Annotated in this window: 96 protein-coding genes, 3 tRNA genes and 2 pseudogenes (2 of these 101 cut by a window edge); 50 read left to right on the top strand and 51 right to left on the bottom strand. The window is 68.8% G+C overall.

The features are described from left to right. Both FB390_RS27810 and FB390_RS27805 read right to left on the bottom strand, forming a co-directional pair. On the bottom strand, positions 1-1,068 hold the 5' portion of the coding sequence (locus FB390_RS27810; protein WP_141812222.1) for an NADH:flavin oxidoreductase. 147 nt of this gene lie to the left of the window's left edge; only the first 1,068 of its 1,215 coding nucleotides appear in the window; its start codon is at positions 1,066-1,068; its stop codon lies beyond the left edge, outside the window. Continuing rightward, positions 1,065-1,634, bottom strand: coding sequence for a TetR family transcriptional regulator (locus FB390_RS27805; protein ID WP_141812221.1), 570 nt, complete (start codon positions 1,632-1,634; stop codon positions 1,065-1,067). Before FB390_RS27805 ends, FB390_RS27810 begins: the two co-directional genes overlap by 4 nt. 185 nt (positions 1,635-1,819) lie before the next feature. Between FB390_RS27805 and FB390_RS27800 the strand changes: the two genes are divergently transcribed. Next, entirely contained in the window at positions 1,820-2,275 is a 456-nt protein-coding gene (locus tag FB390_RS27800; protein ID WP_185757300.1) for an aggregation-promoting factor C-terminal-like domain-containing protein, read from the top strand. 9 nt (positions 2,276-2,284) lie between these two features. Here FB390_RS27800 and FB390_RS27795 read toward each other — a convergent pair whose 3' ends face one another. The 5 genes from FB390_RS27795 to FB390_RS27775 form a co-directional block, all read right to left on the bottom strand. Continuing rightward, positions 2,285-3,472 (bottom strand): ABC transporter permease, encoded by a 1,188-nt coding sequence (locus FB390_RS27795; protein WP_141812220.1) that lies wholly within the window; start codon positions 3,470-3,472, stop codon positions 2,285-2,287. Then, positions 3,469-4,347 (bottom strand): ABC transporter ATP-binding protein, encoded by an 879-nt coding sequence (locus tag FB390_RS27790; RefSeq protein ID WP_141812219.1) that lies wholly within the window; start codon positions 4,345-4,347, stop codon positions 3,469-3,471. The genes FB390_RS27795 and FB390_RS27790 overlap by 4 nt, the downstream gene beginning before the upstream one ends. Positions 4,348-4,409: 62 nt before the next feature. Beyond that, positions 4,410-4,697, bottom strand: a complete 288-nt coding sequence (locus FB390_RS27785) for a hypothetical protein (RefSeq protein WP_141812218.1) — start codon at positions 4,695-4,697, stop codon at positions 4,410-4,412. Between the two features lie 24 nt (positions 4,698-4,721). Further along, on the bottom strand, positions 4,722-6,164 hold the full coding sequence (locus FB390_RS27780) for a lytic transglycosylase domain-containing protein (RefSeq protein WP_141812217.1): 1,443 nt from the start codon (positions 6,162-6,164) through the stop codon (positions 4,722-4,724). A 431-nt stretch (positions 6,165-6,595) separates the two neighbouring features. Next, a complete protein-coding gene (locus tag FB390_RS27775; protein ID WP_097245657.1) occupies positions 6,596-6,994 on the bottom strand; it encodes an NUDIX hydrolase in 399 nt (132 codons plus the stop codon). A 710-nt stretch (positions 6,995-7,704) separates the two neighbouring features. Here FB390_RS27775 and hutI point away from each other — a divergent pair. Beyond that, complete coding sequence (gene hutI / locus FB390_RS27770; RefSeq protein ID WP_221639459.1) at positions 7,705-8,901, top strand: imidazolonepropionase; 1,197 nt, start codon at positions 7,705-7,707, stop codon at positions 8,899-8,901. Next, the gene (gene hutG, locus FB390_RS27765) at positions 8,898-9,851 is read left to right on the top strand and encodes a formimidoylglutamase (RefSeq protein WP_141812215.1); all 954 of its coding nucleotides are present in this window, start codon (positions 8,898-8,900) and stop codon (positions 9,849-9,851) included. The genes hutI and hutG overlap by 4 nt, the downstream gene beginning before the upstream one ends. Before the next feature lie 730 nt (positions 9,852-10,581). Here the strand turns inward: hutG and FB390_RS27760 are convergent. Beyond that, positions 10,582-11,148, bottom strand: coding sequence for an RDD family protein (locus FB390_RS27760; protein WP_185757299.1), 567 nt, complete (start codon positions 11,146-11,148; stop codon positions 10,582-10,584). A gap of 193 nt (positions 11,149-11,341) precedes the next feature. Next, positions 11,342-12,598: a diaminobutyrate--2-oxoglutarate transaminase gene (ectB, locus tag FB390_RS27755; RefSeq protein ID WP_141812213.1), complete on the bottom strand. Its 1,257-nt coding sequence runs from the start codon at positions 12,596-12,598 to the stop codon at positions 11,342-11,344. 147 nt (positions 12,599-12,745) lie between these two features. Here ectB and FB390_RS27750 point away from each other — a divergent pair, with 147 nt between their 5' ends. The 3 genes from FB390_RS27750 to FB390_RS27740 all read left to right on the top strand — a co-directional run bounded on the left by FB390_RS27750 (position 12,746) and on the right by FB390_RS27740 (position 15,418). Continuing rightward, positions 12,746-13,600, top strand: coding sequence for an ABC transporter permease (locus tag FB390_RS27750; RefSeq protein WP_246124415.1), 855 nt, complete (start codon positions 12,746-12,748; stop codon positions 13,598-13,600). Beyond that, positions 13,593-14,423, top strand: a complete 831-nt coding sequence (locus tag FB390_RS27745; protein WP_141812212.1) for an ABC transporter permease — start codon at positions 13,593-13,595, stop codon at positions 14,421-14,423. Before FB390_RS27750 ends, FB390_RS27745 begins: the two co-directional genes overlap by 8 nt. 128 nt (positions 14,424-14,551) lie before the next feature. Further along, positions 14,552-15,418: an ABC transporter ATP-binding protein gene (locus FB390_RS27740; protein WP_425465939.1), complete on the top strand. Its 867-nt coding sequence runs from the start codon at positions 14,552-14,554 to the stop codon at positions 15,416-15,418. A gap of 42 nt (positions 15,419-15,460) precedes the next feature. Here FB390_RS27740 and FB390_RS27735 read toward each other — a convergent pair whose 3' ends face one another. Continuing rightward, positions 15,461-16,150 carry a DUF4389 domain-containing protein gene (locus FB390_RS27735; protein ID WP_425465923.1) on the bottom strand — a complete coding sequence of 230 codons (690 nt, stop codon included), beginning with the start codon at positions 16,148-16,150 and terminating at the stop codon, positions 15,461-15,463. A gap of 233 nt (positions 16,151-16,383) precedes the next feature. Here FB390_RS27735 and FB390_RS27730 point away from each other — a divergent pair, with 233 nt between their 5' ends. From FB390_RS27730 to FB390_RS27715, 4 genes are all read left to right on the top strand, one after another. Further along, positions 16,384-16,680 carry an excalibur calcium-binding domain-containing protein gene (locus tag FB390_RS27730; protein WP_141812210.1) on the top strand — a complete coding sequence of 99 codons (297 nt, stop codon included), beginning with the start codon at positions 16,384-16,386 and terminating at the stop codon, positions 16,678-16,680. 493 nt (positions 16,681-17,173) lie between these two features. Continuing rightward, on the top strand, positions 17,174-17,593 hold the full coding sequence (gene lpqS / locus FB390_RS27725; protein ID WP_141812209.1) for a putative copper homeostasis (lipo)protein LpqS: 420 nt from the start codon (positions 17,174-17,176) through the stop codon (positions 17,591-17,593). 104 nt (positions 17,594-17,697) lie between these two features. Then, the gene (locus FB390_RS27720; RefSeq protein WP_141812208.1) at positions 17,698-18,858 is read left to right on the top strand and encodes a PLP-dependent cysteine synthase family protein; all 1,161 of its coding nucleotides are present in this window, start codon (positions 17,698-17,700) and stop codon (positions 18,856-18,858) included. Further along, complete coding sequence (locus FB390_RS27715) at positions 18,855-20,108, top strand: MFS transporter (protein WP_141812207.1); 1,254 nt, start codon at positions 18,855-18,857, stop codon at positions 20,106-20,108. Before FB390_RS27720 ends, FB390_RS27715 begins: the two co-directional genes overlap by 4 nt. A gap of 213 nt (positions 20,109-20,321) precedes the next feature. Here the strand turns inward: FB390_RS27715 and FB390_RS27710 are convergent, their stop codons facing one another. Then, positions 20,322-20,648 (bottom strand): hypothetical protein, encoded by a 327-nt coding sequence (locus FB390_RS27710; protein WP_141812206.1) that lies wholly within the window; start codon positions 20,646-20,648, stop codon positions 20,322-20,324. Positions 20,649-21,034: 386 nt separating this feature from the next. On the opposite strand from FB390_RS27710, the gene FB390_RS27705 reads away from it, so the two are divergent. After that, positions 21,035-21,565: a DUF4254 domain-containing protein gene (locus tag FB390_RS27705; RefSeq protein ID WP_141812205.1), complete on the top strand. Its 531-nt coding sequence runs from the start codon at positions 21,035-21,037 to the stop codon at positions 21,563-21,565. Here FB390_RS27705 and FB390_RS27700 read toward each other — a convergent pair whose 3' ends face one another. The 3 genes from FB390_RS27700 to FB390_RS27690 are packed head-to-tail and all read right to left on the bottom strand — an operon-like array spanning position 21,566 to position 24,100. Further along, positions 21,566-21,829 carry a hypothetical protein gene (locus tag FB390_RS27700; RefSeq protein ID WP_425465922.1) on the bottom strand — a complete coding sequence of 88 codons (264 nt, stop codon included), beginning with the start codon at positions 21,827-21,829 and terminating at the stop codon, positions 21,566-21,568. Positions 21,830-21,871: 42 nt separating this feature from the next. Then, positions 21,872-23,020 carry a fatty acid desaturase family protein gene (locus tag FB390_RS27695; RefSeq protein WP_141812203.1) on the bottom strand — a complete coding sequence of 383 codons (1,149 nt, stop codon included), beginning with the start codon at positions 23,018-23,020 and terminating at the stop codon, positions 21,872-21,874. Between the two features lie 21 nt (positions 23,021-23,041). Then, positions 23,042-24,100 (bottom strand): ferredoxin reductase, encoded by a 1,059-nt coding sequence (locus FB390_RS27690; RefSeq protein ID WP_141812202.1) that lies wholly within the window; start codon positions 24,098-24,100, stop codon positions 23,042-23,044. Between the two features lie 196 nt (positions 24,101-24,296). Between FB390_RS27690 and FB390_RS27685 the strand changes: the two genes are divergently transcribed. After that, positions 24,297-24,917, top strand: coding sequence for a TetR family transcriptional regulator (locus FB390_RS27685; RefSeq protein ID WP_246124413.1), 621 nt, complete (start codon positions 24,297-24,299; stop codon positions 24,915-24,917). 66 nt (positions 24,918-24,983) lie between these two features. Next, positions 24,984-25,922: a hypothetical protein gene (locus FB390_RS27680; RefSeq protein ID WP_141812200.1), complete on the top strand. Its 939-nt coding sequence runs from the start codon at positions 24,984-24,986 to the stop codon at positions 25,920-25,922. On the opposite strand, the gene FB390_RS27675 is transcribed toward FB390_RS27680, so the two are convergent. After that, positions 25,919-27,241: an MFS transporter gene (locus FB390_RS27675; RefSeq protein WP_141812199.1), complete on the bottom strand. Its 1,323-nt coding sequence runs from the start codon at positions 27,239-27,241 to the stop codon at positions 25,919-25,921. The two genes, FB390_RS27680 and FB390_RS27675, sit on opposite strands and share 4 nt — an antisense overlap. A 172-nt stretch (positions 27,242-27,413) precedes the next feature. Between FB390_RS27675 and FB390_RS27670 the strand changes: the two genes are divergently transcribed. Genes FB390_RS27670 through cmrA form a run of 3 tightly spaced genes read left to right on the top strand, consistent with a single transcriptional unit; the run spans position 27,414 to position 30,845 of the window. After that, positions 27,414-27,992, top strand: coding sequence for a PadR family transcriptional regulator (locus FB390_RS27670; RefSeq protein ID WP_141812198.1), 579 nt, complete (start codon positions 27,414-27,416; stop codon positions 27,990-27,992). Beyond that, positions 27,989-30,019 (top strand): NADPH-dependent 2,4-dienoyl-CoA reductase, encoded by a 2,031-nt coding sequence (locus tag FB390_RS27665; protein ID WP_141812197.1) that lies wholly within the window; start codon positions 27,989-27,991, stop codon positions 30,017-30,019. Before FB390_RS27670 ends, FB390_RS27665 begins: the two co-directional genes overlap by 4 nt. A 22-nt stretch (positions 30,020-30,041) precedes the next feature. Next, a complete protein-coding gene (gene cmrA / locus FB390_RS27660) occupies positions 30,042-30,845 on the top strand; it encodes a mycolate reductase (RefSeq protein WP_067788668.1) in 804 nt (267 codons plus the stop codon). Here the strand turns inward: cmrA and FB390_RS27655 are convergent, their stop codons facing one another. After that, entirely contained in the window at positions 30,846-31,076 is a 231-nt protein-coding gene (locus tag FB390_RS27655; protein WP_141812196.1) for an acyl carrier protein, read from the bottom strand. 265 nt (positions 31,077-31,341) lie between these two features. On the opposite strand from FB390_RS27655, the gene lysA reads away from it, so the two are divergent. Next, entirely contained in the window at positions 31,342-32,685 is a 1,344-nt protein-coding gene (gene lysA / locus FB390_RS27650; RefSeq protein ID WP_141812195.1) for a diaminopimelate decarboxylase, read from the top strand. A gap of 45 nt (positions 32,686-32,730) precedes the next feature. Here lysA and FB390_RS27645 read toward each other — a convergent pair whose 3' ends face one another. Beyond that, positions 32,731-34,413 (bottom strand): helicase HerA-like domain-containing protein, encoded by a 1,683-nt coding sequence (locus tag FB390_RS27645; protein ID WP_141812194.1) that lies wholly within the window; start codon positions 34,411-34,413, stop codon positions 32,731-32,733. 389 nt (positions 34,414-34,802) lie between these two features. On the opposite strand from FB390_RS27645, the gene orn reads away from it, so the two are divergent. The 3 genes from orn to FB390_RS27630 all read left to right on the top strand — a co-directional run bounded on the left by orn (position 34,803) and on the right by FB390_RS27630 (position 36,154). Beyond that, positions 34,803-35,453, top strand: a complete 651-nt coding sequence (gene orn, locus FB390_RS27640) for an oligoribonuclease (RefSeq protein WP_141812193.1) — start codon at positions 34,803-34,805, stop codon at positions 35,451-35,453. A 54-nt stretch (positions 35,454-35,507) separates the two neighbouring features. Beyond that, positions 35,508-35,583 (top strand) — tRNA-His (locus FB390_RS27635). A gap of 256 nt (positions 35,584-35,839) precedes the next feature. Beyond that, positions 35,840-36,154 carry a hypothetical protein gene (locus FB390_RS27630; protein ID WP_141812192.1) on the top strand — a complete coding sequence of 105 codons (315 nt, stop codon included), beginning with the start codon at positions 35,840-35,842 and terminating at the stop codon, positions 36,152-36,154. Between the two features lie 70 nt (positions 36,155-36,224). On the opposite strand, the gene FB390_RS27625 is transcribed toward FB390_RS27630, so the two are convergent. Then, the gene (locus FB390_RS27625; protein ID WP_141812191.1) at positions 36,225-37,439 is read right to left on the bottom strand and encodes a L,D-transpeptidase; all 1,215 of its coding nucleotides are present in this window, start codon (positions 37,437-37,439) and stop codon (positions 36,225-36,227) included. Positions 37,440-37,749: 310 nt separating this feature from the next. Between FB390_RS27625 and FB390_RS27620 the strand changes: the two genes are divergently transcribed. From FB390_RS27620 to FB390_RS27610, 3 genes are all read left to right on the top strand, one after another. Continuing rightward, a tRNA-Lys gene (locus tag FB390_RS27620) sits at positions 37,750-37,822 on the top strand. Between the two features lie 695 nt (positions 37,823-38,517). Further along, a complete protein-coding gene (locus tag FB390_RS27615; RefSeq protein ID WP_141812190.1) occupies positions 38,518-39,177 on the top strand; it encodes a transglycosylase SLT domain-containing protein in 660 nt (219 codons plus the stop codon). A 75-nt stretch (positions 39,178-39,252) separates the two neighbouring features. Beyond that, positions 39,253-39,567: a hypothetical protein gene (locus FB390_RS27610; protein WP_141812189.1), complete on the top strand. Its 315-nt coding sequence runs from the start codon at positions 39,253-39,255 to the stop codon at positions 39,565-39,567. Between the two features lie 3 nt (positions 39,568-39,570). Here the strand turns inward: FB390_RS27610 and FB390_RS27605 are convergent, their stop codons facing one another. Further along, on the bottom strand, positions 39,571-40,035 hold the full coding sequence (locus tag FB390_RS27605) for a MarR family winged helix-turn-helix transcriptional regulator (protein ID WP_246124411.1): 465 nt from the start codon (positions 40,033-40,035) through the stop codon (positions 39,571-39,573). Positions 40,036-40,114: 79 nt separating this feature from the next. Between FB390_RS27605 and FB390_RS27600 the strand changes: the two genes are divergently transcribed. Together FB390_RS27600 and FB390_RS27595 are read left to right on the top strand one after the other, a co-directional pair. Next, entirely contained in the window at positions 40,115-41,092 is a 978-nt protein-coding gene (locus FB390_RS27600; RefSeq protein ID WP_141812188.1) for a pirin family protein, read from the top strand. Between the two features lie 134 nt (positions 41,093-41,226). After that, entirely contained in the window at positions 41,227-41,523 is a 297-nt protein-coding gene (locus tag FB390_RS27595) for an excalibur calcium-binding domain-containing protein (RefSeq protein ID WP_067788688.1), read from the top strand. Between the two features lie 67 nt (positions 41,524-41,590). Here FB390_RS27595 and FB390_RS27590 read toward each other — a convergent pair whose 3' ends face one another. Then, positions 41,591-41,812: a DUF3618 domain-containing protein gene (locus FB390_RS27590; RefSeq protein WP_097246090.1), complete on the bottom strand. Its 222-nt coding sequence runs from the start codon at positions 41,810-41,812 to the stop codon at positions 41,591-41,593. Positions 41,813-41,950: 138 nt separating this feature from the next. Between FB390_RS27590 and bcp the strand changes: the two genes are divergently transcribed. After that, positions 41,951-42,421, top strand: coding sequence for a thioredoxin-dependent thiol peroxidase (bcp, locus tag FB390_RS27585; protein WP_141812187.1), 471 nt, complete (start codon positions 41,951-41,953; stop codon positions 42,419-42,421). A gap of 3 nt (positions 42,422-42,424) precedes the next feature. On the opposite strand, the gene FB390_RS27580 is transcribed toward bcp, so the two are convergent. Beyond that, positions 42,425-43,156 carry a TetR/AcrR family transcriptional regulator gene (locus FB390_RS27580; protein WP_141812186.1) on the bottom strand — a complete coding sequence of 244 codons (732 nt, stop codon included), beginning with the start codon at positions 43,154-43,156 and terminating at the stop codon, positions 42,425-42,427. 127 nt (positions 43,157-43,283) lie between these two features. Here FB390_RS27580 and FB390_RS27575 point away from each other — a divergent pair, with 127 nt between their 5' ends. Together FB390_RS27575 and FB390_RS27570 are read left to right on the top strand one after the other, a co-directional pair. Next, on the top strand, positions 43,284-44,258 hold the full coding sequence (locus tag FB390_RS27575) for an ATP-binding cassette domain-containing protein (RefSeq protein ID WP_141812185.1): 975 nt from the start codon (positions 43,284-43,286) through the stop codon (positions 44,256-44,258). 17 nt (positions 44,259-44,275) lie between these two features. Next, the gene (locus FB390_RS27570; RefSeq protein WP_141812184.1) at positions 44,276-45,064 is read left to right on the top strand and encodes an ABC transporter permease; all 789 of its coding nucleotides are present in this window, start codon (positions 44,276-44,278) and stop codon (positions 45,062-45,064) included. A gap of 100 nt (positions 45,065-45,164) precedes the next feature. On the opposite strand, the gene FB390_RS27565 is transcribed toward FB390_RS27570, so the two are convergent. Further along, positions 45,165-46,433: a hypothetical protein gene (locus tag FB390_RS27565; protein ID WP_141812183.1), complete on the bottom strand. Its 1,269-nt coding sequence runs from the start codon at positions 46,431-46,433 to the stop codon at positions 45,165-45,167. Between the two features lie 296 nt (positions 46,434-46,729). On the opposite strand from FB390_RS27565, the gene FB390_RS27560 reads away from it, so the two are divergent. Beyond that, entirely contained in the window at positions 46,730-47,410 is a 681-nt protein-coding gene (locus tag FB390_RS27560; protein WP_084483232.1) for a TetR/AcrR family transcriptional regulator, read from the top strand. A gap of 6 nt (positions 47,411-47,416) precedes the next feature. Here FB390_RS27560 and acpS read toward each other — a convergent pair whose 3' ends face one another. Continuing rightward, complete coding sequence (acpS, locus tag FB390_RS27555) at positions 47,417-47,854, bottom strand: holo-ACP synthase AcpS (RefSeq protein ID WP_067788698.1); 438 nt, start codon at positions 47,852-47,854, stop codon at positions 47,417-47,419. 132 nt (positions 47,855-47,986) lie between these two features. Then, positions 47,987-57,295 carry a fatty acid synthase subunit beta domain-containing protein gene (locus tag FB390_RS27550; protein ID WP_425465938.1) on the bottom strand — a complete coding sequence of 3,103 codons (9,309 nt, stop codon included), beginning with the start codon at positions 57,293-57,295 and terminating at the stop codon, positions 47,987-47,989. 437 nt (positions 57,296-57,732) lie between these two features. Here FB390_RS27550 and FB390_RS27545 point away from each other — a divergent pair. Then, positions 57,733-57,814 (top strand) — tRNA-Leu (locus FB390_RS27545). A gap of 94 nt (positions 57,815-57,908) precedes the next feature. Here the strand turns inward: FB390_RS27545 and FB390_RS27540 are convergent. Then, the gene (locus tag FB390_RS27540; RefSeq protein WP_141812181.1) at positions 57,909-58,436 is read right to left on the bottom strand and encodes a GntR family transcriptional regulator; all 528 of its coding nucleotides are present in this window, start codon (positions 58,434-58,436) and stop codon (positions 57,909-57,911) included. On the opposite strand from FB390_RS27540, the pseudogene FB390_RS34460 reads away from it, so the two are divergent. Next, a pseudogene (locus tag FB390_RS34460) lies at positions 58,386-58,709 on the top strand (YbhB/YbcL family Raf kinase inhibitor-like protein); the annotation flags it as partial. The gene FB390_RS27540 and the pseudogene FB390_RS34460 overlap by 51 nt on opposite strands. Positions 58,710-58,790: 81 nt before the next feature. Here the strand turns inward: FB390_RS34460 and FB390_RS27530 are convergent. Further along, positions 58,791-59,639, bottom strand: a complete 849-nt coding sequence (locus tag FB390_RS27530; protein ID WP_141812180.1) for a 3-hydroxybutyryl-CoA dehydrogenase — start codon at positions 59,637-59,639, stop codon at positions 58,791-58,793. A 222-nt stretch (positions 59,640-59,861) separates the two neighbouring features. Between FB390_RS27530 and FB390_RS27525 the strand changes: the two genes are divergently transcribed. After that, a complete protein-coding gene (locus FB390_RS27525; RefSeq protein ID WP_141812179.1) occupies positions 59,862-60,398 on the top strand; it encodes an SMI1/KNR4 family protein in 537 nt (178 codons plus the stop codon). A 49-nt stretch (positions 60,399-60,447) separates the two neighbouring features. Here the strand turns inward: FB390_RS27525 and fdxA are convergent, their stop codons facing one another. The 3 genes from fdxA to FB390_RS34955 all read right to left on the bottom strand — a co-directional run bounded on the left by fdxA (position 60,448) and on the right by FB390_RS34955 (position 62,279). Further along, on the bottom strand, positions 60,448-60,783 hold the full coding sequence (gene fdxA, locus FB390_RS27520; protein WP_141812178.1) for a ferredoxin: 336 nt from the start codon (positions 60,781-60,783) through the stop codon (positions 60,448-60,450). A gap of 122 nt (positions 60,784-60,905) precedes the next feature. After that, on the bottom strand, positions 60,906-61,874 hold the full coding sequence (locus tag FB390_RS27515) for an NADPH:quinone reductase (RefSeq protein WP_141812177.1): 969 nt from the start codon (positions 61,872-61,874) through the stop codon (positions 60,906-60,908). Positions 61,875-62,015: 141 nt separating this feature from the next. Then, entirely contained in the window at positions 62,016-62,279 is a 264-nt protein-coding gene (locus tag FB390_RS34955) for a DUF3263 domain-containing protein (protein WP_425465937.1), read from the bottom strand. Positions 62,280-62,542: 263 nt separating this feature from the next. Here FB390_RS34955 and FB390_RS27505 point away from each other — a divergent pair, with 263 nt between their 5' ends. Then, positions 62,543-63,697, top strand: coding sequence for a lipase family protein (locus FB390_RS27505; RefSeq protein WP_246124408.1), 1,155 nt, complete (start codon positions 62,543-62,545; stop codon positions 63,695-63,697). Between the two features lie 33 nt (positions 63,698-63,730). Here the strand turns inward: FB390_RS27505 and FB390_RS27500 are convergent, their stop codons facing one another. From FB390_RS27500 to FB390_RS27475, 6 genes are all read right to left on the bottom strand, one after another. Further along, the gene (locus FB390_RS27500) at positions 63,731-64,363 is read right to left on the bottom strand and encodes an HAD family hydrolase (RefSeq protein ID WP_141812175.1); all 633 of its coding nucleotides are present in this window, start codon (positions 64,361-64,363) and stop codon (positions 63,731-63,733) included. Then, the gene (locus FB390_RS27495) at positions 64,360-65,343 is read right to left on the bottom strand and encodes an NADPH:quinone oxidoreductase family protein (protein WP_141812174.1); all 984 of its coding nucleotides are present in this window, start codon (positions 65,341-65,343) and stop codon (positions 64,360-64,362) included. The genes FB390_RS27500 and FB390_RS27495 overlap by 4 nt, the downstream gene beginning before the upstream one ends. A gap of 40 nt (positions 65,344-65,383) precedes the next feature. Further along, positions 65,384-66,421 (bottom strand): phosphotransferase family protein, encoded by a 1,038-nt coding sequence (locus tag FB390_RS27490; protein WP_141812173.1) that lies wholly within the window; start codon positions 66,419-66,421, stop codon positions 65,384-65,386. Next, positions 66,414-67,193, bottom strand: coding sequence for an SDR family oxidoreductase (locus FB390_RS27485; RefSeq protein ID WP_141812172.1), 780 nt, complete (start codon positions 67,191-67,193; stop codon positions 66,414-66,416). The genes FB390_RS27490 and FB390_RS27485 overlap by 8 nt, the downstream gene beginning before the upstream one ends. Further along, entirely contained in the window at positions 67,193-68,434 is a 1,242-nt protein-coding gene (locus tag FB390_RS27480) for an acyl-CoA dehydrogenase family protein (protein WP_141812171.1), read from the bottom strand. The genes FB390_RS27485 and FB390_RS27480 overlap by 1 nt, the downstream gene beginning before the upstream one ends. A 198-nt stretch (positions 68,435-68,632) precedes the next feature. Beyond that, positions 68,633-69,313, bottom strand: coding sequence for a TetR/AcrR family transcriptional regulator (locus FB390_RS27475; RefSeq protein ID WP_246124407.1), 681 nt, complete (start codon positions 69,311-69,313; stop codon positions 68,633-68,635). Positions 69,314-69,555: 242 nt separating this feature from the next. Here FB390_RS27475 and FB390_RS27470 point away from each other — a divergent pair, with 242 nt between their 5' ends. Together FB390_RS27470 and FB390_RS27465 are read left to right on the top strand one after the other, a co-directional pair. Further along, entirely contained in the window at positions 69,556-70,557 is a 1,002-nt protein-coding gene (locus FB390_RS27470; RefSeq protein ID WP_141812170.1) for an NADP-dependent oxidoreductase, read from the top strand. Between the two features lie 70 nt (positions 70,558-70,627). Then, positions 70,628-70,918, top strand: coding sequence for a YybH family protein (locus FB390_RS27465; RefSeq protein ID WP_141812169.1), 291 nt, complete (start codon positions 70,628-70,630; stop codon positions 70,916-70,918). A 110-nt stretch (positions 70,919-71,028) separates the two neighbouring features. On the opposite strand, the gene FB390_RS27460 is transcribed toward FB390_RS27465, so the two are convergent. Further along, positions 71,029-71,352: a DUF1330 domain-containing protein gene (locus FB390_RS27460; RefSeq protein WP_141812168.1), complete on the bottom strand. Its 324-nt coding sequence runs from the start codon at positions 71,350-71,352 to the stop codon at positions 71,029-71,031. Between the two features lie 133 nt (positions 71,353-71,485). On the opposite strand from FB390_RS27460, the gene FB390_RS27455 reads away from it, so the two are divergent. Continuing rightward, the gene (locus FB390_RS27455) at positions 71,486-72,133 is read left to right on the top strand and encodes a TetR/AcrR family transcriptional regulator (protein ID WP_141812167.1); all 648 of its coding nucleotides are present in this window, start codon (positions 71,486-71,488) and stop codon (positions 72,131-72,133) included. Positions 72,134-72,152: 19 nt separating this feature from the next. Here FB390_RS27455 and FB390_RS27450 read toward each other — a convergent pair whose 3' ends face one another. From FB390_RS27450 to FB390_RS33980, 4 genes and pseudogenes are all read right to left on the bottom strand, one after another. Continuing rightward, on the bottom strand, positions 72,153-72,872 hold the full coding sequence (locus tag FB390_RS27450; protein ID WP_141812166.1) for an energy-coupling factor ABC transporter ATP-binding protein: 720 nt from the start codon (positions 72,870-72,872) through the stop codon (positions 72,153-72,155). Next, on the bottom strand, positions 72,869-73,657 hold the full coding sequence (cbiQ, locus tag FB390_RS27445) for a cobalt ECF transporter T component CbiQ (protein WP_141812165.1): 789 nt from the start codon (positions 73,655-73,657) through the stop codon (positions 72,869-72,871). Before cbiQ ends, FB390_RS27450 begins: the two co-directional genes overlap by 4 nt. Continuing rightward, complete coding sequence (locus FB390_RS33985; RefSeq protein WP_342780465.1) at positions 73,626-73,991, bottom strand: PDGLE domain-containing protein; 366 nt, start codon at positions 73,989-73,991, stop codon at positions 73,626-73,628. The genes cbiQ and FB390_RS33985 overlap by 32 nt, the downstream gene beginning before the upstream one ends. Before the next feature lie 63 nt (positions 73,992-74,054). Then, positions 74,055-74,696, bottom strand: a pseudogene (locus tag FB390_RS33980) (energy-coupling factor ABC transporter permease); the annotation flags it as partial. 120 nt (positions 74,697-74,816) lie between these two features. Here FB390_RS33980 and FB390_RS27435 point away from each other — a divergent pair. After that, entirely contained in the window at positions 74,817-75,179 is a 363-nt protein-coding gene (locus FB390_RS27435; protein WP_141812164.1) for an ArsR/SmtB family transcription factor, read from the top strand. Between the two features lie 34 nt (positions 75,180-75,213). Here FB390_RS27435 and FB390_RS27430 read toward each other — a convergent pair whose 3' ends face one another. Continuing rightward, complete coding sequence (locus FB390_RS27430) at positions 75,214-76,038, bottom strand: class II glutamine amidotransferase (protein ID WP_141812163.1); 825 nt, start codon at positions 76,036-76,038, stop codon at positions 75,214-75,216. Between the two features lie 724 nt (positions 76,039-76,762). Here FB390_RS27430 and FB390_RS27425 point away from each other — a divergent pair. Both FB390_RS27425 and FB390_RS27420 read left to right on the top strand, forming a co-directional pair. Continuing rightward, positions 76,763-77,137 carry a hypothetical protein gene (locus tag FB390_RS27425; RefSeq protein ID WP_141812162.1) on the top strand — a complete coding sequence of 125 codons (375 nt, stop codon included), beginning with the start codon at positions 76,763-76,765 and terminating at the stop codon, positions 77,135-77,137. A 110-nt stretch (positions 77,138-77,247) separates the two neighbouring features. After that, entirely contained in the window at positions 77,248-77,496 is a 249-nt protein-coding gene (locus tag FB390_RS27420; protein WP_141812161.1) for a hypothetical protein, read from the top strand. Positions 77,497-77,548: 52 nt separating this feature from the next. On the opposite strand, the gene FB390_RS27415 is transcribed toward FB390_RS27420, so the two are convergent. Both FB390_RS27415 and FB390_RS27410 read right to left on the bottom strand, forming a co-directional pair. Then, complete coding sequence (locus FB390_RS27415; RefSeq protein WP_141812160.1) at positions 77,549-94,093, bottom strand: amino acid adenylation domain-containing protein; 16,545 nt, start codon at positions 94,091-94,093, stop codon at positions 77,549-77,551. Between the two features lie 602 nt (positions 94,094-94,695). Beyond that, positions 94,696-95,433 (bottom strand): glutamine amidotransferase, encoded by a 738-nt coding sequence (locus FB390_RS27410; RefSeq protein WP_141812159.1) that lies wholly within the window; start codon positions 95,431-95,433, stop codon positions 94,696-94,698. A gap of 153 nt (positions 95,434-95,586) precedes the next feature. Here FB390_RS27410 and FB390_RS27405 point away from each other — a divergent pair, with 153 nt between their 5' ends. Together FB390_RS27405 and FB390_RS27400 are read left to right on the top strand one after the other, a co-directional pair. Continuing rightward, complete coding sequence (locus tag FB390_RS27405) at positions 95,587-95,793, top strand: hypothetical protein (RefSeq protein ID WP_141812158.1); 207 nt, start codon at positions 95,587-95,589, stop codon at positions 95,791-95,793. A gap of 196 nt (positions 95,794-95,989) precedes the next feature. Further along, complete coding sequence (locus tag FB390_RS27400) at positions 95,990-96,874, top strand: bile acid:sodium symporter family protein (RefSeq protein WP_141812157.1); 885 nt, start codon at positions 95,990-95,992, stop codon at positions 96,872-96,874. A gap of 6 nt (positions 96,875-96,880) precedes the next feature. Here FB390_RS27400 and FB390_RS33770 read toward each other — a convergent pair whose 3' ends face one another. Together FB390_RS33770 and FB390_RS27395 are read right to left on the bottom strand one after the other, a co-directional pair. Continuing rightward, the gene (locus FB390_RS33770) at positions 96,881-97,042 is read right to left on the bottom strand and encodes a hypothetical protein (protein ID WP_185757297.1); all 162 of its coding nucleotides are present in this window, start codon (positions 97,040-97,042) and stop codon (positions 96,881-96,883) included. Positions 97,043-97,100: 58 nt separating this feature from the next. Beyond that, positions 97,101-99,131: a TerD family protein gene (locus tag FB390_RS27395; protein WP_141813119.1), complete on the bottom strand. Its 2,031-nt coding sequence runs from the start codon at positions 99,129-99,131 to the stop codon at positions 97,101-97,103. 260 nt (positions 99,132-99,391) lie between these two features. On the opposite strand from FB390_RS27395, the gene FB390_RS27390 reads away from it, so the two are divergent. Both FB390_RS27390 and FB390_RS27385 read left to right on the top strand, forming a co-directional pair. After that, positions 99,392-101,437, top strand: coding sequence for a M3 family metallopeptidase (locus FB390_RS27390; RefSeq protein WP_141812156.1), 2,046 nt, complete (start codon positions 99,392-99,394; stop codon positions 101,435-101,437). Positions 101,438-101,618: 181 nt separating this feature from the next. Then, positions 101,619-102,341: a GNAT family N-acetyltransferase gene (locus tag FB390_RS27385; protein WP_141812155.1), complete on the top strand. Its 723-nt coding sequence runs from the start codon at positions 101,619-101,621 to the stop codon at positions 102,339-102,341. A 7-nt stretch (positions 102,342-102,348) separates the two neighbouring features. Here the strand turns inward: FB390_RS27385 and FB390_RS27380 are convergent, their stop codons facing one another. Then, positions 102,349-102,555, bottom strand: a complete 207-nt coding sequence (locus FB390_RS27380) for a hypothetical protein (RefSeq protein WP_141812154.1) — start codon at positions 102,553-102,555, stop codon at positions 102,349-102,351. Positions 102,556-103,152: 597 nt separating this feature from the next. Here FB390_RS27380 and FB390_RS27375 point away from each other — a divergent pair. The 3 genes from FB390_RS27375 (at position 103,153) to FB390_RS27365 (ending at position 106,896) form a co-directional block, all read left to right on the top strand. After that, a complete protein-coding gene (locus FB390_RS27375; protein WP_141812153.1) occupies positions 103,153-103,584 on the top strand; it encodes a GAF domain-containing protein in 432 nt (143 codons plus the stop codon). 364 nt (positions 103,585-103,948) lie between these two features. Next, positions 103,949-106,582 carry a helix-turn-helix transcriptional regulator gene (locus tag FB390_RS27370; RefSeq protein WP_185757296.1) on the top strand — a complete coding sequence of 878 codons (2,634 nt, stop codon included), beginning with the start codon at positions 103,949-103,951 and terminating at the stop codon, positions 106,580-106,582. Positions 106,583-106,683: 101 nt separating this feature from the next. Beyond that, a complete protein-coding gene (locus FB390_RS27365; protein WP_141812151.1) occupies positions 106,684-106,896 on the top strand; it encodes a hypothetical protein in 213 nt (70 codons plus the stop codon). Between the two features lie 4 nt (positions 106,897-106,900). On the opposite strand, the gene FB390_RS27360 is transcribed toward FB390_RS27365, so the two are convergent. Next, on the bottom strand, positions 106,901-107,941 hold the full coding sequence (locus tag FB390_RS27360; protein ID WP_141812150.1) for a crotonase/enoyl-CoA hydratase family protein: 1,041 nt from the start codon (positions 107,939-107,941) through the stop codon (positions 106,901-106,903). A 28-nt stretch (positions 107,942-107,969) separates the two neighbouring features. Further along, complete coding sequence (locus FB390_RS27355) at positions 107,970-109,598, bottom strand: acyl-CoA dehydrogenase family protein (RefSeq protein ID WP_141812149.1); 1,629 nt, start codon at positions 109,596-109,598, stop codon at positions 107,970-107,972. Between the two features lie 120 nt (positions 109,599-109,718). Here FB390_RS27355 and FB390_RS27350 point away from each other — a divergent pair, with 120 nt between their 5' ends. Together FB390_RS27350 and FB390_RS27345 are read left to right on the top strand one after the other, a co-directional pair. After that, on the top strand, positions 109,719-110,474 hold the full coding sequence (locus FB390_RS27350) for a PaaX family transcriptional regulator C-terminal domain-containing protein (protein ID WP_141812148.1): 756 nt from the start codon (positions 109,719-109,721) through the stop codon (positions 110,472-110,474). 109 nt (positions 110,475-110,583) lie between these two features. Continuing rightward, a complete protein-coding gene (locus FB390_RS27345) occupies positions 110,584-111,306 on the top strand; it encodes a Mut7-C RNAse domain-containing protein (RefSeq protein WP_141812147.1) in 723 nt (240 codons plus the stop codon). Between the two features lie 12 nt (positions 111,307-111,318). Here FB390_RS27345 and FB390_RS27340 read toward each other — a convergent pair whose 3' ends face one another. Beyond that, complete coding sequence (locus FB390_RS27340; RefSeq protein WP_141812146.1) at positions 111,319-112,032, bottom strand: TetR/AcrR family transcriptional regulator; 714 nt, start codon at positions 112,030-112,032, stop codon at positions 111,319-111,321. Positions 112,033-112,188: 156 nt separating this feature from the next. On the opposite strand from FB390_RS27340, the gene FB390_RS27335 reads away from it, so the two are divergent. Beyond that, positions 112,189-113,334, top strand: a complete 1,146-nt coding sequence (locus tag FB390_RS27335; RefSeq protein WP_141812145.1) for an acyl-CoA dehydrogenase family protein — start codon at positions 112,189-112,191, stop codon at positions 113,332-113,334. On the opposite strand, the gene FB390_RS27330 is transcribed toward FB390_RS27335, so the two are convergent. Continuing rightward, positions 113,315-113,935: a methyltransferase domain-containing protein gene (locus FB390_RS27330; RefSeq protein ID WP_425465936.1), complete on the bottom strand. Its 621-nt coding sequence runs from the start codon at positions 113,933-113,935 to the stop codon at positions 113,315-113,317. The two genes, FB390_RS27335 and FB390_RS27330, sit on opposite strands and share 20 nt — an antisense overlap. Before the next feature lie 116 nt (positions 113,936-114,051). Continuing rightward, a complete protein-coding gene (locus FB390_RS27325) occupies positions 114,052-114,321 on the bottom strand; it encodes a DUF2277 domain-containing protein (RefSeq protein WP_141812143.1) in 270 nt (89 codons plus the stop codon). Between the two features lie 89 nt (positions 114,322-114,410). Between FB390_RS27325 and FB390_RS27320 the strand changes: the two genes are divergently transcribed. Next, positions 114,411-115,343, top strand: the 5' portion of a protein-coding gene (locus FB390_RS27320; protein ID WP_246124404.1) for a metallophosphoesterase. It continues 432 nt past the right edge of the window; the window shows 933 of its 1,365 coding nt (coding positions 1-933); the start codon lies at positions 114,411-114,413; the stop codon falls past the right edge of the window.

Below are 115,343 nucleotides of genomic sequence, written 5' to 3'. Positions count from 1 at the left end.
GATGCGGCGCAACAGGTTCGGCTCGCGCAGCAGCGCCCGGCCCATGGCGACGAACTCGAAACCCTCGCGCATCGCCAGACGCATGGTGTCGAGGTTGGTGATGCCGCCCAGCAGGATCAGCGGCATGGTGAGTTCGCGGCGGAACTGGCGGGCCCGTTCGAGGAGGTACGCCTCGCGGTAGGGGTATTCGCGCAGGAAGCCGCGGCCGACCATGCGGAAGCCCAAGCGGGACGGTCCGGGAAGGACTTTCGCGAATTCCTGGCGGGGTGCGTCGCCGTGGAACAACAGCATCGGGTTGAGCAGGGAACTTCCGGCCGTCAGCTCCAAGGCGTCCAGCGCGCCGTCCGCCTCCAACCACGCGGCGACCTGAAGTGATTCCGGCACGGTGAGGCCGCCGCGGACGCCGTCTTCCATGTTCAGCTTCGCCGTCACCGCGAGGCGGCCGCCCACGGCTTCCGCTACCGCACAAGCGATTTCGCGGACGAACCGGGCACGATTGGCCGCCGACCCGCCGTAGCGGTCCTTCCGCCGGTTCAGCAGCGGGCTCAGGAACGAGCTCGCCAGGTAGTTGTGTCCGAAATGGATTTCCACCGCGTCGAATCCAGCTCGCTCGGCCAGTTTCGCGGCGTCGGCGTGAGCGGTGACGAGCTCGCGGATCTGGGACTCGTCCGGCACCTTCATCGGCCGCATCCCGAGCGGGCTGAACATGCGGCTCGGCGCGAGCGCGGGCAGCCGGTTGGAGGCGGCGTTGGCCACCGGTCCAGCGTGCCCGATCTGCGCGCTCGCCGCCGCCCCCTCGGCGTGCACCGCGTCGGTCAGCTTCCGCAGTCCCGGCAGCGCCTCGTCGCGCATCCAGATCTGGTGCCGATCGGTGCGGCCGCCGGGCGCGACCGCGCAGTAGGCCACGGTGGTCATGCCGACGCCACCCGCCGCGGTCTCGCGGTGGAAGGCGATGAGTTCGTCGGTCACCAAGGCGTCGGGCGTGCGGCCTTCGAAGGTCGCGGCCTTGATGACCCTGTTGCGCAAAGTGATCGGGCCCAGCGTGGCCGGTGCGAATACGTCGGTCATCGCGCGTTTCCTTCCGGTGCGGTGAGTCCGGCGACCACGAAGTCCCGCAAGGTGGCGACAGCGGGTGCCGACAGGTCTCGATCTCCGGCGCCGAACGACATGATGACGAGGTCGAAAGCAAACGACCAGCGTCGCCTGCTCTCCGGCTCCGCGAGTTCGGGAAGCAGGCCGACCCACGAGTCCATCCGGAACCACGGCTGCTGCCACAGCAGCGGATGACGGCCGAGCACCAACTGCGCGAGCAGCCGCAGGTGCAGGCGGCCCGCTGGGTCGGCGGCGAGCTCGACGAACGGCTCGATCACCGCGTCGACGATGTCGGACACCGAACCGCGCTCGGCGCTCACCGCGGCGAGCCGATCGGCCCACAGCGGTCCCAGTCGCTCCTCGAGCAGCGCCGCGACCAGGGCTTCCTTCGATCCGAAGTGGTAGTGCACGGCGGCCGGATTGGCGCCCGCCTCCGCGCAGATCGCCCGCACCGACACGTCCTCGTAGCGGTCCGTCAGCAACAAACGCTCGGCCGCCGCGAGCAGCCGCTCGCGGGTGACCGCCGAAACTTTCTGAGCCATGGGTGAAGTAAAACACGTTTCAATCGCCGATTCAATCATTGATTGAAATACCTCGACAGCGGCCGCGAGTCATGGGATGAAACTCGCGCCGCGTCGGTGTGTCGACCCGATCCATACGGTTACCGATGGTTTGCTGACTTCGCACGAGCTGGTTCCAGTCCATTCGATGCGAAGGGAGCGAGTCGATGCTTCGGTATTTCCACCCCGCCGCCGCGGTCTGCGGTGCGGCGCTGATCGCCCTGGCCCCCGCCGCGACCGCGGCGCCGCCGGACGACCACGCCCGTGACACGCGCGGCACCCAGTCGGTGACCCCGGCGGGTTCGGCCGGGGCCGATCTGATCATGGCTTCGGCGCGCCTCGGAATGAAGGCCCTGGCGCTGACCATCGTTCCGATCCACCAGTTCCCGTCGTTCGACGCCATCATCACGCGGGAGAGCGGCTGGAATGTGTTCGCGGTCAACCCGACCAGCGGCGCCTACGGCCTCGGCCAGGCGCTACCGCCGGAGAAGATGTCCACCCACGGCCTGGATTGGCGATTCAATCCCGCCACCCAGCTCCGCTGGACCTACGACTACATGGTCGCCCGCTACGGCAGTCCCGATGCCGCCTGGGCGTTCTGGCAGCGGAACCACTGGTACTGACGCAGGGCGTCAATCCTCGACCGCGAGCGCCTGCCGCATCGTCAACCGTCCCTGCGTCTGCATGAGCGAACGCCGGTAGATCTTCTCCGCGATCAGGACGATGCCGTAGATCCCCACGGCCATCAGGAGCAGCGACACGAACGGCTCCCACCAGGCCGCCGTGCCCTCGGCCAGTCGGCTCGGCATGGCGACGATCGAGACCACGGGCACGTAGGACGCGATGATCCGCCACGTACCCGTCAGGAAGATTCCCGCGAACAGCACGATCATGATGAGCACCGACATCGGCATAGCGGTCGATTGCAGATCCTCGCTGCGTGTCGCGAGCGCGCCCGCGACCGCCCAAAAGCTGGCCAGCGCCAGAAAACCCACCACGAAGAAGACGATGAACCAGCCCGCAGCGCCCGCGATCCTGGCGACCTGATCGCCCCTGCCGATCACCTGCAACCCGATCAGACCCGCCCCGACGAACAGCGCGAGCTGGGCGAACGCCATCACGGTATTGCCCATCACCTTGCCGATCAGCAACTGCCGCAACGGAATGGCGCTCGCCAGGATCTCGACGACTCGGTTCTGCTTCTCCTCGACCACGCTCTGCGCGATGGCCATGCCGAACAGGAACGACGCCATATAAAAGAGGAACGCGAAAACGAAACTCACGATGTTCGCGAGACCCGGATCGACCGCCGATTCCTCGAGCAGGTCGTAGGCCACGATGCCACCGCGGCCCAACTGTTCCATGCTCAGACCCGCGGCCGCGGCATTGCGTTGCACCGCCAACTGCTGCGCGGCGGCGGTGAGATAGGTTGCGGCGTCGTCGTTCTCCGCCGTATCACCGACGAGGCGCCACCCACCCTGATCGGCGGCGACCAAGCCGACCTCGACGTCCTCGTCGCGCACCTGCTGCTCGACGGCCGCCAGATCGGTCTGTTGGCGCGCGGTGAAGGTGATGTTCTTGTCCGCGCTCGCCGCCAAACCGTTTGCGGTTTGGACGATTTGATCGGCGCCCGTGCCGACGACGGCGACGTCGATCTCGTCGGTGCGGTTGCTCATGAACCCGCTGATGGCCAGGGAGGCGACGATCACGACGATGGTGATCACCGTGGAAACCAAGAAGTTTCGATCGCGCAGCTTGACCGCGATCTCGCGGGCCGCCACGATCCGCCATACGCCGCGCGGGGCGAAATCCGTGCTCATGCCGTCACCTCCCGGTAGATCTCCGACACCGAAGGCCGCACTTCGGCCAGTTCGCGCACCGGACCGCGGGCCAGTGCTTCGCCGAGCAGCGCTTCGGTTGTCGCGCCGTCGAGTTCGAGCAGGACGCTGGAGCCATTCGTGCGCAGCACCCGCACGCCCGCGAACGCCTGGACCCAACCTGGGTCGCCGCCGAGCGAGAGCCGATAGCGCGTCGAACCGGTGGAGCGCAGTTCGTCCACCGAGCCCTGCCCGACGACCCGCCCGGACGCCAGAATCACCAACTGGTCGCACAATCGCTCCACGAGATCCAGCTGGTGCGAGGAGAAGAGGACCGGCACGTCCATGGCCGCGTACTCGCGCAACAGGTCGGCCATCGAGTCGACGGCGGCCGGGTCGAGACCCGAGAACGGCTCGTCCAGGATCAGCAGTGACGGCTCCGCGATCACCGCCGCCGCGATCTGCACCCGCTGCTGGTTGCCCAGCGAGAGGGATTCCAGTTTGTCCTTGGCGCGGCCGCCGAGATCGAAGCGTTCCAGTAGTTCCTTCGCGCGCCGCCTGGCATCGGCCGCCGACTGCCCGCGCAGCCTCGCCAGATAGACGAGCTGATCGAACACCGGCTGCTTCGGATACAGCCCGCGCTCCTCGGGCATGTAGCCGAACGACCGGCGATCCGCGGCGGTCACCGGCCTGTCCTGCCAGCGCAGTTCACCCCCGTGCAGCGCCAGCACGCCCATGATCATGCGCATGGTGGTCGTCTTGCCCGCGCCGTTACCGCCGACGAATCCGGTCAGGGCGCCGGGCGCCACGGTGAACGACACGTCGTCCACCGCGAGGGTGCCCCCGAATCGGCGCACCAGGTGCGCGACTTCCAACATCGAACTCCCCTTGTCCTCAGCCGTTCCACCCACCCTAGCGGCGGGGTCGGGCGAGGAGTGTCCTATCCGACGCCGGGGTCGTCACCGGCGACGCGGGCTCGAGGCGTGGTCATCGTCGTGCGTGGCACCGGGCCCGACCAACCACACGGCAGGCCGCAGCACGCCACGATCTCCGTGGTCACCGGGCCGTCGGCGCGGCGGCGCTCGATGGTGGACGCCTCGGCGAAGTACCCGCAGTTCGGGCATTTGCCGAAGTAGTCCAGGATCGCGCGGATCCGCACGCGCTCGGGCAGGTCGATTCGAGGGTGGACTGCCGAGTGGTCGTTCGAAGGATCCTTGGCTGCGGACATCGGTTCCCCGTGGTGCGTGTCCAGTCAGCCCTGCGGCGCGGGCAGCGGAATGACGATGCCGAACGGGAGGGTGATCGCGGGCGGTGGGCTGGGTGGTTGCGGCGGTACAGGGTTTGGCAGGTCCGACTCCGGAGCGATGAAGGGAGCCGACTCGGGCGCTCCAGAAGGGTCTGGTCCGAGGTTGGGCTCAGCAAGGGCCGACTCCGGTGAGGCATAGAGGGCAGGCCCGGGATCGGGAGTCTGCGGCGGCTCTTGGGGTTTCGGCTCGTAGAACGGTTGGCCGCCGGTTTGCGGATGCGGGTTCTCCGATGTGCACGACGGATCTGGCCGCGCCGGTGGCGATTCGAGTTCGATGGGCTCGACCGCGGTGCCGCCGTAAGACCGGCCGGGCGCGAGGGGGCGGCTGCCGGGCTCGCCAAGTCGCGGCATCGGAGCTGGAACCGCTACCTCCGCACAAGGATTCGGCTGCGGCTGCGGGCAGAAGATCCCGCAGAGAATCGGCGGTAGGCCGGGGATGGTGATCATCACCTGGGTCGGCGCGGGAGCCACGGGGACTTCGGTGGTAGGCGCCGGTTCCAGCGGGATGGTCGGAGGCGCGGTGGTGTCGACGGCGACCATTTCCGGACCCGACCGGATCACGGGCGCCGACCCCGGCGGAATCAACCCCGGATCGATCGCGACACGCGCCGGAGCGCCGCCGGTGCGGTAGGCCGCCGACCAACTCAGCACGTCGCTCGCGTACGACAGCGAGTTGTTGTATCGCAGCACAGCACGCAATTCCTGCGCCGGATCGCGCAAGTCCGACCCACCCGAACACAGGTACTTGCCCGCGGCCAACGACGCGTCGAACACGTTGTGCGGGTCCGCGACTCCGTCGCCGTTGCCGTCCGTGGCGTAGAAGCTCCAGGTGCTCGGCAGGAATTGCATCGGCCCCATCGCGCGCACGTATCCGCCGTCGGCAGCCTTGATGATCTCGTTGCCCGGCAGGCTCCCGTCCAACGCCGGGCCGAAGATCGGCGACACCGTCGTCCCCGCGGCGTCGGTGCGACCGTTTCCGGCGTGGGCGGACTCGATCCGCCCGATCCCGGCGAGCAGATGCCACGTCAACCCGCATCCGGGCATCGAGGACTCCAGCGCCAACTCGGCATTGCGGTAGGCCGCCAACACGATTTCCGGTATGCCCAGCGATCCGCCGGTGTTCGGCAGCGAAATGTCTTGGAGTGAGATAGAACTGGCGATCGCCGGAGTCATGGCGCGTAGCCTGCGTGGCGCGTCCGGTGCCACCGGAAGCAGGCCGACGGCCCGTGAGAGTTCGTCCTCGTCGCCTTTTGGCACCGAGCCTTCCCGCGCGCCGGCCAGTATTGCTTCCGGAGCTTCGGGTGGATCGCTCGAGTACGTCGCCGATCCCGTGACGATCAGTCCGGCGACGGCCAGCGCCGATGCGGTCAATGGAGCGGATACGCGCATTCGGCCCTACCAATCCTCTTCGACGCCGGAGAGCGGCTGTGCTGCTTCGGCGCTCGGCCGGTGGGGCCGCTTCCTCCCCGCCGACGCACGTCGACGTTCCTCACTCCCCCAATGGATGAGGAACTGTCATTAACATACAGCATCGTTCACCGACGCCACGGCACAATTCGTCGAAGACCATGTAATTACTTATGGACTGCGGTCTGCGTCCGCCCGTACCGATTGCGCCATGGGTGTTGCCCCCACCAACTGCACGCCCGACAAAGCCGAAGGCACGGCCTGCACCGAAGCCGATCGACCTGTCGGCACATGCCGCCGCAAACCTCGCGGTGCCCTAGCTCGATGAGACTGCGCAGGGCAATGCCGTGCTGATGCACGCTCCAGGTAGAGGCATCCGCGAGCGGGCGGAGCCGTTCTTCATTTGCCGACCGTCACCAGTCGACGAGGCCCAGTTCGTGCAGTTTGCGGAAGACGAGCATCGAGCCGGGGGCGACGTGGTCCATGGCCGCGTATTCGCGCACCGTGAAATAGCGGAGTTCGGCGATTTCGCCGCTGGGGTGGGGGTCGCCGTCGAGTTCGGCGGTGAAGCAGGTCATGTGGAGCCGCGTGCCGGGCGCGTGGCCGTAGGCCTCGGCGTGGAAGACGCCGAGTTCGGTGTAAGTGGCGACGCCGACGCCGAGTTCCTCACGGACCTCACGGTGCAGCGCCGCGACGGGCGTCTCCCCCGCGTCGATCTTGCCGCCCGCCATGTAGAAGACGTCCTTGCCGATGGACCGCGCCTGCAGCAGACGCCGATTCCGGACATGAGCCAACGCAGCTGTGCGAATCACCGGCCCACCCTACTGACCGGCACGGGCGGCCGGTCAACCCGATCGGGCACCGCCCGGCACGTCACAGCGGGCGTCAGCCGCTGCTGCCCGATTATCGGGCGGTCGTCCGGCGCGGCACGACAGGCTTCGGCCGCTGCCGCCCGATTATCGAGCGGTCGTCCGGCGCGGCACGACAGGCTTCGGCCGCCGCTGCCCGACTATCGGGCGGCCGCCGGCGCGGCACTACGATCGCCCGGCGCGCCGCCGCTGATGCTCGACTATCGAGCGGCCACCCAGCACGTCACGACACGCGTCGACCACTGCTACCCGACCAACCAGCGGCCACCCAGCACGTCACGACGGGCTTCGGCCGCCGCTGCTGAACTATCGGGCGACCGTCCGGCACGTCACTCGGGCTTCGGCCGCTGCTGCTGCCCGACCAACGAGCGGCCGTCCGGCGGGTCACGACGGGCATCCTCCGCTGCTGCCTCGACTATCGAACGGCCGCTCAGCGCAGCACGACCGGGCATCGGCCGCTGCTGCTCGGCTATCGGGCTGCCGCCTGGCGCGTCATGACCGGGCGCCGGTCGCTGTGCTCGATCGTCTGGGCCACGGCTACGCCAGCCGACGGCTGGTGCCGCCAAGTGAATCCCCTTGTGCGGGCGCGTGATGTTCTACAGTCGGCTCACACCGATCCGCATCCGGCTGACACGGCATGGTCGCGAGGAGGAATCGTGCCCGATGGCTCACGCTCGACCGTCCTGACGAATATCGGCACGCTCGTCACCAACGACCCAGAGTTGGGCGACGGTCCCCTTGGCGTGCGACGCGGCTCGGCGGTCGTGTTCGACGAAGGACTGGTCGCCTGGGTAGGTTACGCGAGCGAGGCGCCCGCCGCGGACGATCGCGTGGATCTGGCGGGCCGGGCGGTGCTGCCCGGATTCGTGGAGAGCCATTCGCACCTGGTCTTCGCCGGGGAGCGGGCCGAGGAGTTCGCGGCACGGATGTCCGGAGCGGAGTACGCCGCGGGTGGTATCCGCACCACCATCGCCGCGACGCGAGCGGCCGACGACGACCAACTCGCCGCGAACGTGCGGCGGCTGATGGACGAGTCGCTGCGGTCGGGCAGCACCACGGTCGAATGCAAGACCGGCTACGGCCAGACCACCGAGGACGAGTTGCGCAGCGCCCTGGTGGCCGGGCGATTCACCGACGAGGTGACCCTGCTGGCCGCACATGTGCCGCCGCCGGAGTACGCAGGACGGGCGGACGAGTACGTCGAAATGGTGTGCCGCGACATGATTCCGGCTTGCGCGCCGCACGCGAAGTGGATCGACGTGTTCTGCGAGCGCGGCGCGTTCACCCGCGAACAGTCCGAGGCCGTACTGCGGGCTGGCGTGGCGCACGGACTGACGCCTCGGGTGCACGGCAATCAGCTCGGCGCGGGACCGGGGGTGCGGCTGGCGGTGGAACTCGGCGCGGCTTCGGTCGACCACGTCAGCTACGTCACCGCCGCCGATATCGACGCACTGGCGAGCAGCGCGACGGTTGCGACGCTCCTCCCGGCCGCCGACTTCTGCACCCGCAACAGCTATCCCAACGCTCGGGCGTTGCTCGACGCGGGCGTCACCGTCGCGCTCGGCGCGGACTGCAATCCCGGTACCTCGTATACGACGAGCCTGCCCTTCTGCATCGCGCTCGCGGTGCGCGAACTGCGGATGACGCCGGAGGAGGCGGTGTGGTCGGCCACGGCGGGCGGGGCGCGAGCGTTGCGCCGCGACGACGTCGGCAGTCTGCGGGTCGGGTCGCGCGCCGACGCGCTCGCGCTGGACGCACCGTCCTATCTACACCTGGCATATCGGCCCGGTGTGCCGCTAGTGCGCTCGGTGTGGCGCGGCGGGGTGCTCGTATCGGGCGCCGCCGCATGAACGTCGACATCGCACCGCGGCCGTGGACCGGCCGTGTCGACGGCGACGCACCGGAGCACGCGCGCTGGCACCAGCTGGTCCGGCCCTACGATCCGACCCGCGCGGCCGGAAAAGGTTGCGTGCTCATCGGATTCGCCAGCGACGAGGGTGTCCGCAGGAACAAGGGACGTCCCGGCGCCGCCGCCGGCCCGGACGCGCTGCGCGGCGCGCTGTCGTCGCTGGCGCTGCCCGAACCGCTCGATTTGGAGGACGCGGGCACGATCGCGATCGGCGGCACGGACCTGGAGTCGGGTCAGCGGCGGCTCGGCCGCGCGGTCGCGAACGCGTTGGACGCGGGTCGCTTTCCGGTGGTGCTCGGCGGCGGCCACGAGGTCGCCTTCGGCACGTACTCCGGGATCGCGGCGGCACGGCGGCGCGCCGACCTGCGGTTGGGCATCCTCAACTTGGACGCCCACTTCGATCTACGCGCCGCTGACGCACCGAGTTCGGGCACCCCATTCCGCCAGATCGCCGAGGCCGAAACGGCGGCCGGAAAGTCCTACCGTTACGACGTCCTCGGCATCAGCCAGCCGAGCAACACCGTGGCGCTGTTCGAGACCGCGCGCAGTCTCGGCGTTCACCATCTGACCGACGAGCGCTGCGGTGTCCTGGACCGGCCGGCGGTGGACGAGTTCGTCGATGACTTCCTGGATGACGTCGACCTGGCCTATCTCACCCTCGACCTGGACGTCCTCCCGGCCGCCGTCGCCCCGGGCGTCAGCGCGCCCGCGGGTTACGGAGTGCCGGTCGAGACCGTGCAGCGGGTATGCGATCGGGTGACGGCAAGCGGCAAGCTCATCGCCGCCGACGTGGCCGAGCTCGCGCCAGCGTTCGATATCGACGGTCGCACCGCCCGCACGGCCGCGCGGCTGATTCACCGCATAGTCGTCGGTCACCGCCCGGTGAGCTGAGGAGGAGGCGCTCCCGTGGTGCTTTGTGGCGTTGGACAACGAGTTCCGGATGCTCGGCGTTGAGGAAGCACGGTTGTCCCAAGTGGGAAGTCGACGGCGCTGGGCGGGGCGGAGCGCGGAACTCTCGACGCTGTGTGACGTTCGGGAACGGGTTCCGTGTGTTTACCTGCAAGGATGTTCAGTCACCCAGGTTTGCCTCGAACGGTGCTGGGCACGTAAGTGCCGTACCCGGCTTACCTCCCGCAGTCGGTGGTCGGAGGTTCCACTTCCAGCGTGGTCGACCGGCTGTGGTTGCGTTCGTGGTGGGTGCGTTCCGGAATTCGCCGCGGATTGTGTGCCGTGACCGGTCGAGCTGCCAACGCAATGCCGCCCAAATCGACGGGAGTCGAATGGCGGCTTACCAAGATCAACTAGCCACCATTTGACTACCGTCGAAACCATTTCTCTATCGACGGCAGTCGAATGGTGGTTGGGAGGTTGACAGGCCAAGGACTCTTTCCGAGTTGGACTCCCTAGACGCAACCACAGCCGGTCGACCCGGCCGGAAGCCCGGACCGCGCACCCGACAGCGGGAGGTAAGCCGGGTACGGCACACGACGCGCCCAGCACCGTTCGAGGAAAACCTGGGTAGCCAGCCTATTTGGACCCGCCCGCCCCTGGACAGCACGTCACCCGACCCAACCGGCCGCTCGACGCATCGCTGACCGATCACGAGGGGTGCGGATTGTGATCAGCGGGGTGGCGGCAGGTGGCTGTGGGGATGGGGCGGGTAGCTCTGCTGCTGGTAGTTCCAGGTTGCCGACTGGAGAGTGCGGAGGGCGCGGACGTCGCGGCTGCGGACGATGGACAGGAAGTCGCCGTAGGTGTCGTGGCCGATCGAACCATCTGCCAGTAGGCCGAGCACGGCGATGCAGGCGCGAAAGAGGAAGGCGCGCAGAAGGTTCCAGAGTGTGGGACGGCGGCCATCGACGCCTCGGATCAAAACGACACCGGAGAGCAGCTTGCCGACCGTCGCTCCGAAGATTCGCTGAAACAGGACGGTGTGCACGAATGATGCCGCGATATAGGTGATGACGCCGACCAGCACCGCGAGCAGCACGTTCTCGATGCCGGCCGCAACAGCGAAGGCGACGCCGAAATGCAGCAGCACATCGACTGATACCGCCGCGAAGGTGCGCAAATCGCGTGAAGACGGATAACGCGGATCGTTGTCGTCACCGTAATACCGCGGGCCGCGCTGCGCCGCCTGCGCCGTGCGTTCGTCGAACTGTTCCGCCCCGCGATTGATGAACCCCACGTGACGAGCATCGCACAGCCGCGCCCGAGTACGAACTCGAGCACCGCGATCGTGCTCGGCTGGAGTCAGGTAGGACAAACCATTTGGAATCTGCGTGCCCTGGGTATCACGTCACCCGACACAACCACCACCGAACCCAGCCGTCCCCTGGTCGACCCAGTGAAGTGGCGGCCGGATGAGCTGCCTCGTTCGGTTACCCACACACCTCACCCACCGCACCAACGACCACAGTTAGCCCCCGCTCCAACTCGTCCTCCGCAATAGTCAACGGCGGCAACAACTTCACCACCTCGTCCACCGACCCCGAGGTCTCCACCAACAACCCCCGATCGAACGCCACCTGGCAAACCTTCCCCGCCAACGACGGGTCCTCGAACGCGATCCCGTGCACCAACCCCCGCCCTCGTGTCGAGACCCCGGGGAACTCGGCGACGATCCGAGCAAGCGCGGCCTCGATCCGCGCACCCTTGGCGAGGGTCGCCCGCTCGAGCGCATCGTCGGACCAGTAGTGGCGCAACGCGACCTCGGCCGTGACGAAGGCGGGGTTGTTCCCCCGGAAGGTGCCGTTGTGCTCACCGGGCGCCCACTGATCCAGCTCGGACTTGAAAAGCACCAGCGCCATAGGCAATCCGTAGCCACCGATCGACTTCGACAGCGTCACGATGTCGGGCGTGATACCGGCGAACTCGAAGGAGAAGAACGGACCGGTCCGCCCGCAGCCCATTTGCACGTCGTCGACGATCAGCAGGATGCCGCGCGCCTGGCACAGGTCGGCCAGTTCGCGCAGCCACTGCGCCCGCGCGACGTTGACCCCGCCTTCGCCCTGCACAGTCTCCACGATGACCGCGGCGGGCTTGTCCAATCCCGACGAGGGATCGTCCAGTGCGCGGCGCATCCAGTGCAGTTCGTCGCCCGCGCCGAGGTAGCCGTCGTAGGGCATCGGCGTGACGTGCACCAGCGGCACGCCCGCGCCCGCGCGCTTGGCGGCGTTGCCGGTCACCGACAGCGCGCCGAGCGACATGCCGTGGAAGGCGTTGGTGAAGTTCAGCACCGCCTGTCTGCCCGTTACCTTGCGCGCGAGTTTGAGCGCCGCCTCGACGGCATTCGCACCGGTGGGGCCGGGAAACTGCACCTTGTAGTCCAGCCCGCGCGGGGCGAGGACGGTGTCGCGCAGGGTTTCCAGCAGCCGTCGCTTGGCCACCGTCGACATGTCCAGACCGTGGGTGATCCCGTCGCCCGCGAGGTAGTCGATCAGCGCGCGCTTGAGGACCGGATTGTTGTGGCCGTAGTTCAGCGCGCCCGCACCGGCGAAGAAATCCAGGTAGTCGCGGCCTTGCTCGTCGCGCAACCAGGCGCCGCTGGCGGTGTCGAACACCGTCGGCCAGGATCGGCAGTACCCGCGAACGTTCGATTCGAGTGCCTCGAAAACGGTCGACTCGGCGACAGACATCGACGATCCTTCCTGTCGTGCGCGAGCACTCCAACAATCTGAAGTGTCTGTGTTTCTAACACTGGCGCCTCAGGTTCGTAGCGCTTTCCCAAAAATCGCGCGGGACGCTACCGCGCGTCCGCGACCGGGCAGTAAAGTTGACTCCTTGTGCGCTGGAGTGCGGGAGGGGAGGAACGGCTGGCCGCAGCAACCCGGGCGCGACGCGAGGCGACGCTGTATTGGCAGCTCGCGGTGGCGGGGTTCCGGCGTCAGTCGCAGTACAAACTGGCGATGTTCGCGGGTCTGTTCACCAACTGCGTGTTCGGTTTGGTACGCGCCGCTGTGATGCTCGCCGCCGTGCGCAGCGCGGGTGATTTCGGCGGATACGACGAAGGCACCATGGGCGCCTACGTCTGGCTCTCGCAAGGACTGCTCGGCGCGATGCAATTCATGGGCCCGCCTTTGGAATTGGTGGACCGGGTCAAGAACGGCGATATCGCGATCGACTTCCTGCGTCCCGTCGATATCCAACTGAGTTATCTCGCAGCCGATCTCGGGCGCGCGACGTGCACGTTGGTGCCGCGATTCCTGCCCAGCGTACTGTTCGGTTTCCTCACCGTCGGGCTCGCCATGCCCGCGACGCCCGGTCCCTATGTGCTCGGCGTGATTTCGATCGTGCTCGCCGTCGCGCTGTCGTTCCTGATGCTGTTCGCGATCGGACTGATCGGTTTCTGGGTGGTGGAGACCCGGGGCATCCGGGTGCTGTACCAGATCTGCGGCACCTTCCTCGCCGGACTGTTCGTGCCGGTGCACATGTTCCCGGACTGGCTGCGCACGCTCGCCTACGCCACCCCGTTCCCCTCGATTCTGCAAGCCCCGATCGACGTGCTCTCCGGCCGGATCCTCGGCGTGGAAGCGGTTACGGTCGTTGGCGCGCAGCTGTTCTGGGTGCTCACGATCGCCGCGATCGGCAGGCTCATGCTGGCGGCCGGGCGCCGCAGGCTGGAGGTGCAGGGTGGCTGAGCCGCCGGTCGCCGCGCCGTCGGGCAGCTGGTTCACACCGTATGCCGCGGTGTTGCGCTCACGCATCAGAGCCCAGCGGGCATACCGGTTGTCCTTCGCCAGCGAGGTGTTCAGCGCCTTCCTCATCGGCGTCGTCGAATTCGCCGAGGTGTGGGTCATCTTCCACAACGTGCGGGTGCTCGGCGGGCTGGATATGCACGGGGCGCTGCTGCTGTTCGGGCTGAGCAACACCACGTTCGCGCTGGCCCAGGTGCTTGTCGGACATCTGGATACGCTGCCGACGCTGATCCGGATGGGCACCCTCGACGCCTACCATCTGCGCCCGCAACCCCTGTTGCTGCAACTGGTCACCGGCGACGTCTCACTGCGCCGATTCGCCCGCGCGGCGGTCGCGATAGTGGTGCTGGTTATCGGGTTGCTACAGAACGACATCGATTGGGACCCGGCCGCATTCGGACTCCTGGCGATGACCCTCTCGTGCGGTATTCTCCTGTTCGGAGGGATCTTCGTCTGCGCGGCCGGGTTGCAGTTCTTCCTGATCGACGGCTCCGAACTCACCAACAGTTTCACCTATGGCGGGTCGTTCGCCGCCATGCAGCCCGCCTCGGTATTTCCGCTGCCACTGAAGCTGTTGTTCGGATTCGCCATCCCGGTCGCGTTCACGGCGTACCTGCCCACCATCGCCCTGCTCGGGTTGCCCGGCCCGCCGTTGCTGCCGTCCTGGCTGGTCTGGTTCACCCCGCTGGCGACGGCGTGGATATGGCTGCTGGCACTCGGTCTATGGCGGCTCGGGACAAGGCACTACCAGGGAGGTGGCGGATAAGCGTGGCGGACAGCGACTTATCTGACGCGATCATCGATATCGAGAATCTGACAAGACAATTCACGCTGTATCGCAAGAACGGCCGCCGCTGGCGCAGGCAGCGTGACACCCTCACCGCGGTCGACAAGATGTCCTTCCGCATCGAACGCGGCGCGGCGGTCGGCTACATCGGGGCGAACGGGGCAGGGAAGTCCACCACCATCAAGATGCTCACCGGCATCCTGGTCCCCTCGTCCGGGCGGGTGCGCACCTGCGGGCTCGAGCCGGTCCGGCAGCGCCGGGAACTGGCCGGCCGCATCGGGGTGGTGTTCGGCCAGCGGTCCCAGCTGTGGTGGGATCTGCCGCTGCGCGAATCGTTCACGATCCTGGCCGCCATCCACCGGCTGGAGCCCGACATCACCCGCAAGCGCACCTACGAGCTGGTCGAGCAGCTGGAGATGGCCGAGACGCTGGACACCCCGGTGCGGCAACTCTCCCTGGGTCAGCGGATGCGGGCCGAGGTCGCCGCGGCGCTGCTGCACTCCCCGGAACTGGTGATCCTGGACGAACCGACCATCGGCCTCGACGTGCTGTCCAAGCAGCGGTTGCGCGAGTTCCTGCGCGCGGAACGGGTGGACCGCGGCACCACGCTGCTGCTGACCACCCACGACATGGGCGATATCGAAAGGCTTTGCGACCGCGTGCTCGTCGTCGATCACGGCAGCCTGGTCTACGACGGATCGCTGTCCGGGCTCGGTGCGACGGTGGGCGCGCGCCGGGTGCTCGTGGTGGACCTCGCCGAGCCGACCCCGGATCTGCGCGACCTGCCGCCCGGCGCCGAACTGCTCACCAGCGAGGCGGACGGCATGCGCCAGCGCCTGGCCTTCGACGCCGAATCCATCACCGCCGCACGGTTGCTCGCCGCCGTATCGGACCGCGCGGAGGTGCGAGATCTGTCCATCGAGGAGCCCGGTATCGAAGACGTCGTCCGCCGGATATACGAAGCCGCCCGCTGACGGGTCGGCGGGCGGATTCGGGGGTAGCCGGTTGATCGGGGGCTACGGTTCGCGCGGCCCCTGGTCGAGCCGGAACGGCGGGTATTCGTCACGCATCAGCGAGGCGTAGGCCTGCACCCGGATGGCCCATCGGTTGATGCCGACGACGAAGTCGAACAGGCCTTTCGGGTAGACCGCGGTGAACAGCAGCGCGATCAACGCCACCACCAGAAGCAGGTAGATCACCGGCCAGGCCAGCATTACGTTCCAGGCGTCGGAGCCGTTGTCCTGCATGGCGGTGCCGACCGCGCCGCTCATCAGCGCGCCGATGATCAAATAGTGTGGAATGGCGAGCAGCCACCATTTGATCAAAACCAGGCCGCGGTGCAGGGTTTCGGGATAGTCGACCTCCAGATCGGCGGGATAGTCCGCGTCCGGCCGCAAATGGAACGGCGGATATTTGTCGGTGCCGAGCACGGTCAGCGAGTAGAAACCGACGCGCCAATTCCAGCGCATGACACCGACATTGAAGTCGAACAGCCCGCGCGGATACCTACCGGTGAACAGGATCGCGAAGAAGGCGATGACGGACACCACGAAGTACGCGATGTGCAGGAAGAACAGCACGATGTAGTGCGGGATGGCCAGAATCCACTTCACCAGCCACATCCACCGCGACAGACCGGGATCGAGATCCCCTCGGACGCGGACCGGATTCACGGCGGCCGCCGGCTTCTCGAGTTCCATTTCCATGATCGACGCTCCTTCCGGGCTGCGCACAGCCCACCCGGGCTTGAATTTCACAGCGCCCCTGTGAGGTATCTCATAATTGTCCGGCACCGCTCCGCCGGTAAGGCCACGATGCGGTACCGACACGCCAACAAAAACGACCGTCCAGCCCGCGTCGCGATGTTGCGAAAGGCGATCGCGGCCGTGATACTGGCTGGCGTTTGGATCGAAAACCATTGTCTTCGGGGGGAATTCATATGCGTAACTCTCGGCCCGTCGTGCTAGTCGTCGGCCTGCTGCTGATCGCCGTGCTCGCCGTCTCGGTGACCGGCTGTGGTTCGAGCAAGAAGCGGCGCCACTCCTCGTCCGGACCGGTCGCCACCGCGACCACCACGAGTGCCGCGGCCTTCCGCAACTGCGAGGACGCCTGGGCGGCGGGCAAAGCACCGCTGCGCCGCCAGGACCCCGGCTACTCGGTGCAACTGGACCGCCTCGACGGCAAAGAGGACGGGGTCGCCTGCCTCGTGCGCCCCACCACCGCACCCCGCGGCTGAACCGATCCGCGCCGGAAGGTCCCTGCTCGGCGCTGCACCGTCCTCGGCAGCCGGGGCGCACTTCGCTCGGCCTCGACTACCGCGCCGCGCACCCGCGGATCGATCCCCGGCAGATGAATCAACCGAATCGAAGGCTCGGGTCCTCGCCCTGGCGCGCGACCCCGACGCACAACTCGGTCCACCAACCGCGACGAGACCGGCGATCGTGCCGTGGGGTCACGCGGACGCTCCACCCAGCGGTACACGAGGCGGTCGGCGACGCAATCGCTCGATACCACCTACCTCCTGGCCGCACCGCCGGAGGCAATGTGCCGGCGGTAATCGGACACCCGCGCCATGGCGCGCCGAACCCGCGATACGCAGGGCGGTAGATACAACCTCGATGGCCACCAGCACTCCAACGCTCGGCGTCGGCGCTGAACCGGACCCTGTGCCTCCGCATCGATCCCGCGCCTGACCGGCCCGGTGCGTACGGCTTGTACTATCGGCAGACGTGACGTTCGGTGCGATACGGGGGGCCGGTATGCGGGCGGTGGTCGCCGTCGCGTTCGCCGCGTGGGCGCTCGCCTTGGCGCTGCCGGATTGTCACCTGTTCACCCCCGCCGCGACGATTCACGCGCATATCGAATCGTCCGGGCCCGGCGTCTCCTCGCAGGTGGTGCCGTGGGCCGCGGCCGATCTGCACCAGCACGCCGCCGAACCGGAGCAGCACCTGTCCCCCGACGCGATGATCGCGACCCTTCCGCGCTCCGGCCCGTCGCTACAGGAGTTGCTGCTCGTCGGCATCGCTTCGCTGCTGGTGCTGTCGATGGCCGCGTATCTCGGCATCGGTCCGCGCGCGCCGCCCGCGGCCGCCCTTCCGGTCGGTGGCGGCCGGGAGCTGCTCATTCGATTCGGCATCGATCGGAACTGATCGGTCAGCGTCAGGTCGTGGCCTGCCGGGGCCCGGCCGGTGTTCGTGCGTTCCCGCACCACACCCTCGCTGCCACAGCGACCGCACAGAATCGATGCATCCCCATGTCTTCAGCACTGCTCGAAACGGATCCGCTGCCGAGCCCGGCAAGCCTGCTCACCACCGCCAACCGCTGCCCGCGCCCGGCCACCATGGTCGGCAACACCCCGGTCCTCTGGATCACCGAACCGCTCGCGCCCGCGGGCCGGGGATTCTGGGCCAAGCTCGAGGGCGCGAATCCGGGCGGCATGAAGGACCGGCCCGCGCTGCACATGGTCGAACGCGCCGCCGCCCGGGGTGAGCTCGCGCCCGGCGCGCCGATCGTCGAATCCACCAGCGGCACCCTCGGTCTCGGTCTCGCCCTGGCCGGGATGGTGCACCGCCACCCCGTCACCCTGGTCACCGATCCTGGCCTCGAACCGCTCATGCAGCACATGCTCGCCGCCTACGGCGCCCGGGTGGAGATGGTCACCGAACCGCATCCCACCGGAGGGTGGCAACAGGCCCGCCGCGACCGCGTCGCCGAACTGCTGGCCGCCGACCCGCGCGCCTGGTGCCCCGACCAGTACCGCAACCCCGACAACCGCGCCGCGTACGAATCGCTGGCCGTGGAACTCGTCGCGCAACTCGGCCGGATCGACGTGCTGGTGTGCTCGGTGGGCACCGGCGGACACTCCTCCGGCATCGCCCGCGCACTGCGGCGCTATTTCCCGCATCTGCGTCTGGTCGGCGTGGACACCGTCGCGTCGACCATCTTCGGCCAACCCGCCGGGCCGCGGCTGATGCGCGGGCTCGGCTCGAGCATTCATCCGGAGAACGTCGACTATCCGGCGTTCGACGAGATCCACTGGGTCGCGCCCGCCGAAGCGGTGTGGGCCTGCCGCACGCTTGCCGCGACCCATCACGCCAGCGGCGGGTGGAGCGTCGGCGCGGTGGCGCTGGTCGCGGGCTGGCTGGCCCGCACAGGTGAGCCGGACGCGCGCATCGCCGCCGTCTTCCCGGACGGTCCGCTGCGCTACTTCGACACCGTCTACAACGACGCCTACTGCCGGGAGCACGGACTGCTCGGCGCCGCGCCGACCGAACCCGCGACGATCGCGCATCCATACGCGGCAGTGGTCGACTCGTGGACCCGCTGCACGACCGTGCTCGACCCGAAACAGCACCGGCACGATCCGACGACGACCGGACGGCCCGAGACCACCGCACCGGAGGGCACCCGATGAAGGACGTCTACGCGACCTACCGCAGTTTCGGCAGACCCAGCCGGGTGCTGATGGTGAACCAGTTCGCCATCAACACCGGCTTCTTCATGCTCATGCCCTACCTGGCCGGGTACATGGCGGGCACGCTCGGCCTCGCGGCGTGGGCGATCGGCCTGGTGCTCGGCATCAGGAACTTCTCCCAGCAGGGAATGTTCCTGGTCGGCGGCACTCTGGCCGACCGGCTCGGTTACAAACCGCTGATCGTGGCCGGATGTCTGCTGCGCACCGGCGGTTTCACACTGCTCGCGTTCGCCGACTCGCTGCCCGCGCTGCTGATCGCCTCGGCCGCAACGGGATTCGCGGGCGCGCTGTTCAATCCGGCGGTGCGCGCGTACCTCGCCGTGGATTCCGGCGAACGACGGGTCGAGGCGTTCGCGGTGTTCAACATCTTCTATCAGGCGGGCATCCTGTTCGGGCCGATCCTCGGTCTCGCGTTGATGGCGTTCGATTTCCAGGTCACCGCCGCTGGCGCTGCCGCGGTGTTCGCCCTGCTCACCGTCGCCCAGTTGCGCGCACTGCCGCAGCACCGGGCGGAGCCGAAAACGGCGTCGGTGCTCGAGGATTGGCGCGTGGTGCTGGCCAATCGCCCGTTCCTGCTGTTCTCGGCGGCGATGATCGGCTGCTACGTGCTCTCGTTCCAGGTGTATCTGGCGCTGCCGATGCAGGCCGCCCGCGTCGTCGGCGAAGGGTCGGCGACCGCGCTCATGACGGCGGTGTTCGTGGTCTCCGGCGTGATCGCCATCGCCGGACAGCTGCGCATCACCCGCTGGTTCGCCGCCCGGTGGGGCCGCCCGCACAGCCTCGTCCTCGGCATGGCGATTCTGGCGGCGGCGTTCGTTCCGCTGCTGCTCGTCCCGGGCACCGCGCTCGGCGTGCCGACGGCGGTCGGCGCGATGCTGCTGACCGCCGCGGTGCTGGGTGTCGGTGCGGCCGCGGTCTTCCCGTTCGAAATGGACACCGTGGTCGCGCTCTGTGGCGACCGCTTGGTCGCCACCCACTACGGTCTCTACAACACGATCGTCGGCACCGGCATCCTACTCGGCAACCTCGGCACCGGAACGGTCCTGGACGCGGCCCGCTCCGCCGGATTGAGTTCCCTGGCCTGGGCCGCCCTGATCGCCATCGGCGCCGCGTCCGCCGCCGGACTGTACGGACTCGCCCGCTCCGGTCGCCTGAACGCACCGGTTCCCGAGGCGGCGGCGACGGTGTAATGCCGCACGCGCTCCTCGCAGGGGTGTCACCGCCCCTGCGAGGCGGGTATCCAACATCGGCGCGGCCGCCCGCCGCCTCCCTCCGCCGATCCGGTATCTCGGCCTGGCTGAGCGGCCGATGCTCGGGCTGCGGACGCGATACCCGCTCAACGCCCGCGGCCCCGTCGGGCAGCAGCCGAACCGGCGCACAGGCGTGCGATTCGGCGGAAGGGACTAACTCGGCGCCTGTCCCTGCGCGGAGTACAAACTGACCTCGCCCTCCTCGCTGAGGAACGCGTTGACCAGCATGATCCGGTTGACCCGCAGTTCCTCTGGGTCGGGCGCGCTGGTGGTGATGTTGATCTGCGGGATGGCGCCCCAGTTGACCACGTAGCGCTCCGGCGGGCCGTCGTCATCGGACAGACGTGCGAGCCGGAAAACCGAGACCGTCTTGCGAACGATGAGGTTGCGGACGACTTCAGCAATTCGCTCGGGGTCTTCCAGCGAGAACATGAAGCCGAATGTCAGCTCCGGCGATGACACATAGGCGGGCACGAACATCGAGGCTAGTCCATCGCACCGGGGTGCGCAGCCGCCGCGCCGCGGCGATAACTGGAGATGCGCCAATCGCCCAGTTCACCTTGGGCAAAGATAGATTTCGTGTGACCGCCCCGTAACGGACGATAACGATTTCCGGCTGGCACACGGATTTTCCGACCATTCGGTTGCGCCGATTCGACTATCGCGCTTTCCTGAAAGTGTCCCGATTTCTCGGGCCGTCTTCCTCATCGCATCGTCGCGGATTTCCCGGTTTCTTTGCCGTGCTGGTGGACTGTGTGGGGGGCGTCCGGGCTCGGGGCTGCGCCGGAGCCGAGGGGTGCCCCTCCCCGAAATCCCCCTCGGCCCTGGCGTATCCATGTCGGATCGTTACCGCAGGGGCGTGCACCATGCCTACCGAATACGCAGGAAGCCGTATCGGAGCCGGCGAGCTGCCACCGCGATCAGCGCTGTTGCGCGCGTTTCGCGAAGCCGACGACCCGAATCGCCGGAAGCACCGAGTCCTAGCCGCGGCCCGCGAGCTGGTCGAATGCCATGAGCGCAGGCACCGGGCACTGGCCGCAGCGCACGCGCCGGACGCCACCAGCGGTCGCGTCGCGGCGTGCAGTCAGCTGGTGGAGGACATCGACGAGCGCCGCGCCGAGCTGGTCGGCCGGATCAACGACTGGGTGGCGAGCAACGTCGCGCACCGCACGGGCGCCTCGCTGCACACCGAGACACTGGGCGCGGTCATCGATCGAATGGCGGCGAAATGGACTGCGGCACAACAGGCTTTGAGCGTGACCGGCTCGGCGGCGCAGCCACCGCGGGTGGACGGGGAAGCCCACCTGCTGTGGACGCGGCTCGCCGAGCTGGCCGACGGCTATCAGGACCTGATCACCGATGTCGCCGAGCACCGGCGCAGGCTGCCGGTGTGGTGATCAGCGGCGGTCGTCGAGGTCGGACTCGACGACCTCGGCCTCGACGAAGGCGGAGCCCGGCTCGGCCGTGGGCTCGGGCTCGTCGGGGACCTCGTCCAGCGGCGCTTCCCGCTGAACGGCGGCATCCTTGCGCGCCGCGGCGGCCGCCTCGTTCATCTCGATCGCGTCGGTGATCCACTCACCGATCTCCCGAGTGACCTCCTGGACGGTTCCGGTGATGATCGTCGCGATATTTCCGACGTGCCTGGCACCGGAGGCCGTCAATTCTTGAATCAAATCCTTGTTGCTTTCGAATTTCCCGATCATTCACACGCCCACTTCGGTCGCCTTCCGCTGACGCATCACGATAACACCGGCAGATGACGGGTTCTTCGTGAAGCGCGGCGGCAGCGCCAGCTTGAAAATCTTCAGCCACACATCGCCGATCTGCTTGCTCAACGGGCCGGTGTGGTACGGCAATCCGTACTTCTCACACAGCGCCCGCACCTCCGGCGCGATCTCCGGATAGCGGTTGGCGGGGATGTCGGGGAACAGGTGGTGTTCGATCTGGTGCGACAGATTGCCGCTCATGATGTGGAACAGCTTGCCGCCGGAGATGTTCGCCGAGCCGAGCATCTGCCGGACATACCACTCGCCGCGGGTCTCCTCGGCGGTCTCCTCCTCGGTGAACGTCTGTACGCCGGAAGGGAAGTGGCCGCAGAAGATGATCGAGTAGGCCCAGACGTTGCGCACCAGGTTGGCCGCGGCGTTGCCGGCCAGCGTGCTGAGGAACAGCGGACCGGTCAGCGCGGGGAACACCACGTAGTCCTTGAGCGCCTGGCGGCCCGCCTTACGCCACCAGCCCTTGACCAGCGGCTTGAGGTCCGACCACTTGCGCTTGCCCTGGATGATGTTTTCGGCCTCGGCGTCGTGCAGCATCACGCCCCACTCGAAGAACACCATCAGCAGGAACGCCCACAGTGGGTTGCCCAGGTAGTAGGGGTTCCACTTCTGGCCCTCGTCCATTCGCAGGATGCCGTAGCCGATGTCGCGGTCCATGCCGTGGATGTTGGTGTAGGTGTGGTGCATGTAGTTGTGCGAGTGCTTCCACTGGTCGGCCGGGCAGACCGTATCCCACTCGAACTCACGGGAATTCAGGCCGGGCTCACGCATCCAGTCGTACTGGCCGTGCATGACGTTGTGGCCGATCTCCATGTTGTCCAAGATCTTCGACACGCTCAGTGCGGCGACCGCGGCCAGCCACACCGGAGGCAGGAAGCCCAGATACATCATGCCGCGCCCGGCGATCTCGAAACCGCGCTGCGCCTTGATGATCGAGTAGATGTACTCGCGGTCGCGCTCGCCGAGATCGGCGACGACGCGGTCGCGCAGTTCGTCGAGCGCCTTGCCCAGCTCCTCGACCTGGTCGGGAGTCAGGACCAGCGGTCCGTCCTTGGTCTCGGTCAGAATGGTCATTGTCAGTCCCCTTGTGTCTTTCTAGATTTCGATGTCGACGTCGCCCACCGCGGCGCTGACGCAGAGCTGGATGGGCTGGTCGGGATCGCTGTCGGTCTCACCGGTGCGCAGGTTGCGCGTGCAGCCGGAGCGGCGAACGGCGGTGCAGGAGAAGCAGATACCCATGCGGCAGCCGTACTCCGGGGTCAGGCCCGCGGCCTCGGCCTGCTCCAGCAGGCTGGTACCGGTGTTCTCGGCGCGCGCCCCGCTGGCCGAAAACCTCGTCGAGCCGTGCACCTCGTCCGCTTCGACGGGGGTGGTCGAGAGCGTGAACTCCTCGGAGTGCAGCCGGTCGGCCAGTTCCTCGGCCTCGTAGACCTTGCGCACCGCGTCCATCAGCGGCGGCGGGCCGCACACGTAGGTCTGCGCCTCGGCGAACCAGGGCGCGACGCGCTCGAGTTCGTCGTAGTCGAACGGGCCGCCGCCCTGCTCCGGATAGCGCAGTTCGATGCGGAAACGCGGGTTCCGCTCGGCGATGGCCTCCAGCTCGGCGCGGTGCGGCACCGCCTCCGGCGAACGGGCGTAGTGCAGGAAGGTCAGTTCGCCGGGATAGCCCTCGTCGGCGAGGGTCCGCATCATCGACAGCACCGGCGTGATACCGCTGCCGCCGCTGATCAGCACCACCCGGTCGGGGCGGACCTCGGGCAGCCGGAACACGCCGGCCGCCGGGCTCAGGTCGACCACCATGCCGGGCACGGCGTTCTCGTGCAGGTACTGCGACACCAGGCCCCCGGGATGCGCCTTGACCGTGAGCTGGATGTGCCGGTCGCGGCGTCCTTCCGGATTCACCGGCGAGTAGCACCTCGTGTGCCGGACGCCGTCGATCACCACGCCGATCTGGACGTACTGGCCCGCGGCGTGGCCGCGCCACTGCCGGGTCGGGCGCAGGGTGAGCGTCACCGAGCCGGGCACCGAGCGGCGCACGTGGGTGATCTCGGCGCGCATCTGCCGGACGGTCAGCGTGGGACGCACTAGTTCCAGGTACCGGTCGAGCGGATGGGGCGTGGTCAGGGTCTGCACCAGGTCGATGAGATCCACCATTCGGTTCTCCGTACCTCTGTTTGTTCGGTGGGTCATGGCTGCGGCGTGCCGACTGTCACTTGATCAAATTTCAGCGCACGCCTGTACACTCATCCAGTGTGACCGATAGGCAGGGTCCAGTGTCAACCGGCAATTCGTGTGACCCGAACTACACCTCTTGGATGAGCGAATGGTGAACGGATGTATGCTCACCGTGATGAGCGAGCAGGCAGCAACCCGGATCGAGCGCAAGGAGCGCACACGGCAGGCCCTGGTCGACGGCACCCTGGAACTGGCCGCCGACCGCGGTTTCGCCGCGCTGAGCCTGCGTGAGATCGCGCGCTCCGCCGGGATCGTGCCGACGGCCTTCTACCGCCACTTCGCCTCGCTCGACGACCTCGGCGCGACCCTCGTCGACCAGGGCGTGACCGCGCTGCGGCTGGCGCTGCGCGAGGTCCGGCGCAATCCCGAGGCCAGCATCGCCGACACGGTGCGGTTCGTCTTCGACCAGGTGGCGGCCAAACGCGCGGTGTTCGGCTTCCTCACTCGCGAACGCCACGGCGGCTCGGCGGCGCTGCGCAAAGCCATCGCGCTGGAACTCCAGCTGATCGTGCGCGAGCTGGTGGCCGACCTGTCCCGGGTGCGGGCGCTGGACGACTGGAGCCCTCGGGATCTGGAGATCGCCGCGGACCTGCTGGTCGGCACCGTCGCCGACGGGATCGCCGCGTATGTCGCGGCCGAGGAGCGCGATCAGCGAACCATCGTCGACCGCACGGTGCAGAAGGTCCGGCTGATCGCGCTCGGCATGGACAACTGGTGGCCGCCCAAGGATCGGTAGGCGAACGCCCGACCGACGCGGACCGACCGCGGATCTCGTCCCGCAGCGTCCCGTACTGTGCCGAACATGGGTTACGACACCAGCTTTCACGCCTTGGACATGCGACTCGCCGAGGAGCGGATCCTGCCGTACCTGGCCGGGCTCGGCGGCGACGCCGATCTGGACGACCTGATCGCCTTGGCGGTCGAGCAGGCGCGGGTGCGCTTCCGGGCCAAGGCGTGGGCGCTGGGCGCGCTGAAGGTCGCAGACGACGAGTTCGACTCCGCGCTGTACGTGTGGGGACGGCCGTACCTGATCACGGCCGAGACGCCCGCCGAGGTGGCGGAAACCGCTGTGCGATACCGGGATTGCACCATCGGCACGGTGGACGAGCTGGCCCGCGCGCAACTCGCTCTGTTCGATCCCGCGCTGGCCGCCCGAACCGAGCCCGATATGAGCGGCACCCTGCCCGGCGCCGACGACCTGGCCATCGACATCGCGTGGAAGATTCGCCTGCTGCGCCAGGCCGCACTCGCGCTGCGCTCCGGCCAGCCGACCGTCGACGACCCGCACAGCCCCGAAACCCACGACGCCGCCGACCTTTTGCGCAACAACCTCCAGTTCTGCCTCGTCGAATTCGCCGCGCGACTGCTGCCGGGCTGGATGGACCGCGGCGTCGTCTGGCCGACCGCGCTGGCCGAGGAAGCCGGAACCGGCTGGCCCGCCGGGTTCGGCGGCAACGGCCCGCTGCTCGGTGACCTGCCGTCCCAGTTCCCCGAGATCGCTTGGCGCACCGAGGACACCATCACCGCCAACTACGTGATCGGCGGATTCGTCGGCGCCGGTGACGCGACCGCCGCGCGCGGCTGGCTGGCCGAACACGCCGAGGCCTTGAGCGGCGGCGACGACCGGACGCGCCTGTCGCTGCGCAAGTGTGACGAGGCGCTGGCGCTGGCCGAGCTGATCGGCGGCGGTTTCGCGGAGGCCACCGAGATCTACAGCGGCATGGAGGGCCGGATCAACTAGCGCATGTCGGGCGCGCGCACCGGGAGCAGCACCGCCAAACCCGCCGCGAGGACGACGGCCAGTCCGACCATTCCGGCGCGGTCGGCGTCGAACACCCAGACGAACAGGCCGAAAAGCGAGGGGGCGAGGAAGGATACGGCTCGGCCGGTCGTGGTGTAGAGGCCGAACAGCTGTCCTTCCCGCCCCGGCGGGGCCAACCTGACGAGGAACGACCGCGCCGACGCCTGGGCCGGCCCGACGAAGATGGTCAGCAGCAGACCGAATATCCAGAACATGAGCGGTCCCGACACCACGAGCAGTGCGAGTCCGCAGACCAGCATGGCGGCCAGCGAAGTCACGATCACCGCTTTCGGCCCCACCCGGTCGTCGAATCGGCCCGCGACGATCGCCCCGAGCGCGGCGACCACGTTCGCGGCGACGCCGAACAGCAGCACATCGGAATCATCGATCCCGTAGACACGCACCGCCAGCACCGCGCCGAAGGTGAAGACGCCCGCCAGCCCGTCGCGGAAAACCGCGCTGGCCAACAGGAACCAGACGGTGCGGCGGTCGACCGCCCACAGCTCGCGCAGATCCCGCCACAGCACCCGGTAGGAACCGAAGAACCCCACACTCGCCGCGCCGGGATCTGCGCTGGTGCGCGGCAATTCGGGCACCGCGAACAGCACGGGCAGCGCGAACGTGGCGAACCAGACCGCGGCGAGGACGGTCACCAGCCGGATGTTGAGCCCGTCGTCGGTCGGTATGCCGAACAGTCCTCGGTTGTCCCCTTCGCCGGCGATGAAGCCGACGTAGCAGATCAGCAGCAGGAAGATGCCGCCGAAATAGCCCATCGCCCAACCGAAACCGGAGACGCGGCCGACCGTTTCGGGCGTGGATACCTGGCGCAGCATCGCGTTGTACGGCACGTTGGCCAGCTCGAAGGCGGCGGAGCCGAAGGCGAGCAGCGTCAGCCCGAGCCACAGATCGCGGTAGTCGTCGTGCACGAAGAACATCCCGGCCATGGCGAGGACGGTCAACACGGTCAGGACGCCAAGGGAGCGTTTGCGTTTCGCGGCCGCGTCGAACCACTGGCCGCTGATCGGCGCGGTCAGCGCGACGACGAGACCGGCGATCCCGAGCGCCCAGCCGAGCCAGGCGCTCGCCGAGATCCCGCCCGGCAGATCGTCGCCGACCTTGTCGGTGAGATACACCGAGAACACGAACGTGAGGATCACGGCGTGAAATGCCGAGGAACCCCAGTCCCACAACCCCCAGGCCACGATCTGCCCGCGGCCGGCGGCATCCCCGATCGTGTCGCGCGCGTCCACCTCGGTCATGCGCGCAGCGTAACCCGCGCGGCGCGAGGAAGTCCGCCGAAAGCCGACCCCGGGGCGACACAAGTCACCCGGACATGCCGAGGGCGGTGACCCGCTCATCCGTGGCCGGCCCCGGTCAACCGCTCTATGCACCCAGTTGCATAGTACCGACTGTACCGAGTACCGTGGCGACATGGCCCTCGAGCACGCATTGCTGGTATCGCTGACCGAGCGGGCCGGTTCGGGCTACGAGCTGGCGCGCCGGTTCGACAAGTCCATCGGCTACTTCTGGAGCGCGACCCACCAGCAGATCTACCGCGTGCTCAAACGCATGGAGGAATCCGGCTGGCTGGACAGTGAATCGGTGGCCCAGGAGGGCAAGCCGGACAAGAAGGTCTACTCGGTGAACGAGGCGGGCCGCGCCGAACTGGCCCGCTGGATCGCCGAGCCCTCCAACACCGACCTCCCCCGCGGCGAACTCGGGGTCAAGATCCGCGGCGCGGCCTACGGCGACCTGGACGCGCTGTGCGCGGAGGTGGCCAGGCACCGCGATCAGCACGCCCAGCGGCTCGAGGTCTACCGGCTCATCGAGAAGAAGGACTTCGCCGCGCCGGACCAGCTCTCCGGCACGGCACTGCACCAGTACCTGGTCCTGCGCGGCGGCATCCGCGTCGAGCTCGGGTTCGTCGAATGGTGCGACGAAGTACTGCAAGCACTGCGACCGGATGCGTCAGCCCCGCACCCGGATCCGATGGAGAAAGGCGAGGCATGAGCTCCTTCCCCCACCTTTTCGAGCCGCTGGACCTCGGCTTCACCACGCTGCGCAACCGCGTTGTCATGGGGTCGATGCACACCGGCCTGGAGGACCGCGCCTGGGACACCAACAAGCTGGCCGCCTACTTCGCCGAGCGCGCCCGCGGCGGTGTCGGGCTGATCATCACCGGCGGCTACGCGCCCAACCGCACCGGCTGGCTGCTGCCCTTCGGCGCCAAGCTGACCAACAAGACCGAGGCCTACCGCCACCGCGCGATCACCAAGGCGGTGCACGCCGAGGGCGGCAAGATCGCCATCCAGATCCTGCACGCGGGCCGCTACTCCTACATGCCGGGCAGCGTCTCGGCGTCCTCGATCAAGGCGCCCATCAACCCTTTCCGGCCACGGGCCCTCTCCGCGCGCGGCATCGAGCAGACCATCGCCGACTACGCGCGCTGCGCGAAGCTCGCCCAGTTCGCCGGATACGACGGCTGCGAGATCATGGGCGGTGAAGGCTATTTCATCAACCAGTTCCTCGCGCCGCGCACCAACAAGCGCACCGACAAGTGGGGCGGCTCGGCCGAGAACCGGCGCAGGCTGCCGCTGGAGATCGTTCGCCGGATCCGCGCCGCGGTGGGGCCGGACTTCATCATCGTGTTCCGGCTGTCCATGGCCGAGCTGGTGGAGAAGGGGCAGACCTTCGACGAAATCGTCGCGCTCGCCAAGGAACTGGAGCGAGCGGGCGTCACCATCATCAACACCGACATCGGCTGGCACGAGGCGCGGGTGCCCACCATCGTCACCTCGGTGCCGCGGGCGGCCTTCGTCGAGTTCACCGCGAAGATCACCAAGCAGGTGAATATCCCGGTCTGCGCGTCGAATCGCATCAACATGCCCGAGATCGCCGAGGAGATCCTGACTCGCGGTGACGCGCAACTGGTTTCGCTGGCCCGCCCGTTCCTCACCGACCCGGAGTGGGTGAACAAGGCCGCGCAGGACCGCGTCGACGAGATCAACACCTGCATCGCCTGCAACCAGGCCTGCCTGGACCACGCGTTCCAGCACAAGACGGTGTCCTGCCTGCTCAACCCGCGCGCCGGCCACGAGACCGAGCTGAAGCTGCTGCCGACCAGGCGCAGCAAGCGCATCGCCGTGGTCGGCGCGGGACCGGCCGGGCTCTCCGCCGCGGTGAATCTCGCCGAACGCGGCCACCGCGTGGATCTTTTCGAGGCCGACGACAAGATCGGCGGCCAGTTCGACATCGCCCGGCGGATTCCCGGCAAGGAGGAGTTCGACGAATCCATCCGGTACTACCGCAGGATGATCGAGGTGCGCGGCGTCACGTTGCACCTCAACAAACGGGTCACCGCCGACGAGCTCATCGCGGGCCGCTACGACGAGGTGGTGCTCGCCACCGGCGTGCGGCCGCGTATCCCCAACATTCCCGGCATCGACCATCCCATGGTGCTCTCCTACGCCGAACTGGTGCGCGAGGAGAAGCCGGTGGGCAAGCGCGTCGCCGTGATCGGCGCGGGCGGCATCGGTTACGACGTGAGCGAGTTCCTCACCGTGGAGGGGCACCCCGCGCTCAAGCTGGACGAGTGGAAAGAGGAGTGGGGCGTCGACTCGAACGACGAGCAGGCGCCCGGTCAGCTCACCACGCCGAGGCCCGCGCCCGCGGCTCGCGATGTCGTTCTGTTGCAACGCAAGTCGTCGTCGTTCGGTAAGAACCTCGGCAAAACGTCCGGCTGGGTGCACCGCGCCGCGCTGAAGGCCAAGGGCGTCGAGCAGATCGGCGGCGTGAACTACGAGCGCATCGACGACCACGGGCTGCACATCAGCTTCGGCGAGAAACGCGAACGCCCGCAACTGATTCCGGTGGACAACGTGGTGGTCTGCGCGGGTCAGGAGTCGGTGCGCGAGCTGGTCGAGCCGCTGCGGGCGGCGGGAATCACCCCGCACCTGATCGGCGGCGCCGAGCTTGCCGCCGAACTCGACGCCAAGCGCGCGATCGATCAGGGCACCCGCCTGGCGGCCAGGCTCTGAGTGGCTCGCTAGCATCGCTCGAGTGAGCCTGCCCTCCCCCACCTCCGAGAACCGCGCCGTCGTCACCGGAGCCTCCTCCGGCATCGGCACCGCGCTGGCCGCCGAACTGGCCGGACGCGGCCATTCGCTGATCCTGGTCGCCCGCCGCGGCGACCTGCTGAACGAGCTCGCGCAGCGGCTCACCTTGGCGCACGGCATCACCGCCGAGGTGCGCGCGGTCGACCTGTCCGATCGCGCGCAACGCGGCCCGCTGGTCGAGGAGTTGTCGGCGCGCAACATCTCGATCCTGTGCAACAACGCGGGCATCGCGACGTTCGGCCCGGTCGCGCAACTGGACCTGGAGTACGAGCGCGCCCAGATGGAGCTCAACGCCGTCGCCGTGCACGATCTGACCCTGGCGGTGCTGCCCGGCATGATCGCGCGCGGCGCAGGCGGCATCCTGATCAGCGGCTCGGCCGCGGGCAACATGCCGATCCCGAACAACGCCACCTACGCCGCGAGCAAGGCGTTCGCCAACACCTTCTGCGAATCGCTGCGCGGTGAGCTGAAGGATTCGGGCGTGCACGTCACCCTGCTGGCGCCGGGCCCCGTGCGCACCGAGCTGCCCGACCCGGCCGAGGCCTCGATCGTCGACCGCATGGTGCCCGACTTCATGTGGGTGTCCTCGGAGTACACCGCGAAGGTCTCCATCGACGCGCTCGCCCGCAACAAGATGCGCGTCGTCCCCGGCCTGATCAGCAAGGGCATGAGCGTGGCGGGCCAGTACGGTCCGCGCGCCCTCACCGCCCCCATCGCGGGCGCGTTCTACCGCAAGCTCGGCGGCTGATCAGACTCTGGCTTCGGAGACGTACTCGATCAGTTCTCCCACGGTGGTGAAGGCCTCGATCCCCGCGCCGGGCAGCTCGATGTCGTACGCGGTCTCGATCGCCTGGATGGCCAGCTCTTGGCGGTAGGCGCTGCTGTCCATGTCGAGGATCTTGGTGGCGGGCGTGATGCCGTCCGCGTCGGCCAGATTCGCCTTCAGCAGCGCGATGACGCGCTCTTCGATGGTCGCCATGTCGATCATGGTGTCATAGCGATCAGGCATCGAGCGGTCGAATCGGCACCGATGGCGTTTCGACAGCTCCGCGAGCTGCGCGACGCGGACGAACCGGGTGTGACCTGGGATAACGTCACGCCGGGGTAGGTGTCAGTGGGGCGTCAGGAACGAAGGAGCGGCCGTCAAAGAGATGTAAGGGACGCGTTCAGGGTGGTCTGGGAGGCGTAGTCCTGGCATCGGCCCCGCAGTACGGAGAAAGCGGGGACGCACCCAGGAGAACACTGTGACGCTGCTCGAAATCTTCCCGTCGCTGCGGTCGGGGATGCCCTCGCGGCTCGATCCGGCGGTGTGGCCGCGGGACACGCACTACGACAGCGAAGGCCGGATCACGGTCGGCGGCGTGGCCTTGGCCGATATCGCCGACGAGTACGGGACGGCCACCTACGTGCTCGACGAACAGGAGGTCCGGTCGCGGTGCCGCGCCTACCGGAGGGCGTTTCCCCAGGCGGAGATCATCTACGCGGGCAAGGCGCTGATGATCCGCGCGGTCGCCGAGTGGGTTTCCCAGGCGGGCCTCTCGGTCGACGTGTGCTCGGCGGGTGAGCTCGCCATCGCCCTGTCGGCGGGTGTGGACCCGAAGCGAATCATCCTGCACGGCAACGGCAAATCCTGCGACGAGTTGCGCACCGCGGTGCGCTGCGGGGTCGGGCGGATCGTGGTCGATTCGCTCACCGAGATCACGCTGCTCTCCGCCTTGGCCACCACGCGTCAACGGGTGCTGGTGCGGCTCTCCCCCGGCATCGACGTGCACGGCCATCCCGCGGTCATGACGGGTGTCGTCGATCAGAAGTTCGGCTTCCCGCTCGGCAGCGAGCCGGCCGCCGAGGCGGTCGAGCGCATTCTGCGCAGGCCGAATCTGGAGCTGGTCGGCTTCCACTGCCACCTCGGGTCGCAGATTCACAATCCCGACCACTACGGCGAGGCGGTCCGCAGGATGATCGGCGAAATGGCGCGGGTGCGCGCGGACTACGGGCACATCCTCACCGAACTCGACCTGGGTGGCGGGCACGCCGTCGCTTACCGCGGCGGTGACGCCGAGATGAACCTGACCGAGCTGTCCGAGATCATCGAGGACGCGCTCGACGCGGGCTGCGCCCGGCACCACTTCCCGCGGCCGCGTGTCGCGCTGGAGCCGGGACGCGCGATCGTGGCGCGCGCGGGCGTGACGCTCTACCGGGTGCTTTCGGTGAAGCACATCGAGGGCGGGCACACCTACGTCACCGTCGACGGCGGCATGACCGACAACCCGCGGGTCGCGCTGTACGGCGCGCGCTACGACGTGGTGCTCGCCAACCGCCACCCGTGCGGGCCGCAGATGACCGCCACCATCGCGGGTCGCCACTGCGAGGCGGGCGACGTCCTCGCCGTCGACGTCCGACTGCCCGCCGACCTGCGCCCCGGCGAGATCCTCGCGATCCCGTGCACCGGCGCCTACCACCACAGCCTGGCCAGCACCTACAACAGCGTCGGCCGACCGCCGATCGTGGCGGTCCGGGACGGCCGCGCCAGAACCCTGGTCCGCCGCGAGACGATCGACGATCTCATGGCGCGGGAAGTGGGGGTTTGAGGAAGGTGCCGAATACCAACCGCACCCCTTCTCGCACGCGACCGCTCAGCGGCGACGGCGGGTGCCGAACAGGGTGCGGCTGATTTCGCGGCCCGCGGCGGATGCCGCCGAGCGGAGGAAGCTCTTCACCGCCGGGTTCCTCATGATGCGTTCGGCGGCGGATTCCTCCGCTTGGCGCGGCGAGCGGCCGGGTACCGGGGCGGCTTCCGGTTGTTCGGGTTCGGCCGCGGCCAGTTTCGCGGTGAGCATCTCGTAGGCGGACTCGCGGTCGATGGTCTGGCTGTACTTCGTGGCGAGCGCGCTGGAGAGCGCTTGGGACTTGATGGCGTCCTCGCCGATGGTGTCCATCAGCGAGCGCGGCGGCTGAATCCTGGTCCACGCCACCGGTGTCGGGGAGCCGGTCTCGGAGAGAACGGTCACCACGGCCTCGCCGGTGCCGAGCGAGGTCAGCGCCTTCTCCAGGTCGTAGGTCGTGGTCTTCGGGTAGGTCCGGACCGTCTTGGACAGCGCCTTCTGATCGTCGGGGGTGAAGGCGCGCAGCGCGTGCTGGACGCGCGCGCCGAGCTGCGAGAGCACCTGGTTCGGGATGTCGGTGGGCAGTTGCGTGCAGAAGAACACGCCGACACCCTTCGAGCGGATCAGTTTGACCGTCTGCTCGACCTGGTCGAGGAACGCCTTCGAGGCGTTGTCGAACAGCAGGTGCGCCTCGTCGAAGATGAACACCAGCTCGGGCTTGTCGGCATCGCCGACCTCGGGCAGCGTCTGGAACAGATCGGCGAGCACCCACATGAGGAACGTGGAGAACATCACCGGCCGCGCCGCCTGCGCGCCGAGTTCGAACAGCGTGATCACACCCTGACCGTCCACGACCCGGACCAGATCGGCCGGGTCGAGTTCGGGTTCGCCGAAGAACGTGTCGCCGCCGTCGGCCTCCAGGTTGACCAGCGCGCGCAGGATCACGCCCGCGGTCTGCGCCGACACGCCACCGATGCCCTTCAGGTCCTCCTTGCCGTCGGGGCTGGTCAGGTGGGTGATGACCGCACGAAGGTCTTTGAGATCGAGCAGTGCGAGGCCCTGCTGGTCGGCCCAGTGGAAGATCAGGCCGAGGGTCGATTCCTGCGTCTCGTTGAGGTCCAGGACCTTGCTCAGCAGCACCGGACCGAACGAGGTGATGGTGGCCCGGATCGGCACGCCGATCCCGCCGGTGCCCAGCGAGACGAACTCCGTCGGAAAGCCGCTGGGCGCCCAGTCCGGCACGCCCGTGTCCCGCGCCCGCGCGCTGATCTTGTCGTCGGCCTCGCCGGGCCGACTCAAACCGGACAGGTCGCCCTTGATGTCGGCGAGCACCACCGGAACGCCCGCTCGCGAGAGCTGTTCGGCGATGCCTTGCAGCGTCTTGGTCTTTCCGGTGCCGGTGGCGCCCGCGACCAGGCCGTGCCGGTTCATCGTGCGCATCGGAATCCGCACCCGTGCGGCGGGATCCACGGTTCCGTCCACGACCACGGTGCCCAGTTCCAGCGCCGCGCCGTCGAAGGCGTAGCCCGCGGCGATCTCCTGTGCGGCGGAGTCGGCCGATGTCTCCTCGCTCGGCGCGGCGGACTCCGTCGTTCGGTGCTGGGCCAGCTCACGCTCGGCGGCTTCCGCGGCGGCCGCTGCCTCGGCCGCGATTCGCGCCGCTTCGTCGGCGGCCTTGCGCGCCGCGGCCGCCTTCTCCTCGGGAGTGGTCATCGCACGTCCTCCGTCTGTCGAACCGAAAACGCTCATGGGCCCAGCCGGACGCAGTCCGCCGACAGCCGCATGGCAGCGAAGGCGGAAGGACGCCCGATGGCCGGACGGTGTCCGTCGACCGCCGCGCATGGCCGGGACGAAGGCGGAGGTACGCCTTTGCCGATCTCTGCCGAAACTGTATCCCCGGCGACGGCGTTCCGCCGCTGCATACCCGCGGTCGCGTCGCCGACACGGCCGTGTGCGGAAGCCGACACCGCCCTCTGCGGAAGCCGGCACCCCGTGTACGGAAGCCGGCACCGCGGCGCGGGGAATCCAGCGCCGGCGGCGCGCGCGGACGAACGAGCTTGTCAGCTGAGGTCGGCGGCGAGGATGCCAGTAAGGTTGCCTGAGTGTCCGACAAACTTGTGGTGTGGATGGATTGCGAGATGACCGGCCTGCGCCTGGACAGCGACAAGCTGATCGAGGTAGCCGCGCTCGTGACCGACAGCGACCTCAATATTCTCGGTGACGGTGTCGACATCGTCATCCACGCCGACGACGAGGCGCTGGCCGCGATGCCCCCGGTGGTCGCCGACATGCACGAGCGCTCCGGCCTGACCGAAGAGGTGCGTCGCTCCACCGTCACCCTCGCCGAGGCCGAGCAGCAGGTGCTCGACTACATCCGCGCCTACGCCCCCACCGCGGGAACCGTTCCGCTGGCGGGTAACTCGATCGCCACCGACCGCGGCTTCATCGCCCGCGACATGCCCGCGGTGGACAGTCACCTGCACTACCGGATGATCGATGTGAGCTCCATCAAGGAGCTGTGCCGCCGCTGGTACCCGCGCATCTACTTCGGTCAGCCGGAGAAGGGCCTGACCCACCGCGCCCTCGCCGACATCAAGGAGTCCATCCGCGAACTCGAGTACTACCGGCGCACCGCGTTCGTCGCGCCGCCCGGACCGTCCAGCACGGAGATCGCCACGGTAGCGGCCGAGCTCAGCGGCGCGGCCAAGCCCGCGGGCGCGGTGCCGCGCAACGGCGCGGTGGAAGCCGATTAGGGAATCGCGGGGGTGGCACGCTAGTATCTAGCGCGCCGGTAGTTACCGGCGATGGTGAGTGTAGTTCAGTTGGTAGAGCACCAGGTTGTGATCCTGGCTGTCGCGGGTTCGAGTCCCGTCACTCACCCCACGCGAAATGCGCGAGTCCGATGGGCTCGCGCATTTCGCGTTTTCAGGCCGATTCGCCCGGCAAATCCATCGCCCCGCCTGCGCCGATTCGAGCGACAGCAGGGCGTACAGGGCCGATAGCACCGGCCGCAGCGATGACATGTTCTGAAACGTCAATGCTTCCAAATGGGTCCCGGATCTCCTCGCGCGGTCGTAAACTGCGGCACCAGGGTGTGCCGCCGTGGCATCGCCCGGTCCGGGAGAAAGAAAAGCACTACGTGAAGCGTTCCGCCGTTCTCGCAGCCCTAGTCGGCGCCACCTTGCTCGGCGGGTCCGGAGGCACCGCCTCGGCGGCGCGCGAGGCGACTCCGATCGACCTGCCCGCCGACACCGGATCCGCGGGCATCACCAGTGGATCCGCGCACAGCACCGGATCCTCGGGCGGCGCGACGACCACCGGGTCCACCGGCACCGGCTCCGGTCCCGAGCTGGAGAAGATCATCTTCGGCGGCCCGCTGCTCTGCGCCGCCGTCGGCAGCGCGTTCAACGCCAACCTCACCTGCGCGGGCACCCCGGGGCCGTACATCCCCTGAGCCCAGCCACGACAAAGGCCCCCGGCACTCGCCGGGGGCCTTTGCTTTGTCGCTCAGGGACTTTCGTACGTCATCCGACGTCCGCGTTGCCCGCCTTCCACTCCGACCACGGAATGTTCCAGTCACCGAGGCCGTCGGTGCCGGACAGCGTGCCGCCCACGGTGTTCTTGATGATCGTGATGTCACCGCGCTTGGCGAAGTTGAATACCCACTGCGCATTCGCCGGACTCAGGTTCAGGCAGCCGTGGCTGGCGTTCGAGTAACCCTGCTGAGCCACCGACCACGGAGCCGAGTGGAAGAAGATGCCGCTGTAGGAGATTCGGGTCGCGAAGTCGACCGGCGTACGGTAGCCGTCCGCGGAGTTCACCGCGACGCCGTAGGTCGAGGAGTCCATGATGATCTTCTCGTGCTTGTCCGCGACGATGTAGATGCCGTTGTCGGTGGGCGTGCTGTCCTTGCCCATCGAGGTCGGCATGGTGCGGATCACCTGGCCGTTCTGCTCGACCGTCACCTGGTGCGTGTCGTCGTCCGCGGTGAAGATCACAGCGTCGCCGATGATGAAGTGCGAGGTGATGTTGTCCTGGCCGTACAGCCCGTTGCCGAGGTTCTTGCCGTAGACGTTCACCTCGATGTCGACCCGCGTGCCCGGCGCCCAGAAATGTTCTGGCCGCCAACGGACTTCACGGTTGTTCACCCAGTAGAACGCGCCCTCCACCGGCGGGTTCGTTGTGATTTTGATCGCGTCCTGGGCCGCCTTGCGGTCCGGGATGTTCTCGTCGAACTGAATCGCCACCGGCTGACCGATGCCGACGACCTCACCCTCCGCCGGGATGAGATACGGCTTGGTCTGGTTGTTCGGCGAACTCGTGGTGAAGCTCAGCGTGGTGGTGTTGGCACCGCCCAGGCCGATGGCGTCGGCGGTCAGCCGGTAGGTCTTGCCGTAGCCGAGCACCTCGGCGGTCTCCCAGGTCCGTCCGTCGGCGGCGAGATTGCCGCTGACCGGCTTGCCCTGCTGGTTGACCAACGTCACATTGGTGAACTTGCCGTCATCGACCTTGAAAGTCATAGGCACGCCGGGTGATACGCCTTTGTCGCCGTCTTTGACGGGAGCGAGCAGCTTCGGCTTGATCAGTTCGGTGATCGGATTCCGGTCGATGGCAACCGCCGCGTCCGCACTACCGGATGAAGGCGAGCACGCCGACGATCCCAACGCGATCACGGCGAGCAGTGCCAAAGGTCCGCTGAGTATTCGTATCGACCGCCGCCGACCTCGACCAATGCGCATATCAACCCCGTTTCAAGTCTCGACGCCGTCCAGACACGCGTCGATGGCTTCGGATCCAACCGACGAAAGAAGCTCAACCCACCGCGCCGGCGGGATCGGTCGAGACCGCGTCCTAACATTCTGCCAGTCCGGTCTGACCGATCCAACGCGAACCACACGCGCAACGGGCCGAGTTCCACCGGATAGATCCCCGCGGGAGCCCCCAGTGTTAACACCCGTCGCCGACCACATAAAACGGCCCTTCACCAGGCGATTTCACTTCTGCGGCCCCGGCCTGTTAATCTTTGTCCCGCACCGGAACACGGAGCAGGCGCCATTAGCTCAATTGGCAGAGCAGCTGACTCTTAATCAGCGGGTTCGGGGTTCGAGTCCCTGATGGCGCACAGTACAGACCGTGCCTAGTCTCCAGTCACGATTGGACAAGGGCACGGTCTTTTCGTGTCCGAATCGTCGCTCATCGATCACCTCCACGAAGGTAACGATGCCGTGATCTGAGCGGTCGGGACGGCCCCGAACAGGCCCGCTCGAGGCCTGTAAACCTCGATTAGACGCAGGTCACTCCACAATTTTTGTGACCTAGCGCACAACGCGTTTAAACGCAAACCTCCTGGTAAATCGCGTTTCGGTAACGAAGCCCAGGTCGTTCCAAGATCGCCAACATCTATCGTTTGGCTCTCGTTCACCTTCCGTTCACCTTCCGTGACCATTCTGCAATCAGGTCGCAAAGAGACCTGAGGTTTGGTTAGACCGAGGTGTTGTTTACACGCATTCGGAAAACGACCGGACGGACCTGAGTTGGGTCCAGGGCGGTCGCGGGTGCGGATCGGCAACGGATCCCCGATCACCCGCCTTACGCCTATCGCTCCACTGTTGTGGAGTTCCGCGCGACGCCGCGGCCCGGGCCAGCGATGCCCGGTACCCGCCCTGCCGCGTTCCGGGGACCGGAGTGTCCCCCACAACAAAATCCACAACAGCACACCGACTTTTCCCGGCGAGCGCCACGAGCGTCCGCCGCCGGATCCGCGCTGCCCGAGTGCGGCCGGACCGCCCTGTCCCCGAACAAGGAACCGATTCAGAAATGCCTGACAGACGCCTTTCCACCCTGCGCCGCAACACCACCCTGCGCGAGGGCCTGACCTTCGCCGTGGCCGCGGCCGGCATCGTGGCCGTCGCCGCCTCCTCGGCGGTGTCGGTGGCCGACGACAGTGTTCCGGCCCGCGTCGCCGTGGTCGCGGAGCAGCAGCCCGCGGCCGCCCCCGCCCCCGCTCCCGTGGTGGAAGCCGCGCCCGTCGCCGAAGTCGTGCCCGCTCCGGCCCCGGCTCCCGAGGCCGCCCCGGTCCCGGCTCCGATGCCCGCGCCGGAACCCGTTCCCGCGCCGATGCCCGCACCGATTCCCGCCCCGGCCCCGCCGGTGTACGAGAACAACCTGGACGGCTGGATCCGCCAGGCCCTCGACATCATGGCCGCCAACAACATTCCGGGCTCCTACGAGGGCATCCACCGCAACATCATGCGCGAGTCCAGCGGCAACCCGCAGGCCATCAACCTGTGGGACTCCAACGCCGCCGCGGGCATCCCGTCCAAGGGCCTGCTGCAGGTCATCGACCCGACCTTCGCGGCCTACCACGTCGCGGGCACCCCGTTCGACGTCTGGGATCCGGTCGCCAACATCGTCGCGGCCTGCAACTACGCCGCGCACCGCTACGGCAGCATGGACAACGTGAACAGCGCGTACTGATCCGTCTCCAGCACGACGAACGCCCCGCCTCGGTCACCGCGACCGGGTGCGGGGCGTTCGTCGTAGGATGCCCGGGTGGCCGATTACGCGCACTCCGACGCGTCGGTCAGCCGAAGGGCCGAGAAGGCCCGCCGCTTGGCCGTCTATCTATGGGACCGCGATATCAGCGGCGCCGAACTGCGCGACATGCCCGCCGCGACTCGCCGCAAGCTGGCCCGCGCCGCCGAAACGAATCCGCCGAGCACCGACGAGACCTGGCTGGTCGTCGCCCGCCTGCTCGACGAGAAGAACGCGTGGGCCGCACGCAACCCCGGTCACGCGGCGGCGGGGCGCGCGCACGTGGACGAGAAGCTGCTGTGGGTGAAGCCGCCGATCACGCCGTGGTCGTAGCGGTCACACCGCGAGATCGGTCACGCTCTCGGCGGTGGCGCTGACCTTGTCCGACAGCGAGCGCAGCGCCCGTGCCTCGGACTCGGTCAACGGATCGATGAAGACACGGCGAACCAGATCCACATGGTTGGGCGCGGCTTGCTCGAGCGCGGTCCGGCCCGCCGCCGTCAGCTCGACGACGATCCCGCGCGCGTCCTCTTCGGACGGCCGCCGCTCGACCAACCCGCGCGCCGCCATTCTCGCCAGGTGCTTGGACAATCTGCTCTTCTCCCAGCACACCTCGGCGGCGAGTTCTTTGGCCCGCAGGCGGCCCCGCGGCGCGGCGGAGAGCGGAACCAGCAACTCGTAGTCGGCCAGGGAGAGTCCGTCGCGGGCCAGCCCGGCCATGATCGCCGCGTCCATCCGCTGGCGCAGCCGGATGTAGGCCTGCCAGGTCTCCTGCTCGTCGTCGCTCAGCCATCGCACCACGGGAATGATCCTAATCCCCTCTTGGTTGACATGGACACCAACCGGCCGACGCCGGTCATCCGCACAGGAGGTGCTCCCCATGCCCGCCATCGCCGTCGACAACATCCTGGTCCTGCCGCGACTGCCCCGTCCCGACGAGACCATGCGCGAACGTCCGGTCCAGCAGGTCGTCACCGCCCACAAGCAGCGCGAAGGCGCGGGCTTCGAGGTGACGCGACCATTCCCCAGCGTCGACCTGCGCGCCGCCGACCCGTTCATCCTGCTCGACCAGATGGGTCCGGTGACCTACGAACCGCACGAGGCCAAGGGCGCGCCATGGCATCCGCACCGCGGCTTCGAGACCGTCACCTACATGCTCGACGGCACCATGGTGCACCACGACTCGAACGGTGGCGGCGGCGTCATCAGCGAGGGCGACACCCAGTGGATGACCGCGGGCTCCGGCATCCTGCACGACGAGGTGCCGCCCGAGGAACTGGTGGTCGCGGGTGGACTGTTCCACGGCGTGCAGCTGTGGATGAATCTGCCGCGGGCCATGAAATTCGCCGCGCCGCGCTATCAAGATCTGCGCGGCAGTGAACTGACACTGGTCAGTTCGCACGACGGCGGCGCGCTGGTGCGGCTGATCGCGGGCGAGATCGGCGGATTCACCGGTCCCGGATCGACTTACACGCCGATCGCCTACGCGCACGCCTCGATCAGCCCCGGCGGCCGTTTGGAAACGCCCTGGCCGCAGCACTTCTCGGCGATGGCCTATGTGCTCGCGGGCAGTGGGACGGTCGGCGCCGAGCGCAGGCCGATCCGGGCGGGTCAACTCGCGGTGTTCGGACCCGGCGATTCGATTTCGGTCGACGCGGATTCGAAGCAGCACGATCACACCGGCGATCTCGAGGTGCTACTGCTCGGCGGGCAACCGATCCGCGAACCCGTCGTCCAATACGGCCCCTTCGTCATGAACAGCCGCGCGGAGATCATCCAGGCGATAGAGGACTTCCAGTCGGGACGGATGGGCAACATTCCGGCAGAACACCTCTCCGGCACCCGTCCGACGCGCTGAACCGGGCTTCCCTATAGCCCCTAATGGCCCTAATTCGGGTGACGCGCGGTTGACAACTGGGCGGCCCCTCGCAACAGTGGGTGCGGCGTCGCTCGTCGAGGCGCCCATCCACCGCAGCACACACAGAGGAATACATGAACGTTCGCCGGCTTACCGTCAGCGCCGCCGTCGCTGGACTGACCATCCTCGCGGCGCCCGCCGCCTTGGCCGCCGCCCCGACCGGTTCCTCCGGAACCGGCTCCTCCGCCATCGACACCGGTTCCGCCGCGACCGGTTCGGCGGGCGTGTCCCAGACCGGCTCGGCCGGTGGCGCCTTCGCCAACTGCGACGACGCCCGCGCGGCGGGTCGCGCCCCGATCTTCCGTGGCGAGCCGGGCTTCGGCCCGCACCTGGACCCCGACGGCGACGGATTCGCCTGCCCGACGGTCTGATACCGCCGATAACGAGAAACACCCGGTGTGGCAGTGCCGCACCGGGTGTTCTCGTCTGCCGGGAAACTCAGCGGAAGAGCTTCACCAGCACCAGGCCGACGACCAGCGCGCCTGCGCCGATCAGGCTGTACTTGACCTTGGGTTCGTTCAGCTTGGCGACGACAATGCTCTTGGTGTCGTCCGCGATCCGCTGCGGATCGGCGCGCACGGCGATCTCGTCCAGAGTGCTCGCCAGCCGGGTGCGGGCAGCCTCGATCTCCCGCTCGATCCGCTCGGTGTCCTTCGCCACGTATGTCCTCCTGTCGATGGGCGTGCCGCCGGGCGCGAACCGGGCCGGGGACCGTTCCCACCGGCCGTTCGCGAGTCACCAGGGCTCGCGGACGAGTGTATCCGTCCGGCCGAAGGGCGTTCGGTTACCGTGCAGGACGTGACCAACCAACGACTCTCCCCCGGCGATACCGCCCCCGCGTTCACGCTGCCCGATGCCGACGGCAAGGACGTCTCGCTCGCCGACTATCGCGGCCGCAAGGTGATCGTCTACTTCTACCCCGCCGCGAGCACGCCCGGCTGCACCAAGCAGGCCTGCGATTTCCGCGACAACCTCGCCGAACTGAACGAGGCGGGCATCGACGTCCTCGGCATCTCGCCGGACAAACCCGCCAAGCTGACCAAGTTCCGCGACGCCGAAGGACTGACCTTCCCGCTGCTGTCCGATCCGGACCGCGCGGTGCTCACCGCGTGGGGCGCCTTCGGCGAGAAGACGATGTACGGCAAGACCGTCACCGGCGTCATCCGCTCCACCTTCCTGGTGGACGAGCAGGGCAAGATCGAGGTCGCGCAGTACAACGTGCGCGCCACCGGCCACGTCGCCAAGCTGCGCCGTGACCTGTCGGTCTGACCGTCAGCTCTCGAAGGAGCGGACGAGGCTCTCGTAGCCGTCCAGCATCCGCGCCAAGCCGAACTCGAAATCCGCCTTCTCCCAGTCGATGTCGTCCTGGTCGAAGGCACTGTGGGCGAGGGCGGAGAGTACCGCGGGAAAGCGCTGCGGATCGAGCACGCGCCGCAGCGCCGCTGTGAAGTCCTGCTCGCCATCCGCCCCGCCGACCACATTGCTCGCCGCCCAGCGCCTGCCGATGACGTAGAGCGACAGGTTCATCACCAGTTGCAGCCGCACCGGCTCGGGCACCGCGGTGTCGGCGAGCGTCGCGAGTCCGGCCTCGAGCCAGGCCATGTTGTTCGGCCCCATCGGCGGCGCCTTGAGCGGGATGTCGAGCCACCACGGATGCCGCCCGACCACCTCGAATTCGCTACGGGCCCAGTACTCCAGCCCCGTCCGCCACGGCGTGCCGGGCGGGATGTGCGGCGGCTCGCCGATCACCCGATCCAGCAGCAGCTCGACCAGGGTGTTCTTGCTGTCGACGTACCGGTAGAGCGACATCGCGGTGAAGCCGAGCTGCTGGGCCACCCGGTTCATCGACAGCGCCGCGTAACCCTCCGCGTCGGCCACCTCGATCGCGGCCTCCAGGATCTGGTCCAGCGTCAGCCCGCGTTTGGGGCCGCGGCCGCCCGGCTGATCGAGCCGCCACAACAGTTCCACCGACTTCGGTAGCGCCGCCTCGTCCGACGTCGTCATCTGCCCTTCAGCCTCCTTCGCTCGCCTCGACCTTAAGCCTCGCTCCGCCCGTCATCTCTTGCGCCCATGAACTGTTTACTCTATAAACTGTGTTTATTCCATAAACAGTTTCCGGATCGGAGCTCCCATGTCCCCCGAACCACCCCCCGCACTCGCGGTGCACGGGCTCGGCAAGTCCTTCGGCACGCACACCGTGCTCGCCGACATCGATCTGAATGTCGCCGCGGGAACGGTCTTCTCGCTGCTCGGGCCGAACGGCGCGGGCAAGACCACCCTGGTGCGCATCCTGGCCACGCTGAGCACGCCGGATCGCGGCGAGGCCCGCGTCTTCGGGCACGATCTGGCGGGCGAGCCGGACGTCGTCCGCGGGCTGATCGGCGTCACCGGCCAGTACGCGGCCGTCGACGGCGTGCTGACCGGCACCGAGAACCTGCGCCTCACCGGCAAACTGCTACACCTCGGCGCGGCCGAGACGCGCCGCCGGACCGCCACCCTGCTCGAACGTTTCGACCTCACCGACGCCGCCGATCGGCCGGTCGACACCTACTCCGGCGGCATGCGCCGCCGCCTCGATCTCGCGATGAGCCTGATGGGCAGACCGCGCATCGTCTTCCTGGACGAACCGACCACCGGCCTCGACCCGCGCAGCCGCCGCGACTTGTGGTCGGCCATCCAGGAACTCGCCGACGACGGCGCGACGATCTTCCTCACCACGCAGTATCTGGAGGAGGCCGACCAGCTCGCCGACCGCATCGCCGTGCTCGACGGCGGGCGCATCGTCGCAGAAGGCACGCCCGAGAAGCTCAAGCGCCTCGCCCCCGGCGGACACATCCGGCTCCGTTTCGCCGACCGGCACCTGCTCGCGGCCGCCGCCCGCGCCGTCGACGATCGCGCCGTCCCCACGGCGGGCAGCCAGATGGACCCGGAACAGCTGACCCTCCAGATGCCGTCGGACGGCAGCGCGGCCGAGGTGAAGCGCCTGCTCGACCGGTTCGCCGAGTTGGACATCGCCGTCGAGCGGCTGACCGTGCACACCCCCGACCTCGACGACGTCTTCTTCGCCTTGACCGGCCACCAAGGCCGCACCGAATCGGCCGCATGAGAAACGAGACAACGACGATGACGACCCCCTCCCCGGCCCTCCGCGCGCTGCGCACCGTCCAGGACTCCGGCACCATGCTGGACCGCAACCTGCGGCACACGCTGCGCAGTCCCGACACCATGATCATGACGATCGCGCTGCCGGTCATGATCCTGCTGATGTTCGTCTACGTCTTCGGCGGCGCGATGGACGTCGGCCCCGGCGCCTACATCGACTACGTGGTGCCCGGAATCATCCTGCTGTGCGCGGGTTTCGGCGCCTCGACCACCGCCGTCAGCATCTCGACCGACTTGGCCGAGGGCATCATCGATCGGTTCCGCACCATGGCCATCGCGCGGTCCGCGGTGCTGACCGGGCATGTGGCCGAGAGCCTGATCCGCAACCTGATCACCACCGGACTCGTCATCGTGGTCGCCGTCGCGCTGGGCTTCCGCCCGACCACCGAACCGCTGCGCTGGCTCGGCGCGCTCGGGGTGATCGCCATGTACGTGCTCGCGCTGTCCTGGCTGTCGGCCGCTCTCGGCCTGGTCGCGCGAAACCCGGAGGCGGCCAACGGTTTCACCTTCTTCTTCATGTTCCTGCCCTACGTCAGCAGCGCGTTCGTGCCGACCGAGTCGATGCCGAGCTGGTTGCACCGGTTCGCCGAGAACCAGCCGGTGACGCCGGTGATCGAGACGATGCGCGGTCTGTTGATGGGAACGCCCATCGGTGACAGCGCCCTGCTCGCGGTGCTGTGGTGCGCGGGCATCGCGGTGGTCGGTTACGTCGCGGCGGGCGCGCTCTTCCGGCGCCGCACCCGCAACTGATCCGGGACCGACCCGACCGCGGCCGAACCGGACGTGGGGGTTGCGCAGAACAGGCGAAAGGCCCGGCGCCGATGCGGCGCCGGGCCTTTCGTGCTCTGTGTCAGGCCTCCGACAGCTGCTGCGAGGCCCACTGCGCGAGCAAGCGCAAATGGTTGTCCCACCACTCGTAGGACTCCGGGGTGAAGGCAGGGGGCGGCGGCGCCTCGCCCGGGAACAACATGACGTCGTTGGGCGCGCCGACCTTGGTGGTGGACGGGACGCCGGTGCCGGGTACGACCGACGCGGCGGCGGTGTCGGACTCCTGCAGCTCCTCGGACTCCTCCAGCGTCAACGGACCTTGCCGGCCGCTGCCCCAGCGCTGCACCACTTGCTGCGGTGCGACGGCGGGCATGCCCGCGGTGACCGCGGGCGACTGCCGCGGAACCGACGCCGCACCTTTGTCTTCGCTCGCGATGATCTCCGGCTGCACCGACGAGCCAACGGCCATCCCGCTTGGCGACCCGGTACCGGGGACCACGTGCGCGTCGGCGGTGTTCCGCGAGTCGGCGACGACCGACCGAATGGAGTAGTCGCCGACCGTGTAGACACCACCGACGACCAGACCGGCCGCGACCACGCTGGCCGCCACGAACAGCGCCGACGAGCTCCGGCTGCCGCGCGGCTCTTCGACGGTGTCCACCACTTCCGGCACGTCGGCCATGGCGAACAGCGCGGCGCCGATGGCCGCGGCCGACGACGCGATCTTGCAGGGCAGCACGGGCGCACCGAAGCGATCAACGGCCTCGCGCACCGCCGGTTCGTCCGCGGCGGAACCGATCAACACGACCCCGTCGGGGCGGACGGCGGCCGCTTCGAACTGGTCCCACGCGGCCGTCACCGCGGCGCCGAGCGACGCCTCGTTGATGCCGCCGGTCTGCGCGACCGCCGCGAGCACCCGATCGCGGCCCTTGTCGACCAGCGTGAACGCCTGGTAGCCGGGAACGGCCTCGCAGACGAGCAGGTCGTCGAACTCGCCGAGCCAGGTCATCGCGCCCGCCGCGCTCAGGTGCGCGGATTTCGTCGAGAGCAGCGATGCGGTGCGCCACGGTCCGGACGCGAGCCGGGTCACGATGGCCCGCCGCTCGGCGGCATCGCGGTACGCGACCGCGGCGCCCGCGATCTCCCGTCCCTGTCCGACCTCCGCGGCGACGTAGTCCATCGCGGCCTGGACCGCTGCCGCCACATCCGCCTTGTTGTCGCCGTGCGTCTTCGCCACCCGGTGAACCAGCACGCGCTCCACGAGCTTCTCGCCGGTGTCGGCGAGCGCTACCGCGTGCACGGCGCCACGTTCGGTGGAAACGCCGAGAGTTACCACAGATCGAGCTACCACAGATACGCCTTCCCAGTGACTGTCCGGACCGGATCGCCCCGCCCTACGGACGCGGACGAAGTCCTTCCTCAGCCCGCGCACGCGCCGGAGCGAAGGCGGAGGTGCGCCGAGGTGGGCGAACACCCTTGGCAACGTGCCCGCGGATGCACGCACGCTTGGTTAGTGTTCGCGGCCACAACCGTCACGGATGGGTCGTGAAATGTGACAGACCTGAACACGCTGACCAAGTGCGCGTGTCGCGTGCGTGTCGGTACCGCTAGCCTGGATACGTGGAAGTACACACGGAGGCCAGGGCGATGCCGTCCAAGCGACACCTGGACCCCGCGTTGGAACTGCAGGACGATCCGCAAGAGCTGATGCCGCGCAAGCGGCCGACTCAGGAACGCAGCAAACGCAAGTTCGACGCGCTGCTCCAGGCCTCCCGCGAGTTGCTCGTCGAGGTCGGCTTCGAATCGTTCACCTGTGAAGAGGTCGCGGCGCGCGCCGAAGTCCCGATCGGCACGCTGTACCAGTTCTTCGCGAACAAGTACGTCATCGTCTGTGAACTGAATCGCCAAGATCTCGTTGCCGTTTCCCAGGAACTGGCCGACTTCCACGGCGAGGTGCCGTCGCTCGATTGGCTGCGGCACATGAACCAGTTCGTCGACCACCTGGCCAACCTGTGGATGACCGACCCATCCCGGCGCGAGGTGTGGCTGGCCATGCAGTCCACGCCGTCCACCCGAGCCACCGGCGCCATCCACGAGAAGCAGTTCGCCGAGGTCGTCTCGCAGATGCTGCGGCCGCTCACCCCGCGCACGCCGCGAGTCCGGCGCACCATGATGGCCGAGGTCCTCGTGCACGTGGTGTACTCGATGCTCAATTTCTCGGTCCAGGACGAGCAGTCGCACGCCGAGGCCGTCGCCGAACTCAAGCGCCTGATGGTCGCGTATCTGCTTGTCGCCGAGAAGGAATCCCGCACCGCCAGCGAGCGCTGACGGCGCTCACGCGGTCGTTTCGCGACCCTCGATCAGGTCGGCGAGTTCGCCGGGATCCTCCAGCACGACCATCGCCGCCGCCGTGTCCCCGTCGTGCGTCAAGGACAGGTGCACCCTGGCGCGCGGCAGGAATTCGGCCGCGAGACCGTGCAATTTGATGCTCGGCCTGCCCCACGCGTCGTTGACCACCTCGATCAGCGGGTACGGGTTGTCGCCGATCTGCGGGCGGCGGGCGAAACGCGACGACGCCCACGCCTTGAGCACCGCCTCCTTGGCGGCCCAGCGCGCGGCGAAACTGCGCGCCGGATCGGTGCCCTTGCTCTGGCAGTAGCGCCGCTCGCCCGCGGTGAAACTCTCCCTGAGCATGGTGGTTCCGGACCGCTCGAGTTGTTCGGCGAACTCGGAGATGGTCACCAAGTCGAGGCCGATCCCCAGAATGGTCAATGCGTCGCAGCTCCTCACCCCTAGGTGGAGTGCGGCCGTTCGCGCGGCCGCACTCCGCTCACCGGACCCGGCGTGACCGCCGGGTCCCGGCCGCCCGCGCCGGACGGCCTGAGTGAAGGGTAGTGGCCTGAGTCACCGATCCAAAGAGCCATCGCCCTCGAGTTGCCCGGCGACGACCGCGCCCGTGCCGCAACCGAATCCGTCGGCGCGGTAGGCGCCGTCCGCGCCGAGGCGAGCCTGCGGCGAGAGCAGCATGTCCGCCTCCAGCTGGCGAATCCGCTTGGCGGGCGTGCCTTCTCCGCCGAGCCGCCGGTCCGCGGGCCGCTCGTACAGCGGCGCACCGCCGCACATGGCCTCGACGAACCGCTGCCGACCGGCCAGCTGCCGCTGTTCGGCCTGACGCTGGTACTCCTCGCGCCGCGCGGGCTCGATGGCACGCAGGAACGCCTGCGGGTGCACCACCGCGAGCAGGCCGGAGACGTGCCCGAAGCCGAGCGAGGTCACCAGACCGGCCTTGAGGGGGAACCGCTCGCCGAAGCGCAGCGGCTCGCGCGGCCACACCAGGTGCGGGTAGGCCTGCATCTTCTCGTCGACGCAGTCCAGGCTCCGGTTCGGCGGTACCACACCGGTTTCCAGCACCTGGCACAGGCCGATCAGCTGGAACGCGGCAGCGCCGCCCTTGGCATGTCCGGTCAGGCTCTTCTGCGAGACCACGAACAGCGGCGCGCCTTCCGAACGCCCGATCGCCGCGGCCAGCCGCTCGTGCAGCTCGGACTCGTTGGGATCGTTGGCCGCGGTGGAGGTGTCGTGCTTGGACACCACCGCGATCTCGTCCGGGGTGACGCCGAGCTTGCGCAGCTCCGCGGCGAACCGGGACTCGCGTCCGCCGCGACCCGCGCCGAGCGCGCCGAGGCCGGGCGCCGGGATCGAGGTGTGCACGCCGTCGGCGAAGGACTGCGCGTAGGCCACCACGCCCAGCACCGGAAGACCCATCTCCAGCGCCACGTCGCCGCGGGCGAGCAGCACGGTGCCGCCGCCCTGCGATTCCACGAAGCCGCCGCGGCGGCGGTCGTTGGCGCGGGAGAAGTACCGGTCGCTGATGCCCTTGGCGCTCATGGTCGCCGAGTCGGCGGTAGCCGACATGTCACCGAAGCCGACGATGCCCTCGATGCCGAGATCGTCGTAGCCGCCGGCCACCACGAGTTCGGCCTTGCCGAGCCGGATCTTGTCCACGCCCTCCTCGACGGACACCGCCGCCGTGGCGCAGGCGGCCACCGGGTGCACCATCGCGCCGTAGCTGCCCACGTAGGACTGCACCACGTGCGCGAGGGCCACGTTCGGCAGCGCCTCCTGCAGGATGTCGTTCGGTCGCGGCTCGCCGAGCAGGTTGTCGACGTAGAGCGAGCGCATCGAGGACATGCCGCCCATGCCGGTGCCCTGGGTGTTGGCGACCAGCGAGGGGTGCACCCAGCTCATCAATTCGGCGGGGCTGAAGCCGGAGCCGAGGAACGCGTCCACCGTGCAGACGATGTTCCACAGCGCGACCCGGTCCACCGAGGCGGCCATGTCGGCGGAGATGCCCCAGATGGTCGGATCCCAGCCGGTCGGGATCTGGCCGCCGACAGTGCGCGAGAGCTTGGCCTTGCGCGGCACCCGGATCTCGGTGCCCGCCTTGCGCGTCACCGTCCAGTCGCCGGAGTCCGGCACCGCCGTGATGACGGTGTGCTCCGGATCGGCCGCGTGGAAGGCGCGGGCCTCGGCCTCGCTGCCGACCGTGAACGACAGATCCTGATCGAGGAAGACCGAGGTCATCAGCGGCGCGGTGTTGTCGAGCATGGCGCCGTCGTCCTCGTAGCGGCGGATGCCGCAGCGGGCGACCACGGCGTCGTGGTAGCGCTGGGCCACTTCGGATTCGGGAACGTAGTCGCCCGATTCCGCGTCGTACCAGCCCGGCTTGGGATCGTTCTCCCAGGTCACCATGCCGGTGGTCCAGGCGAGTTCGAGCACGCCCGCCGCGGAGAGCTCGTCGGAGACCTCCATCTCGAAGCGGGTGCGCGACGAGCCGTACGGGCCGAGCTCGGCCGCGCCGACGATGACCACCATGTCGGCCAGATCGGCGGTGACCTCACCCCACTCGGGCACCGGCAGTGCCGAGGTCATGGTCGGCGGGGCGGGCAGGGCCGGAATAGTCGCGGCCGCAGCGGTTTCCGCGGACTCCGCCGCCTCCTGCTCCGCCGCTTCCTTGGCCAGCGCGGGCAGATCCAGCTTGGCCCTGGCCAGTCCGCCGGTCAGGTCGATCTGCTGCGGACCGGTGGCCGTCACCTGACGGGCCCGCGAGGTGCACCACTTGAGCAGTTCGTCGGCCATCTCGGTGGTGGACCAGGTCTGCACGCCCGCCTTCTCGACGGCCTCGACCATCGGGTCGTTGTGGCCCATCAGGCCGGTGCCGCGCACCCAGCCGATCAGCGCGTGCACCAGGGTGACCCGCGTCGACCAGGACTTCTCGGCCCGCCACTTGGCGACCACCGCGTCGAGCGCCGCCTTGGACTCGCCGTAGGCGCCGTCACCGCCGAACATGCCGCGGTTCGGCGAACCGGGCAGGACCACATGCAGTTTCGCGTCCACGTCGTGATCGGCGCCGAGCTTGGACAGCCCGCCGATCAGCCGCTCCACCGACCAGAGCAGCACGCGCATCTCCATCTCGGCGCGCGCGCCCGCGTCGGCCAGGTCGCCCGCCACCCGCGGCGCCGCGAACGGCAGCAGCATGGTCGGCGTCATGGCGTCCTTGATCTTGACCTTCGCGCCGCCCGCGTTGTCGACCTGTTCGCTGCCGACCCAGTCGATCAGCGCGTCGACGTCCTGGTAGGAGGCCATGTTCGCGGGCACGACCCAGAGGGCGGCGCCGTGCCTGGCGTTCTCGCGGTAGAGCTTCTTGTAGAAGCCGAGACGGTCGTCGTTCAGGCTCGAGGTCGTGACGATGACGGTCGCGCCGCCGCCGAGCAGGCGTCCGGTCACCGCCGCGGCGATGGAACCCTTGCTCGCGCCGGTGATCACCGCGATGTCGTCGGACCACAGGCCCGGCTCCTCGGTGCTGCGCGCGGCAACGGCGATGCGCTCGTACAGGCCCGCCAGCACCGAGCGCGCCTGGTGCTTGGCCTGCTCGCGCCACCATTCGGCCTGCGCGGCAACGGCTTCGCCCGCACCGAGGAACCCGATGACCGATCCGTCGGCCGTGTCCGCGTCGTCGACCAGCCACAGCCGCGCCAGATCCTCGCGCGCGGTCGCCCAGCGGTCGTCGATCAGCACCGCCTTGCGTCCGTCGAACGCGGGCGCGACCAAACGCGGCCAGTCCGAACCCAGTTCGGCCGAGACCAGGTCGACAAGCGTGTCGTCGGTGGTTTCCGGCGCGGACACCTGATCGGTGAGGCCCAGCTGCTCGAGGATGACTCGCGCCGCCGAGGCGAGCACGCCGTCGCGGCCGGTGATCTGCTCGGTGAACTCGCCGAGCGCCGCCGCGTCGACCGTGGCGCCGCCGCCACCGCCCGCCGTGGGCAGCGACACCGCGACACCGCGCCGGGCGGCGACGGCCTGCACGGCCGCGTCGATGGCGGCGTCGACCGAGGCCGCGTCGTTCAGCGCGCCCGAGACCAGTCCGCCGAGATCGCCGCCGCGCACGCTGGTGCCTTCGCGGGTGCCGAGCGAGACTTCGGCGGTGACGTGGCTGGCCCAGCCGTCGCCGAGCTCCCACACCTTCTTGACGCGCTCGGCGATCGCGGCGGGCCGCTTGCCGGACGGGCCGAACACCTTGCGCAGGTGGTCGTTGATCGAGTCGGAGAGCACCGAGCCGAACGGCTTGTAGGTGCGCGCCAGCCGCTCGACCGTGGCCGAGAGCGCGCCCATGTCGGCGTCGGCCGCGCCGTCGATGGCGCCGAGCGAGAGCTCGGAGCCGAGGTCGACGAGCAGCTGGTTGCGCCGCGAGGAGACGCCGTCGCAGAGGCCTTCGATGGTGTCCACCGGGCCGATCTGGTCCAGCCGCAGCTTGGTCCACAGGGCGATGAGCACGCGGGTGGCGTCGGCGGCGGTGAACAGGATGTCGTCGGGGCGGGGTCCGCCCGAGCTCGCGACAGGGGCCGGGGCGGCCACCGCGGCGGGCGCGGCGGCGGCCGGGGCGGCGGTCTCGGCCGGGGTCTCCTCGGGCTCGTCGACCGGGGCGGGGTCGGTGTCGGTCGAGTAGACGACCGCGGCCTCGCGCTCGATGTTGAGCACCTCGACGGTGGCGGTGCCGAAGCTCGGCAGCTTCAGGGTCTGGCTGGCCAGGTTCGCCACGGTCGGCGTCGCGCCGAGACCGATCTCGACGAACCGCTCGACACCGAGCCCGCCGTTCTCGGCGTCGGTGAACAGCAGGTCCTGGGTCTCGATCCAACGCACCGGGCTGGCGAACTGCCAGGCGAGCAGCTCGATCAGCACCACCCGGCACAGCTCGGCAGGCTGGGCCGCCCAGCTGTCGAAATCGGCGAGCACCGCGGTGAGCGGTTCCGAGGGCACCAGGTCCGCGATCTCCTGGACGAAATCGCGCTCCAGCGAGAACGGCCTTGGCACCAGGTTCGGAATGTAGCGGCCGACCAAGACGTCTGGCCGCAGGTCCGTTGGCAGCAGCTGCTCGAGCTTCTGCCGGAACTCCGGCACGCCCTTGCGCAGCACGGTGGAGTGGAACGGCACGTCGATGCCGGGCACCAGGATGAACGCCCGCTTGCCGCCGAATTCGGCACGGCGGCGGTCGATCTCGGTCTCCAGCGCCTCCAGGCCCGCCACCGTGCCCGCGATCGCGTACTGCGAGCCGCGCAGGTTCAGGTTGACGACCTCGAGGAATTCGCCGGTCCGCTCGGAAACGCTCTGGACGAAGCCGATCACGTCCTCGTCGGGCAGGCCGATCTGCGAGGGCCGGATGGCGGCCATCCGATAGTCGCTGCGGCCCTGGGCATCCCGCGGAACCAGCTCGTGCATCGCCGAACCGCGCTGGAACACCACCTCGAGCACCGCCTCGAGCGGCAGCACCCCGGCGACCGCGGCGAGCGCGTTGTATTCACCGACCGAGTGGCCCGCGAGCATGGCGCCCTCGACGAAGGCGCCCGCCTCGCGCAGCTCGGCGACCTGCGCGACACCCAGGGTCGCCATCGCGACCTGAGTGAACTGCGTCAGGTGCAGCACGCCGTCCGGGTGCCGGTGCTCGACGCCGCGCGCCTTGAGGTAGGTCGGGTTGTCGCGCACCACGGCGAGGATCGAGAAGCCGAGCGCCTCGCGGGTGTGCTTGTCGGCGCGCTCCCAGATCTCCTTGGCCGCTTTGGACCGCGACCGGGCGTCCAGACCCATCCCCTTGCGCTGGATGCCCTGCCCCGGGAAGGCGTACACGGTCTTCGGCGCCTTCGTGCGGCCGGTCGCGGTCATCACGAGATCACCACCCGTGCGGCAGGAGACCTCGACGATCTCGCTGCCCGCGTCGACGGCGATCCGCTCGACCCGCACATCGATCTCCGCCCCCGGACGCACCATCCCGAGGAAGCGAGTGGTCCATGCGGTGAGAGTCCGTGCGGGAACCGAGCTTTCGGGATCCACGGCGGACACCGCGTGCTGGGCGGCGGCCGACAGCCACATGCCGTGCACGATCGGGCTGCCCAGCCCGGCGAGCTTGGCGGCGTTGTCGCTGGTGTGGATCGGGTTGTGGTCGCCGGACACCGCGGCGAAAGCGTGCATCGCGCGCGGCGCGACGAGAGTGACGTCGCGGCGACGGCGGCGGGGGGTGTCCGTGGCCGACGCGGCGGTGCCCGCGGCCCGCGGCGGGTCGGCCAGTTCGCCCGCGCCGTTGCGGCCGCGGATGGCGAAGCGCTCGCTGAGCCGGGCCAGCGGCACCACGTCCAGGCCCTGGTCGCGCATCTCGCCGACGGTGACCTCCACCTCGACGACGCGGCCCATGTCGGTGTCGAGCACCGACTTCGACTCCGCGCGCACCACGAGAATGCTTGTGGTGTCGGGCAGTTCGCGCAGCAGCTCGATCTGGTGGTCGAGGTGCACCAGGTCCAGCATGCCCTCGATGACCGAGCACGCGTCGCCGGTGCGGGTGGCGCCGAGCACCGCGAACACGGCGGGCCAGCAGGCGCCGACCAGCACGTCGGGCGCGGTGCGGCCCAGCGTGCTGAGCGAGGCGGGCAGACCCGAGCCGGTGACACCGGCGTGGTCGGCGATCAGATCGGGAGTCCAGGCCAGGTTGACGTGCGCGACCGAGCCCTTCACCTCCGGCAGCGACTGTCCCGCCGCGACCGCGAGCAGCGCGGCCATGGCGGCTTCGGCGTCGGCCTCGGTGACGACCGGCGAACCGCCGTTGTAGATGGAGACCGGCACGGTGATCCGGATGCGCACCGCGTCGCTGCGCAACAGCGGGACGGTCAGCTCGACGTAGGAGTTGTCGGCCTCCGGACCGGTGGTCTCGACGAGGGTGGCGCCGGTGCGCGGGTGCACGGCGCCCTTGCCGTCCACGGTCCATTCGGTGTGGTCGCCGAGCCGGTGCACCGGGTTCACGGTGGTGCGGCCCGCCCACTGCACATCCGGCGCGGCGAGCACCGCGTCGATCGGGCCGCTCGTCACCCCCGCCGTGCGGCGCGCGTCGATCGGGGCGGGCACCACGCCCGCGCGCACCAGCGAGTAGGCGGTGTCCTGCTCGAAACGGTCCAGCAGCTCGCCGACCGGCTCGTCCACCCGGGTGATACCCGCGACGGACACGGTGCCGGGGATGACGCACACCTGATCGGCCGAGTAGCGCGGATCGTGCGCCTGCCACAGGGAATCCGAACGCCACCAGCGCCGTACGTCGGCGTCGACGACCGGGACGAAGTTGACGGGCTTGCCGGGCGTCTTGCACAGCGCGATGAAGAACGGCACGTCGGCGGGGTGCAGCAGGATCTGCTCGGCGGCCGGGTACTGCTTCTTCAGCGTGCACAAGGCGTCGACCGGGCGCTCGAACGCCTCGTCGTCGGCGAACAGCGTCGGGATCTCGCCGCGGTCGGCCGGGTGCAGGCGGGACTCGGTGCGGCGCACCATCTCCGCGAAGCGGTCGCGCCAGGTGATGTCGAGCCACACCGACCGGGTGGCCTCGAGGATGGCGTCGCCGAGGTCGCTGCCGCAGTCGAAGTCCTTGCGGCGGTCCAGGCCGACGGCCAGCTCGACGTAGCGCTCCAGCCATTCCAGGTACGTCATGGTGCCGAGATCGCCGAAGTAGGGCTTGGCCGTGCCGTCGAGCGCCTCGATGATCTCCGCGCGCCGGGCGGCGACCGCGTCGGCGTCGCCCGCGACCTCGTCGAGCAGGCGGCCGGTGCGCGAGGCGGCGTTGTCGATCTCGTGGATGTCGGCGCCCAATTGGCTACGGCCCGAGGCCATTCCGCCGGACGCGGTGCCCGCGCCGACCCAGTCCGGGGTGCCGGGGGTGTCGACGAGCAGCTGCTTGACCTCGGGTGCGGTGGTGGCCTCCAACGTCGCCATCGCCGCGGTGCCGACCAGCACGCCGTCCAGCGGCATCACCGGGTAGCCGTGCGCCTGCGACCACACGCCGGTGAGGTACTCCGTCGCGCGCTCGGGGGTTCCGATGCCACCGCCGACGCAGACCACCACGTTGGGGCGGTTGCGCAGTTCGGCGTAGGTCTCCAGGAGCAGGTCGTCCAGGTCCTCCCACGAGTGGTGGCCGCCCGCCTTGCCGCCCTCGATGTGCATGATCACCGGGTAGTCCGGCACCTCGTCGGCGATCCGCAGCACGGCGCGGATCTGCGCGACGGTGCCCGGCTTGAACGCGACATGCGAGATGCCGACCTCGGTGAGCTCCTGAATGAGTGCGACGGCCTCGTCGAGCTCCGGGATGCCCGCGGTGACGATCACGCCGTCGAACGGAGCGCCCGCGCTCCGGGCCCGCTGCACGAGGCGCTTACCGCCCAGCTGCAGCTTCCACAGGTAGGGATCGAGGAAAAGTGAGTTGAACTGCACCGCGCGACCGGGCTGCAGCAGCTGCTTCAGCTCGGCGACTCGGTCGGCGAAGATCTGCTCGGTCACCTGGCCGCCGCCCGCCAGCTCGGCCCAGTGGCCCGCGTTCGCCGCGGCCGCGACGATCTTGGCGTCCACGGTGGTCGGCGTCATGCCCGCGAGCAGGATCGGCGAGCGACCGGTCAGCTTGGTGAACGCGGTCTCCACCACGATCCGGCCGTTCGGCAGCCGCACCGGGCGCGGCGCGTAGTCCGACCACGGCCGCGCCTGTTCCGGAGCCGCGCCGGGGGTCAGCAGGCTGCGCTGGCCCGGGCGGGTCGCGGCGGCGACGATACCGACGCCGGTGCCCTTCAACGTGCCGCCGGTGAGACGGCTGAGCAGATCACCGGGGCCGAGATCCAGAATCCACTGCGCGCCCGCGGCGACCACATCGTCCACGGACTGCACCCAGTCCACCGGGTCGACCAGGATGGCCTTGGCGAGCGAACCGGCCAGCTCCGCGTCCAGTCCGCACTGGGCGGCCCAGCCCGCCACCATTTCTTCCGTCTCGGCCAGGGCCGGGTGGTGGAAGGCGACGTCGACCGACACGTCCTCGAAGACCGGGGCGAACACCGCACCGCCGCGCACCTTCGCATCGCGGGCGCGGGTCTGCTCCTCGGAGATCTGCGCGCAGCGCTGCCGCACTCGCTCGAGCTGCGTCGGGGTGCCGGAAAGCACCGCCCTGCGCCGCCCGTTGCGGATCGAGACCACAGCTGCCGCATCGGGATTCACGCCTTCGGCGACCTCGGCGACCACCGCGCGCAACTGCTCAGGGTCCACGTTCGACACCGCGACCATCGGCGAACGCTCGCCCACCGGCATCAGCCCGCGCCTGCGCGCCACCAGATTGCCCGCGGCGCCGATCAACTGCGCGATCGCGAGCAGCTCCGCGTCCCGCGCACCGGCCGACCGCACCGCCGCGGCCGCCAGCTTGCCCTGCGAGTGTCCGACGACGGCGACCGGCGCGTGCTCGGCGAAATCGAGACCCTGCAAGCGCAGCGCCCGCAGCGCGGCCAGCTGCGTCAGCAGCACGCCCGGCATCGACACGGCCGCGGACCGGAGCACCTGCTCCGAAGGCGCCGCCGAGGTCTCACCTTGCTCGGTGTCGACCAGCTCGTCCTCGAGCATCCACGCGATCGGGTCGAACCCGACCGGACGGACCACGAGCAATTGTGCCGCAACGGGTTCCAGCAGCGCGGCCGCCTCGTTGACCAAGGCGGTCAGCTCCGGCTCCAGCGCGCTGTCGCGCCCGATCTCTTCCAGTTCGCCGAGCCATTGCGCGCCCTGCCCGCCGAAGGCCAGCGCGTACGGCGTCCCGTTCAGCAAACGATCGAGCAGCGGCGATCGCACGCCGGCTGCCTGCCCGGCAGTCCTGACCACCTTCGCGCTCGCTCCGGTTCCGGTCTCGGTGCTCTCGTTGATCGTCAAGACGCTTCGACTTCCTTCTCCTGGCGACATGCCCGTTGTCGACACGCCGCTTCCTATAGGTGCGCGGGTCGTCCTCGACCTCTAGGCCTGATACGGGCGAGGATGGCACAAAATCATGAGGAAATCCTCACGTTTGGCTCGTCGGCGAGCCCTTACCGCTCGGTATTTACGTACGTGCGTGCCAGAATGACGAAAAACATGACCAGTCCTCATGTTTGAACGCACTGGTCCACCCGGTTACTAACACGTATGAAACATGAGTGCCCCTCATGTTGACCGTTATGGAATCGTTATAATCCCTGGTGGTGTTACCGGCCAGTACGACACTCGCCACAGTTGCTTCGCGATCTCGGTCAAGCCCGGTAGAGTTTGGACGGTCGTACCATCAAGCGCGAGTGGCGAAATTGGCAGACGCGCCAGATTTAGGTTCTGGTGTCCACGGACGTAGGGGTTCAAGTCCCCTCTCGCGCACAGTTTTCGGGGCCCGAGGCCCCGCGTTCGGATCAGTAGTCGATGACCGCTTCTCGGCCGACATAGAACCGACCGGCGCGGCGAATCACTCTTGCTACTCGGTCGATGCGGCTGCGGTCAGAGTGAGGTGCTGGGTCAAGATCTCGGCCGCGGCGTCGGCGTCGCGGGCCAGCGCCGCTTCCTCCAGCCGACGGTGTTCGTCGGCGCCATCGCAGCCGGGGTCGCGCTGTGCCGACCAGCGGCGTGTCAGTTCGCTCGCGGTCCACATTCGGTCGAAGGTCTCGAGCAGGACGGGGTTTCGGCAACCCTCCAGCAGCGTTCGATGGAAGGTCCGATGGGCTTCGAACCATGCCTCGCTGTAGTGCCTACCGTCGTCCGGGACGAATGCCGGGGTCCGCGCCAGCCGGTGGTGGGCGGCTCGCACGTCGGCCTCCCAGTCGACGTCGCCGCGATCGATCGGCATGCGCAACACAACCGGTTCGATGGTTCGGCGTGCCTCGGCGATCTCCTGCCAGCGGCGGTCGGAGAACGGCGGGACCGCGAAACCGCGGTTGGGCAGCCGGTCTGCGAGGCCATCGCCGTCTACGATCCCGACGCCCCGACCGGGTCCGGGTTCTGGCACTGGGCGGTCGCCGACATCCCCGCCACAGTCACCGAACTGCCTGAGGGTGCGGGGGACGACATCGGGTCTGGCTTGCCAGAAGGGGCCTTCCAGCTCCCCAACGACGCACGCGAGACCCGCTTCCTCGGCGCCGCCCCGCCCGCCGGGCACGGCCCCCACCGCTACTTCTTCGTGGTGCACGCACTCGACGTCGAGTCCATCGGCGTCCCCGCCCCCCTCAAAGCGACCCTCGGGATCCTCGAACGCACCGTCCGCCGACGCACGGCGGGCTGATCAGACACCACCGCTCACCTCTCGATGACCATCGTCGGGTGGCGCGGTGGTGTCGTGCAACGGGCGATGCGCCCGCGCGTGTCAGTTGTAGCTGTAGAAGCCGCGTCCGGTCTTGCGGCCGAGGCGGCCCGCGTCGACCATCCGGCGCAGCAGGGCGGGCGGCGCGTAGTGCGGTTCGGCGAACTCGGCGTACAGCGACTCGGCCGCCGCCAGTGCGATGTCGAGGCCGACGGTGTCGAGCAGGGTGAGCGGACCCATCGGGTAGCCGCAGCCGCCCTTCATCGCCGCGTCGATGTCCTCGGCGGAGGCGTAACCCGACTCGAGCATCCGGACCGCCTGGCACAGGTACGGGATGAGCAGCGCGTTGACGATGAAGCCGGAGCGGTCGCCGGCCTGGACGGTGGTCTTCTTCAGGGTGTTCTTCGCGTAGTCGGTGACGGCGGCGGCCGTCTCCGGGGAGGTCACCAGGGTGGAGATGATCTCGACCAGCGGCATCACCGGCACCGGGTTGAAGAAGTGCACGCCGACGACCTGCTCGGGGCGCTGGGTCGCGCCCGCGACCTTGATCACCGGGATCGACGACGTGTTGGTCGCGAGGATGCCGGTCGGCTTCACGATCTTGTCGAGCTTGCCGAAGATCTCGTACTTCAGCGACTCGATCTCCGGGGCGGCCTCGATGACCAGGTCACGATCGGCGAACTCCTCGATATCGAGGGTCACGCGCACCCGCGCGAGCACGGCGTCGGCGTCCTCCTGGGTGATCTTGCCCTTCGCCACCCCGCGCGCGATCGACGAGGCGATCCGCTGCTGCGCCGCGTCGGCGAACTGCTGCGTCGTCTCGAGCACCAGGACCTCGCTACCGGCCTTCGCACACACCTCGGCGATGCCCGCACCCATCGTGCCGCCACCGATCACACCGATCAACTTCACAGTCTTGTCTCCTATCCGAATCGACACCCATTCCTAGCAGGGCCCGAAATCGAGCGCCGAACAGGAGGAGGGTCCTGCGGCGGGTCGGCGACGAGGCGGTCCGCTCGACATCAGCGTCGCCCGAAACCAAGGACTGTGTTGCCGCCGATTCGAGACACGATCCTCGTCGCTGGTCGCGACGCCGAAGCCGGCGAGTGACGGCCGTACCCGATGATGGGGGTCATGATCGACTACACGCGTCTGCTGAACCGGATTTCGGCTCGGGCGCGAGACGAAGGTCTGCCTCTACTCGCGCCCATCACCGATACGGAATTGGTAGAAGCGGAATCTCGGCTCGGCTTCGCCCTCCACCCCCTTCTCGCCGACGTATACCGGCAGATCGCGGACGGCGGTTTCGGCCCCGAATACCAGTTGCTCCGGCTACTCGACGGTGACGCAGAGACCGTGGTCTCGGCCTATCTCGCGAACCGGGCCTCCGGCGCGGGTACCGAGTGGGCCTGGCCGGAGGGGGTCGTACCGATTCTGACGTGGGGATGCGGCATGTACGCGTGTGTCGACTGTCGCAGCGATGAGGGCACGGTGCTGCTGTTCGAGCCCAACCCGGGCGATCCAGACGCCGCGTGGTTCCTCGATACGCCGAGCCTGGCGCAATGGTTCGAGGACTACCTCGACGACACCGGCTGGTGGGTTCGACTCGAAGACGGCGAAGACGTCGACGACATGCCACTGTGGCCGCACGCCCGAGCACGCGCGAGCTGACCGGCCCCGCTCAGACGCCACCGCCTCCGCTCAGTCGTGGCAGCAACATTCACGGCTGGTATTCCTGCACGAACACCGTGTCGACTCCCAGCGCGCCGACGCCCGCCGCGGCACCCGGCTGGCCTAGTGGCGTTTGCCGTCCGGGTAGCGGTTCGGTGAAGAAGCGGGCGTTCTCGATGACGAATTGCTCCTGGCCCGCGGGAATGTCGTCTTCGAAGTAGATCGCCTCGACCGGGCAGACCGGTTCGCACGCCCCGCAGTCGATGCACTCGTCGGGCTGGATGTACGCCATCCGATCGCCGATGAAGATGCAGTCGATCGGGCACTCCTCGACGCAGGCCCGATCCAGGACATCGACGCAGGCAGCGCCGACCACGAACGTCACAATCTTCTCCTCTGCCGTTCGGCACCCCGCGACTCGCGGATGTTCCGATCCTGGCGCCCGATCGTGGGCGCGGGTAGGGGTCCGATACCGACCACCTCATAAGTTGGCCTTATGGGACCGCGTCAGATTTCCAGCACGAGACGCGTACCGCGCAGCCGCTCCGTCTCGATTCTGCGATGCGCCTCCGCGGCGGCGGACAGCGGAAGCAAGTCGATCGCCCGGGGCCGCAGCGCTCCGTCGAGCAGGTGGCGGTTGATCACCGTCGCGGCCTCGCGCAATTGGGTGACGGTCGCGCGGGAGATGACGAAACCGCGAATCGAACCGTCCTTCAGATACAGCGTCCCCGTGGGCAGCTCGCTTCGGGAACCGGTGCCTGCCATGACGACGACCCGGCCCCCGACCGCGAGCATCGCCACGGCATCCACCATGTCGTTCCGACCGGAGGTGTCGATATAGAGGTCGACGCCGCTGCCGACGATTCCGCGGACCTCGTCGACGATGTTCCGCTCGCGATAGTCGATGGTGTGCGCGGCGCCCACGCGCCGGCAGTAATCGTGGTCGTCGGGATCAGCGGTCGCGATGACCGTGCCCCCGGCGCGGCTGATCAGGGCCACGAGTGCGCTGCCGACGTTGCCTGCGGCGCCCGCGATCAGTGCCGTATCACCCGGCCGGAGATGCCCGTGCGTGAACGCGGCGAGGTAGGCGGCGGCCGCCGGATGGACGATCGCCACCGTCTCGGTTGGCGATGCTCCGTCGGGCAGATGGTAGAGGCGATCGACAGGAACGACGGCGAGCTCGGCGGCCGCTCCCTGCCGCCCTTCGTGCCCGAGGCTGTTGCACCAGACCTGATCGCCGGGAGCGAATTCGGGCGAAGGTGATTCGACGACGTTGCCGACCAGGTCGCGGCCGATCACGAACGGAAACTCCATCGCGGTCGGGTATCGCCCGGAGCGCACGAAGGTGTCGACGGGATTCACCGCGGTGGCCATGACTCCGACCAGAACGTCGCCCGGACCGCGTACCGGCGGCGGCAGCTCGCCGTAGACGATCGATTCCGACGGCCCGAGTCGTTCGATGTAGGCAGCTCGCACGCGATGGCCCTCCGATATTCCATTCGAATGGGCAAGCGGAGTGGGCCCAGTCTGTCATGCCGTTTCCGGGCGGGCAACGACACAGCAGCCTGCGCGCGGTGACTCGGAATCAGCCTTGGCGTGCGATGCCCCGGACGGCCACTACGGCCTGCGAGCCTCTGGCCGGCGATTCGAACCAGCCCTCCCGGGCGACGCGCGGGTCAAACGATCGACGCACTGGTCACGGAGTTCGGCGACGGTCGAATTGCTGAGCGCGCGGGCGGCAGGCGAACCGAGCAGGCGCATCAGGCGAATGTGGAACTCCCTGGGGCGGAGGCCGAATCGTACGAAGGCTTCGTCGTCGTTGCCGCCGTAGGGCGCCCACGCGGCGGCGAATTCCAGTATTTCGTGTTCGAACGGGCTCATTGTCGACCTTCGGGCGGGGATGTGACGCTGCCGGCTTGTGTCGCGTCGCACAGCGGTACCGGCGTGGCTATTGACAGTGCCCGACCCGCCCGACAAAGTCAAACCAGATTCGAATTCGAAAACAAGCATGCGCGCACGCTCGCGGGCGGGGACGGCTACACGCTTCGGCTCGGTGGACCGTGCGTCGCGTACGCGAATCTACGTACGAGCCCGCTGTTTTCGACGGACGCGGAGCGCACCGGTCCGGCGCGACGATCGGCGGTGTGCAGAAGCGATACATGGTTCTGGCGGCGCTCGCCGCCCTGTCGTCGGCGACCTCGATCGGCCCGGCGTCGGCCCAGCCGGGGACGGGAACGGAGGCGGGCGCGATCGTGTCGTCACGGGTCCTTGCCGAAGCCGAACTGATTCCCGAAGCGGCCGAAGGTTATCGGCTCGTCTACCGGACCACGGGACAGAACGGCGAACCGGCGGTCAGCGGCGGCACCATCTATGTGCCGTCGGGGACTCCCCCGGCGGACGGCTGGCCGGTGGTGTCGTGGGCCCACGGCACGAGCGGCATGACGCAAGGCTGCGCGCCCACCCTGAACGGCGGTATGGCCGATACCTTCGACGAAACGCCGCAGCTGTCGAGCTACCTGGCCCAGGGCTACGCGGTGGAGGCCACGGACTACATCGGCCTAGGCGCACCTGGCACCTACGAGTACCTGGCCGGCCGAGCGGCCGGCCACGCGGTCCTCGATATCGTCCGCGCGGGTCACGCTCTCGATGCCGCGTTGTCGAAATCCTTCGTGGCGGCCGGGCATTCCATCGGCGGCCAGTCCGCGCTCGCCGCGGCGCAGATGTGGCCGAGCTACGCCGCCGAACTGGACCTGCGAGGCACGGTGGCCTACGCCCCCACGAGCAACGTCGAAGACGTGATCGCCGCACTGGGCCGCCCCGGCACGCCCGCGCTCCCGTCACTCGACGGCCTGCATGCTCGCCTCGTGATGATCCTGGCCGGCCTCGACCACGCCCGCCCGGATGTGCGGGTCACCGACTACGTGAGTCCACACGGTCAACGTGTGCTCGCGATCGCGCGAGCCGGGGAGGAGTGCCTCGGCGCCTTGGAAGCCGCGGTCGCCGGGCAGCCGGTCGGACTGCTCTTCTCCGCGCCGCTGGCCGATCCGCCCCTGATGGCGGCGTTGCGCGACTACCTCTCGGTGCCGACCACCGGCCACCACCGGCCGGTGCTGCTGCTGCAAGGTGCGGCGGACAAGGTGCAGCCCCTGCCGACCACGGTCCTTCTGCACCAGCAACTCCAGCGGGGCGGCGCCGACAGCCGACTGGTGCTGCACCCGGCGGCCGACCACTTCACCCTCCTGCCGACCGCCGCCTCCGACACACAGACCTTCCTCGCCGGTGTCCTTCCCGCCCATTGACGAAAGCCCTGATACCGCTGGCGTTTCGCTCGTTCACCCGATGCGGAACCGCTCGGCCAGCTGACGACCGGTGTCCTCGGCCGAGGTGTGCAGCACCCCGGCGATGCCGAGTCGCGCCGCGCCGTCGAGGTTCTGGCGCAGGTCGTCGATCATGACCGCCCGATTCGGCTGCACGCCCAGACCGTCGCAGGCGATCTGGTAGATCCGCCTCGACGGTTTGCGTATGCCCACCTCCGAGGAGATGACGACGACATCGGCGAGGGCGGTCAGATCGAATCCGGCGTAGCAGTCACGCCCGAAAGCGTTCGACACCAGCGCGACGGGAACCCCGGCGGCGCGTATCCCCTGAATCAGCTCGATCGTCGCCTCATCCCTGGCAAGCGCGCTCTGCATCCTGGCGCTCAACGCGCCAGGATCGACATCGGCGCCGTGCGCACGCAACCGTTCGGCGAAACCGTTGTCGAAGGCATCGGCATCGATGCGGCCGGATTCGTGGTCGGCGAGCAGCTTTCGCGCGATCTCGTCCGTGCTCAACAAGGTGATCGGCAAATCGGGATACCCGAATGTCGCGCCGAACGCGCGGAACGCGTCGAGCACGCTCGTAGTCATGACGCCGCCGAAATCCACCAGGACCGCGTCGCGCGGGTCGACCGAGGGCGCGGTCATGGCTGGAACACGATTCGTCCGACGGTGCTGCCGTCGCCGAGGCGGCCGAGTCCGTCGGCTACCTCGGTCAGGGCGAGCCGCTCGCTGATCAGCGGCTTGATCGCGCGGTTCGCCGCGAGCCGGGTGAGCTCGTCGTGGCAGTCCTGGATGGCTTGCGGATCGTGGTGCTTGTACAGCCCCCAATGCAGCCCGATGATCGAATAGTTCTTGATCAGCGCGTGATTGAGCGCGGGCTGGGGAATCGTGCCACCGGCAAAGCCGATCACCAGGATGCGGCCTTCGAAGGCGATGCATTTGGTGGATTTGGCGTAGGCGTCACCACCGACCGGGTCGTAGACGACGTCGACGCCGCGACCGCCGGTGAACTCCTTGACGACCGGAAGGAAGTCCTCGGCGTGCCGATCGATCACGAGGTCCGCGCCGAGAGCCCGGCAGTACTCGGCCTTCTCCGCGCCACCGACGACACCGATCACCGTCGCTCCGGCCGCTTTGCCGAGCTGGACGGCACAGCTGCCGACACCACCCGCGGCGGCGTGCACCAGCAGGGTCTCCCCCGGCAGCAGGCTGGTCCGCCGGTGCAGTGCGAACCAGCCGGTCTGGTATCCGATGCTCAACGCCGAGGCCTCGGTGTCGTCCAGCGCGGCAGGCGCCGGGAAGGCGTTGGCCTCCTCGACGACGGCCAGTTCGGCGAACGCGCCGCCGGGCAGGTTCGGGGTGCCGATCACCCGGTCACCGACATCGAACCGGGTGACTCCGGCGCCGATCGCGACGACCTCGCCGCACAGCTCGACACCGGGCGTGAACGGCAGCGGCGGCTTGATCTGATACTCGCCGCGGCACAACAGCACATCGGGGAAGTTCGCCGGTGCGGCGAGCACCCGCACCAGCAACTGCCCCGTGTCGGGCTCCGGGTCCGCGACTTCTTCGAACCGCAGCACCTCGCGCGGTTCGCCGAGTTCGTGTACTCGCCATGCTTTCACCGTCGAACTCCTTGTGGTGGTTCCTGATACGCCGGATCGGTCAAATGCCCGCGGCGTCGGCGATCTCGATCGCCTTGTGCACGATCGCGTCGATGCGCTCGACGGTCGGCGTGCCCGCCGCGGCCTTGTTCTGCGGTTCGTCCATCGCCCGGCGCATCACGCCCTCGGCGATCACGGCCAGCTTCCACAGGCCGAGCACATGCCAGTACCGCAAGGCCGACAGATCGCGTCCGGTTTCGGACAGGTACACCTCGGTGAGCTCGGCCCGGCTCGGGAAACCAGGCAGTGCCGAGGCGGGGAAATCACCGCCGGTGTCCTCCCCCGGTTCGGTCCAGTAGGCGAGCAGGCTGCCCATATCGGCCAGCGGTTCACCCAGCGTGGACAACTCCCAGTCCAAGGCCGCGACGAGCTCACCGGATTCGCGATCGGCGATGATGTTGCGCAGATGGAAATCGCCGTGCACCAGCGTGATCTCGCGCTGTTCCGGTATCGCCGCGACCAGCCTGCGGGTCAGGTCGTCGAGCTCCGGCAGTTCCCTGGTCTTGGACTGCTCCCACTGCCCCGCCCAGCGTTTGAGCTGACGCTGGGCATACGGCTTGTGGCTGGCCAGGTCCGCGAGACCGACCGCGTCGATGTCGACGGCGTGGATCTTCGCGAGTGTGCGCGTCAGCGACAGCGCGATCTCGCGACGGCGCTGCGGTGTCAGCGACCGCGCGATCTCCATCGTGTCGACGACTTGACCGTCGACGAACTCCATCAAGACCAGCGGCACGTCGGAGATGGCCGGATCCTTGGCGACCCCGAGGATGCGCGGCGCGGGCACCGCCGTGTCTTCCAGCGCCGCGATGATCCGCGCCTCGCGCGCGACATCGTGCGCCGAGGCGAGCAGATGACCGAGCGGCGGTCGGCGGAGCACCCACCGCCGGTCGGCGTCGTCGGTGACCAGATAGGTCAGATTGGATTGGCCGAGGCCGATTCTGGTGAAACGCAGCGGCCCGTCGACCTCGATGCCGAGGGAATCGAGCCAACCGGCCACGGCCACCGGATCGACCGCCACGGCGTCGGAAACCTCAGGCACCGGCCAACCCCCCGCGGAACATCGTGGCGTCGCCGAGCCGCTGACCGCCGTCGATCACCATCGTCTCGCCGGTCATCCAGCTCGCGGCGTCGGAGGCGAGGAAGACGATCGCGGAGGCGATGTCCTCCGGCTCGCCGATCCGGTTCAGCGGCGTCTGCTCGTTCAGCAGGTTCTCGTGCTCTTGCCACAGCGCCGCGGCCAGCCGCGTGCGCACCACGCCCGGCGCGACCGAGTTGACCCGGATCTTCGGCGACAGCTCCAGCGCCATCTGCTTGGTCAGGTGGATCAGCGCGGCCTTGCTGGCGTTGTAGAGGCCGAGGTTCGCTTCGAAACCGAGTCCGCCGATGGACGCGGTATTGATCACGCTGCCGCCGTGCTCGCCCATCCACGCGCTGGTGGCCAGCGAGGTCCACATGATCGGGGCCCATAGATTCACGTCGAAGGTCTTGCTGAACCGCGCGTGGTCCTGGCCGATCACCGGGCCGTAGGCGGGATTGGTGCCCGCGTTGTTGACCAGGATGTCGACGCTGCCGAACTTCTCCAGCGTCAGGTCGATGCAGCGCCGCGCCGCGTCCTCGTCGACGGCGTGCGCGGCGACGCCGAGCGCGCTGCCGTCCACCTGCGCGGCCGCGGCGTCCGCGGAGTCCTGCGAGCGGGAGGTGAGCACGACATTGCCGCCCGCGGCGGCGATGGCCTGCGCTGCGGCGAGCCCGATGCCGCGGGAGGCGCCGGTGACGATGGCGGTGCGGCCGCTCAGATCGATGGTGGTCATCAGGCCTTCACTCCATTGCTCGCCGCGGTCTCGACGGTGCGGTACTTGCCCAGCTCCTGCCGGGCGATCGCCCGCTTGTGCACTTCGTCCGGGCCGTCGGCCAGGCGCAGGGTGCGCAGATGCGCCCAGGCCATGGCGAGCGGGAAGTCGTCGGTGACGCCGGCGCCGCCGTGCACCTGGATCGCGCGGTCAACGACTTTCAGCGCGATCCGCGGAGCCGCGACCTTGATCGCCGCGATCTCGGTGCGCGCCTCCTTGTTGCCGACGGTGTCCATCAAGTGCGCGGCCTTCAGGGTCAGCAGCCGGATCATCTCGATCTCGATCCGCGATTCCGCGATCCAGTCCTGGATGTTGGCGTTCTCGCTGATCGGCTTGCCGAAGGTGGTGCGCGAGCGGGCACGCTTGCACATCAGTTCCAGCGCGCGCTCGGCCATGCCGATCGACCGCATGCAGTGGTGGATACGGCCGGGTCCGAGGCGGGCCTGACTGATGGCGAAACCCTCGCCCTCACCTTTGAGCACGTCCTTGGCGGGCACCCTGACGTCGGCGAAATCGATCTCGGCGTGGCCCTCGCGGTCCTGGTAGCCGAAGACCGGCAGGTTGCGCATCACGGTGATGCCGGGCGCGTCGATCGGGACGACCATCATCGACTGCTGACGGTGCGGCGCCGCGTTCGGATCGGTCTTGCCCATCACGATCAGCACCTTGCAGTTCTTGTGCAGCGCGTTGGAGGCGAACCACTTGCGACCGTTCAGGATGTAGTCGCCGCCGTCGCGGACCATCGACAGCTCGACATTGGTCGCGTCCGAGCTGGCCACGCGCGGTTCGGTCATCGCGAACGCCGACGCCATCGTGCCGTCGAGCAGCGGCTTCAAGTACTTCTGCTTGTGCTCGTCGGTGCCGAAGAGGGTCAGTACCTCCATGTTCCCGGTGTCGGGCGCGTTGCAGTTGCACGCCTCCGAGGCGATGTGGCTGCGACCCATGATCTCGGCCAGCGGCGCGTATTCCAGGTTGGTCAGCCCCGGACCCCATTCCGGATGGGGATGGAAGAGATTCCACAGTCCGCGCCGACGGGCCTCGGCTTTGAGCTCCTCCAAGATCGGCGGATGGAAATGCGGATCGCCGGATTCGCGCATCTGCCGTTCGTAGACGGGTTCGGCGGGATAGATGTGCGAATCCATGAAGTCGAGCAGATCCGCCTGGTATTTCAAGGCGCGTTCGGACATGTCGAACAAGGACATCCTGGCTCCTGACGGTAGGACGGGTGTCGGCGATGCGATCGGTGTGATGTCCGGGCGATACCTCGGCACGGCCGAGCCGACGGCGGGGTGACGAGCTGCGATCCATACCCCACCAAAGGATATTCTGAAGTCGGCGTCAATTTCAAATATTGCCGCCGAAAGGGCCCGCTAGCTGCGCATCTCCCGCCTAGGAGGCGGTCAGGAGGAGATGCGCAGAGCGTTGACCCACAGCCGGGTCGCGGTGTCGATCACCTCGTCGAGCGGCGCCCGATCGACCTCGTCCGCACCGGCGACGAAATGGTTGAAGGCGAGTCGGCTGACCATGCCGGACAGAGCTCGCGCCGCCAGCATCGGATCGAGCTCCGCATCGGCGAGCCCCCGCTCTTGCAGGTTCTCGATGCTGCGCGCGTTGCGGACGACGAACGCCTCCGCGCGGTTGCGCCGCAGCCGGGCGAACTCGGGGTCGATATTGGCGACCTGTTCGAGCAGCCCCATCAGTTTCGCGTTGCGCTCGTAGGCCAGGAAGTAGGCGCGGTTGCTCGCGGCGATGATCCGCGCCGGATCGGCGTCCTCTGCCACCCGGGGCATGCCCGGATGCATCATGTCCTCCTGGGCCACTTCCAGCACGGCCGCGAAGATCTCTTCCTTGCTCGCGAAGTAGGTGTAGAAGGTTCCCGACGAGCATTTGGCCGCTTTGGTGATGTCCACCAGCCGCGTTTCCAGGTACCCGTGCCGTTCGAACACCTTCCGCGCGGCCGCTACCAGCGCCGCCCGCGTCCGCAGACCGCGCTGGGTCGTCGGCAACTCCCGCAGCAGCGACGAGCGCGCCATGGACGGTGGCGCGTCATGGTCGTCGACGTCGGTGCCAGGAATAGTCATGTCGCATTTATACGTCCGGCCGATGGCGTTCGTGGCCTCGGGCGGGGATTCCGGACGCTGTCGACGGCCCGCGCGATCCGGCGAGCCCGGCCGGGCCGCCGCGTTTATTGAACCTGACGCCGAATTCAATTACGCTCCGCGAGAGCCGCCACCTGAATCGAGGAAGCCGGGCCGCGCTCGGACTTCGGTCCACTGCCGAACCTCCGGTTTCGACGCCATCACGGAACAGAAAGAGAACACGCATGCCGAAGACACAGCAGGTCCGTCTCGCGCAGCGCCCGACCGGGCTGACCACCGACGACACCTGGAACGTGACGACCGAGGAAACCCCGGCCCTCGCCGACGGGCAGCTGCTGGTCAAGGTCGACTACATCTCCCTCGACCCGGCCATGCGCGGCTGGCTCAACGATGTTCGCTCGTATGTCCCGCCGGTCCGCCTCGGCGAGGTCATGCGCTCGCTCGATATCGCGACCGTCGTCGAATCCACCCACCCGGACTTCGCGGTGGGCGACACCGTGAGCGGCACGTTCGGGGTGACCGAGTACGCCGTCAGCGACGGCCGCGGCGTCCAGCGTGTCGACCTGAACGTCGCACCCGGACCCACCTGGCTCGGCGCACTCGGAATGCCGGGGATGACGGCGTATTTCGGCCTGCTGGAGGTCGGGAAGTTGCAGGCCGGGGAGACGGTGGTGGTCTCAGCGGCGGCCGGAGCCGTCGGCAGCGTCGTCGGTCAGATCGCGAAAGCGAAAGGCGCGCACGTCATCGGCATCGCCGGTGGTCCCGAGAAGTGCAGGATGCTCACCGAGGAGCTCGGCTTCGACGCGGCCATCGACTATCGCAACGAATCGGTGCTGAGCCGGTTGCGGGAAGTCGCGCCGAAGGGCATCGATATCTACTTCGACAATGTCGGTGGCGAGATCCTCGATGCGGCGCTGGCCAACTTGCGCCGCGGCGCGCGGGTGGTGCTGTGCGGTGCGATCTCGGCGTACAACGACGAGACGCTCGCGCCCGGGCCGTCGCGCTACATGTCCCTGCTGGTCTTCCGCGCGTCCATGACCGGGTTCGTCGTGTTCGACTACGCCGACCGCTACGGCGAGGCCGTCCAGCAGATCGGGCAATGGCTGGCCGAGGGCAAGGTGAAGAGCCGTGAGCACGTCGTCGAGGGTGGGGTCGCGCGCTTCGGCGAGACATTGAACATGTTGTTCACCGGCGCGAACCACGGAAAGCTCGTGCTCTCGGTCTGATTCGGCCGACGGCGCGTCCCGCTCACGCCTGTTCGAACGCTACTTCGACACCGTTGATCTCGACGGCTCGATGTCGCTAATACGAGCCTGCGGCACTGCTCTTTCCGCGGGCGACCGGCGATCCGGTACCGCGGCGATCCGGAACGCGCTCGGCGGCATGATCGGCTCCGGTGCGCGGATCGAGTTGCGGACGCGCCAGGTGCACGTGGTGGGCGAACTGGCGCTGATCTCCAACGATGCCACCGTGTCGGGCGTGCGACCCGACGGCGACCCGGTGATCTCCAGTTCCACCGAGGTCGCCCGGCGCGGCCGCGACGGGTCTTGGCGGTACGTGCTGGACGACCCGTACTTCTCGCTGTGATCCATGGGAGGCGCCTCATGACCACATACGGAATCCTCGTTTTCGACGATGCCGAGGAACTCGACTTCGCCGGTCCCTGGGGCGGCCCGAGCCACCCGCCCAGCCCCGAATCAGCACTCGCCCGGGATCACTCCGTCGGCGATGACCATGCGCGCGTCGATCGAGATCTTCCTGATCGCCGCGGCCTGTCCGTATTCCGCTGATCCGCGCCACCTTTCGAGGCACGCGCGGTCGGGGAATTCGATGACGGTGAGGACCCTGCCGTCAGGCCAGTCGCCCTCCACCGCGACAGGCGAGGCGCCGCGCACGAGGTACCGGCCACCGTATCGATCGATCGACGCCTGCGCGACGGCTCGGTATTCGTCCGCACGCCCGTCGGCGCCTCCGCTTTCCACGACCAAGTCTTCGGCGTCGACGATCAAGTAGGCGGCCATAACGACTCCTATCGGTTACTAGATTGCACTGATGAGTGCAGATTAGCGATCAAGACGGTGCACCTCAAACCGGCACGACTATCCAAGTGCACTACCCAGTGCAGTCAGTGGTCCACGCAGGTACACTCCCGAAGTGCCCGAAGCAAACGTCTCGACGCCGCGAAATCCCACCCGCGGACGCATCGACAAGCGGCAGGCGATCTTGGATGCGGCGTTCTCGGTCTTCGCCCGCGAGGGTTACGCACAGTCCTCGGTGGATGCGATCGCGGCCGAGGCGCGAGTCGCCAAACACACGATCTACAACCACTTCGGCGACAAGGCGAGCCTGTTCCGCGCGGTCCTCGTCGCCGATGCGGAGCTCTCGGTCGCGAACAATCTGGCCGCGGTGGACCAGTTGCGCGATCCCGACGACGACATCGGCGCCAGCTTACGGGCGGCGGGATTGCGTCTGGCGCAATGCTATTGCGACGAGCGTTCCACGTCGTTGCGCCGACTGCTGCACGCCGAGATCGTCCAGTTTCCCGATCTGCTGGACATCGTCCGGGGACGCGCGATGGATCGGGTGAACGATGCCCTCGCGGATCGCCTGGCCCGCCTCTCGCTCGCGGGCCGCCTCGACATCGGCGACCCGGCCGAGGCCGCCGAGCAGTTCACGGCGCTCCTCACCGGCCCGTTGGAGATCCGATCCCATTTCGGTACGCGCCGCGTTCCCGATGCCGAGCTCGAGGCGGTGAGCGAGGCGGCGGTGCGCACCTTCTTGCGGGCATTCGGCGTCGCGTAACAGCTCACGGAAACTGGCCTCAGCTCAGGCGGTGCTCGGCGAGAAGGGCAGTGTCCCGGAGGATTTCGTCGATCGGTCCGTCCGCGACGATTCGGCCCGCGTCGAGGATCACGGCGCGTTCGCAGACGCGCTGGGCGTAGGGCAGGTCGTGGGTCACCATCAGGATGGTTGTGGGCAGGGTCAGGAGAATGTCGGCGAGTTCGCGGCGGGCGACCGGGTCGAGGTTCGCGGCGGGCTCGTCGAGCACGAGCACCTCCGGTCGGCACGCGAGGACGGTGGCCAACGCGGCGCGACGGCGTTCGCCGACCGAGAGGTGTGTCGGGGTGCGATCGGCCCGGTCGGTCATGCCGACGGCCGCGAGGGCGTCGCGAACATCCTCGGCGAGGCGTTCGCCCCGGACACCGAAATTCGCCGGGCCGAAGGCGACGTCCTGTTCGACGGTCGGCATGAACAGCTGGTCGTCGGGGTCCTGGAAGACTACGCCCACGCGTTGGCGGATGGCACGAACAGTGGTGCGGTCCAAGCGTGTTCCGCCGATGCGCACCTCCCCCGATGCCGCGGTGAGGACACCGTTCAGGTGCAGCATCAGGGTGGATTTTCCGGCGCCGTTGGGGCCGAGGACGGCCACCCGCTCCCCGGTCGCGATGTCGAGATTCACGCCGTGCAGTGCGCCGGTTCCGTCGGGATAGGCGAAAGTCAGGTCGACCAGGCGCACCGCGGGTGTCGTCGGCTCGGTCACCGGACCGCCCACGCGCTCAGGCAGACACAGATCGCGCCGATCGCCGGCAGCAAACCGAACAGCCACTGCGCCCGGGTTGCCGGCTGATGCCCGAAATCGACCGCGCTGCCGTCGAATCCGCGCGACACCATCGCCAGATGTACGCGTTCCCCCCGTTCGTAGGACCGCAGAAACAAGTGGCCCGCGCCGCGGGCGGTCGCACCGGCTTGACGCAGTGTGCGCGGGTCGTCGCCGCGCGAGATTCGGGCTACCCGCATCCGCGCCGCCTCGTCCACGAGCACATCCACGTACCGAAGCATGAGCACTACGATCATGACGATCACGCCCGGCACGCGCAGCCTGGCCAGCCCGGCGGGCAACTGGCCGACGCTCGTTGTCGCGGCCAGGGTCAGCGATATACCCACGCCGAGCGTTCCTTTGGCGACGATTCCCCACGCGGCATACAGACCGTTCGTCGACAGCGAAAGCCCCGCGAATACCGTTCTCGGTTCGCCCGCGGCGAATGGCAACAGTATCGCCAACACGACGAACGGCGCTTCGATCAGCAGGCGCGGCGCGATCCACCGTAGCGGGACACCGATCCACGACCACACCGCGACGAGGCCCAAGGCGTAGCAACCGAACGGCCAGAACAATTCTCGCGGTGTCGCGACGACGGCGAAGATCGCGCCAACCGCGCAGACGATCTTCACTTCGACCGGCGTCCGATGGGCGGGCGAATTCCCCGGCAGATACAGCCAGTGACCGCTCACCTCAGGCCGTCTCCGACCCGGCGATCGCGGCATCTCCTGCCGCCGCAGCGGTCCGGTCTTTCCGTCCCGCCCGGATCGTGCGAAGCAGAGCGAACAGCGCGGCGAACGCGGCGGCGACACCGAGAACGCCTGCGATACCGGTCAATTCCTCGTTGCCACCGATCGTGTAGTCCGCGAGCGGAGAGTTCGCGAGCCGATGTTCTTCGGCGCTCCGAGCGATGCATTCGCCGTGCAGTTCTTCGGCGCCGCCGACTTCGACCACCGTGCAGCCGCGTTGGGTTGTGGCATCGAGGCCGTCCGGCTGCGAACTGGCCACGTACGACAGCGCGCCCGCGGTGATCACCGCGACCGCCGCGAACGTCCACAGGAATCCGGTCGTCGAGAGTCTGGCGCGGAGCGGCGTCGTGGCGGTTCGGCGTCGACCGATGACGCGGAACAGGTAGACGAGATCGGGTCGCGCCTTCACCACGGCGACAACGGTGATCGCGGTGATGATTCCCTCTCCGACACCGATCAGCGCGTGCGTGATCGACATGTATCCCGCGACGGCCCCGACGGTCGATCCCGCCGCACCGCCGATCGCGTACTCGGCGACGAAACCCATTGCGGCGGCGACGGTTGCGACAAGTGCGGATGTGAAGGCGGTGACAGCGATCCCGGAATCGGCTCGGTCGACCAGCATCGGCAGGATCAGGCGTGCGACCGCGTATCCCACCGCGACGCCGATCAGCGCCATATTGGTGATGTTGGCGCCCAACGCGCTCAGTCCGCCATCGGCGAAAAGCAGCGCCTGGACGACGAGCACGATCGCCACGCACAGCGCCCCGACGTACGGTCCGACCAGGATCGCGGCGAGCGCTCCGCCGAGTAGATGCCCGCTCACGCCCGGCAGGATCGGAAAGTTGACCATCTGCACCGCGAAGATGAACGCGGCCACCAGACCCGCCATGGGAGCGGCACGTTCGTCGAGCTCGGCGCGCGCCCGCCAGGCGGCGAAACCTGTTCCCGCGACGGCGATCAGAGCGAAGACCAACGAAGTGGGAGCGTCGACGATGCCGTCACTCATGTGCATGGCCACTGTGTAATCGCTCACCTCCCAAGACGATACGCTCGATACCTGCGCATGTGAACACATGTGAAGTCATGGGCCGGGAGACTGGCCCTGCGCACCCGCGACCGGCAGAGTGGAGACGTGGCAGTCAGTCTTCCGCTGGATCCCGATCACGCCAGCCGCGCCGCATCGGGATTGGATATCGTCGGCATCGACCAGTGGGCCGATCGTTTCGACCTGCTCTCCGATGCGCATCGGCTCCGGCTCCTGGTATGCCTGCACCACGCGCCCGATATCAGCGTCAGCGATCTCGCCGCCGCGGTGGGGAAGTCCGGAACCGCTGTCTCCCAAGCACTTCGGCTACTTCGCCAGCAGGGCTGGGTGACCAGCACCAAGGACGGGCGCATCGTCCGATACCGCCTCGCCGACGACACGATCCACGAGTTGCTGCATTGGATCGGAGCCACCCACGCCGCGGACACGGTTTCGTCCGAGACGTCGTGAGCGCCGCGCTGGTCGTTTCGGTGCGACGGCGGGATCAGCGCACCGGCGCCAAGGGCTGGAACGGCCGGATCTCGTCTTCGCCCGGCCGGATTAGACCGGCGTGCGACTCGGGGACCTCGTTCCACGCACCTTCGAGGTCGCGGAGCGGTTCGGAGACCACGAACCGGGTCTCCTCGCCCAACCGGTGCAGCACTTCCACCTCCGGGTGCAGGGCGCGGATCTTCTCCACGGCGGTCGAGAAGAACAGCGACCGGGTCCGGCCCTCGCTCGAGTACCGGAAGACCCACACCGAGGCGCCGTCCGTGGTCGCGACCGTCATCTGCACCGGGTTCTCGACGCCGTGGCGGGCGCCGACGTCCTCGACCAGCCCGACCGCCCGCGCGACCGCGGCGAACGGATCCTCGGTGAGGCCGAAGGTCAGCGCGAGGAAGAAGAGGGTCTCGGAGTCCGTGGAGCCTTCGATGGCGCGGTAGAGACTCGGGTCGACGGCCATCGCGAGGTCGCGCTTGACCTCGGAGAAGCCCCGCAGTGCGCCGTTGTGCATCCACAGCCAGTTGCCGTACCGGAAGGGGTGGCAGTTGCTGCGCTGGACCGGGGTGCCCGTCGACGCGCGCACATGCGCGAACAGCAGCGGCGTGCGGATCTGCCGGGACATCTCCTGGAGATTTCGCTCGTTCCACGCGGGTTCGGTGCATTTGAACACCGCGGGTGTGGGGCCCTCGCCGTACCACCCGATGCCGAAGCCGTCACCGTTCGTGGTGGTCGCGCCCATGCGCGAGTGCAGGCTCTGGTCGATCAGGGAGTGGACAGGCCGGAACAGCAGGTCCTCGATGAGGATCGGATCGCCGGAGTATGCCATCCACCTGCACACCTCTTCATTCAAGTCCCGGAACGCCGCGCGTGTGTCGATTTTCGGGAATTCACCCTCCCGCGCGGGGAGCCTTCCAACGTCGGGAACCGCGGCGGAGGGGGTCGCGTTTGCGCGAGCGAGTTCTGACTTTTTCGTCATTACCCGCATCGACGTGCAGCAGCACCTGATCCCGCCCGGCTACCGCGAGGCGCTCCTTACCCACGGAATCGACGCACCGGGTGGGCGTGAGCTGCCCGAATGGACGCCGGAGACGGCGTTGCGGTCGATGTCGGCGACAGGCATCGCGTCCGCCATCCTGTCGGTGTCGACTCCCGGTACCGCGTTTCTGACGGATCCCGCCGAAGCCGCGGAGCTCGCTCGCGCGGTCAACGACTACGCCGCGAAGCTCAGCGCCGATCACCCCGACCGCTTCGGCTTCTTCGCACGGTGCCGATGCCCGATGTGGCGGCGGCCGCCTACGGCAACGCGCCTTCCGCACCACCGCCCGCGCCGCGAGCTGAGCCCCCGCTCAGTGGCGCGGCGGCTCGCCGCACCGATGCCGGTGTCCTCGACGTCCAGGCGTTTCGCCCCGCGCTGCTCGGCGGACGGGTGCACAGTCGGCCGATCGGGCCGGGGCGGTCGGCCGCAGGCGCTACTGCAAGAAGTTCTTCAGCGTTTACCAGGTGCTGGCGTCGTAACGTCCACGGTGCCAACGCAATCTGGGGAGGTCGTCGTGAAGAAGCTGTTGTGTGTGCTCGCCTTGTTCGCCGCCGTCGTGGTCGCCGTGGCGGGGACGGCGCAGGCGAAGTCGTATCGGGTGGTGGGGAAATGCAAGGGGGACGTGGCCGGGTACGGGTGGTTCGAGGCCGACACCGATCTGGAGGTCGAGTTCGACGACGGGGAAATCGACCGCGAATACAGCTACCTCTACTTCTACGGATTCCTGACCGATGTGGACAACCAGTCGGCCCGGATCACCTGGGACGACAAGCACATCGTCTACCGCGAGGGCCGCTACGACGTGGCGGTGCCCTACATCTCGGGTGCCGGTCTGTGGTTCAAGGACACCAGCCGCAAGAACCGCTGGATCAAGCTCTGCGACTACTGAGCCGCCGACGATGCTGTCAGCCGGTTGTCGGTGGGCTGTCAGCGGTGCGCGTCATCGTCTTTCTTGTCAGCCGGAACACGGGCTCCGGCACCAACAGGAGGAGAAGGACAATGTCGCAGAACACGCTGTCGGATCTGGTCGCCGCTCGCATGGAGACCGCTCGCGCGAAGGCGGATCGGCGGATGGCGGCGGCCGAGGCGGCGCAGGTGCGGGCCGGGCTGCGGATCGAGGAGGCGAACGGGTTCGTTCGGCCGAGCAAGGAGGAGCTCCAGCAGGTGTGGGCGGAGGCGCGGGCGCTCGGCAAGCAGATGGCCGACGAGCTGAAGGCGCGCGGAGTCGCGGTGAAGGCCGGGCGATAGCCGGGGGCGGCGGGATCGGGTGGTCGTCCACGCCGATCCCGCCGAGCAGGACTCACAACCAGGTCCGCAGCGCCTCCGCGATCTGCCGGAGAGCCGAGTCGGTGGTCATCCGCCAGTGCGTGGCGTCGACCTGGTGGTTGTGCACGGGGCCGGTGACCGCGGCCGTCCAGGTCGCCGCACCGGCGGAACCGGTCGGATCGCTCTGGGCAGCAGTGAAATACACCAACCGGCCATCGAACACGCGGGGGCGATAGACCGCGTCGAGGTCGGCCGAAGCCACCGCGGCGTCCACAACTCGTCCGATCCGCTCGGCTCCGAAGGACGCGAACGGTTCGGGGAGCGTGCTCAACCTTTTGGCCAGCTCCGGCAACTCCACGGTCTCGTCCAAGCCGAATTCCGCGACTCGATCGCCGAGCAGTCCACCGAGCAACTCCGGTACCGAAACGTCAGCGTGCGAATCGGCGGCCGAACGCAGATGGCTGTCCATCATGCCCAGCAGCGCCACCTCTTCACCCTCGTCCTGGAGCTGGACCGCCATGGCGTGCGCGAGCACACCGCCGAGCGACCAGCCGAGCAGGTGGTACGGCCCCTCCGGTTGCACGGAGCGGACGTGCTTGACGTAGAGCCGCGCCCAGTCCTCGATGGAATCCGGAAGCGGTGCGGCCGAACTCAAGGCGGGCGACTGGAGGCCGTAGACGGGCCGCTCCGTGTCCAGGTGCGCGGTGAGCCCGGCGAACGACCACGCGATGCCACCGATCGGGTGGACGCAGAACAGCGGCTCGGCGGCGCCGGACGTGCGCAACGGAAGCAACACGTCGAAAGCCGAGTCCGTGCCCGCGCTTTCGGAGCCACCCGCACGGAGCTGGGCGACGATGCCCGCCGGGGTGGGCGCGGTGAACACCCACACGACCGGAATCGCCTCGGCCACCGCCTCGCTCAGCCGCGCCGACAACTTGGTCGCGATCAGCGAGTTGCCGCCCAGCTCGAAGAAGTTGTCGTCCAGGCCGATTCGATCGACGCACAAGACTTCCGCGAAGACCCCGCAGACCGTGGTCTCCAGCGCCGTCGACGGAGCGCGATAGGCGCCGGCGGCGAATTCCGGTTCGGGCAGCGCCGCGCGGTCGAGTTTGCCGGACGAGGTCAGCGGGAGCTCGTCGAGGACCACGATCGCCGCGGGCACCATGTGCGACGGCAACGTCCGCGCGGTCCACTCGATCAAGAGACCGGTGTCCAGGCCGGGCGCGCCCATCACGTACGACACCAAAAGCGTCGCACCGGCGGCGTTTTCTCTGCCGACCGTGACCGCGAAGTCCACCTCCGGATGCTCGGCGAGTACGGCGTCGATCTCGCCGAGCTCGATGCGGAATCCGCGGATCTTCACCTGGAAGTCGGTGCGGCCCAGGTACTCCAACTCCCCCGCCGCGTTCCATGCCACGAGGTCGCCCGTGCGGTACATCCGGGTGCCCGCGTCGAACGGGTTCGCCACGAATCGCTCCGCGGTCAGATCCAGCCGGCCGAAGTAGCCTCGCGCCAGCTGCGCGCCCGCCAGATACAGCTCACCGGGGACACCGACCGGCACCGGCCGCAGGCGCGAATCCAGGACGTACACCTGACTGTTCCAGGCCGGGACGCCGATCGGCACCGCCACCGCGTCGACCGCTCGCACCGGATGACTGGTGATCGACACGGCGGCCTCTGTCGGGCCGTACACATTGAACAGCTCCGTATCCGGCGCGGCCGCGGCGAACCGGCGAGCCAGCGCGGCGGGCAGCGCCTCGCCGATGGCAAGCACCCGGCGCAGGGATTCCGCCAGGCGACCCGTCAACAAGGCGTCCAATATGGACGGCACCGTGTGCAGCGTCGTCACGCCCTCCCGCGCCATGAGCTCGTTCAGATACGCCGGGTCCCGATGACCGCCGGGTGCGGCGATCACCAACCGGCCGCCGCGCACCGCGGGCGACCAGAACTCCCACACCGACACGTCGAACGTCGCCGCTGTGTTCAACAGCACGACGTCATCGGCGCAGAGACCGAATTCCGCTGTCTTCCAGAGCAACTGATTCACGATCGCGCCGTGCGAAACCGCGACGCCCTTCGGGCGGCCCGTGGAACCCGACGTGAAGATCACGTACGCCGGGTGCTCGGCGCGCAACGGCGCGAGGCGATCCAGGTCGGTGAGCGCCGAAGGGTCCACCGCCGAAAGGTCCAGCCGATCCAGGCGCACCACCGGCGCGGCGGACGTCGTGAAATCCGCGTCGGCGTCGGTCAGCACGCAGACCGGCGCCGCCGTCTCGAGGATGTACTCGGTCCGCTGCGCGGGCTGATCCGGATCCACCGGCACGTACGCACCGCCCGCCTTGCTCACCGCGTACATCGCGACAACCAGATCCACCGACCGCCGAAGGGCCAACGCCACCCGCGACTCCGGACCGGCTCCCAGCGAAATCAGGTAGCGCGCAAGGCGATTGACTCGCGCATCCAACTCCGCATAGCTCGTCGGCTCGCCGTCCGCGGCGACAAGCGCCACGGACTCCGGCACTGCGGCGACCGTCGCGTCGAGCAGGGACACCAGCGTGGCGCTGGTATCCACCGGGTGCGCGGTGTCGTTCCAGGCCGCGAGAATCCGCGTGCTCTCCTCGGGCGCGAGCAGATCGATGGCACCGACCGGCACCGCCGCGTCGGCGGCCACCGCGTCCAGCACCCGGACGAACCGGTCCGCGAAACCGCGCACCGTCGACTCGTCGAACAGGTCGGCGGCGTAGGTGAAGACGCCGCCGATACCGGCGGGCGCGCCCGCCGCGTCGTAGCTGTCGGCCACGATGACGTGCAGATCGAACTGCGAGAGCTGCCGATCCGTCTCCCACGCGGCGACCGTCAAGCCCGGCAGTTCCATGCGGGCCGGGGCCAGATTCTGGAACGACAGACCCACCTGGAACAGCGGATGCCGCGCGGTCGACCGCGCCGGATTCAGCACTTCGACCAGGCGCTCGAACGGGACGTCGGCGTGGGCGAAAGCCTGGAGATCGGTGTCGCGCTGCCGCGCGAGCAATTCCGTGAAGTCCGCGTCCGGATCCACCCTCGTGCGGAACACCAGGGTGTTGACGAACATGCCGATCAGATCGTCCAGGCTCTCCTCGCCGCGTCCCGCCACGGGCGTGCCGATCGCGATGTCGTCGGTGCCCGAGAGCCTGGCGAGCAGCACAGCCAGCGCGGTGTGCACGACCATGAACAGTGTCGCGCCGTTCGCACGGGCCAGCTCCGCGAGCGCCGCGTGGGTGGCCGCCTCGACGCGCAGCGGTACCCGCCCGCCGGCGAACGACTGCACCGCGGGCCGCGGCCGGTCCCTCGGCAGTTCCAGCTGATCCGGGAGATCGGCGAGCGCCTCCCGCCAGTAGGCGATCTGCTCGGCCGCCATCGACCCCGGCTGATCCTCGCTACCGAGCAGCGCTCGCTGCCACAGCGCGTAGTCCGCGTACTGCACGGCCAGCGGCGTCCACGCCGGAGCTCGCCCCGCCGCGCGGGCCACGTACGCCGCCGCCAGGTCACGGGTCAGCGGGCTGCCGGAAAAGCCGTCGGCGGAGATGTGGTGGACGACCATGGCGAGCACGAATTCGCGTTCGGCACAGAACAGAGCGGCGCGAACCGGCACCTCCGCGGTGACGTCGAAGACCGTCGAAAGAACCTCTTCCACAGCGGATTCGACATCGACCACGTCCCGTACCCGCAGCTCCGGCACATCCGGGTGATCGGGAGGCAGCACGACCTGCACCGGACCGTCCTCGCGCTGCGGATACACCGTGCGCAGGATCTCGTGCCGCGCGACGAGATCGGCGAACGCCCGCCGCATCGCGTCGATGTCGAGTTCGCCGGTCAGACGGATCGCGACCGGGATGTTGTAGGCGGTCGATCCGGTGTCGAACCGGTTGAGGAACCACATGCGCTGCTGCGCGGGTGAGAGCGGAACGCGTTCCGGTCTCGGCCCGGCCACCAAGGCGGGACGGCCGCCACCGGTGAGCTTCGCGAGGTCGCGCGCGCAACCCGCGACCGTGGGCGCGGCGAACAGCAGACGCACCGGAACCCGGGCGTTCACCGCCGCGCCGAGGCGCGCGGTCACCCGGGTGGCCAGCAGCGAGTTACCGCCGAGCTCGAAGAAGTGGTCGTCGGCGCCGATCCGCTCGACCCCGAGCACCTCGGCGAAGACCTCGGCGACGATCCGCTCCGAGACCGTGGACGGCTCCCGGTAGGTGCGCGCCGCGAATTCCGGTTCCGGAAGGGCGTTTCGGTCGAGCTTGCCGCCCGCGGTGAGCGGGAGTTCGTCGAGCACGACGATCGCCGCGGGCACCATGTGCGACGGCAGTGCCCGTGCGGCCCATCGCGTCAGCTGGTCGGCATCGACGCGGCCGGTCACGTACGACACCAAAACGACTACCCCGTTGGAGTTCTCGCGTCCGACGGTCACCGCGTAGCCGACCTCGGGGTGCCCGGCGAGCACCGCGTCGATCTCGCCGAGCTCGATGCGGAAGCCGCGGATCTTCACCTGGAAGTCCGTGCGGCCCAAGCACTCCAGCTCCCAGCCGTTCGATTCGGCGTCCGGCACCCACCGGACCAGATCACCGGTCCGATACATCCGCTCGCCGGGCATCCAGGGGTTCGCGACGAAACGGTCCGCCGTGGCGCCGGCGCGGCCGTGATAGCCGCGCGCGAGCGCCGGGCCCGCGAGGTACAACTCACCGGTGACGCCCACCGGTACCGGATGCAGCCGCTGGTCGAGCACCGCCGCCCACACTCCGGGCACCGGTCGGCCGATCGTCACCCGTTGTCCCGCGAGGAGGGTCGTATAGGTGGCGCCGATCGTGGCCTCGGTCGGACCGTAGCCGTTGATGAACCGGCGTCCCGGCTGCCACTTGGCCAGCAGGTCGGGTGTGGTGGCCTCGCCACCGGCGGACACCACCGCCAGGTCGTCCAAGCCGGACGGATCGACGGTGCCCAGCAACGCGGGCGTGATGATCGTGTGCGTCACCCGCTCGGCGCGCAGCAGTTCGTGCAATTCCGTGCCGCCGACGGTGTCCGGCGGCGCGATCACCAACGTCGCCCCGCTGTAGAAGGCGCTGGACAGCTCCTCCACCGATTGGTCGAAGCTGGGCGAGCACACATGCAGCATCCGGTGTTCCGGCGCGAGCCGCAGCATGTCGACCGTGTGGCCGACCAGTCCGCCGAGACCGGCGTGGGTCACCGCGACGCCCTTGGGCAGACCCGTCGATCCCGACGTGTAGATCACGTACGCGGGATGCGTCAGCCGCAGGGGCGCAAGCCTTTCCGCGTCGGACACGGGCGCGGAAGTCTGAGCGGCACATCGCGCCCCCACGGCGGGATCGTCGAGGACGAGCCAATCCACCGCGCCGGACAGACCGGCCGCCTGCTCCGCGACGGTAATGCCCAGCGCGGCACCGGAATCGGCGATCATGTACCGCACCCGGTCGACCGGATAGGTCGGATCGACCGGCAGGTACGCGCCACCGGCCTTGGCGACCGCCCACACCGCTACGATCAGCTCGTAGGAGCGCCGCATCGCCAGCGCCACCACCGTTTCGGGCGCGACACCGCGCTCGATCAGGACGCGTGCCAGCCGCGAGGACTGGTCGTCGAGTTCGCCGTAGGTGTAGGCGCGTCCCGCGTCGCGCACGGCGACACGGTCCCGGCCGAAACGCACACCTCGCACCAGCAGTTCGGCCAGCGTTCCGATCTCGACGGCGTCACCGCCGCCCATCCGGATCAGCCGCTCGTACTCGTCCGCGGCCAGCAGCGGCAGGTCACCGACGGCCGTGTCGGGCCGGTCCGCGGCGGTCGTCAGGACGCGAACGAACCTCTCGGCGAATAGTTCCGCGTCATCGTCACCGAAACGACCACGGGCGAAGGACATTTCGCCGCGTCCATCCTCGGTGAACGAGATCGCGATGTCTCCCACCGCTTCCGGTTGTCCTTCGAAGGACAACGCGACACGGAACAGCGGTTGCCGAGCCGACCGTCCCAGCAGCTCGACCAGCTCGTCGAGCGGAATACCGGCGTGCGCGAACCCTTCCAGCTCGACACGGTGCGCGTCCGGCAGGACATCGGCGAACCGCGCGCACCGATCCACCCGGGTACGCAACACCACCTCGGCGCGGAGACCACCGGGCATGGGCGACCCGATCGCGATGTCGTCGGTGCCCGAAAGACGTGCGAGCACAACCGACAACGCCGTGCGCACCACCGATGACCAGCTCACCCCGGCCGTGTGCGCGAGATGGCGCAGTCCCCTCTGCACCTCCTCCGAAACCGAGAACCGCACTCGCCCACGGTCGTTCGATGGCACGGTGGGCCGCTCTCCCGGCAGCTCCAGCTCGGGCAGTCCCGCCAAAGCCGTACGCCAATAGCGGGATCGGGTGATCGAGTCGTCCGATTCGACGTCGAGCAGCAGCACGGTCTCGGCGGCGGTCCGGTCCGGCGTCGCGACGAGCTCGCCGAGCGCGCGCTGCAGTCGATCGGCGACGGCGCCCGCCGTCGCGTCGGCGACCAGGTCGCGCCGGTACTTCACCTGCACCAGCGTTCGGCTGCCGAGGAAGACCAGCACGGTGATCGGATAGTGCGTGTAATCGCCCCCGCCGAGGTCGTCGACCCGCAATCCGTCGAGCGCGCCGCTCGCCTGCCGAAGGCCCTCGACGTCGACCGGGTACGACTCGAAGACCAGCATCGTGTCGAACAGCTCACCCTGCCCCGCGACGCGCTGAATGGCGCCGAGCCCGAAGTGGTGGTGATCCAACAGCGAGACCTGCTCGGTCTGCACCCCGTCGACCAGCGCCCGGACCGTCGTGCCGCGATCGAACCGGATGCGCACCGGGATCGCGTCCACGAACAGGCCGATCATCTCGCCGATGCCGTCGAGTTGCGGGGGTCGCCCGGAGATGGTCGCGCCGAAGACGACGTCGTCGCGTCCGGTGGCCGCCGCGAGGACCAGACCCCACGCGGCCTGCAGCACCGTGTTGGCGGTGACCTCGGCCCCTGCCGCGAAAGCGGTCAGCGCGGTGGTCTCCTCGGTCGACAGCTCGAACTCGCGGAGGCCGAATCCGCCATCCGTCGGCGCGGGCCAGGTGAGCTCGGGCGCGAGCATCGTCGGGGTGACGCCCGCCAGCACCTCCGACCAGGCCCGCTCCGCGACGCCACGGTCCTGCTGCGACAGCCACCGTAGGTAGTCGCGATAGGGCCGGACCGGTGGCAGCGGCGACGCGTCGCCACCGGTCGCGTACAGGACGAGCAGCTCCTTCATCAGCAGTGGCATCGACCAGCCGTCGAGCAGGATGTGATGGCCGGTCAGCACGAGGTGGTTGCGGCCGGAGTCGGTGCGGTACAGCGTGAATCGCAGCAGCGGCGCCACCGCGGGATCGAATTCGGTGCGCTGCTCGGCGGCCAGCAACCCGGGCAGGTCGGCGTCGGCGACGCGGTCGACGATGCGCCACGGCATGTCGAGGTCGTCGACCACCAGCTGGACCGGGGTCCCGTCGGCCGCGGTGACGAAGGCGGAGCGGAGGTTCGCGTGCCGGTCCAGAATGGTCTGCGCGGCCCCGCGCAGGCGGTTCGTGTCCAGGTCGCCGGTCAGCTCGGCAGCCAACTGGATGATGTAGGCGTCGACCGATCCGGCGAGCAGTTCGATGAGCACCAGCAGCGAGGACTGGAGCGGCGAGAGCGGCAAGACGTCCGACAGCCCCGGGTAGTCCCGCCGCCAGCGGTCCAGATCGGCTTGGGTGACTCGCACCAGCGGCACATCCGAGGGCGTCAGTCCGCCCGCGGCCGGGTGCCGTACGTGGTCGGCGACGGCGGTCAGCGCGGCCGTCCACTCGTCGGCCAGTTCCCGCACCGCCGCCTCGTCGAGGATGCCGCTCGCGTAGCGGAAGCTCGCTTCCATGCGCGGGCCGGTCGCGGTGTCGGCCACGATCGCGTTGATGTCGATCACCGCGCCGACGGGCAGGGCCGGATCGTGCTCGATCTCGATCTCTCCGAGATCGGCTGTCGGCAACCAACTTCCGTCGGTCTGGTCGATCTGGCCGCCCGCCGAAGCGCGGCCGAGATAGTTGAAGCCGATCTGGCCCATATCGCCGGTGAGCAGTCCGGCGGTGTCCGGATTGAGATGGCGCAGCATGCCGAAGCCGATGCCCTTGTCCGGCACCGCGAGCAGTTGCTCTTTGACCGATTTCAGCACGTCGGCGAGCGCCGCGCCGTCGGTGAGCCCATGCGCGGTGTCGATGCCGGACAGGTCGATCGCCACGGGGTGGACGCTGGTGAACCAGCCGAGGGTGCGCGTGAGATCCGCTCCGGGAACTACGGTTTCCTCACGTCCGTGGCCCTCGAGGCGGATGCGGGTCGTCGGGGAGTCGACACCGCGCCGCGCACGCCACGCGCGCACCGCCAGCGCGAGCGCCGCGAGCAGGCCGTCGTTGACGCCGCCGCGATACAGCGCGGGCAGCGTGGTCAACAGCGCCTCGGTGACCTCGACCGGCACCCGGACCGTGATCGACCGCATCGTCGGCTCGGTGTCGAGCGCGCAGTCGACGGCACGCGCGCCGAGCAACGGATCCGGCGTGGCGAGCACCCGCTGCCAGTGGCCGACCTCGGCGGCCCGCTCCGCGCGGGTGGCGGCGTCGGAAAGTCCGTGCGCCCAGCGCCGGAACGAGGTGCCGACCGCGGGCAGCGCGACCTCCTGTCCCGCCGCGCGCTGCGCCCAGGCCACCGCTAGATCGGGAATCAGGATGCGCCAGGACACCCCGTCGATGACGTAGTGGTGCGCCGCGACCGCGAGCACGTCGCGCGCGCCGGACCTGCGCAACCAGGTGAAGGCGATCATTCTCGCGGCCGCCGGATCGAGGGCGGCCATCGCCGAAGCCATTGCGGCGCTGCCGATCCGGGTCAGCTCGGCGTCGTCGACGACGGGGACGTCGACCTCGGTCACCAGTGCGTCGGCATCGACCGCGCCGCTCGGCAGCGCCTCGAACCGCCACCGGCCGCCGTCCTGCCACACCCGGGAACGCAGCACATCGTGCCGGTCGAGCACCGCCGCGACGGTCGCGACGAGACCGGCGCGATCGATCCCCTCGGGCAGCGCGAGCACCGCGGTCTGGGCGAAGCGGTCGCAGGAGCCGTTGGCGAGGAATTCGGCGAGCACCGGCGTCAGCGGAATTTCGCCGACGCCGCCACCGGGCAACTCCGCCAACACCATTGGCGACGCGTCGCCGCCGACGGTCGCGATGCGCGCCAAGCCCGCGACGGTCCGGTGTTCGAAGACGTCGCGCGCGGTGAAGACGATTCCGGCCGCCTTGGCCCGCGACACCAGCTGGATCGACATGATGCTGTCGCCGCCGATCGCGAAGAAGGAATCGTGCACCCCGACCGTCGCCACACCGAGTACCTGGGCGAACAGTTCGGCGAGCCGCTCTTCGACGGGACTCGACGGCGCGTGGGTCGGCGTCGTCTCGAAAACGGGTTCCGGCAGTGCCTTTCGATCCAGCTTGCCGTTGGTGGTCAACGGGATCTCATCCAGGACGACGATCGCCGACGGCACCATGTGCGCCGGGAGAATCTTTGCCGCGTGCTCGGTGAGGCGCGCCGTGTCCACCGTGCGGCCCGGCGCCGCGAGCACATACGACACGAGCGCCGTCGATCCCGACGCCATCTTCCGTCCGACGGTGACCGCGAACTCCACGTCGTCGTGCCCGCCGAGCACCGCGTCGATCTCGCCGAGTTCGATGCGCAACCCGCGCACCTTGACCTGGGTGTCGGCGCGGCCCACGTACTCGAGCTCCCACGGTGCCGAGGGCGAGGCGACGTGCCAGCGCACGACGTCACCGGTGCGGTACATCCGCGCGCCGGGAGCGCCCCACGGATCGGCGACGAAACGTTCGGCGGTGAGCCCCGCGCGGTTCCGATAGCCGCGGGCCAAGCCGCCGCCCGCCAGATACAGCTCACCCGCGACACCCGGCGGCACCGGATTCAGCCGCGCGTCCAGCACCAGCGCGGACATGCCGTGCAGCGGCGAACCGATCGTGATGCGCTGTCCCGCGGTCAGTTCCGCGTACGACGCGGCGATGGTCGCCTCGGTCGGACCATAGGCGTTGAGGTAGCGGCGGCCCGGCTGCCACTTCGCCAGCAGTTCCGAGGTCGTCACATCACCGCCGACGCACAACAGCTCCAGCGCGTCCAGGCCCTCCGGATCGACGGTACCCAGGACCGCCGGGGTGAAGATCGCGTGCGTGACCGCCTCGGTGCGCAGCAGATCGCCGAGCTCCGCGCCGCCGACCACGGTGTGCGGCACGATGACCAGCGTCGCTCCGACCGAGAACGTGCACAGCCACTCGAGCACCGAGGGGTCGAAGCACGGCGAGCAGAGGTGCAGGAACCGGTGGTGTGGCTCCAGCCCGTAGCGGCGCACGGACTCCTCGCGCAGACCCTCGAGGCCGCTGTGGGTCACGGTGACGCCCTTCGGCACGCCCGTCGAACCCGACGTGTAGATGACGTACGCGGGATGCCGCATACGCAGTGGCGCAAGGCGATCCGCGTCCGTCACCCGCTCCGCGGACTGCGCGCGGCAGATCTCTTCTGTCGCAGGGTCGTCGAGAACAAGCCAGTCCACGCCTGCGGGGAGCCGATCGGCGTATTCCGCGACGGTGATGCCGAGCATCGCGCCCGAGTCGGACACCATGTGCCGCACCCGCTCCACGGGATAGCCGGGATCGATCGGCACGTGCGCGCCGCCGGCCTTGGCGATCGCGAGGGCCGCGAGCACCATGTCGGCGGAGCGCGGGAGGGCGACGGCGACGAGACGCTCCGGGCCGACGCCGCGCTGGATCAGCGTGCGCGCCAATCGCGAAGTGCGCTCGTCGAATTCGCCGTAGCCGATCGACCGGCCACGGTAGCGCACCGCGATGCGGTCGCGGCCCAGGGCGACGCCGCGGGTCAGCAGATCGGGCAGCAGGGCGGCGCCGATGGCGTCGTCGGCGGCGACGCGGGTCAGCAGCGCGTGTTCGTCGGCGTCGAGCAGCGGGAGGTCACCGACGGAAGTCTCCGGTCGGTGCGTCGCGGCGGTCAGTAGCCGGAGGAAGCGCTCGGCGAAGACGCGGATGGTGTGCGGATCGAAGAGTGCGCGGGAGAAGGTGAAGTTCGCGGCGATGCCCGCGTCGCGCTCGCGAATATGCAGGGAGAGGTCCGGTTTCGCTGCGGGGGTGGCGTCCCCGTGGTCGAGAGGCAGTCTCGCCGTGTCGTTTTGGTACTCGATAGTGCGGTCCCCCGCCGAGAACATCGTTTGCACCAGCGGATGACGCGCATCCGACCGGTCCGGGTCGAGCAGTGCCACCAAGGCGTCGAACGGTAGGTCCGCGTGTCGGAAAGCCTGTAGGTCGACGTCCTTCGTCTCCGATAGCAGATCCGCGAAGGACATGCCGCCCTGGACTCGGGTGCGCAGGACCAGCGTGTTGGCCGATCCGTCGACTCCGGGTGTACCGATCGCGATGTCGTCGGTGCCCGATAGTCGGGCCAGCAATACCGCGAAAGCCGCGTGGACGACCGTGAATACCGTCGCCTCTGCCGCACGCGCGACCTCCCGCAGTCGGTCGTGCAGCTCGCCATCGATCTCGAAGTCGATCCGGCCCTCCGCGACCGCTGGGCCGGCGAGCCTCGGGCGATCCGTGGGCAGATTCAGCTCGTCCGGCAGTCCGGCGAGCGCGGTGCGCCAATACCGGGTCTGCGCGATCAGATCGTCGCGCTCATCCAGCGACTCCATCGTCGCCGCCAATGTGCGCTCGGGCGCCGCGACGAATTCGCCGAGCAGCGAACGCAATCGGTCCGCCAGCGCCCGCGCGGTGGCAGGAGTGACGGCGTCGTTGCGATGCTGCACCTGTAGCCGCAGCTCGGCGCCCAGTTCGACCTGGATCGCCACGGGGTAGTGGGTGAAGTTGACCCCTTGCAGGTCGACGATTTCCAGCCCGTCGATCGTCCCGTAGGCCGCTCGCAAGCCGTCGGCGTCGACGGGATACGACTCGTAAGCCAGGATCGAGTCGAACAACTCCCCCGCCGCCGCCGCGCGCTGGATGTCGGCGAGTCCGACGTGATGCCCTTCGAGCAGCGAAGCCTGTTCGGACTGAACTTGTTTCAGCAACTGCCGCACCGAGATGTCGGAGTCGAACCGGATCCGGACCGGGATGGTGTTCGCGAAAAGGCCCACCATCGCGTCGACGCCGTCGAGCTGCGGCGGCCGCCCGGACACCACCGCGCCGAAGACCACGTCCGTACGCCCGACGCAGGCGGCGAGCACCAGACCCCACGCCGCCTGCACCACCGTGTTCACGGTGACCTCCGCCGCCGCGGCGAACGCCGTCAGTGCCGCCGTCTCGTCCTGCGACAGGTCAGCGGCGCAGTCGCCGTAGCCGTCGGCGGGACGCACCGGCGGCGCGAGGGACGCGGCGAGCATGGTCGGTGTCGTACCGGCCAGCGCGTCGCGCCACGTGCGCAGCGTGGCGTCCCGGTCGTACCGCGCCAGCCAGGCGAGATAGTCACGGTACGGCCGAATCCGCGGCAGCGGCGTCGAATCACCGTCTGTCGCATAGAAGATCAGCAGGTCCTTCATCAGCAACGGCATCGACCAGCCGTCCAACAGGATGTGGTGGGCGGTCAGCACCAAGTGCGTGCGCCCGGAATCCGTGCGGTACACCGTGAATCGCAGCAGCGGCGGCGTCGCCGGGTCGAATCCGAGGCGCTGTTCGGCCGCGAACAGCGTCGCCGCGTCAGCGTCGGGTGTGTCGAGGACCCGCCACGGCACGGCGAGTCCCTCGCTCACGAACTGAACCGGTGCGCCTTCTTCCGAGGAACCGAACGCCGAGCGCAGGATCGCGTGCCGATCCAGCATCGCCTGCGCCGCCCTGCGGAGTCGGTCGAGATCGATGTCGCCGGACAGTTCCACCGCCAGCTGCAACAGGTAGGGATCCGCGCCGGGCGAAAGCTGGGTCAGGAAGAGCAATCCGAGCTGAAGGGGCGAGAGCGGCAGCACGTCGACCAGTCCCGGCCGCTCCCGCCGCCAAGTGTCGAGTTCCGCCTGGGTGACCCGCACCAGCGGGACGTCGGCCGGAGTCAGCCCGCCCGCGGACGGGTCGTGCGCGTGCCGGGCGAGCACGGTCAGTGCGGCGACCCAGTATTCGGTCAGCTCACGAACGGCGGCCTCGTCGAGGATCTCGGACGCGTAGGCGAAGGACGCGGACAGCCGCGCGCCGGAGTCGGTGTCGGTGACGAGCGCGTTGATGTCCACGACGGCGGCCGCGGGCATGTCCGGATCGTGCGCGGCCTCCGGGTCGCCCCATTCGGCGGTCGGCAGCCAGCTCCGGTCGGTCAGGCCCTCCGGCGTATCGCCCGCGGAGATCCGGCCGAGATAGTTGAAGCCGATCTGGCCGAGCGCGCCGCCCAGTTCCCCAGCGGTGTCCGGGTTCAGGTGCCGGAGCATGCCGAAGCCGATGCCCTTGTCCGGCACGGCGAGCAGTTGCTCCTTCACCGCCTTGAGCAGCGCCGCGGTCGCGTCGCCACCGCGCCAAGCCGCCTCGGCGTCGATGCCGGACAGATCGAGCGCCACCGGATACATGGTGGTGAACCATCCGACGGTGCGGGTCAGATCGGCTCCGGCGACAGTGGTTTCCTCGCGGCCGTGCCCCTCGAGCCGCACCCTGGTGGCCGCGGCGTCGACACCCCTGTTCGCCCGCCACGCACGAGTCGCCAGCGCCAACGCCGCGAGCAGTCCGTCGTTGGTTCCGGCTCGGTACAACTTCGGCAGCTCGGTCAGCACCGCGTGGGTGACCTCGGCGGGCGCCGCGACGGTGAAGCGCCGCACGGTGTCCGCCGTGTCGACGGCCGGATCGAACGCACGGGCACCCAGATTCGGATCGGCGATGGCGAGAGTTCGCCGCCAGTAAGGCAATTCGCCGACGCGGTCCGCGGCAGCATCGACCAGACCGTGTGCCCACCGCCGGAACGACGTGCCGACACCGGGCAAAGAGATCCGCTGCCCGGCGGCGTGCTGTGCCCATGCGGTCACCAAGTCCGGGATCAGGATTCGCCAGGACACGCCATCGATGACGTAGTGATGCGCGGCGACGATCAGTGCGTCCCGGCCGTCCGGGCGGGCCAGCCAGGCGAAGGCGATCATCCGTCCCGCCGTCGGGTCCAGCGTGTCCAGCGCGGAATCCAATGCGGTGCTGGCTGTTTCCCGCAACTCGTCGATGTCCAGCTCCGCGGGAACGTCGACGCGGGTCAGCAGTGCGTCCACATCCAGCGAGCCGGGCGGCAGGGAGTGCAGTCGCCACTGCCCTTCGACGGACCGGATCCGGGCGCGCAGCATGTCGTGGTGATCCAGCACCGCGCCGAGTGTGGCCACCAGGGCCGCTCGATCGATGTGTTCGGGCAGCGCGAGCACCATGTGCTGGGTGAATCGGCGGAAGGGCTCGCCGCCGGACAAGTACGCGGCGAGCACCGGCGTCAGCGGCATCTCACCGACGCCGCCGCCCGGTAGCTCCGCGAGCACGAGGGCGGACTCTCCGCCGAGCACCGCGACCCGCGCCAACCCCGCGACGGTGCGGTGCTCGAACACATCCTGGGGCGTGAACGAGATTCCCGCCGCCCTTGCCCGCGACACCAGCTGGATCGAGAGAATGCTGTCCCCGCCCGCGGCGAAGAACGAATCCTCCGCGCCGACCCGCCGCACACCGAGCACCTGCGCGAACAACTCGGCGATCCGGGATTCCACCGGACCCTCCGGCGCACGCGAGACGGCCGCCTCGAACACCGGCTCGGGCAAGGCCTGCCGGTCTAGTTTTCCGTTGGCGGTCAACGGAATCGCGTCGAGCGCCACGAACGCGGACGGCACCATGTGACCGGGCAGCGAGGTTGCGGCGAAGCGGGACAGTTCACCGAAGTCGAGCGAAACACCCTCGCGCGGAAGGACATAGGAGACGAGGACGGTCGCGCCGGAGGGCGCGACCTTGCCGAGGGTCGCGGCGTAGTCGATATCGGGGTGCGCGGTGAGCGCGGCGTCGATCTCGCCGAGTTCGATCCGGAAACCGCGGATCTTCACCTGGAAATCGGTGCGGCCCAAGTACTCGAGGTCGCCGTCCGCGGTGCGGCGCACCAAGTCGCCGGTGCGATACATCCGCGACCCCGGCGTGGCGCCGAAAGGATTGGCCACGAAGCGTTCCGACGTCAGCCCGGGCCGCCCGAGGTAACCCTGGGCCAGCGCGGGGCCCGACAGATAGAGTTCGCCGGTCACTTCGGCGGGCACCGGACGCAGCCGCGCGTCCAGCACCACCGCGCCGATGCCTGGCAGTGCGGCGCCGATGGTGATCGGCTCGCCCGGCGCCAGCGCGGCGCTGCCGGTCGCGAGGATGGTGGCCTCGGTGGGGCCGTAACCGTTGTAGAAGGACCGTCCCGTGTCCGACCACCGCTCGACCAATGCGGGGCCGAACGCGTCACCCGCGACGACGACGGTCCGCAGGTGGTCCAGCCCGGCCGGATCCACCGACTCCAGTGCGGCCGGTGTGATCAGCAGATGCGTGACGCGCTCCCGGCGGAGCAGGTCGGCCAGCTCCGGGCCGCCGAACACCGTCGGGGGCGACACCACCAGCGTCGCACCGGACCCGAAGGCGAGCAGCAGTTCGAGCACCGAGACATCGAAATTCGGGGAACAAACATGCAGTACCCGGGCGCCGCCATCCACTTGATAGCGCTCTCGCACGGCGGTGACCAAGCTCGCCAGACCCGCGTGGGTCACGGCGACGCCCTTGGGCCGACCGGTCGAGCCGGAGGTGTAGATGACGTAGGCGGGATGCTGTTCGGTCAGCGGGCGGACGCGGTCGACATACGAGATCGGGTGTGCAGGCCGGGCCGCGATCCGCTCCCGGTGCGAGGGGTTGTCGAGCTCGAGCCAGTCGATGCCATCGCCGAGGCGCAGGCGGTGCTTCGAGTCGGTGAGACCGAGCATCGCTCCGGAGTCGGCGACGAGGTAGGCAATGCGGTCCGCGGGCAGCGTCGGGTCGACCGGCACGTAGGCCGCTCCGGTCTTGGCGACGGCCCAGACGGCGAGCACGGATTCGATCGACCGGGTGAAGCCGATGGCGACGACGTCGCCGGGGCCGACGCCGCGCTCGATCAGTTCGCGCGCCAGTCGCGACGAGGATCCGTCCAGTTCGGTATAGGTGAGTTCGCGCCGGGCGCCGGGCTCGCCGGTCGGGTCATAGCTGATGGCGATCGAGTCGGCCGCGGACTCGACCGCGGCGGTCAGCAGCTGGACGAAAAGCGGGTTACTCGACCTCCGACGAATTCGACCCCGAACAGCACGACGAACTCCATCCATCCGAGTACTACATCCCTCTCGCGTCCAGCCCGCAGATTTCGTCGAGACCCACGAACCCGGTCGGACGACCCGCCTGCGAACGGGCCAGTGTCGAACAAAGCGAGAAGGAATCGATTTACAGGGGGCAATTTCGGCAAATCCGGCCCCTATCAGACCACAGGTCGCGGCGTGATGAGATGTCAGCCACATCGGCCCAGGCAGGAGCACACCCGAGCGATTGCCAGAGCTTAGCCACAGAGCCACGTGACCCAGACACCTGGCCGCAGCCGGTTCATCACCGAGGGGCCTGCCGATACCACATCGCGGCGCGACGCGCTGGCATTCGGACGCGTTCGAGACAACTTGTGCGGGGTGTACCAAGATCGCTTGGCGATTGCTTCGGCGGGATTCCGCGACGGTTTCGCGGTGGATCACCAGCCGGGCGAGAGGTGGATCACCCGCGGGGCGCGGGGCGAATCACCTCCGAATAGCGCTGTCGGACGCAGTCCGTCCTCGGCCCGCACACGGCCGCAGCGACGGCGGAGGTACGCCTAAATGGGCGCTGCCCGGATGAAGTCCGCCCGCAGCCCGCACACGGCCGCAGCGACGGCGGAGGTACGCCTAATGGGCGCTGCCTGGACGAAGTCCGTCCTCAGCCCGCGCACGGCCGCAGCGAATGCGGAGGTACGCCTATGGGCGGACGAAGTCCGTCCAGGGCCCGCGCATGGCCGGAGGGGATGCGGAGGTACGCCTATGGGCGGACGAAGTCCGTCCAGAGCCCGCGCATGGCCGGAGCGGATGCGGAGGTACACCTAATCGACGCGGTATCGGGTGACGAATCGGCGCAGAATCTCCGGCGGGACCGTGATCGATTCGCGGTGGCCGAGCTCGGTGAGGTAGTCCGCCTCCTCGGGCGCGAAGTACCCCGCGTGGCGATAGGCATCGATGCGGATGGCAAGCCCGTTGCCGTCCAGTTCGGGGTGGAACTGGGTCGCGTACACGTGCTGGCCGGTTCGGATCATCTGCACCAGGCAGCCGGACGACCCGGCCAGCAGCGTCGCGCCGGGCGGCACCTCTTGGCAGGCCTCCTTGTGGCCGACGAACGCGCGGAACGACCGCGGCAGGTCGCGTAGGAGCGGGTCTTCGTCCGCGTGGTCGACCAGTTCGATGGTCTGCGCGCCCGCGGTCTCGCCGTATCGGTCGCCGCTGACCTTCCCGCCGAGCACGTCCGCCAGAATGCCCAGGCCGTAGCAGGCGCCCAGGTACGGGAAGTCGCGGCCGACGATCTCGGTCATCAACTTCTTCAGGCGGGGCTCGAAGCGCCGCTGGTAGGGATACTTCTGGTCCTCCGGGCTGCTGACGTTGCTGGGACCACCGCCGACGATCACCGCCGAGTAGTCGTCGAGGTCTATGTGCGGGAATTCCTCGTCCATCTTCACCCGCACCACGTCGTCGGCTTGGAGCTCGCCGGCGCGCAGGATCGCGCGATACTCGTCGTCCGCTGCGGCGCGCTCGGGCCGCAACTGCAAGAGCAGGCAGGGCTTGGCCATATACCGATTGTGCAAGATCGGTGACGACCGGAGGGGGAGGTCCGCACGGCCCCGAGTTTCGGTGGCCCACCTTTCCAGGTCTGTCCGCGGACTCGGAGCCATCGATAGCGTCGTCGGCGGCGGCCACCCGTTGCCGCCCGAAAGGAATTCTCGATGCGTAAGCACCTTCGCGCCGGAATGCTCGCCGGCGCCCTTCTGCTGGCCCCGTTGGCCGGGGTTGTCCCGGCCTCGGCCATCCCGCTGGAGCCCGCCGAACCGGCTTCGCAGTCGGAGCAGGTCGCCAACCCAGGGTGCCCGGGCGGCGCTCCGCACTGGGACTGCCTGCTGTCGTCGCTCTCGGCGAGCGGTTCGGCCAAGTAGGAATTTTCGCCGCTGCCTCGCGGCGGCAATCTCGCGAACCCCTTCCGACCGGTCGGGAGGGGTTCGTTCGTCGGCGTGGCGCAGGCCGACGCGGCCGGATTGGTTGCGACGTAGATCACATGCCGCTACCCTCCATTCATTCTGAGTCGAATTGGTCTCAGATGTGGGCTTCGGCCCGCGAATGCTGAGGAAGAATATGGACTCTCCGCTCGTATCCGTCGGTCTGCCAATAGCTTTGGCCGTCATCATGTTCGGCCTGGGATTGTCGCTGACGGTCGCGGACTTCACCCGCATCGCCCGCAACCCGAAGACCGTGGCGATCGCGCTCGCCTGCCAGCTGGTGGTGTTGCCGATCGTCGCCTTCGGACTGGTGCTGCTGTTCGATCTGCCGCCGATCCTCGCGGTCGGCATGATGCTGCTCGCGTCCTCGCCGGGCGGGACGACCGCGAACCTGTTCAGCCATCTGTTCCGCGGCGATGTGGCGCTGAATGTGTCTCTCACCGCGGTCAATTCGATCATCGCGGTGGTCACGGTGCCGCTGGTGACCAACTTCGCTATCGACTACTTCGATCCGGACGAGGGGGCGGGCACGGTCGGCCTGCAATTCGGCAAGGTGGTCCAGGTGTTCGCGATCGTGCTGGTTCCGGTGGCGATCGGGATGGTGGTGCGGCGGCTGTGGAGCGGGTTCGCCGACCGGATGGATCGGCCGGTGCGCATCGGCTCGGCGCTGACGCTGGCGCTGGTCGTCGTCGGCACCATGGTCGCCGAGCGCGACAACCTGGTCGACTACGCCCTCGACGTCGGCGCGGTCACCACGCTGTTCTGCCTCGCCAGCCTGACCGCGGGCTACTTCCTCCCCCGCTGGCTCGGCGTCCCCGACCGCCAAGCCATCGCCTGCTCGATGGAAGTGGGCATCCACAACAGCACCATCGCGATCACCATCGCCATCAGCGTCCTCGACAGTACCGAAATGGCCGTGCCCGCAGCGGTTTACGGCGTCCTCATGTTCCCGCTCGCCACCGCCGTCGGCTGGCTCCTCACCCGCGGCCAACCCCGCCCCGCCCTCGCCGAAACCAGCTGAACGCGGTCAGCCGGTGGTGTCGTTCTCGTTCGACCGCGCCGGGGCGGACAACCGGACTACGCCCGCGTCCAGATCCACGTCGACGCGCGGCTCGTGCAGCTGTCCGTCGCTGTCCTCGCTGCCCTCGTCGTTCAGCTTGTTGCCGAACAGCTCGCCGATGATGCCCACGCCTCCACGATAGCCGCGCGTCGGCGCACCCGGCGGTGAGGTTCCGAGGCCAGACCCATCACTCTGTGGATGCCGCGGCCTCGGACTGCACTTGCTCCGGCTGTTTGGGTGCGGCGGGCACCCATCCGCGCAACGGCTGTACCACCGACCCGTAGAACGCGTCGGTCGCCGAGGTGACGCTGGAGATGAAACTAGCCGCGGTACCGGCTCTCCGGTTGCCCATCGGGAAGGTCTGCTCCAACGAGAACGACACGATCGCACCCGAACGACCGTCGGTCAGCACTTTCGGATTCGCGCGCACCGTCGCGAGGTGCTCGCATGCCTCGTTGCCGCGCTCCGAGAACACAGCCTCGACCTGCACATCGCCAGGGGCATCCTCGAGTTGCCTGAGCAACCACGACATGCGGCGACCGGACGACCCCTCGTTCGGCGCGTCGAGAACCGTGCGGCACCGAACCTTGTTCGTGCGCACGTCGGCGATCACGACCAGATCTCCCGCGGTATCGGGGATGCGCAGCACGGCTTCGAACGTGCCATCCGCCGCGAGCCGCTCCGCGACCGCGGCGTTGCGGGCAGCCGGGTCAGAGCGGTGACGCCGGGGCAGTATGTGCTTGACCGTGACACCGAGTTCGGCAGTCAATCGCAAGGCGAGGTGCCTCGACAACGACACCCATGTGTCCGCGACCGTCAGTGCCTTCTGATCACCCGCACGCAAAGTACCCGCCGTCACCGAATCCCGAACCGCCACCCAGTGCCGACCCATGTCGACGAACTCGGTTGCCCCGGAGCGGGGGTGGTCGAGGTAGCGCAAGAACTCACCGAGTATCCAGGCCTGCAATTCGTTGTCGATGCCGCCGTGCGAGAGCAACATTCGGGCTTCGTGCGCCACTTCCGCCCAGGACAGATGCCGCAAAGCCACTTTGGCCAGCTTGCGGCGGTCGACTTCGACCGGGAGCTCTCCCGGGCTCGCGGGAACGTCGTTCGACAAGCTGACTACCGCGTCGTACTTCTTTTTACGCGCCACATCCAGATAGCTCTCGAGCTGATCACGTTTGAGCTTGCCGTTTCCCGTCTTGACCTCGAGCAATCCGGTCCACACCCGGCTACCTCGCGAAACCTTCAGGACGGCATCCGGTATCACCTTCGATTCACCGCGTTCGTATTGCACCTCGACGTACCCCTCGAATGCGCCGACCGGGGCGCCCATCCTGGCGCACACCGCACGTGCGAATGGCCGGACAGCTTGCATCGTGCCGATCAGTGCCGATGTGGCGCGACGCTCCTGCTCCTCCCCCGCTCCGACGCCGACTACCGAGAACAATCGCGCCGGTTGCCAGGTGTCCAGTTCGGCGAGCCTGAATTCGAGGGGCTTGGCCTTCTTCAACGCCCGTTTGGCCGTTCTGACACCGCGACCCTGTCCGCTTGCTCGGGCACCTGATGCGGGCGCCTGCTGCGGCTGGCCATCGGGCTCTGCGGCAACTGGTTCTACGGGCGCGGCAGGATCCGGCTCACTCGCTGGTGCGGAATCCGGTTCTGTACAGCCTGTTTCGGGTTCGGCGTCATCGACGTCGACGCCGAAGTCCTTGGCAAGACCCGCCAGCCCCGACTCCCACCCCTGCCCGACAGCACGGACCTTCCACGCCCCGCCGCGACGGTAGATCTCGCCGAATACGAACGCCGACTCCATGGTTGCGTCCGCGGTTACATACTCGGCCAGCGACAATCCGGCAGCGTCGACGACCCGGAGCGCGAGTTTGCCGAGATCTCCGAACGTCCCGACTCCGACGCTGCCCGCGAGTGCAACCGTGTGGACGCTGTCCGGCACAGCCGACAGATCGATCGCGATCCGAGCTTGTGCACCCTCCTCGGTCGCACTGGTACCGAGGAACCGGACCGATCCGTCGGTCGATTCAGGTTGGTTGTAGAAAATGAAGTCGGCATCGGACCCGACCCGTCGATCGGCTCCGAGCAATAGCGCTGACGCATCGACTTCGATCTCCGATTCGGTCCATCCGATGACGACATCGATGCGATCGACATCGTCCGGCAGCGGAACGTTCTGGCCCTTGGACAGCATCGGAGACGTCACAGCTGACAGCCCTTTCTGGTTCGGAACATGCGTCACAGACAATCGGGTTCAGCTGATTCGGATACCGACCCCCATTGCATCGCACCGCAATCCAGCGGTGCCGCAGAACTATTCGGCCGGGAGCGGACGTGTGTTACACATCTCACATTCGAGTAGAACTCGTATCACTACCTTGGGCCGACCCTGCGATTCGCCGTCGGCGGCGGGTGGCTGCGGGAAAGCGTTGTCGGGGGTGTGGGGGGCGGGCATAGAGTTCTCGCATGACGAGCAACCCGTTCTTCGAGCGCAGTGCGCTGCCCTACGAGCTGCCGCCGTTCGCGGAGATTCGCGACGAGCATTATCTGCCCGCGTTCGAGCGGGGGATGGCGGAGCAGTTGGCCGAGATCGGGGTGATCACGGCCGGTGCGGGGAAGGCGACGTTCGAGGATACCGTTGTGGCGCTGGAGCGTTCGGGTGCGCTGCTGACGCGGGTGTCGAATGTGTTCTTCAATATCGTCGGTTCGGATTCGAACGAGCGGATCGAGGCGATCGAGGCGGAGATCTCGCCGCGGCTCGCCGCGCACCGGGACGCGGTGTATCTCGATCCGAAGCTGTTCGCCAGGATCGACTCGCTGTACCGGGAACGCGAGCAGCTCGGGCTGGACGCCGAGGAAGCTCGGCTGTTGGAGCAGTACCACATTCGGTTCGTCCGAGCGGGCGCGCGACTGGATGCCGAAGGGCAGGCGCGCTTACGCGAGCTCAATGCGGAATTGGCTACGGCGGCAACCGAGTTTGGGCAGAACCTGCTGGCCGCGACCAATGCCGCAGCCTTGGTCGTGGAGAGCGAGCAGGAGCTGGCGGGCCTGGGTTCCACTGCGGTGACGGCCGCGGCCGAGAACGCCCGCTCGCTGGGCCGGGAGGGCGCGTGGGCGCTGCGCCTCCAGAACGTGTCGAACCAGCCCGTCCTCGCCGAGCTGGCCGACCGGGAGGTACGGCGCAGGATGCTCGAGGCCTCGCTCGAGCGCGGATTCGGCGCGGACGGCCGCAACGCTCACCTCGCCGTCCGAATCGCCGCACTGCGAGCCGAGCGAGCGGCGCTGCTCGGCTACCAGGACCACGCGGCCTACGCGGTCGAAGACCAGACCGCGAAAACCGCTGGGGCGGTGGAGGAGATGCTGGGACGGCTGGTCCCGCCCGCCGTCGCCAATGCCGAACGGGAGGCCGCGGAGCTCGCGGCGGCCATGCGCGCCGACGACGCGGACGCCGAGCTGCGCGCGTGGGATTGGCAGTACTGGTCGGAAAAGCTGAGGGCGGAACGCTTTTCGCTGGACACCGAGGCGCTGCGCCCCTACTTCGAGCTCGAGCGGGTGCTGCGGGACGGCGTGTTCTTCGCCGCCGAGCAGGTCTACGGAATCAGCTTCGTCGAGCGCACCGATCTGGTGGGCTACCACCCGGAGGTCCGCGTCTTCGAGGTGTTCGACGCGGACGGCAGCGCGCTCGGATTGTTTCTCGGCGACTTCTTCGCCAGGCCGTCCAAGCGCGGCGGCGCGTGGATGAACGAATTGGTCGGTCAGTCGCGGCTGCTGGGGACGCGACCGGTGGTGGTCAACAACCTGAACATCGCCAAGCCGCCCGCGGGCGAGCCCGCCCTGCTCACCTGGGACAACGTCCGCACGCTCTTCCACGAGTTCGGGCACGCGCTGCACGGCTTGTTCTCGGACGTCCGGTTCCCCTTCTTCGCCGGGACCGAGGTGCCGCGCGACTTCGTCGAATTCCCCTCGCAGGTCAACGAGATGTGGATGGACCGGCCGGAGGTGCTGGCCAACTACGCCAAACATGTCGAGACCGGCGAGCCGATGCCCGCCGAGCTCGTCGAGCGGATGGCCGAGGCCGCACGGTTCGGCGAGGGTTTCCGCACCGTCGACTACCTGGCCGCGGCGCTGCTGGACTGGGCGTGGCACCGCGTGCCAGGGCCCGACGCGCTCGCCGATGTCGACCCCGAGGCGTTCGAGCGGCAGGCGCTCGAGAAAGCGGGAGTCGCCATGGACACGATCCCGCCCCGGTACCGGACCGGCTACTTCGCCCACGTCTTCGCCGGCGGCTACGCGGCGGGCTACTACTCCTACATCTGGAGCGAGGTGTTGGACGCCGACACCGTGCAATGGTTCGAGGACGGCGCCGCACCGATCCGCGAGAAGGGCGAGACCTTCCGGCGCGAACTGCTCTCCCGCGGCGGTTCGGTGGATCCGCTCGCGGCCTTCGAATCCTTCCGGGGGCGCGCACCGGAGATCGAACCGCTGCTGACTCGCCGAGGGCTGGTGAGCTGACCCGCTCGCGACCGGACGACGCGCGACTGGGTGCACAACTGTACACTGAGTGGCGCCAGGTCGGCGCCGCGGCCCAAGCGGTCTGCACCGCGACCGAGCGCGCACCGTGCGACGCGCTCGGCGACGCCAGCCGCTCGCGGCGCCGACGGCCGGTCCCACGGAGCTATAAGGGGTTGTGCACATGGGTTCACCAGCACGAGTGACGATCTCGTACGCGTCGGCGGCCGAGATCGAGGTCAGCTACCCGCGGTGGTGCGCACTGGCGGGCATCGGCGACACTCCGCTCGGCGGCTACGGCCAGGAACTCGCCCAAGCGCAGCGGCGCGGCCTGCTCGCCTCCGCCATCGCACCCTCGGGCGTCCGCGCGATCTCGGCGGCCGCGGGCAAGGGCGGGCTGGCCGGTGCGGTGGCCGCGCGCAGCCTGGTCCTGGTGGCCCAACGCGATCGCGAGGTCATCGGCGGCCTCTACGCCGGGCCCGAAGCCCTTGTGCTGCACCGCCTCGAGCCGTGGGGCACCGCCGCGCAGACACGCGCGCTCGTCGGCCTGATGAAAGTGGGCGTGCTCGCGGTGGAGCCGGAGTTCCGGGGCGAGGGCGTCGGCGCGAGCCTGCTGCGGTACGCGGCGGATCGCGCGGCCGCCGGTCGAGTCCGGCTGATGTACGGGTCGTGCACCGCGGACACCGACGTCGACCGCCTCTGCAACGACCGCGGCTTTCGAGTTCTGGGACCGGGCGAGAGCATCGACCTCTCCCCCGTTCTCGGCGTGCCCGCGCAACTGGACCCGGCCAACGGTGAACGGCTCGTCGCGACCACTATCGGCGACGGTCCGCCCGTCGGCGTTTCCCGGGGCGGGAGCGATAGCCCGCCCGCGCCCGCCGGCGACGCGCACCACACGGCCTCGTAGCCGGACCTCAGACGTCCCGCACGCCGACGTGCACACCTTCTGCGATACGGAACAGGTCCACCACCGCGAGAATCTCTTCCATCGTGGCCTCGGGAAGCCCTTCGACGGTCTGGGCGAAGCGGCGAAGGGCGCGGTCGGTGAATCGCGCGACGACTCCGGCGTCACCGCCGTGGCCGAGCAGGTCGTTGTCCGGACAGGGGTGTGCGAGCGACATGTCCACTCCGTTCCGCCAGCAACGTTGCCGTGCAGTAGCCATCAACCGATGCTGCGAGTATCGGGCGGCGGAGCGGGCGCTGTCACTGGGCAATCTAGAGAAAGAACGACCGAAAGTTGGTCGCCGGATACAAAACGCCTCGTTGCGGTCGGCCGCGCGGGACCTGACCAGCAGAATACGTCGTTTCCCGTTGCGGCACAGCCCTTTTCATGCGTGACGAGGCCAACAACCGGAGCCGGCGCCGCCCGCGTCCGAATCGGCCGTCCGGAACCGAACGTGAAAAAGTTGAACCCGAACCGACCACCCGGTGTTAATGTGGTGGCCGTCACATAGCTGCTCGGCAGCATGCGACCCGCGTGAAGGTGAACGGTTCTCTCCGGAAACCCTGGGCGGCGGTTCTGAGAAGCCCAGGCGCGCAACCGTTCACGCCGCCACCGGTCGAACACCGGTGGCAGGCGCCCGTTCGGGGGACGGGCGATGCGACGCTGCCAACGCGGCAGCTGCACAGGTGGTCAGCAAGTCGGCGCGTCCGGAGACACCAGCAGGTCGGCCCAGTGGGCCCTGCCGCCGGTGCGCGCCGTGGAGTGAGGTGTCCGAATGCTCGATACCCGACCCATCACGACGAATTTCCCCGGTTCAGTCACCCTTTTCCCGAACAAGCCCTCGGCGATACCCGCGCAGGCCGCCGCGAACATAGCGCGCCTGCTGCCCAATCACCCCTTGGTCGGCATCACGGCCTGGGGACTCGACGGCCTCGAAGTCGTCGGCTGCTCCGATCAGCAGGCCGCGATAGTGGAGCAGGCCCTCCTCGAATTTCCGGATTCGCCGGGCATGGACGTCATCCGGCGGCACAAGAGGATCTTGATCGCCGACCTCGCCACGGAATCGCGCTGGCGCGACTATTGCGCCCACCTGCGCGAACTCGACGTACGGTCGCTGTACTGTCACCCACTCGTCTCCGACGGGCAGGTACTCGGCCTGTTGAACATGTACTCCCACCACACCAACGCCTTCCGCGCGAAGGAGTGACGTGGACGCGGGGAGGGGCGCACCCTCCCCGCGTTCGGGAACTCGTTCACGCCGAGCCGGTGGCAATGGCGATGAGATCCGTGACGACTTCGAGCACCGTTTCGACCAGGTCGAACACGGCGGACCCGAGATCCAGGATTTCCATCGTGTCTCCTCTTCCGTTGGGAACCCCGGCAAGCCTCGCACGAGATCGGTGACAAAGATCACATCAAGGCGATGACACGCCAGTGCGTCCTGAGCGGGACGCTCGAATATCCGGAGCATCTGGGCATTTCCGGCGCGCACGCCTTTACGATGGCAACCGAACGATCACAGATTCCTGAGCCAAGCGCGAAAGATGTCGTCAGTCGGTCCAGGAGGCACCGTGACAATCTCGCACGGCCCCGATCTACGTTCGACCTCCGCCGGCGGCGGAATTCCCCCGGAAATGCCGTCGTTCTCGTCCGCGCCGATTGCCAGGACGACGCTGATCGAGCGACTCGACGCCATCGTCGACAGTGACGAGCACCGAGTGCTACTGATTTGCTCGCCCGCCGGAAGCGGCAAGACCGTCCTGCTCGCAGACTGGGCGAGCCGACTGCGGGCGCGGACGTCACGCCGACCCGCGCTCGGCTGGATCTCGGTGTCCGAGCATCCCGAGCCAGGGCACTCGCTGTGGCAGGCGCTGCGCGATCAGCTCGGGCTGCCGAACCCGCCGCAGCCCCGAACCGTCGACGCCCCCGGTTTCGACGCGGCCCACCTCGTCACAGCTCTGACCGCGCGCGGAACGCCGACGGTGATCGTCATCGACGACGCCCACCTCGTCGCCGAGCCACTCGCTCTGGCCGGGCTGGAACACTTCCTGCTGCACGCGCCGCCGACGGTCACCACCGTGGTCTCCGGTCGCTTCGACCCGCCGCTGCACTGGCACCTGATCGGGCTGACCGAACGATCGACGCGGTGGGGCGCCGCCGACCTCGCGATGACGAGCACGGAAATCGCCGCGCTGTGCCGCGAACACCATTGCGAACTGGACGACGCCGAACTCGCCACGGTCCTCGACCTGACCCACGGGTGGGCGGCGCTGGTCCGCATCACCGCGATGTACCTGGTCGCCAATCCCGATCGCGCAGCAGCGCTCGGCGTCTTGGCCCGGCCGCCGCGCGCGGTGTCCGACTTCCTGGTCGGCGAGCTGATCGGCGCGCTGCCGCCGTCCATCCGCCTGTTTCTCACCTACACCAGCGTCCCCGCCGCGTTCACCGAGAAGATGGCCGACGATCTGATCGGCGGCGGCGCCACGCACACGCTCTACGAGCTGGACCGGATGAACTTCCCGGTCAGCTCGATCGCGCGCGGCGGCGACGTCTGGTTCAGCTACCACCCGATGCTGCGCGCGTACTTCCTCGCCGAGGTGAACCGGCTCGGCGCCCAGGCCCGCGCCGCACTGCACCTGCGGACCGCGAACGCGCTGCGCCGCGCCGGACTGCCGCGCCAGGCGCTGACCCACCTGCTCGCCGTCGGCGACCCGCGGCACCTGCGCGACCTGCTCGTCGAACACGGGACGACGATGGTCCTCGACGGGGACGGCGCGGCGCTGTTCGGTGAGCTTCAGCGCGCGCGGCCGAGCATGCTGGACGACCCCTTCGTCTGGTTGCTCCGCGTGCTCGACGCGCTGTTCCACGGCAGCGCCGCCGACGCACACGCCTACCTCGACGTCGTCGATTCACGCGGCAGCCGCCCCTCGTTCGTGCCCGCGCACTGGATCGACGCGCTGACCGCGGCCGCGACGGTGGACACGGCGGCAGCGACCGGGACGGTGTCGGGTGACCTCGCCGTTGCCGCCGTGCCGCCGACCGGCAACCCCGATATCGACTGCTATCTGGCGATTCAGTCGGCCACCGCGCTGGTGGTCGGCGGACAGCTCGGCCGAGGCGAGGAGGCGCTGTCTCGCGGGCTCGCCTTGGCGCTGCACGCGGGCCACCCGCGCCTCGCGTTGCGCGCCCTGACCCGCCTGACCTTCATCGCCTGCGGACGTGAGGCCACCGCCGCGATGCGCGACCGGGCGGGTCGGGCGCTGGCCCTCGCCGCCGAGCACGGCCTCCTCGACACACCGGACGCGGCGCAAGCCATGACGGCCGCCGGTCTCGCCGCCTATCTGCGCGGCGAGGAACCGGACCCGAGCCACGTCGCGGCGGCACTGACCCATCACGCGGTGCAGGACGGATCCGAGAGCCCGATCGCCGGCTGGCACGGGTACGTGGTCGGGCAGCTGCTCGCCGTCGAACAGGCCGCCGACCGACGCGCGGCCGTCGATGACTTGCGCCGCGCCACGCAACTGCTACTCGACAAGAACACCGTGCCCGCCGCCACCGCCACCGTCGTTCCGCACGTGGTGTGGGCGCTGCTGAGCGTGTGCGAGCCGCTGGCCGCCCAGCTGCTCGCCGAACGGGCGCAGCGGCTGCTCGGCGACCTGCCCGACATCACCGTGGCACGAGCGGCGGTCGCGGAGGCGGCCGGGCACAGCCAGGCCGTGCTGGCGCTCGTCGAGCCGTTGCTCGACGGTGCGGACGACGCGCGTCCCTCCACCCTGGTCACCGGCTGGTTGCTGTACGCGTCCGCGCAGCACGCGATCGGCAACCGCGCGAAGGCGCGCACCGGCCTGGAGAACGCGTTGCGGCACGCCGCCGCGGAACACCTGGTTCGTCCATTCCTCGACGTGCCGAACGCGATCGAACTGCTCGACGTATACGCGGGCCGATTGGGTCGGCTCGACGCGTTCGGCGATCTCGTCCGGCAGAATCGCAATACCGCCCGGCGCTCCACTCACCCGGCGCTGACGGATGCCGAATTGACCGTGCTCAAACACCTTCCGTCCGGCCGGACCGCGCAACAGATCGCGGGGGATCTCGGGGTCTCCATCAATACCGTCAAAACGCATCTGCGTTCGATCTACGCGAAATTCGGCGCGAATTCCCGCGTCGCCGCGCTCGATTTCGCACGGCGCAGCGGCGTGCTCTGAGGACACCGTCGAATTCCGGAAATCTCATCCGCGGCGTGTGAGGCGAGCCGCGCGCTCGGCGCGCCAGACTCGACCATCGCGCAGTCACGGGAAGGAGAGCCATGGCGGTCCCGACCAGGTACCAGTTCATCATCGACGGCGAACTGTCCGACCGCGCGCTGGCCGCCTTCCCCGACCTCGAATCCGCGCCGTCGCGCAGCGGCACCACCTCGCTGTTCGGACCCGTGTCCGATCCGGCCGCGATGCGCGCGGTTCTCGCCATGATCGACAACCTCGGCCTCACCCTGCTGGAGATGCGCCAGCTGCCGGACTGAGGTGTCAGTCCTCGGCGCTCTCCTCGCCGGACCGGAACTGCGCCCGCTTCCAGTCGCCGTAGGGTTCGTCGCGCTCGCGCACCGCCTCGCGGAAGCCGACGGTGGCCGAGCGCAACTGGAAGGCGTAGCCCTCGCGGGTGTGCCGGGAGATGCCGTCGAACACGGTGCTGACCATTCCCGAGTTGGCCACGCCCTGCGCGAGCAGCGCGCTGTTGAGCGCGAGCTTGGCCATGATGAGCTGGTTGATCGGCATGCGGGCGATGCGGGCGACCAGCGCTTCGGTGCGTTCGTCGAGCTCGTCGGCCGGACAGGATTCGACGGCCAGGCCCCATTCCGCGGCCTGCTTGCCGCTGATGCAGTCGCCGGTGAACAGCAGCCGCTTGGCGAGCTGATCGCCGAGCCGGTGCGCCCACATGCCCGCCGCCGGGATGCCCCAGACGCGGGTTGGCGGGTAGCCGATCTTGGTGTCGTCGGCGCAGATGATCTGATCGGCGAACAGCGCGATGTCGGTGCCGCCCGCCACCGCGAAGCCGTGCAGCTTCGCCACGGTCGGCTTGTTGGCGTGCAGCAGGCTGGAGAAGCCGCGGTTGAAGCGGCTCATCATCTGGTAGTCGACCATCGGATCCCAGGTGCCCCATGGATTGTGGTTGCGGGCCTGCACGGCGGGATCGAGGACCGTGCCGTCCACCGGCGCCGCGCCGCCGTCCGGCGTGAAGCCGTTCTCCGCGAAGATGGACAGGTCGTAGCCGCCGCAGAAGCCCTTGCCGCGCCCGGACACCAGGATCACGTGCACGCGCGGGTCCAGGTCGGCCCGCTCGACCGCCGCCGCGAGTTCGATCGGGGTGTCCGCGGTGATCGCGTTGCCGCGTTCGGGGCGGTCGAAGGTGATGCGGGCGACCCGGTCGGTGACCTCGTAGGTCAGCGTCCGGTACCGGATGTCGGCGGGCGGCTGTTCCCGGTCGGCGAACAGCGAGTCCTTGCCTTCGGTCAGGCCTTCGTACCAGGCGGCGGGGCGGGTACCCGCGTGATCGGTGTAATCGGACAACGGGAAAGTCCCTTTCGATCGGATGGAGTCAGAGCTTCGGCGTCACGCGTTCGATGATGGCCCCGGTGTCGACGCCGTGCGGCAGAGTTCCGAAGACATCGCCGTGATCGCGGCCGAGCCTGCTGGCGGCGAAGCCGTCGGCGACCGCGGGATGTCCGTAGCGCACCAGCAGCGAGCCTTGCAGCACCCGCGCCATCTCGCCGACGACGCGTCGGGCGCGGTACTGGATCGTGTCGAAGTCGGTGAACTGATCGCGCAACGCGCCGATCGCGGCGTCGAGCCGGGCGTCCGCGCCGCGGGCCTGCTCGATCTCGTCGAAGAAGACGCCCAGCGTCTCCGGCTGTTTTGCCAGCGCGCGCAGCGTGTCGAGCGCGGCGACGTTGCCCGAGCCCTCCCATACCGACATCAGCGGCGCTTCCCGGTACAGCCTCGGCATCCGCGATTCCTCGACGTACCCGTTGCCGCCAAGGCATTCCAGGGCTTCGGCCGCGTGGATCGGTCCGCGCTTGCAGACGTAGTACTTGCTGACCGCCAGTGCGATCCGGCGCAGTCGGTCGGCGGTCTCGTCACCGGCAACGGCCCGATCGGTCACCTCGGCGAGCCACAGTGCGACCGTGGTCGCCCCCTCCGCCTCCATCGCCAGGTCTGCGAGCACATTGCGCATCAACGGCTGGTCGATCAGGTGCGCGCCGAAGGCACGGCGATGGGTGGCGTGGTGCACCGCCATGGCGACGCCCGCCCGCATCCCGGAAGCCGACCCGAGCGTGCAGTCGAGGCGGGTCAGGTTCACCATCTCGATGATCGTCGGGACGCCGCGGCCTTCCGCGCCGACCAGCCAGCCGACGGTGTCGTCGTACTCGACCTCGCTGCTCGCGTTGGAGTGGTTGCCGAGCTTGTCCTTCAGTCGCTGCAGGTTGAAGGTGTTGCGTGTCCCGTCGGGCAGCACGCGCGGGACGAAGAAGCACGACAGTCCGCCCGGTGCCTGGGCGAGGACGAGGAAGAAGTCCGACATCGGCGCCGAGGTGAACCACTTGTGCCCGGTGATGCGGTAGGTGCCGTCCGGATTCGGCGCCGCGGTCGTGGTGTTCGCGCGGACGTCGGAGCCGCCCTGCTTCTCGGTCATCGACATGCCCGCGATCAGTCCGCGCTTGGTCGACGGCACGCGCAGGCCGGGGTCGTATTCCTTGGCCACGAGCAGCGGCTCGTACTGCGCCGCGAGCTCCGGGTTGGCGCGCAGTGCGGGCACCACGGCGTAGGTCATCGAGATCGGGCAGCCGTGCCCCGCGTCGACCTGGCTCCACACGCTCATCTTCGCCGCGCGGACCAGGTGCGGGCTCGGCCCGCTGTCCGCCCACGGCGCAGCGTGCAGGCCGAAACCGACCGCGTACTCCATCAACCGGTGGTAACTCGGGTCGTACTCGACCTCGTCGATCCGGTGCCCGTAGCGGTCGTGGGTCCGCAGCACCGGCGGGTGCGCCTCGGCCAGATCGCCGAGCGCCTGCGCCTCGGCGCTGCCCGCGACCTTGCCGACCGCGCGGACGTCGTCGATGGCCGATTCGGCCCCGGCCCTGCGCAACGCCTCCAGGATCACCGGCTGCTCGGCCGCGTCGAAATCCACCAACGGCGGAACCTGATTCGTCACCTCGTGTGTGGGCATAACAATCCGTCCTCCCGGCTCTATTACAAGACTGCGTCACGCGCCGGAGAATTGCAATAGCCCGACTCGGGCGACGGCCGTGCGGCGAGCGGAATCGGTGTCGGTGGCTACCATCGGGGCATGGATTCGCGTGCTGCGCCGGTGCGGAAGCTGACCGCGCGGTCGGCGATCCTGAGCGCGCTGCTCGGCGCGCATCCGGCCGAGGCGCCGGTCAGTTGGATTGTGCGGGTGTCGACCGGGCTCGGGCTCCAGGAGTCGGCGGTGCGCGCGGCGCTGACCAGGATGGTCGCGGGCGGCGACCTGGAGCGCCGCGACAGCGCCTACCGCCTCGCGCCGCGGCTGATCGAGCGGCAGAACCGCCAGGACGAGGCCATGCATCCGCCGACCGGCGAATGGGACGGCACCTGGCGGCTCGCCATCGTGACGGTCGGCGCGGACGACTCCACCGACCGGGCCGCGTTCCGGGAAGTGCTGCGCGCCAAGAAGTTCGGCGAACTGCGCGAGGGCGTGTGGACCCGTCCGGACAATCTCGGCACCGAGTTCCCCACCGCCGCGGCGCGCCGCCTGACGATCTTCACCGGCCGGCCCGGCGAACCGGACCGCGAGCTCGCCGAACGGCTCTTCCAGCCGGACTCCTGGGCCGAGAACGCGCGGCTGCTCTTGTCCGCCATGTCGGCCGCGGACTCCATCGGCGACCGGTTCGAGATCGCCGCCGCGACCGTGCGGCACATCCTCAACGACCCGATGCTGCCCGCCGAACTACTGCCCGACCGCTGGCCGGGCCGTGAGTTGCGCGCGGCGTACCTGGACTTCCGCACGGAGTTCGCGGCGTTCGCCGAGGCGTTGATGGGCAGCGCCGCCGCGCAGCGAAGCTGATCGCCTGCGGCTCCGAAGTATTCACGGTCGGCTTCTCCCAGCAGCGTTTTGACGGCGCGCGGAAAACAATGCGCTGGTCAGCGTGTGTGAGTCCTGGCATGCTTGCCGGGTGGGCACCGGGGAGATCACGGTCGACTTCGCGACCGAGCTGGAATTGTTCGTGGCCGCCGGGCTGCGCGGGGGTCCTTCGACCGTGCGGATCGACGGGGTGTCGACCGTGGGGCATGTGGTGGAGGCGCTCGGAGTGCCCCTCACCGAAGTGGGTGCGCTGGTCGTGAACGCGCAGACGGTGGGACCGGCCTATGTGCCCAAAGACGGTGATTCGCTCGCGGTACGCGCGGTGACCCGTCCGCAAAGAATGCCGGATCCGGTGCGCTTCCTGCTCGACATCCACCTCGGCACCCTGGTGCGACGGCTGCGCCTGCTCGGCATCGACGCCGCCTACGAGAACCCCGACATCGGCGACGCCGCGCTGGCGGCGCGATCGGCGGCCGAGCGCCGCATCCTGCTGTCCCGTGATCGCGGACTGCTGCGGCGACGCGAAATCTACGCGGGCGCATACATTTACAGCCACAAGCCCGCCGAGCAACTCGACGACGTGCTGTCTCGCTTCACCCCTCCGCTCGCCCCCTGGACCAGGTGCACCACCTGCAACGGCGTGCTGCGCGAGACCGACAAGGCGACCGTGCTCGAGCGGCTGCCGAACCAGACCGAACAGACCTACGACACCTTCGCCCAGTGCGTCGATTGCGGCCAGACCTACTGGAAGGGCGCGCACCACGCCCGGCTCGACGCGATCGTCGCGCACGCGCAGCGAAAGTTCGGTTCCTAGAGCGGCACGACCTCAGGTGGCGCTCGCCTCGCCGCGGTAGTCCTTCCCCGCGATGAGCAGATCCCGCAACCGCGCCGCCGGATCGAGTTCGATGCCGAGGGCGCGCAAGCGATGGTCGATCAACAGCCACGCCTCGGCCGTCAGCTGGTCGACCAGCGTCTCCCTGGTGCTCTCCCGGTGCGTCAGCCACCAGCGCACGGAGGCGTCGATCAGCCCGAGCAGCGCGATGATGAGCCGTTCCGCCGCGGCCCGGTCCGAACCGAAGCGCGGAATGTATCGCGTTGCGGCGGCGAAGATCTCGGAGGCGAAGGCGCTGCCGCCGATGCGCGGTTCGTCGTTGCCGCTGCGATAGTTGCGTTCCACGAGGAAGCGGTACAGATTCGGGTGCTCCCCCGCCCAGGCGACGTGTTCGGCGATGGGCGCGCGGATGACGTCGATCGGCGTCCCGTCGACGTCGAAGGTGGCGCGGATGCGCGCGGTGAGTTCGGCGTGCGCGTGCCGCGCGACGGCGCGATCGAGTTCTTCCTTGCCCGCGATGTGCCGGTAGACGTGCGTGCGCACCAGCCCGGCTCGGTCGGCGATCTGCCCGATCGAGGCATCGGGCCCGTGTTCCTCGATCGCCGCGACGGCGGCCGCGACGAGCGCGCGGCGGCGTTCGTCGCCGCCGGGTCCGCGCGCGCCCGAGCGGCGGGTTTCGGCGGTGTCGGTCCAGCGCTGTCGTCCCACGCGGCTCACCGTATCCGACCTCCACGGGCGCTGTATCCGGGTCACGCGGGCGCTCGAGATTTCCGTCTTGTCCCAGCGCAACCGATGGTACACACTGTACCCGTAAACACTGGTCACAAGTATTGCCAGTAATACGCCGAGCCTAAGGAGTCTCGAATGGCCGCCTACCGGTCGTGTTGGATGAACGACGACCTGGACGCGCTGCGCGAACTCGCGCGCGCCTTCTTCGAGAAGGAAGTCGCGCCCAACGTCGACAAGTACATCGCCCAGCACCACGTCGACCGCGACCTGTGGAACAAGGCGGGCGAACTCGGGCTGCTCTGCCTGTCCATTCCCGAGGAGTACGGCGGTGGCGGCGGCACCTTCGCGCACGAGGCCGTGCTTATCGAGGAGCAGGCCAGGGTGGTCGACACCGCGTGGGGCCAGAGCCTGCACAACGGCATCGTCGCGCACTACCTGCTCGCCTACGGCACCGAGGAGCAGAAGCGGCACTGGCTGCCGAAGATGGCCAGCGGCGAGGTGGTCGGCGCGATCGCGATGACCGAGCCCGGCACCGGCTCGGACCTGCAGAGCGTCAAGACCAAGGCGGTCCGCGACGGCGACGAGTACGTCGTCAACGGCTCCAAGACCTTCATCACCAACGGCGCGCAGGCCGACCTGATCATCGTCGTGGTCAAGACCGACACCTCCCAGGGCGCGGCGGGCATCAGCCTGGTGCTCGTCGAGGCGGATCGCCCCGGCTTCCGCCGCGGCCGGGTGCTGGACAAGATCGGCCAGAAGGGCCAGGACACCTCCGAGCTGTTCTTCGAAGACGTGCGCATCCCCGTGAGCAACCTGCTCGGCACGCAGGAGGGCCAGGGCTTCGTCCAGCTCATGCAGCAGCTGCCGCAGGAGCGCCTGATCATCGCGGTCGGCTCGGTGGCGGGCATGGAGACCGCGCTGGAGCACACGCTGCGCTACACCAAGGAGCGCGAGGCGTTCGGCCGCCCGGTCTTCGGCTTCCAGAACACGAAGTTCAAGCTGGCCGAGGTCGCCACCGAGGCGAAGATCGCACGCGTCTTCACCGACGACTGCATCGCCAAGCACATCGCGGGCGAACTCGACATCCCGACCGTGGCGATGGCGAAGTGGTGGACCACCGACAAGGCCATGTCGGTCGCCAGCGAGTGCCTCCAGCTGCACGGCGGCTACGGGTACATGACCGAATACCCGATCTCGCGCATGTGGGTGGACAACCGGGTGCAGATGATCTATGCGGGCACCAACGAGATCATGAAGGAGATCATCGCCCGGTCGCTGTGAGCCGAGGGCGCTCGGCCGCGAGTTCCGGCACGCGCGGCGCGTCCGATCGGCGCGCCGCGATCCGCCAGGCGCCGCGCTGGGATCCCGCGCCGAGGCGTTTGGCCCACGAGGAACCGGTGGCGGCGATCTCGGCGGCGGTAGCGGGCGCTACCTCCGTGATCGTGAGACCCTGTGCCGCATAGGGTTCCGCGAGACCGCGCAGGTCGTGCTCGCCGATCGGCGGCAGACCGGAACCGCGATCGTGCTCGGTGACCGATACGAGGATCGACAGGGCCGCGCCGGGCTTCAGCAACCGGGCGAGGCCCGCGATGACGACCGGATCCGCGGTGACCAGGCCGCGCAGCAGCGAACCCCATGGGAAGTACACGGTGACCGCGTCGGCGACGCCGTCCAGTTCGGTGGGCAGGCGCTCGGCGGCGGCCGCCACGAACAGCGCGTTCGCGAGCTTGCCGCGCGTGGCCTTGCGGGAGGCTTCGATCATGCCCGCCGCGTTGGCGTCCACGCCGATCACCAACCGGCGCGCGTCGGCGGCGGCCGCGGCGAGCACCGCGCGTCCGTCGCCGGTACCGAGGTCGATCCAGACCGCCGAATGGCGTCCGATCAGCTCTCGGGCTTAACCGATGTCCACATCGCGAGTCTTCTTGCCGATGACGATTCGCATGGGCGCGACAGTAACCGGACGCGTCCGGCGGCGCATCCGATTTTCCGGCGGGCGGCTCAGCCCCGCGCGGCGATCCTGGCTTGCACCTCGGGACGGCGCAGCGGCGGCACCGACTTCGGCGGCACCTTGCGGTCCGGCAGCTCGGCGAGCAGGCGGGTCGTCACCGCGGCGATGTCGGCCACCGCGGCCTCCACAACCGGACGCGTCGCCGCGGAGACGCTGGAGATGCCCGCGACCTTGCGCACGTACTGCAGCGCCGCCGCCTCGATCTCCTCCGGTGTCGCCGCGGGCTCCAACCCGCGCAGGGCTGTGATGTTTCGGCACATGCTTCGAGGCTACCGAGACGGGGTGACATCGTCCCCTGCTCCGCCGAGCGCTCCCGCGTAAGGTCGGAACGGTCGGTTCGGGAGAGGGCGTGACCCGCCTCCGCCACGGCCATGCGCGGCTGTCGGCGAACTCCGTTCGGTTGTGTCGAGAGGGCTGCGCGGTGGTCGTTGTGGTGGTGCTGGTCGGCGTCTTGGTGCTCGCCGTCTTCGCCGGACTGCACTGGTATCTGTGGCGACGACTGGTACGAGACACGACCGCGCCGGGGTCGGTGGCGCGGCGGGCCGGGACCGCGGCGCTGGTGGCGGCTCCGCTGCTGCTGCTCGGCGCGTTCTTCGCCGAATCGGCCGGACTGCCGTTCCCGCTGGTGCGGGCCATCGCGTGGCCGGGCTATTTCTGGGGCGCGCTGTTCGTCTACCTCTTGCTGGCGCTGCTGGCGGGCGAGGTGCTGCGACCGGTGCTGCTGCGCTTGTTCGCGCGCGAATCCGCGACCGCCTCCGCAGCAGCCACTTCGACCGAGCACCTCAGTCCTGGCGGCCAACTCGCCGCGCCAACCGATGCCGAGACCACGGTCGACGAAAAGCGCTCGGCAGAAAGTCCTTCGGCGGCGCGAGGCCGAGAACCCGAACCGATCTCGCGACGAATCTTCGTCTCCCGCGCGATAGCCGGAACCGCCGCGCTCACCGCGGCGACCACCGTCGGCGTCGGCGCCTACGGCGTGCTGAACGGACCGCAGGTCAAACGGCTGACGATCCCGCTGGCCAAACTCCCCCGCTCGGCCGACGGGTTCCGGATCGCCGTGGTCAGCGACGTGCACCTCGGCCCGATTCTCGGCCGGGGTTTCGCCGAGCGCGTCGTCCGCACGATCAACGACACCCAGCCCGATCTCATCGCGGTCGTCGGCGATCTGGTGGACGGCAGCGTCGAGGACCTGCGCCCCGCCGTGGAACCGCTGGCCCGGCTGCGCGCGAGGCACGGCGCGTTCTTCGTCACCGGCAACCACGAGTACTTCTCCGGCGCGGAG

The organism is Nocardia bhagyanarayanae (assembly GCF_006716565.1).
GTDB lineage: Bacteria > Actinomycetota > Actinomycetes > Mycobacteriales > Mycobacteriaceae > Nocardia > Nocardia bhagyanarayanae.
This window is presented reverse-complemented; position numbering and strand designations above follow the sequence as displayed.

Coding starts and splice junctions, on each gene's coding strand:
- FB390_RS27595 (WP_067788688.1), top strand. CDS start 41,227: ATGAACGTTCGCCGGCTTACCGTCAGCGCCGCCGTCGCTGGACTGACC.
- FB390_RS27680 (WP_141812200.1), top strand. CDS start 24,984: ATGGGTTACGACACCAGCTTTCACGCCTTGGACATGCGACTCGCCGAG.
- FB390_RS27800 (WP_185757300.1), top strand. CDS start 1,820: ATGCTTCGGTATTTCCACCCCGCCGCCGCGGTCTGCGGTGCGGCGCTG.
- FB390_RS27655 (WP_141812196.1), bottom strand. CDS start 31,076: ATGGCGACCATCGAAGAGCGCGTCATCGCGCTGCTGAAGGCGAATCTG.
- FB390_RS27665 (WP_141812197.1), top strand. CDS start 27,989: ATGAGCTCCTTCCCCCACCTTTTCGAGCCGCTGGACCTCGGCTTCACC.
- FB390_RS27460 (WP_141812168.1), bottom strand. CDS start 71,352: ATGGCCGCCTACTTGATCGTCGACGCCGAAGACTTGGTCGTGGAAAGC.
- FB390_RS27795 (WP_141812220.1), bottom strand. CDS start 3,472: ATGAGCACGGATTTCGCCCCGCGCGGCGTATGGCGGATCGTGGCGGCC.
- FB390_RS27355 (WP_141812149.1), bottom strand. CDS start 109,598: ATGCCCACACACGAGGTGACGAATCAGGTTCCGCCGTTGGTGGATTTC.
- FB390_RS27790 (WP_141812219.1), bottom strand. CDS start 4,347: ATGTTGGAAGTCGCGCACCTGGTGCGCCGATTCGGGGGCACCCTCGCG.
- FB390_RS27695 (WP_141812203.1), bottom strand. CDS start 23,020: ATGACCATTCTGACCGAGACCAAGGACGGACCGCTGGTCCTGACTCCC.
- FB390_RS27465 (WP_141812169.1), top strand. CDS start 70,628: ATGTCGCTAATACGAGCCTGCGGCACTGCTCTTTCCGCGGGCGACCGG.
- FB390_RS27400 (WP_141812157.1), top strand. CDS start 95,990: ATGGACTCTCCGCTCGTATCCGTCGGTCTGCCAATAGCTTTGGCCGTC.
- FB390_RS27500 (WP_141812175.1), bottom strand. CDS start 64,363: ATGACCGCGCCCTCGGTCGACCCGCGCGACGCGGTCCTGGTGGATTTC.
- FB390_RS27480 (WP_141812171.1), bottom strand. CDS start 68,434: ATGTCCTTGTTCGACATGTCCGAACGCGCCTTGAAATACCAGGCGGAT.
- FB390_RS27580 (WP_141812186.1), bottom strand. CDS start 43,156: ATGACGACGTCGGACGAGGCGGCGCTACCGAAGTCGGTGGAACTGTTG.
- FB390_RS27390 (WP_141812156.1), top strand. CDS start 99,392: ATGACGAGCAACCCGTTCTTCGAGCGCAGTGCGCTGCCCTACGAGCTG.
- FB390_RS27365 (WP_141812151.1), top strand. CDS start 106,684: ATGGCGGTCCCGACCAGGTACCAGTTCATCATCGACGGCGAACTGTCC.
- FB390_RS27430 (WP_141812163.1), bottom strand. CDS start 76,038: ATGGCATACTCCGGCGATCCGATCCTCATCGAGGACCTGCTGTTCCGG.
- FB390_RS27415 (WP_141812160.1), bottom strand. CDS start 94,093: ATGTGGCTGACATCTCATCACGCCGCGACCTGTGGTCTGATAGGGGCC.
- FB390_RS27615 (WP_141812190.1), top strand. CDS start 38,518: ATGCCTGACAGACGCCTTTCCACCCTGCGCCGCAACACCACCCTGCGC.
- FB390_RS27785 (WP_141812218.1), bottom strand. CDS start 4,697: ATGTCCGCAGCCAAGGATCCTTCGAACGACCACTCGGCAGTCCACCCT.
- FB390_RS27645 (WP_141812194.1), bottom strand. CDS start 34,413: ATGACCACTCCCGAGGAGAAGGCGGCCGCGGCGCGCAAGGCCGCCGAC.
- FB390_RS27470 (WP_141812170.1), top strand. CDS start 69,556: ATGCCGAAGACACAGCAGGTCCGTCTCGCGCAGCGCCCGACCGGGCTG.
- FB390_RS27780 (WP_141812217.1), bottom strand. CDS start 6,164: ATGCGCGTATCCGCTCCATTGACCGCATCGGCGCTGGCCGTCGCCGGA.
- FB390_RS27525 (WP_141812179.1), top strand. CDS start 59,862: ATGATCGACTACACGCGTCTGCTGAACCGGATTTCGGCTCGGGCGCGA.
- FB390_RS27730 (WP_141812210.1), top strand. CDS start 16,384: ATGCGTAACTCTCGGCCCGTCGTGCTAGTCGTCGGCCTGCTGCTGATC.
- FB390_RS27600 (WP_141812188.1), top strand. CDS start 40,115: ATGCCCGCCATCGCCGTCGACAACATCCTGGTCCTGCCGCGACTGCCC.
- hutG (WP_141812215.1), top strand. CDS start 8,898: ATGAACGTCGACATCGCACCGCGGCCGTGGACCGGCCGTGTCGACGGC.
- FB390_RS27380 (WP_141812154.1), bottom strand. CDS start 102,555: ATGTCGCTCGCACACCCCTGTCCGGACAACGACCTGCTCGGCCACGGC.
- cbiQ (WP_141812165.1), bottom strand. CDS start 73,657: ATGCCGCGATCGCCGGGTCGGAGACGGCCTGAGGTGAGCGGTCACTGG.
- FB390_RS27710 (WP_141812206.1), bottom strand. CDS start 20,648: ATGTTCGTGCCCGCCTATGTGTCATCGCCGGAGCTGACATTCGGCTTC.
- FB390_RS27560 (WP_084483232.1), top strand. CDS start 46,730: ATGCCGTCCAAGCGACACCTGGACCCCGCGTTGGAACTGCAGGACGAT.
- FB390_RS27715 (WP_141812207.1), top strand. CDS start 18,855: ATGAAGGACGTCTACGCGACCTACCGCAGTTTCGGCAGACCCAGCCGG.
- FB390_RS27570 (WP_141812184.1), top strand. CDS start 44,276: ATGACGACCCCCTCCCCGGCCCTCCGCGCGCTGCGCACCGTCCAGGAC.
- FB390_RS27575 (WP_141812185.1), top strand. CDS start 43,284: ATGTCCCCCGAACCACCCCCCGCACTCGCGGTGCACGGGCTCGGCAAG.
- FB390_RS27335 (WP_141812145.1), top strand. CDS start 112,189: ATGGCCGCCTACCGGTCGTGTTGGATGAACGACGACCTGGACGCGCTG.
- ectB (WP_141812213.1), bottom strand. CDS start 12,598: ATGTCTGTCGCCGAGTCGACCGTTTTCGAGGCACTCGAATCGAACGTT.
- FB390_RS27485 (WP_141812172.1), bottom strand. CDS start 67,193: ATGACCACCATCGATCTGAGCGGCCGCACCGCCATCGTCACCGGCGCC.
- FB390_RS27420 (WP_141812161.1), top strand. CDS start 77,248: ATGTCGCAGAACACGCTGTCGGATCTGGTCGCCGCTCGCATGGAGACC.
- FB390_RS27475 (WP_246124407.1), bottom strand. CDS start 69,313: ATGACTATTCCTGGCACCGACGTCGACGACCATGACGCGCCACCGTCC.
- FB390_RS34955 (WP_425465937.1), bottom strand. CDS start 62,279: ATGAGCCCGTTCGAACACGAAATACTGGAATTCGCCGCCGCGTGGGCG.
- FB390_RS27350 (WP_141812148.1), top strand. CDS start 109,719: ATGGATTCGCGTGCTGCGCCGGTGCGGAAGCTGACCGCGCGGTCGGCG.
- FB390_RS27675 (WP_141812199.1), bottom strand. CDS start 27,241: ATGACCGAGGTGGACGCGCGCGACACGATCGGGGATGCCGCCGGCCGC.
- FB390_RS27385 (WP_141812155.1), top strand. CDS start 101,619: ATGGGTTCACCAGCACGAGTGACGATCTCGTACGCGTCGGCGGCCGAG.
- FB390_RS27705 (WP_141812205.1), top strand. CDS start 21,035: ATGCCTACCGAATACGCAGGAAGCCGTATCGGAGCCGGCGAGCTGCCA.
- FB390_RS27670 (WP_141812198.1), top strand. CDS start 27,414: ATGGCCCTCGAGCACGCATTGCTGGTATCGCTGACCGAGCGGGCCGGT.
- FB390_RS27690 (WP_141812202.1), bottom strand. CDS start 24,100: ATGGTGGATCTCATCGACCTGGTGCAGACCCTGACCACGCCCCATCCG.
- FB390_RS27685 (WP_246124413.1), top strand. CDS start 24,297: ATGAGCGAGCAGGCAGCAACCCGGATCGAGCGCAAGGAGCGCACACGG.
- FB390_RS27625 (WP_141812191.1), bottom strand. CDS start 37,439: ATGCGCATTGGTCGAGGTCGGCGGCGGTCGATACGAATACTCAGCGGA.
- FB390_RS27740 (WP_425465939.1), top strand. CDS start 14,552: ATGTCCTTCCGCATCGAACGCGGCGCGGCGGTCGGCTACATCGGGGCG.
- FB390_RS27405 (WP_141812158.1), top strand. CDS start 95,587: ATGCGTAAGCACCTTCGCGCCGGAATGCTCGCCGGCGCCCTTCTGCTG.
- FB390_RS27735 (WP_425465923.1), bottom strand. CDS start 16,150: ATGGAAATGGAACTCGAGAAGCCGGCGGCCGCCGTGAATCCGGTCCGC.
- FB390_RS27805 (WP_141812221.1), bottom strand. CDS start 1,634: ATGGCTCAGAAAGTTTCGGCGGTCACCCGCGAGCGGCTGCTCGCGGCG.
- FB390_RS27375 (WP_141812153.1), top strand. CDS start 103,153: ATGCTCGATACCCGACCCATCACGACGAATTTCCCCGGTTCAGTCACC.
- FB390_RS27325 (WP_141812143.1), bottom strand. CDS start 114,321: ATGTGCCGAAACATCACAGCCCTGCGCGGGTTGGAGCCCGCGGCGACA.
- FB390_RS27720 (WP_141812208.1), top strand. CDS start 17,698: ATGTCTTCAGCACTGCTCGAAACGGATCCGCTGCCGAGCCCGGCAAGC.
- FB390_RS27410 (WP_141812159.1), bottom strand. CDS start 95,433: ATGGCCAAGCCCTGCCTGCTCTTGCAGTTGCGGCCCGAGCGCGCCGCA.